Source organism: Pseudoduganella aquatica, from assembly GCF_009857595.1.
Lineage (GTDB): Bacteria > Pseudomonadota > Gammaproteobacteria > Burkholderiales > Burkholderiaceae_D > Rugamonas > Rugamonas aquatica_A.
Genome location: NZ_WWCU01000015.1, coordinates 57,672 through 141,169, shown reverse-complemented (window position 1 = coordinate 141,169; position 83,498 = coordinate 57,672). Strand labels below are relative to the sequence as shown.

General features: G+C 66.5%; 72 protein-coding genes and 1 pseudogene (1 of these 73 only partly in view). 40 read left to right on the top strand and 33 right to left on the bottom strand.

Annotated features, from left to right (window positions below; genetic code table 11):
* Positions 1-270: 270 nt before the first annotated feature.
* Entirely contained in the window at positions 271-2,241 is a 1,971-nt protein-coding gene (locus tag GTP77_RS15095) for a family 43 glycosylhydrolase (RefSeq protein WP_161072975.1), read from the top strand.
* A 146-nt stretch (positions 2,242-2,387) separates the two neighbouring features.
* Here the strand turns inward: GTP77_RS15095 and GTP77_RS15090 are convergent, their stop codons facing one another.
* From GTP77_RS15090 to GTP77_RS15065, 6 genes are read right to left on the bottom strand one after another with little or no spacing between them, the layout of a single operon-like run.
* Positions 2,388-3,767: an FGGY-family carbohydrate kinase gene (locus GTP77_RS15090; protein WP_161072974.1), complete on the bottom strand. Its 1,380-nt coding sequence runs from the start codon at positions 3,765-3,767 to the stop codon at positions 2,388-2,390.
* Complete coding sequence (locus GTP77_RS15085) at positions 3,764-4,786, bottom strand: ABC transporter permease (RefSeq protein WP_161072973.1); 1,023 nt, start codon at positions 4,784-4,786, stop codon at positions 3,764-3,766. The genes GTP77_RS15090 and GTP77_RS15085 overlap by 4 nt, the downstream gene beginning before the upstream one ends.
* 11 nt (positions 4,787-4,797) lie before the next feature.
* Positions 4,798-5,802 (bottom strand): ABC transporter permease, encoded by a 1,005-nt coding sequence (locus GTP77_RS15080; protein WP_229202205.1) that lies wholly within the window; start codon positions 5,800-5,802, stop codon positions 4,798-4,800.
* Positions 5,799-7,421 (bottom strand): sugar ABC transporter ATP-binding protein, encoded by a 1,623-nt coding sequence (locus GTP77_RS15075; RefSeq protein ID WP_161072971.1) that lies wholly within the window; start codon positions 7,419-7,421, stop codon positions 5,799-5,801. The genes GTP77_RS15080 and GTP77_RS15075 overlap by 4 nt, the downstream gene beginning before the upstream one ends.
* A gap of 12 nt (positions 7,422-7,433) precedes the next feature.
* Complete coding sequence (rhaS, locus tag GTP77_RS15070; RefSeq protein WP_229202204.1) at positions 7,434-8,438, bottom strand: rhamnose ABC transporter substrate-binding protein; 1,005 nt, start codon at positions 8,436-8,438, stop codon at positions 7,434-7,436.
* Positions 8,435-9,301 (bottom strand): DeoR/GlpR family DNA-binding transcription regulator, encoded by an 867-nt coding sequence (locus GTP77_RS15065; protein WP_161072970.1) that lies wholly within the window; start codon positions 9,299-9,301, stop codon positions 8,435-8,437. Before GTP77_RS15065 ends, rhaS begins: the two co-directional genes overlap by 4 nt.
* A gap of 319 nt (positions 9,302-9,620) precedes the next feature.
* On the opposite strand from GTP77_RS15065, the gene GTP77_RS15060 reads away from it, so the two are divergent.
* The 6 genes from GTP77_RS15060 (at position 9,621) to GTP77_RS15035 (ending at position 18,885) form a co-directional block, all read left to right on the top strand.
* Positions 9,621-11,720, top strand: a complete 2,100-nt coding sequence (locus tag GTP77_RS15060) for a bifunctional rhamnulose-1-phosphate aldolase/short-chain dehydrogenase (protein WP_161072969.1) — start codon at positions 9,621-9,623, stop codon at positions 11,718-11,720.
* A gap of 71 nt (positions 11,721-11,791) precedes the next feature.
* Positions 11,792-13,087 (top strand): L-rhamnose catabolism isomerase, encoded by a 1,296-nt coding sequence (rhaI, locus tag GTP77_RS15055; protein ID WP_161072968.1) that lies wholly within the window; start codon positions 11,792-11,794, stop codon positions 13,085-13,087.
* Positions 13,088-13,107: 20 nt separating this feature from the next.
* Positions 13,108-15,942, top strand: coding sequence for a glycosyl hydrolase (locus GTP77_RS15050; protein WP_229202203.1), 2,835 nt, complete (start codon positions 13,108-13,110; stop codon positions 15,940-15,942).
* 8 nt (positions 15,943-15,950) lie between these two features.
* Positions 15,951-17,387: a glycoside hydrolase family 28 protein gene (locus GTP77_RS15045; RefSeq protein WP_161072967.1), complete on the top strand. Its 1,437-nt coding sequence runs from the start codon at positions 15,951-15,953 to the stop codon at positions 17,385-17,387.
* Positions 17,387-18,574 (top strand): glycoside hydrolase family 88/105 protein, encoded by a 1,188-nt coding sequence (locus tag GTP77_RS15040; protein ID WP_161072966.1) that lies wholly within the window; start codon positions 17,387-17,389, stop codon positions 18,572-18,574. Before GTP77_RS15045 ends, GTP77_RS15040 begins: the two co-directional genes overlap by 1 nt.
* On the top strand, positions 18,571-18,885 hold the full coding sequence (locus GTP77_RS15035; protein WP_161072965.1) for an L-rhamnose mutarotase: 315 nt from the start codon (positions 18,571-18,573) through the stop codon (positions 18,883-18,885). The genes GTP77_RS15040 and GTP77_RS15035 overlap by 4 nt, the downstream gene beginning before the upstream one ends.
* Before the next feature lie 154 nt (positions 18,886-19,039).
* Here GTP77_RS15035 and GTP77_RS15030 read toward each other — a convergent pair whose 3' ends face one another.
* The gene (locus GTP77_RS15030; RefSeq protein WP_229202202.1) at positions 19,040-19,918 is read right to left on the bottom strand and encodes an alpha/beta hydrolase; all 879 of its coding nucleotides are present in this window, start codon (positions 19,916-19,918) and stop codon (positions 19,040-19,042) included.
* A gap of 59 nt (positions 19,919-19,977) precedes the next feature.
* Between GTP77_RS15030 and GTP77_RS15025 the strand changes: the two genes are divergently transcribed.
* Entirely contained in the window at positions 19,978-20,610 is a 633-nt protein-coding gene (locus GTP77_RS15025) for a 3-keto-disaccharide hydrolase (RefSeq protein WP_161072963.1), read from the top strand.
* A gap of 5 nt (positions 20,611-20,615) precedes the next feature.
* Here the strand turns inward: GTP77_RS15025 and GTP77_RS15020 are convergent, their stop codons facing one another.
* Entirely contained in the window at positions 20,616-21,965 is a 1,350-nt protein-coding gene (locus tag GTP77_RS15020) for a beta-propeller domain-containing protein (protein WP_229202201.1), read from the bottom strand.
* 124 nt (positions 21,966-22,089) lie between these two features.
* On the opposite strand from GTP77_RS15020, the gene GTP77_RS15015 reads away from it, so the two are divergent.
* From GTP77_RS15015 to GTP77_RS15005, 3 genes are read left to right on the top strand one after another with little or no spacing between them, the layout of a single operon-like run.
* Positions 22,090-23,823, top strand: coding sequence for a rhamnogalacturonan acetylesterase (locus GTP77_RS15015; protein WP_161072962.1), 1,734 nt, complete (start codon positions 22,090-22,092; stop codon positions 23,821-23,823).
* On the top strand, positions 23,820-24,545 hold the full coding sequence (locus GTP77_RS15010) for a DUF6250 domain-containing protein (protein ID WP_161072961.1): 726 nt from the start codon (positions 23,820-23,822) through the stop codon (positions 24,543-24,545). Before GTP77_RS15015 ends, GTP77_RS15010 begins: the two co-directional genes overlap by 4 nt.
* 4 nt (positions 24,546-24,549) lie before the next feature.
* Positions 24,550-25,020, top strand: a complete 471-nt coding sequence (locus GTP77_RS15005) for a nuclear transport factor 2 family protein (protein WP_161072960.1) — start codon at positions 24,550-24,552, stop codon at positions 25,018-25,020.
* Positions 25,021-25,069: 49 nt separating this feature from the next.
* Here GTP77_RS15005 and GTP77_RS15000 read toward each other — a convergent pair whose 3' ends face one another.
* The 5 genes from GTP77_RS15000 to GTP77_RS14980 are packed head-to-tail and all read right to left on the bottom strand — an operon-like array spanning position 25,070 to position 33,368.
* Entirely contained in the window at positions 25,070-27,358 is a 2,289-nt protein-coding gene (locus GTP77_RS15000; RefSeq protein ID WP_229202200.1) for a TonB-dependent receptor domain-containing protein, read from the bottom strand.
* 1 nt (position 27,359) lies between these two features.
* Positions 27,360-28,067, bottom strand: coding sequence for a GDSL-type esterase/lipase family protein (locus GTP77_RS14995; RefSeq protein WP_161072959.1), 708 nt, complete (start codon positions 28,065-28,067; stop codon positions 27,360-27,362).
* Positions 28,068-28,088: 21 nt separating this feature from the next.
* Positions 28,089-30,293 (bottom strand): GDSL-type esterase/lipase family protein, encoded by a 2,205-nt coding sequence (locus GTP77_RS30645; protein WP_161072958.1) that lies wholly within the window; start codon positions 30,291-30,293, stop codon positions 28,089-28,091.
* A 30-nt stretch (positions 30,294-30,323) separates the two neighbouring features.
* Entirely contained in the window at positions 30,324-32,183 is a 1,860-nt protein-coding gene (locus GTP77_RS14985) for a rhamnogalacturonan lyase (protein WP_161072957.1), read from the bottom strand.
* Between the two features lie 27 nt (positions 32,184-32,210).
* The gene (locus GTP77_RS14980) at positions 32,211-33,368 is read right to left on the bottom strand and encodes an alpha-hydroxy acid oxidase (RefSeq protein ID WP_161072956.1); all 1,158 of its coding nucleotides are present in this window, start codon (positions 33,366-33,368) and stop codon (positions 32,211-32,213) included.
* Between the two features lie 173 nt (positions 33,369-33,541).
* On the opposite strand from GTP77_RS14980, the gene GTP77_RS14975 reads away from it, so the two are divergent.
* Together GTP77_RS14975 and fnr are read left to right on the top strand one after the other, a co-directional pair.
* Positions 33,542-35,101 (top strand): alpha-L-fucosidase, encoded by a 1,560-nt coding sequence (locus GTP77_RS14975; protein WP_161072955.1) that lies wholly within the window; start codon positions 33,542-33,544, stop codon positions 35,099-35,101.
* A 114-nt stretch (positions 35,102-35,215) separates the two neighbouring features.
* On the top strand, positions 35,216-35,986 hold the full coding sequence (gene fnr, locus GTP77_RS14970; protein WP_161072954.1) for a fumarate/nitrate reduction transcriptional regulator Fnr: 771 nt from the start codon (positions 35,216-35,218) through the stop codon (positions 35,984-35,986).
* Positions 35,987-36,020: 34 nt separating this feature from the next.
* Here the strand turns inward: fnr and GTP77_RS14965 are convergent, their stop codons facing one another.
* Positions 36,021-36,284, bottom strand: a complete 264-nt coding sequence (locus tag GTP77_RS14965; RefSeq protein ID WP_228892675.1) for a TraR/DksA C4-type zinc finger protein — start codon at positions 36,282-36,284, stop codon at positions 36,021-36,023.
* A gap of 149 nt (positions 36,285-36,433) precedes the next feature.
* Here GTP77_RS14965 and GTP77_RS14960 point away from each other — a divergent pair, with 149 nt between their 5' ends.
* Genes GTP77_RS14960 through GTP77_RS14945 form a run of 4 tightly spaced genes read left to right on the top strand, consistent with a single transcriptional unit; the run spans position 36,434 to position 40,453 of the window.
* Positions 36,434-37,915, top strand: a complete 1,482-nt coding sequence (locus GTP77_RS14960) for a sensor histidine kinase (RefSeq protein WP_161072952.1) — start codon at positions 36,434-36,436, stop codon at positions 37,913-37,915.
* Positions 37,912-38,325: a response regulator gene (locus tag GTP77_RS14955; RefSeq protein ID WP_161072951.1), complete on the top strand. Its 414-nt coding sequence runs from the start codon at positions 37,912-37,914 to the stop codon at positions 38,323-38,325. Before GTP77_RS14960 ends, GTP77_RS14955 begins: the two co-directional genes overlap by 4 nt.
* Complete coding sequence (locus GTP77_RS14950; protein WP_229202199.1) at positions 38,326-39,825, top strand: hybrid sensor histidine kinase/response regulator; 1,500 nt, start codon at positions 38,326-38,328, stop codon at positions 39,823-39,825.
* Positions 39,815-40,453 (top strand): response regulator, encoded by a 639-nt coding sequence (locus GTP77_RS14945; protein ID WP_161072950.1) that lies wholly within the window; start codon positions 39,815-39,817, stop codon positions 40,451-40,453. The genes GTP77_RS14950 and GTP77_RS14945 overlap by 11 nt, the downstream gene beginning before the upstream one ends.
* A gap of 4 nt (positions 40,454-40,457) precedes the next feature.
* Here GTP77_RS14945 and GTP77_RS14940 read toward each other — a convergent pair whose 3' ends face one another.
* The gene (locus tag GTP77_RS14940; protein WP_161072949.1) at positions 40,458-40,901 is read right to left on the bottom strand and encodes a universal stress protein; all 444 of its coding nucleotides are present in this window, start codon (positions 40,899-40,901) and stop codon (positions 40,458-40,460) included.
* Between the two features lie 18 nt (positions 40,902-40,919).
* Positions 40,920-41,648: a helix-turn-helix domain-containing protein gene (locus GTP77_RS14935; RefSeq protein WP_161072948.1), complete on the bottom strand. Its 729-nt coding sequence runs from the start codon at positions 41,646-41,648 to the stop codon at positions 40,920-40,922.
* Between the two features lie 194 nt (positions 41,649-41,842).
* Here GTP77_RS14935 and GTP77_RS14930 point away from each other — a divergent pair, with 194 nt between their 5' ends.
* The 5 genes from GTP77_RS14930 (at position 41,843) to GTP77_RS14910 (ending at position 50,646) form a co-directional block, all read left to right on the top strand.
* Entirely contained in the window at positions 41,843-43,873 is a 2,031-nt protein-coding gene (locus tag GTP77_RS14930; protein ID WP_187358730.1) for a putative bifunctional diguanylate cyclase/phosphodiesterase, read from the top strand.
* A 71-nt stretch (positions 43,874-43,944) separates the two neighbouring features.
* Positions 43,945-46,527 carry an EAL domain-containing protein gene (locus GTP77_RS14925; protein WP_161072947.1) on the top strand — a complete coding sequence of 861 codons (2,583 nt, stop codon included), beginning with the start codon at positions 43,945-43,947 and terminating at the stop codon, positions 46,525-46,527.
* A gap of 99 nt (positions 46,528-46,626) precedes the next feature.
* A complete protein-coding gene (locus GTP77_RS14920; RefSeq protein WP_161072946.1) occupies positions 46,627-47,169 on the top strand; it encodes a TRAP transporter small permease subunit in 543 nt (180 codons plus the stop codon).
* The gene (locus tag GTP77_RS14915; protein ID WP_161072945.1) at positions 47,166-48,938 is read left to right on the top strand and encodes a TRAP transporter large permease; all 1,773 of its coding nucleotides are present in this window, start codon (positions 47,166-47,168) and stop codon (positions 48,936-48,938) included. Before GTP77_RS14920 ends, GTP77_RS14915 begins: the two co-directional genes overlap by 4 nt.
* Before the next feature lie 28 nt (positions 48,939-48,966).
* Positions 48,967-50,646 (top strand): FAD-dependent oxidoreductase, encoded by a 1,680-nt coding sequence (locus GTP77_RS14910; RefSeq protein ID WP_161072944.1) that lies wholly within the window; start codon positions 48,967-48,969, stop codon positions 50,644-50,646.
* Positions 50,647-50,661: 15 nt separating this feature from the next.
* Here the strand turns inward: GTP77_RS14910 and GTP77_RS14905 are convergent, their stop codons facing one another.
* Entirely contained in the window at positions 50,662-50,895 is a 234-nt protein-coding gene (locus GTP77_RS14905; RefSeq protein WP_228892662.1) for a hypothetical protein, read from the bottom strand.
* Between the two features lie 237 nt (positions 50,896-51,132).
* On the opposite strand from GTP77_RS14905, the gene GTP77_RS31050 reads away from it, so the two are divergent.
* From GTP77_RS31050 to GTP77_RS14890, 3 genes are all read left to right on the top strand, one after another.
* Entirely contained in the window at positions 51,133-51,687 is a 555-nt protein-coding gene (locus GTP77_RS31050; RefSeq protein ID WP_161072943.1) for a hypothetical protein, read from the top strand.
* On the top strand, positions 51,684-52,190 hold the full coding sequence (locus GTP77_RS14895) for a DUF4123 domain-containing protein (RefSeq protein WP_161072942.1): 507 nt from the start codon (positions 51,684-51,686) through the stop codon (positions 52,188-52,190). Before GTP77_RS31050 ends, GTP77_RS14895 begins: the two co-directional genes overlap by 4 nt.
* Before the next feature lie 73 nt (positions 52,191-52,263).
* Positions 52,264-53,007: a DNA-binding protein gene (locus tag GTP77_RS14890; RefSeq protein WP_229202198.1), complete on the top strand. Its 744-nt coding sequence runs from the start codon at positions 52,264-52,266 to the stop codon at positions 53,005-53,007.
* A 111-nt stretch (positions 53,008-53,118) separates the two neighbouring features.
* On the opposite strand, the gene GTP77_RS14885 is transcribed toward GTP77_RS14890, so the two are convergent.
* Together GTP77_RS14885 and GTP77_RS14880 are read right to left on the bottom strand one after the other, a co-directional pair.
* Positions 53,119-56,268: a di-heme oxidoredictase family protein gene (locus GTP77_RS14885; protein WP_229202210.1), complete on the bottom strand. Its 3,150-nt coding sequence runs from the start codon at positions 56,266-56,268 to the stop codon at positions 53,119-53,121.
* A 276-nt stretch (positions 56,269-56,544) separates the two neighbouring features.
* The gene (locus GTP77_RS14880) at positions 56,545-57,813 is read right to left on the bottom strand and encodes a family 8 glycosyl hydrolase (RefSeq protein WP_161072939.1); all 1,269 of its coding nucleotides are present in this window, start codon (positions 57,811-57,813) and stop codon (positions 56,545-56,547) included.
* Between the two features lie 228 nt (positions 57,814-58,041).
* Between GTP77_RS14880 and GTP77_RS14875 the strand changes: the two genes are divergently transcribed.
* Together GTP77_RS14875 and GTP77_RS14870 are read left to right on the top strand one after the other, a co-directional pair.
* The gene (locus tag GTP77_RS14875) at positions 58,042-58,824 is read left to right on the top strand and encodes a helix-turn-helix transcriptional regulator (RefSeq protein WP_161072938.1); all 783 of its coding nucleotides are present in this window, start codon (positions 58,042-58,044) and stop codon (positions 58,822-58,824) included.
* A gap of 344 nt (positions 58,825-59,168) precedes the next feature.
* On the top strand, positions 59,169-59,672 hold the full coding sequence (locus GTP77_RS14870) for a DUF2938 family protein (RefSeq protein ID WP_161072937.1): 504 nt from the start codon (positions 59,169-59,171) through the stop codon (positions 59,670-59,672).
* Positions 59,673-59,767: 95 nt separating this feature from the next.
* Here GTP77_RS14870 and torT read toward each other — a convergent pair whose 3' ends face one another.
* The gene (gene torT, locus GTP77_RS14865; RefSeq protein WP_228892653.1) at positions 59,768-60,838 is read right to left on the bottom strand and encodes a TMAO reductase system periplasmic protein TorT; all 1,071 of its coding nucleotides are present in this window, start codon (positions 60,836-60,838) and stop codon (positions 59,768-59,770) included.
* A 173-nt stretch (positions 60,839-61,011) separates the two neighbouring features.
* Positions 61,012-62,094: pseudogene (locus GTP77_RS14860) on the bottom strand (DMT family transporter).
* Positions 62,095-62,171: 77 nt separating this feature from the next.
* On the opposite strand from GTP77_RS14860, the gene GTP77_RS14855 reads away from it, so the two are divergent.
* From GTP77_RS14855 to GTP77_RS14830, 6 genes are all read left to right on the top strand, one after another.
* Positions 62,172-62,834 (top strand): response regulator transcription factor, encoded by a 663-nt coding sequence (locus GTP77_RS14855; RefSeq protein ID WP_161072935.1) that lies wholly within the window; start codon positions 62,172-62,174, stop codon positions 62,832-62,834.
* Positions 62,831-64,153: an ATP-binding protein gene (locus GTP77_RS14850; protein ID WP_161072934.1), complete on the top strand. Its 1,323-nt coding sequence runs from the start codon at positions 62,831-62,833 to the stop codon at positions 64,151-64,153. The genes GTP77_RS14855 and GTP77_RS14850 overlap by 4 nt, the downstream gene beginning before the upstream one ends.
* A 167-nt stretch (positions 64,154-64,320) precedes the next feature.
* The gene (locus GTP77_RS14845) at positions 64,321-65,889 is read left to right on the top strand and encodes an ArnT family glycosyltransferase (protein ID WP_161072933.1); all 1,569 of its coding nucleotides are present in this window, start codon (positions 64,321-64,323) and stop codon (positions 65,887-65,889) included.
* Positions 65,889-66,899, top strand: a complete 1,011-nt coding sequence (locus GTP77_RS14840) for a glycosyltransferase family 2 protein (RefSeq protein WP_161072932.1) — start codon at positions 65,889-65,891, stop codon at positions 66,897-66,899. The genes GTP77_RS14845 and GTP77_RS14840 overlap by 1 nt, the downstream gene beginning before the upstream one ends.
* On the top strand, positions 66,896-67,294 hold the full coding sequence (locus GTP77_RS14835; RefSeq protein WP_161072931.1) for a GtrA family protein: 399 nt from the start codon (positions 66,896-66,898) through the stop codon (positions 67,292-67,294). The genes GTP77_RS14840 and GTP77_RS14835 overlap by 4 nt, the downstream gene beginning before the upstream one ends.
* Before the next feature lies 1 nt (position 67,295).
* Entirely contained in the window at positions 67,296-68,102 is an 807-nt protein-coding gene (locus GTP77_RS14830; RefSeq protein WP_161072930.1) for a ChbG/HpnK family deacetylase, read from the top strand.
* A gap of 13 nt (positions 68,103-68,115) precedes the next feature.
* On the opposite strand, the gene GTP77_RS14825 is transcribed toward GTP77_RS14830, so the two are convergent.
* The 11 genes from GTP77_RS14825 to GTP77_RS14775 all read right to left on the bottom strand — a co-directional run bounded on the left by GTP77_RS14825 (position 68,116) and on the right by GTP77_RS14775 (position 78,530).
* Entirely contained in the window at positions 68,116-69,348 is a 1,233-nt protein-coding gene (locus tag GTP77_RS14825) for a putative glycoside hydrolase (RefSeq protein WP_161072929.1), read from the bottom strand.
* Positions 69,345-70,175, bottom strand: coding sequence for a polysaccharide deacetylase family protein (locus GTP77_RS14820; RefSeq protein ID WP_161072928.1), 831 nt, complete (start codon positions 70,173-70,175; stop codon positions 69,345-69,347). The genes GTP77_RS14825 and GTP77_RS14820 overlap by 4 nt, the downstream gene beginning before the upstream one ends.
* A gap of 69 nt (positions 70,176-70,244) precedes the next feature.
* Complete coding sequence (locus GTP77_RS14815) at positions 70,245-71,432, bottom strand: thiolase family protein (RefSeq protein WP_161072927.1); 1,188 nt, start codon at positions 71,430-71,432, stop codon at positions 70,245-70,247.
* 201 nt (positions 71,433-71,633) lie between these two features.
* Positions 71,634-72,323, bottom strand: coding sequence for an ABC transporter ATP-binding protein (locus tag GTP77_RS14810; RefSeq protein ID WP_161072926.1), 690 nt, complete (start codon positions 72,321-72,323; stop codon positions 71,634-71,636).
* Positions 72,320-73,564: an ABC transporter permease gene (locus GTP77_RS14805; protein WP_161072925.1), complete on the bottom strand. Its 1,245-nt coding sequence runs from the start codon at positions 73,562-73,564 to the stop codon at positions 72,320-72,322. The genes GTP77_RS14810 and GTP77_RS14805 overlap by 4 nt, the downstream gene beginning before the upstream one ends.
* A 10-nt stretch (positions 73,565-73,574) precedes the next feature.
* Positions 73,575-74,591 carry an efflux RND transporter periplasmic adaptor subunit gene (locus tag GTP77_RS14800; RefSeq protein ID WP_161072924.1) on the bottom strand — a complete coding sequence of 339 codons (1,017 nt, stop codon included), beginning with the start codon at positions 74,589-74,591 and terminating at the stop codon, positions 73,575-73,577.
* A 69-nt stretch (positions 74,592-74,660) separates the two neighbouring features.
* Positions 74,661-75,392, bottom strand: a complete 732-nt coding sequence (locus GTP77_RS14795; RefSeq protein ID WP_161072923.1) for a lipid-binding SYLF domain-containing protein — start codon at positions 75,390-75,392, stop codon at positions 74,661-74,663.
* 48 nt (positions 75,393-75,440) lie between these two features.
* Positions 75,441-76,274 carry a universal stress protein gene (locus tag GTP77_RS14790; RefSeq protein WP_161072922.1) on the bottom strand — a complete coding sequence of 278 codons (834 nt, stop codon included), beginning with the start codon at positions 76,272-76,274 and terminating at the stop codon, positions 75,441-75,443.
* 84 nt (positions 76,275-76,358) lie between these two features.
* Entirely contained in the window at positions 76,359-76,778 is a 420-nt protein-coding gene (locus tag GTP77_RS14785) for a universal stress protein (protein WP_161072921.1), read from the bottom strand.
* Between the two features lie 112 nt (positions 76,779-76,890).
* The gene (locus tag GTP77_RS14780; protein WP_161072920.1) at positions 76,891-77,670 is read right to left on the bottom strand and encodes a Crp/Fnr family transcriptional regulator; all 780 of its coding nucleotides are present in this window, start codon (positions 77,668-77,670) and stop codon (positions 76,891-76,893) included.
* 140 nt (positions 77,671-77,810) lie between these two features.
* Positions 77,811-78,530, bottom strand: coding sequence for a helix-turn-helix domain-containing protein (locus tag GTP77_RS14775; protein ID WP_161072919.1), 720 nt, complete (start codon positions 78,528-78,530; stop codon positions 77,811-77,813).
* A gap of 216 nt (positions 78,531-78,746) precedes the next feature.
* On the opposite strand from GTP77_RS14775, the gene GTP77_RS14770 reads away from it, so the two are divergent.
* The 7 genes from GTP77_RS14770 (at position 78,747) to GTP77_RS14740 (ending at position 82,994) form a co-directional block, all read left to right on the top strand.
* Positions 78,747-78,935, top strand: a complete 189-nt coding sequence (locus tag GTP77_RS14770; protein WP_161072918.1) for a YgaP family membrane protein — start codon at positions 78,747-78,749, stop codon at positions 78,933-78,935.
* A gap of 78 nt (positions 78,936-79,013) precedes the next feature.
* On the top strand, positions 79,014-79,466 hold the full coding sequence (locus tag GTP77_RS14765; protein ID WP_161072917.1) for an Hsp20/alpha crystallin family protein: 453 nt from the start codon (positions 79,014-79,016) through the stop codon (positions 79,464-79,466).
* An 11-nt stretch (positions 79,467-79,477) separates the two neighbouring features.
* A complete protein-coding gene (locus GTP77_RS14760; protein WP_161072916.1) occupies positions 79,478-80,527 on the top strand; it encodes a zinc-dependent alcohol dehydrogenase family protein in 1,050 nt (349 codons plus the stop codon).
* A gap of 12 nt (positions 80,528-80,539) precedes the next feature.
* Positions 80,540-80,977: a carboxypeptidase regulatory-like domain-containing protein gene (locus GTP77_RS14755; RefSeq protein WP_161072915.1), complete on the top strand. Its 438-nt coding sequence runs from the start codon at positions 80,540-80,542 to the stop codon at positions 80,975-80,977.
* Positions 80,978-81,032: 55 nt separating this feature from the next.
* Positions 81,033-81,647 carry a LemA family protein gene (locus GTP77_RS14750; RefSeq protein ID WP_228892628.1) on the top strand — a complete coding sequence of 205 codons (615 nt, stop codon included), beginning with the start codon at positions 81,033-81,035 and terminating at the stop codon, positions 81,645-81,647.
* A 1-nt stretch (position 81,648) separates the two neighbouring features.
* Entirely contained in the window at positions 81,649-82,494 is an 846-nt protein-coding gene (locus GTP77_RS14745) for a TPM domain-containing protein (RefSeq protein WP_161072913.1), read from the top strand.
* A gap of 17 nt (positions 82,495-82,511) precedes the next feature.
* Positions 82,512-82,994: a TPM domain-containing protein gene (locus GTP77_RS14740; RefSeq protein WP_161072912.1), complete on the top strand. Its 483-nt coding sequence runs from the start codon at positions 82,512-82,514 to the stop codon at positions 82,992-82,994.
* Between the two features lie 87 nt (positions 82,995-83,081).
* Here the strand turns inward: GTP77_RS14740 and GTP77_RS14735 are convergent, their stop codons facing one another.
* Positions 83,082-83,498 carry the final stretch of a ligand-binding sensor domain-containing protein gene (locus tag GTP77_RS14735; protein WP_161072911.1) on the bottom strand. It continues 2,640 nt past the right edge of the window, so only the last 417 of its 3,057 coding nucleotides appear in the window; the start codon falls outside the window, past its right edge; its stop codon occupies positions 83,082-83,084.

Sequence of the window (83,498 nt, the reverse complement as noted above, 5' to 3'; positions counted from 1 at the left end):
GCGCCTATCGCCCGCGCCGCGCCGCGCGCGCCGGCGGCACCCGCAGCGAAGCGCGCCGCGCCGGCCAAGCTGGCCAACGCCAAACCGGCCAGCAGCGACTGGGAAGAATTCTAAGCATTCCTCCCTCATGGCGGCCCTGAAACCGCGCCATTGATGGCGCGGTTTTTTTACGCCGATCATCATGGTGATTCTTTGGCTCCACGAGAAAATATGGCCCGGCGCTCCCCTAGAATGTGACGGTAAACCGTCCATTCAATCAATCAAAAACCGATGACATACAGACTAAGCCTCATCGCCGCCGCCGTGCTGGCGGCCCTGTCCTCGCCGGCATTCGCTGCCCAGGCCACGGAGGCGGGCGAGCCCGCATTTGCCAACCCGCTGGTGCGCCAGCGGGCCGACCCCCACGTCACGCTGCACAGCGACGGCTACTACTATTTCACGGCCACCGTGCCGGAGTACGACCGTATCGAACTGCGCCGCGCGCGCACGCTGGACGAGCTGGGTACTGCGCAGGCGCAGACGGCCTGGCGCAAGCACGCCAGCGGGCCGATGAGCTATCACATCTGGGCGCCCGAACTGCACCACATCAACGGCAAGTGGTACATCTACTTCACCGCGGGGCGCGCGGACGCGCACTGGGAAATCCGCCTCTACGTGCTGGAAAACAGCGCCGCCAACCCGCTGGAAGGCGAGTGGGTGGAGCGCGGCCAGCTGAAAACCGGCTGGGAAAGCTTCGCGCTGGACGCCACCACCTTCGCGCTGGGCAGCAAGCGCTACCTGGCCTGGACCCAGCGCGGCACCGGGGAAGGCTACAAGGGCACCAATATCTACCTGGCCGAAATGGACACGCCGCTGTCCATCAAAGGCCCGGCCACCATGCTTTCCCGCCCCGAATACGCGTGGGAAAAGGTCAAGTACCACGTCAACGAAGCCCCGTCGGCGCTGGTGCGCAATGGCCGCGTGTTCCTGACCTACTCGGCCAGCGCCACCGACGCCAACTACGCCATGGGCCTGCTCACCGCGCCCGCCGGCGCCAACCTGCTGGACGCCGCGTCCTGGCGCAAATCCGCCGAGCCGGTATTCAAGAGCGCCAACGGCCAGTACGGCCCCGGCCACAACTCCTTCACCACCACGCCCGACGGCAAGGCCGACGTGCTGGTCTACCACGCGCGCGACTACCGCGACATCCAGGGCGACCCGCTGCGCGATCCCAACCGCCACACCCGTGCCCAAGTGCTGAATTGGCGCGCCGACGGCACGCCGGACTTCGGCGTACCGGTGGCGGACAAGGGAAAAGTGGCTGCCAAGCCGCTGTTCCGCGATCCGGTGGAAGACGGCGCGGCCGATCCGGTGGTGATCTGGAACCCGGCGCGCGGCAAATGGTGGATGTACTACACCAACCGGCGCGCCAAGTCCGCCGGCCTACCCAACATCGCCTGGGTGCACGGCACCCGCATCGGCATCGCCGAATCCGACGACGCCGGCGCCACCTGGACCTATGCGGGGCTGGCCGACATTGAGCTGCCGAAGGAGTGGGGCGGTGCGGACGCCACCCACTGGGCGCCCGAGATCGTGCGCGGCGACGACGGCACCTACCATATGTACCTCACCGTGGTGCCCGGCGTCTTCACCGACTGGAAGCACCCGCGCCACATGGTGCACCTGACCAGCAGCGACATGCGCAGCTGGCGCAAAGCGGAAATGATCAAGCTGGCCTCCGAGAGCATCATCGACGCCTGCGTGGCGCGCCTGCCGGGCGGCGGGTGGCGCATGTGGTACAACAACGAAGCCGACAAGAAATCCATCTACTACGCCGACAGTGCGGACCTCGTGCATTGGACCGACCGTGGCCGCACCGTCAGCGACCAGGCTGGCGAAGGGCCGAAGGTATTCCAGTGGAAGGGCTCGTGGTGGATGATCACCGACGTCTGGCGCGGCCTGGCCGTGTACCGGTCGGACGACGCAGTGAAGTGGGTGCGGCAGGCGGACAACCTGCTGCAGGGCGGCGGGCAGGGCGCGGACGACCAGGTGCAGGGCGGGCATGCCGACGTGGTGGTCAGCGACGGCCGCGCCTACCTGTTCTACTTCACCCATCCGGGCCGCCGGGGCACGGACGCCAAGCTGGACGGTCCGGAACAGCGGCGCAGTTCGATACAGGTGGTGGAATTGCAGGAATACGCCGGCGTCCTGCGCGTCGAGCGCGACCAGCCCACTAATATTCTGCTCAAACCCGTCAAATAAGGGTTGCGGCGGCTCCGGCGGGTTACGCGGCTGCGCCGCTAACCCGCCCTACGGGTTCACGAGTCAACGTGTATCAAGGCGTAGGGCGGGTTAGCGCGGCGCAGCCGCGCGTAACCCGCCATGTATGCAATGCGGCGCTGCCGGAATCAAAGCGCCGCGAGCCAGCGCTCGCGGTATGCAGCCCAGCCATTCAATGCCAGGCCCGCCGCCGCGCCGGGGGCAGCGCCGGGGTCAGTTCTCGCATCCTGGCATTTCTCCACCCAATTTGCCAGCATCCAGGCGCCGCAGGTGGTGCCGCTGGCGTCGTCCGAGCAGTTGACGGCTTGCGCCGGACGCAGCGCGGCCAGCAGGGGGGCGAAGTGCGGATTGCCGGTATAGCTGCCTTCCACCACGATCGCGCCGCTTGCCGCGTTCAGCGCCGACAGGCAGTAATCGCTCATCAGCACGCAGTACAGCGTGGCCAGCGCATAGCGCTCCTGCGCGGTTTGCGGTGCAGGACCGGTGATTTCTCCGGCGCGTCCGCCAAACGGCCCGCCTGCGGAGGCGAAGCAGGGCAGCGCCAGCGTGCCCTGATCGATCAGCCGCTGCAAATCCTCCACGCTGCACGTCTCAGGCGCAGCGCCGGCCAGCTCGCCGAACTCCCGCCCGCCCATAAAGCGCATGCACGCCACCGGCTCGCCCAGCGCATTGCTGTTCGCCAGCATGTCCGCTTCCTCGCGCAAGCCGTCCAGCGGCATGTCGATGGCGGCGGCGATCACCCAGGTGCCGGTGGACAGCACGGTGCGCGGGCCGTCGCCGTTCAAGTGCCGCAGCAGCGAGGCATTGCTGTCGTGGATGCCGCAGATAACCTGGCAATCCCACGGCAATCCCGTCAGCTCGGCCAGGTCCGGCTTCAGCGCGCCCAGCGGCGCCCACGCCGGCTGCATGGCCGGGAACAGGCCGCTCCAGCCCATGCGCTCGACCAGCGCGGAATACTGCTGCCGCGCCGGCTGCCACAAATCCGTATGGCAGCCCAGCGACGTGACTTCGCTGGCGGCCACGCCGCTCAGGCGCCAGGCCCAGTACTGCGGATACATCAGGATATGCTGCGCGCGCGCGAATTGCTCGGGGAAGGCCTGCGCCTGCCAGGCCAGCTGGCGTCCCAGGTTAAGTCCCGCCGGCAGCAGCGGCGAGTAGCTGGACGAATACGCCGGCCGCAGTGCGCCATATGCCTCGTCCTGCTCGGGCGGCAGCTCGAACTCGTAGTCCAGCACAGGCAGCACCAGGCCGTGATCGTCGACCAGCGCCGCTGTGGCGCCGTGCGTTACCGGCACAATTGCGGTCACGTGCGCCAGCTGCGCAAAGGCGCGCATGGTGTCGAGCATCCAGCCCCAGATCCGTTCAGTGTCGTGATGCGGGTAAAGCCCGTCGTTGATGATGGCGTTCGGGCTGCGCTGTTCGGCCAGCGTGCCGCCCTCGCTGTCCAGGAGCGCGAGCTTGACATTGGTCTTGCCGATATCGAGAACGATGGTCGCGCTGCCCTTCATTTGGCCACCTTGCGGCCGCGCAGCAGGCGTGGCAGCGCAATCGTCACCAGCAGCAGCACCCCAACCACGATGGTCATGTAGATGCCGGGGATGTTTGCCAGCGACAGGCCATACGTCACGGTGCCCAGCGTGAGCACCGCCAGCAGCACGCCGCCTATGGTGCCCGCGCCGCCCGCGATGCTGACGCCGCCCAGGATCACCATGGTGATCACTTCCAGTTCCCAGCCCATGGCGATATTCGGACGGGTGCTGCCGATGCGGCCGGTGAGCAGATACGCGGCCAGGCCGGCCATGGCGCCCGCCACCATGAACAGCACCAGGCGGTAGCGCTCGACCGGAATGCCGGAGAAGCGCGCCGCGATCGGGTTGTTGCCGATGGCGTAGATGCGGCGGCCCCAGCTCGTTGCGTGCAGCACCACCGCGAAGATGGCGGCAAACACCAGCAGCACCACGAACTCGCGCGGAATCAGGTCGAAGAAATAGCCCTGGCCCCAGTCCATCATCAGCTGCGGATAGCCGGTGTAAGCCTGGTCGCCCAGCACCACGCTGGCCAGGCCACGGAACAGCGACACCGTGCCGATGGTGACCACGATGGAAGGCAGCGCCCAGCGCGTCACCAGCCAGCCGTTAAGCCAGCCGCATGCCGTGCCGGTGGCCAGCGCCACGAACAGCAGGCTTTCCGGCGGCAGGCCGATGGACTTGGCGTAGCCCATCGCCACCGACGACAGCGCCAGCGTACCGGCCACCGAAATATCGATTTCGCGGCAAATGATGAGCAGCGCCATCGGCAGCGCGATCAGCGCTTTTTCGCTGAAATTGAACGTGCCGTCGGCCAGGTTGTTCAGGTCCAGGAAGTTCGGCAGCAGAATGCCGCAAACGATGAAGGCGGCCAGCAGCAGCAAGGCCAGCAGGCTTTCCCAGCGGCCCAGCGCCGCGCCCAGGCGGAAGCCCGGACGGTCCTGGATAACGTAGCGCGATGTGCTTGCCGCCGGTGCGGTGGCTTGTGTCGAGGTTGGCATAGGCGCTGGATTCACGCGGCACTCCCGGTAGATTTAATCAGATGCAGCGGCAGGATCTGGCGCCCGGCGCTCTTGTTGCCGCGCGCATTAATCATCACGGCGGTCAGGATGACAAAGCCGGTCAGCGCGCTTTGCCAGAACGGCGATACCTTCAGCACCGGCAGGGCGTTGCCGATCACGGCCAGGAACAGCGCGCCCAGCACAGCGCCGGCCACCGTGCCGGTTCCGCCCGCGATGCTGATGCCGCCAATGACGCAGGCTGCAATCACGGTGAACTCGAAGCCGTAGGCGATCTCGGTGTAGGCCACGGCGTAGCGCGCCACCCACAGGTAGCCGCACAGGCCAGCCATCAGGCCGGACAGGCCGTAGGTCCACAGCAGGCGGCGTGCAATCGGAATGCCGACATAGCGCGCCGACGCAGGCTCGTTGCCCACTGCGTACAGGTCGCGGCCAAAGCGGCTGTGGCGGGCAACGAACACTGCCGCCGCCACGGTCGCCAAGGCGATCCATACCAGGTGGCTGACGCCCAGCAGGCGCGCCAGCGGGAAGGCAATGAAGTCGGCCGGCATCTGGTGCGAGGACACCCAGGCGCCGCCGGACAGCACGAACACCAGCCCCCGGTACACGCTCATGGTGCCCAGCGTAACCACGATGGGCGGCAGTTCGAGGTAGCCGATCAGCCAGCCGTTGACCAGGCCAAGCAGCAGGCCGATGGCCACGGCGGCCAGCATCACCAGCACCAGCGGCAGCTCGGGATAGCGCGCCGCAAGCAGGGCCGACATCATGCCCGACAAGGCCAGGTTGGACGCCACGGACAAATCCACGCCGCGCGTGACGATGACCAGCATCTGCGTCAGCGCCAGCATGATCAGCAGGGTGCTGTCGGTCAGCAGGCCGGCCAGGCTGCCCCAGCTCAGGAACACCGGCGCGCGCAGGCCCACCAGCAGTATCAGGGCCACTATCATCAGCGCCAGCAGCGCCTCCCTTTGTTTCAGTACGCTTTTCAGTGCGTTCATGCGCATTCCTCAACTGGCAGCGCGCAGCCGGAAGCCGCCGCCACTACTTTTTCCGGCGTGGCCTCGGCCCGCTCGAATACATTGGTGATGTGCCCCTGGTGCATGACCACCACGCGGTCCGCCAGGCCCAGTACTTCCGGCAGTTCGGACGACACCAGGATGACCGACAGGCCTTTGCCTACCAGCTCACTGACGAATTTATGCACGGCGGCCTTGGAGCCGATGTCGATGCCCTTGGTCGGCTCGTCCAGGATAATCACGCGCGGATTGGTCGCCAGCCATTTGCCCAGCACGACCTTCTGCTGGTTGCCGCCCGACAGCTCGGACACCAGCTGCGTCAGGTGGCTGGCTTTCAGTTCCAGCTGTTCGCTGAAATGGCGCGCAATGCTGTTCTCCTGCGCGCGGCGTCCGCGCAGCAGGAAACCCACTTTGTCCAGGATGGGCAGGGTGATGTTCTGCAGGATGGGCAGCGACAGGTGCGCGCCCTGGTGCTGGCGGTCTTCCGGCACGTAGGCGATGCCGTGGGCGATGGCGTCGGCAGGGCAGGTGATGCGCACCTGGCGTCCGCCCAGCCGCACCGAGCCGCGCACGCCGGTGCTCAGGCCGAACAGCGCCTGCATCACCTCGGAGCGGCCGGCGCCCACCAGGCCGTAGAAGCCCAGGATCTCGCCCTGGCGCAGCTTGAAGCTCACGTTCTCGAATTCGGTCGGGTGGCAGTAGCCCTCGACTTCCAGCAGCACCGGGCCTGGCGCGACGTCGGCCTTGGGGTAGGCCTGGTGCACGGCGCGGCCCACCATCAGCGCCACCAGTTCAGGCTCGGTGATGTCGCACAGCGCGCCCTCGGCGATGAACTGGCCATCGCGCAGCACGGTGTAGCGGTCGGCCACCGCGAAAATCTCGTCGAACTTGTGCGAGATGAAGATGACGGCCGTACCCGCTGCGCGCAGCTGGGCGATGATGCGGTACAGCTCCTGGATCTCGCGCTGCGACAGCGAGGCGGTCGGTTCGTCCATGATGACCACGCGCGCATCCTGCGACAAGGCGCGGGCGATCTCAACGAAATGGCGCTGCGCCACGCTCAGGTCTTTCACCTTGGCGCGCACCGGCAGCGACACTTCCAGGCGCTCAAACAATTTTTCCGCTTCGGCTTCGATCAGGCGCCAGTCCACGCGGCCCAGCGCGCCCTTGCACGGCTGGCGGCCCACGTAGATGTTTTCGGCCACGGTCAGTTCATCGAACATCACCGTTTCCTGGTGCACGGCGGTGATGCCGGCGCGCATGGCTTCCTGCGCGCTGGCGAAAGTCACCGGCTTGCCGCACAGTTCCATGCTGCCTTCGTCCGGGCGGTAAATGCCGGTCAGCGTCTTGACCAGCGTGGACTTGCCCGCGCCGTTCTCGCCGATCAGCGCCATGACCTCGCCCGGGCGCACGGATAGCGCTACCTTGTTCAGTGCCACGATGCCGGCGAAGCGCTTGCTGATGCCGGTCAGCGCCAGCACCGGCGCGGGCAGGGCGGCGCCCGCCGCAGCCGACGCCTGAGCCGTGGCGGCAGGCGACGCTGCCCGCTGTGCACCTGCAGGCTGCGGCAGCTCGCCGTTTGCTAACAAATTGAGTTGCATGCTACGTCCGCGTCAGAAGATTTTGGAGAACTTGTCGACGTTCTCTTTGTTGTAGGTGAACGGTGCGCCCATGGCCGCTTCGCCGTTCGCGTCTATCGCAATGGTGCCCATGCGGCCGGCCGAAACCGAGCCGCCTGCCTTGGCATTCGGAGCGCCTTTGACAAAGTCATACGCTGCGTAGGTGGCGGCGTAGCCCAGGTCGATCGGGTTCCAGATGGCGAACTCGCGCACCGCGCCGCTCTTGACGTGGCCCGCCATTTCGGACGGCAGCCCCAGGCCGGTCACGAACACTTTGCCCACCAGGTGCTCGTCCACCACGGCCTTGCTGGCCGCGTTGATGCCCACGGTGGTCGGCGCGATGATGGCTTTCAGGCCCGGATTGCTGCGCAGCAGGCCGATCGCTTCGCGGTAGCTCTTGTCCGACTGGTCGTCGCCGTACACGGTGGCCACCAGTTTCAGCTTGGCGAATTCCGGCTTGGCCAGCTCCGACTTCATCACATTGATCCAGATGTTCTGGTTGGTGGCCTGCGCGGAAGCGGACAGGATGGCGATCTCGCCGGCGCCGCCGATGGCGTCCGACGCCATCTGGATCTGCTTCTGGCCGATCAGCGCCGCATTGGACGGGTTCAGCTGCATCAGGCGGCCTTCCTGCGACAGGCCGCTGTCGAAGGAGATCACCTTGATGCCGCGCGCCATGGCCTTCTTGGCGATCGGCACCAGCGCATCGGGGTCATTGGCCGAGATCACAATGGCGCTGACCTTCTGGCTGATCAGCGAATTGACGATTTCGATCTGGCCTTCGGCGCTGGGCGTGGTCGGTCCGGTGTAGATGATCTCCACATCCTTGAGCTGCGCCGCCGCCTCGTTGGCGCCGGCGTGGGCCGCGTCGAAGAAGCCGTTGCCCAGATTCTTCACCACCATGGCGATGCGTACCTTTTCCTGCTTCTTTTCACAGCCAGCAAAGGCGACGAGCATGCTTGCGGCCAGCGCCGCGATTGCGAGTTTCTTGAGCTTCAATGCGAGGTCTCCGATTGGAACAGGGCTGCGGACTGGAAGTCGTACCCTGGGTTATAGTTAGGGGTGTTCATTTGCGGCGGCATGGCCTCCGGCTCCACGGTCACCACGCGGATGCCCGACTGCTCCATCAGCTGCACAGCCGAATCGGAAGCGTGGGTGTCGGTGATCACGGTGGACACGCGGTTCAGGCCGCACAGGATCAGGCCGGCCTTCTTCTGGAACTTGGAGCTGTCGGCCAGAACGATCAATTCTTCGGCCTGGCTGATCAATCGCTTCTCGGCCTGGATCAGCAGCGGGTCCGCCTCCATCAATCCCAGCAGCGACAAGCCATACACGCTCATGAACATCTTGGCCGCGTAGTGGTGCTGGGTGATGTCGTTGTCGAAGGGGCTCAGGATCACGTTCTGCTCACGGTACACCTTGCCGCCCGGCAGGATGATCTCGTTCTCGCTCGAAATGAGCAAACGCTCAGCCATCAGGAAGGAATTGGTCAGGATCTTGAGATGCTGGTCAACCAGGAACTCGGCCATCATGAAAGTGGTGGTGCCACCGTTGATGATGATGGTTTCGCCCTCGGTGCACATGCCTGCCGCATAGCGCGCAATGGCGCGTTTGCGTTCGGCGTAGCACTGGATGTTGTTCTGGAAGGTTTCGCTGGTGAGCGGGAACCCGCGCTTTTTCTGTTGCAGATTGGTTGCACCACCCCGTGTGCGGGTGAGCAGATTGCGGCCGGCCAGCCAGCTGATGTCCCTGCGGACAGTAGCAGGCGAGGCGTTGAGCCACTCGACCAGTTGAGGCACGCTAGCCGTATTATGTTCGGCGAGCAGCTTCAACAAACGTTTACGGCGCTTGTGATTTACCATTTCTGTCTCCTCTTGTTTTGTGTCTACTCAAGTCGTGCCGGAGGATTTCGCCGCCGGTAGTGCCAGGTGATCACTTTATTAACGATAGAGACTAATCATTTTGGTCTGACCAGTCAATCAAGCTCTGCTCAATTAATTGATTATTTCCGCCGCATTGCAGCATTAACTGCGCGTTCCAATCAACGATATGATTATTTCGTTCTTAGTCATCATGTTGATTGCTTGCGCATTGACACTCCATACCCCGCTGATTTCTACTGATTGCAGTTGCCCCTGCGGCAAAAAATCAGCACACATACCCAACAACGGAGATCAGCAAATGAAAGACCCGAAGCAGAAAGAACCGATCGCTTCCCTTTGGAACGACAGCGCGGCGGCCGCCATGAGCGAGCCTGAACTGTTGCTGTACCGCTCCAACCTGTTGGGTTCGGACCTGCGCATCACCAATTTCGGTGGCGGCAACACTTCCGCCAAGGTCATGATGGCCGACCCGCTCAGCGGCGAACAAGTGGAAGTGCTGTGGGTGAAAGGCTCGGGCGGCGACCTGGGCAGTATCAAGATCGACGGTTTCTCCACGCTGTACATGGACAAGCTGCAAGCGCTCAAGCAGCGCTACCGCGGCCTGGCGCTGGAAGATGAGATGGTGGCTTATCTGCCACACTGCACCTTCAACCTGAACCCGCGCGCCGCCAGTATCGACACCCCGCTGCACGCCTACATCGACCGCAAGCACGTCGACCACATGCACCCGGACTCCTGCATCGCCATCGCGGCCTGCAAGAACAGCGAAGCCATCACCGCCAAAGTGTTCGAAGGCGAACTGGGCTGGCTGCCATGGCAGCGTCCAGGCTACGACCTGGGCCTGAAACTGGAAGCGCTGTCGAAATCGCAGCCGCAGCTGAAAGGCATCATCCTGGAAGGCCACGGCCTGTTCACCTGGGGCGACACCGCCAAGAGCTGCTACGAGACCACGCTGAACATCATCAAGCGCGCCGAAGAGTGGCTGGCCGCCAACGTCAAGCAGCCGGTATTCGGCGGCGCCGGCACCACTGCGCTGGCGGCGGAAGAGCGTTCCGCGCTGGCCGCGAAGCTGATGCCTATCCTGCGCGGCAAGATCAGCCAGGACGAGTACAAACTGGGCCACTTCGACGACAGCGACGCCGTGCTGGAATTCGTCTGCAGCAAAGACCTGGAGCCGCTGGCCGCGCTGGGCACGTCCTGCCCGGACCACTTCCTGCGCACCAAGATCCGTCCATTCGTGATCGACTTCGACCCGGCCAAGCCGGACTTCGACGGCCTGGTGGCCGGCCTGGATGAACGCCTGGAAGCCTACCGCGCCGACTACCGCGCCTACCACGAGCGCTGCAAGCACGACAACAGCCCGGCCGTGCGCGACGCCAATCCGATCATTTACCTGATTCCAGGCGTGGGCATGCTGTCCTTCGCCAAAGACAAGGCCACCGCCCGCATCGCCGGCGAGTTCTATGTCAACGCCATCAACGTGATGCGCGGCGCGAACGGCGTGGACACCTACGTCGGCCTGCCTGAGCAGGAAGCCTTCGACATCGAATACTGGCTGCTGGAAGAAGCGAAACTGCAACGCATGCCGAAACCGAAAAGCCTGGCCGGCCGCATTGCGCTGGTCACCGGCGGCGCCGGCGGCATCGGCCAGGCGGTTGCACGCCAGCTGCTGCAGGAAGGCGCTTGCGTCATGCTGACCGATATCGACCCGGAAGCCCTGGAACAGGCGCACAAGGACCTGGCCAAGGCCGCAGGCAAGGACAGCGTAGGCAGTATCGTCGCCAACATCACCAGCGAGCAGGCGGTGGAAGACGTGATCAACGCCTCGGCGCTGCGTTTCGGCGGCATCGACCTGCTGATCTCCAACGCCGGCATCGCCTCGTCGGCGCCGCTGGACGAGACCACGCTGGAAATCTGGAACCGCAACCAGGACATCCTGGTGACCGGCTACTTCCTGGCCAGCCGCGCCGCCTTCCGCATCATGAAGCAGCAGAAACTGGGCGGCAGCATGGTGTTCGTGGCGTCGAAAAACGGCCTGGTGGCATCGGCCGGCGCTTCCGCCTACTGCACCGCCAAGGCGGCCGAAATCCACCTGGCGCGCTGCATTGCGCTGGAAGGCGCGCCGCACGGCATCCGCGTCAACGTGGTCAATCCGGACGCGGTGATACGCGGCTCCCGCATCTGGGACGGAAAATGGAAGCAGGAACGCGCCCAGTCGAATAAAATCGGCGCGGACGACGTGGAAGACTTCTACCGCCAGCGCAGCATGCTGAAACTGAGCGTGCTGCCGGAAGATATCGCGGAAGCGGTGTACTTCCTGTCGAGCGACAAGGCAGGCAAGAGCACGGGCAACATCCTGAACGTGGATGCCGGCAACGCCGCCGCCTTTACTCGATAAGCGCCAGGCGCTAAGCAACTCGGCTGGCATGCGCCGCATGCCAGCCTTCAGAAGAACAGATGGAGACTGGAATGAGCACTTTGATCGACGCTGGCCGCGTGGCCGAACACAACGCAAAACTGCAAGCGAACCTGCAGGCCGACTACGACGCGCTGGCCGGCGTGCTGGCCCGCCGTGGCCAGGACATCGAAAAACTGACCGCCGCCGCGCAGCGTTTTGCCGTGGCGCTCCCGAGCTGGGGCGTGGGCACCGGCGGCACCCGTTTCGCGCGCTTCCCTGGCAAGGGCGAGCCGCGCAACGTGTTTGAGAAAATGGAAGACTGCGGCGTGATCCATCAGCTCACGCGCGCCACGCCCAGCGTGTCGCTGCACTTCCCATGGGATAAAACCACCGACCCGAGCGCGCTGCGCCAGCAGGCAGAAGGCTACGGCCTGGGCTTCGATGCGGTCAACTCGAACACCTTCCAGGACCAGCAGGGCCAGGAACACAGCTACAAATACGGCAGCCTGACGTCGCAGGACGCGGCTACCCGCGCGCAAGCGGTAGCGCACAATATCGAATGCATCGAACTGGGCAAGGCGCTCGGCTCGAAAGGCCTGACCGTGTGGGTGGGCGACGGCGCCAACTTCCCCGGCCAGCACAACCTGCGCGGCGCGCTGGAACGCTACCTGGACAGCGCGCGCGGCATCTACGCGGCGCTGCCGGACGACTGGCAGATGTACATCGAGCACAAGCTGTTCGAGCCTGCGTTCTACGCCACCACCATCGCCGACTGGGGCACCAGCTTCGCCTGCGCCCAGCAGCTCGGCCCGAAAGCGAAATGCCTGGTCGACCTGGGCCACCACGCGCCGAACACCAATATCGAAATGATCGTTGCGCGCCTGGCGCAGTTCGGCAAGCTGGGTGGTTTCCACTTCAACGACAGCAAATACGGCGACGACGACCTGGATTCGGGCAGCATCAATCCGTTCCAGCTGTTCCTGGTCTTCAATGAACTGGCGGACGCCGAGCAGCGCGACGGCGCCGGCTTCAACCCGGCCTACATGCTGGACCAGTCGCACAACGTGACCGATCCGATTGAAAGCCTGATGAACAGCGCCGCCGAAGTGCAGCGCGCAGCAGTGCAGGCAGCGCTGGTGGACCGCGCGGCGCTCAAGCAGTACCAGGAAAGCAACGACGCGCTGCAATCGGCGCAGGCGCTCAAGCAGGCCTACCGCACCGACGTCAGCGCCATCCTGGCCATGGCCCGCCTGCGTTCGGGCGGCGCCATTGATCCGGTTGCCTGCTACCGCGCCTCCGGCTACCGTGAGAAAGCGGCTGAAGCACGTCCGGCAAAGGCAGGCGCCAGCAGCAGCGGCATCGTTTAAACGTCCGCCGGAGCCTATCGATGAGCAAGCGCACCATGCGCAGGACGGCGGCTACGCGTAACATTTCCTCAACATGGCTCGCCGCTACGGTGGCGGCGCTGGCCGCCAGCGGGGCGCTGGCCTCCGGCGGGGGCGCTGCTGGTGCGGCCGGCGCCGCTGCGGCCTACGTGCCGCCGGCGCCGGTGCGCTCCGACCGGCTCGCCGACGTGGCGGCCAGGCTGGCCGTCCCGCCGGACGACGCCAAAGCCCTGGTGCGCTGGTGGTGGTTTGGCCCGAACGTGGTCAAAACCCAGCTGGAACGCGAAATGCAGGCCATGAAGCAGGGCGGTTTCGGCGGTTTTGAAATCCAGCCCGTCTACCCCATGGAACTGGATGACCCCGCGCGCGGCATCCGCAACGTTCCCTATCTTTCCCCCGAATTCCTTGACGCCGTCAGCTTCGTCAACGTCAAAGCCCATGAGCAGAAGCTGCGCGTTGACATGACGCTGGCCAGCGGCTGGCCCTACGGCGGCCCCAACGTCCCCGTAACGGAAGCCGCCAGCCGCATGCGCGTGGCGGCAGTCGCCATTCCGGCAGGCGCCGCATCCTACGCGCTGCCGTCGGTCATGAGCGGCGAAAGCCTGGTGGCCGCCTTTGTGGGAGAGGGCAGCGACAAGCAGTACGACGCCACCAAGCTGCGCCTGCTGGACGCCAAGTCTTCCGCCACCGGCCGTGCCGCCGTGGAACCCGCAGCGCAAGCCCGCGTGGCGGTGCACTACATCGCCAGCCGCACCGGCCAGCAGGTCAAGCGCGCCGCACTGGGCGCGGAAGGTTTTGTGCTCGACCACTTGAGCCGCACCGCCATCGACCATCACCTGAACACGGTGGCCGAGCCGCTGCTGAAAGCCTTTGGCGACAAGCCGCCATACGCCGTGTTCTCGGACAGCCTGGAGGTCTACGGCACCGACTGGACCGGCGATTTCCTTGCCGAGTTCCAGCGCCGGCGCGGCTACGACCTGAAGCCGCACCTGCCCGCCGTCTACAGCGGCCAGGGGCCGGACGCTGCCGCCGTGCGCCACGACTGGGCGCTCACGCAGACGGAACTGGTCAACGAACGCTATCTCACGCCGGTAAACGACTGGGCCACCGCCCACCGCACCCAGTTCCGCTCGCAGACTTACGGCGAGCCTGCGGTCTCCATGTCCAGCAACCGTCTGGTGGCGCTGCCGGAAGGCGAGGGGCCGCAGTTCCGCAGCTTCTCCTTCACCCGCCTTGCCACCTCGGCATGCCATTTGTACAACCGTCCCGTGGTCTCCGCCGAGACCTGGACCTGGCTCAATTCGCCCGCCTTCAGCGCCACGCCGCTGGACATGAAGGTGGAAGCGGACCGCATGCTGCTGCAGGGCGTGAACCAGTTCGTCGGCCACGGCTGGCCGTACACGCCGCCGGGCGCGCAGGAGCCGGGCTACTCCTTCTACGCCGCCGCCGTGTTCAACGACCACCAGCCCTGGTGGAACGTCATGCCGGATGTGAACGCCTATCTGCAGCGCACCAGCTATCTGCTGCGCCAGGGGCAGCCGGCCAATGAAGTGGCGGTGCTGCTGCCGAACGACGACGTCTATGCCGCGCTCACGCCGGGCAAGGTATCGCTGTCGGCCGAAATGCACAAACACGTTACGCCGCTGCTGACCGAGCAGATACTCGACGCTGGCCACAACCTGGACTACGTGGACGCCGAATCCATCCTGGCGCTGGGCGTGAAGCATCCTGTGCTGGTGCTGCCGCATGTAACGCGGCTGGCGCCGGAAGTACTGGCCAAGCTGCAGGCCTACGTGCGCGGCGGCGGCAAGATCATCGCCGTCGGAGGCAAGCCTTCGCTGGCGCCGGGCTATGCCGACGCCGCGCACATCGGCGGCCAGGTGGCGGCGGCCTCGAAAGCCTTGTTCGCCTCCGGCGCGCAAGTGCAGGTAGTGGCGGACGACGCAGCCGTCGGCGCGGCGCTGAAGAAGGCGCTGCCGGGCGACCTGCGCCTGGCGTCCGGCCAGTCCGACGTGGGCTTCATCCGCCGCAAGCTGGCCGATGGCGACATCTACTTCATCGCCAACACCAGCAACCGGGAAGTGCGCACCACCGCAACCCTGCGCGCCACGCGCCGCTCGGCGGCCTGGTGGAACCCGCAGGACGGCAAGACCACACCGGCCAGCGTGAAGCCCGGCTTTGCGCTGATCCTGGCGCCTTACGAGTCCCGCGTGCTCGTGCTGTCCGATGCGGCCCAGGCCACGGCGCCCGGCGCCGGCAGCAGCGTGGCCGCCGCCGGTGCGGGCACAGCCTCGGTACTGGCTGACCTGAGCCGCGACTGGCAGCTTGCCTTTGCCGGCGCCCAGCCGCAAGCCATCGCCGAACTGCGCTCGTGGACCGATACGGCCGCAACCCGCTACTACTCCGGCGAGGGCGTCTACACCAAGGACGTCACGCTGGCAACGGCGCCCGCAGCGAACGCCCGCGTCACGCTGGACTTCGGTCCCGGCACGGCGCTGGAAAGCACGCCCAAAGTCCCGGCAGGCATGCGCGCCATGCTGGAAAGCCCTGTGCGTGAAGCGGCCGTGGTCTACATCAACGGCGCGCGCGCAGGCTCCGTGTGGAAGCCGCCTTACCAGCTCGATGTAACGCAGTGGCTGAAAGCAGGCAGCAACCGCATCGAAGTGCGTGTCGCCAACCTGGCCCTGAACGGCCTGGCGGGCCAGGAGCGTCCGGACTACCGGCTGCTGTCCGCACGCTACGGCCAGCGCTTCGTCCCGCAGGACACCCACCTGATCGAGCCCAAGCCGTCCGGCATGCTCGGCCCTGTGCGCCTGCTGTCCGATCAAATCAAATGAGGAGCACCATGCAAGTGAAGTGGATACAGGCCGCGCTGGCCGCCGTGCTGGCCCTGGCCATGTCGGTCGCCGGCGCCAAGGACTACAGCGTGGACAAGTACGGCGCCAAAGGCGACGGAACGACCATGAACACCAAGGCCATCCAGGCCGCCATCGATGCCGCGGCCAAGGACGGCGGGCGCGTAGTGTTCCCGGCCGGGACTTATCTGAGCGGCTCCATCTTCGTCAAGAGCGGCGTTACGCTCAACGTAGGGAAGGGCGCCACCATACTCGGTTCGCAGAACATCAAGGACTATCCCGTCATGCCCACCCGTATCGCGGGCATCGAGATGAGCTGGCCGGCCGCGCTGGTGAACGTCTACGAGCAGAAGAACGCCGTCATTGAAGGCGAAGGCACCATCGACGGCGACGGCAAAATCTTCTGGGACAGCTACTGGACCCTGCGCAAGGAATACGAACCGCGCGGCCTGCGCTGGGCTTCGGACTACGATGCGCAGCGCCCGCGCCTGGTACAGGTGTTCAATTCGTCCCACGTCAAAGTTGGCGGCGGCCTGCTGCTGCGCCGCTCCGGCTTTTGGACGCTGCACATCTGCTACTCCACCGACATCACCGTGGACGGCGTTGTCATCCGCAACAATGAAGGCGGCCGTGGCCCCTCCACGGACGGCATCGATATCGACTCCTCCAAGCGCATCCTGGTGCAGAACGCCGACATCGCCGTCAACGACGACGCCCTGTGCCTGAAAGCCGGACGCGATTCCGACGGCCAGCGCGTGGCCCGCACCACGGAAGATGTCGTGATACGCGACTCCATCGTGCGCGACGGCGCCGCAGGCGTGACCTTCGGCAGCGAGACGGCGGGCGGCTTCCGCAACATCGAAGCCTACAACATCACCGTGGTGGGCAATGTACCGGTCGGCATCCTGTTCAAGTCCGCGCACACCCGTGGCGGCTTCGGAGAAAACCTGCGCCTGCACGACTTCAAGATGACGGACATCCCGGTCGTCATGCGCATCACCATGAACTGGAACCCGAGCTACAGCTACGCCACCATTCCGCCGGAGATCAAGGACTATCCGCCGTACTGGAAAGTGCTGGCCACGCCGGTGCCCAAGGAAAAAGGCCGCGCCTACTTCCACGACGTGAGCATCTGGAACATCAAGGCCACCGGCGCCACCACGGCGTTTGAAGTGAGCGGCTACAAGGAAGTGCCACTGGAGCGTTTCAGCCTGAAGAACGTGGACATTCAAGCCAAGCAGGGCGGCTTTATCCACGACGTGAAAGACTGGCTGTTCAGCGACGTGAAGCTGGCACTGGGCGCACCGGTCGAGGTGGAAGACGGCGCCGCCGTGCGCGGCCTGCCTGCGGGCAGCAGCGTTGTGGGCGTGGCCAAGCCCAAGGAAGACCCATCGAAGAAAAGCTTTGAAGAACAGGACAAGACCTAATGTTTAAGAAGACCGCACTTTTCATCTCGCTGAGCCTGGCCTTTGGCCTGGCCTCGGCGCAGCAGAACTACCCGCTGCCCACGCCGGCACAGCAAGCCATCGTGGACAAGGACACCAACCGCAAATTCGGCGATGCGCCCGTTGACGGCGGCCCGCTGGCGACCGACCTGTCTCCGGCCCTGCAGACTGCGGCCATCGACAAGGCCTTGCGCAAAGTGGCGGACTGGCAGCTGGACCGCACCATGCGCCACCTGGACAAGATCTGGACCTCGGCCGTGCTGTTCACCGGCTTCATGGCCGCCAGCGAAGCGACCGGCGACGCCAAATACCGCGACGCCATGCTGACCATGGCCAGGGGCTTCAACTGGGAACTGCGCACGCCATACCCCAACGCGGACGACATCAGCGTGGCGCAGACCTATCTGGAGCTGTACGCGCTGGACCCCACGCCTGAAAAACTGGCCGCCACCCGCACCCAGCTGGACATCCTGATCAACCTGAAAACGCTCAAGCCGGGCGATGACCGCTTGCCGTGGTGGTGGTGCGACGCGCTGTTCATGGCGCCGCCGGTGTGGCTGAAGATGTACAAGGCCACCGGCGACCGCAAGTACCTGGACTATGTGCACACGCAATGGCAGAACACCTACGACCTGCTGTACGACAAGCAGGAGCACCTGTACGCGCGCGACGCGAGCTACGTGGGCAAGACTGAACCGAACGGCAAGAAGATCTTCTGGTCGCGCGGCGAAGGCTGGGTGCTGGGCGGCCTGGCGCGCAGCATAGACCTGATTCCTGCGGACGATCCGAAGCGGCCGTTCTACATCCAGCAGCTGCGCGAGATGTCGGCGGCCGTGGCGAAAATCCAGGGACCGGACGGCCTGTGGCACGCCGGCCTGCTGGACCCGGCCACGTATCCGCTGCCTGAAACCTCTGGCTCCGCGCTGTTCGTCTACGGCATGGCCTACGGCGTGAACCGGGGCTACCTGGACGAGAAGACCTACCGCCCGGTGATCGAGCGCGCCTGGGCGGGCTTGCTGAAAAACGTGTACGCGGACGGCCGCCTGGGCGGCATCCAGCAGACCGGTGCGGAACCGGCGTTCTACCGGCCTGCATCCAGCTATAACTACGGTGTGGGCGGTTTCCTGCTGGCCGCTTCGGAACTCAAGAAAATGGTGGCTAAAAAATGACCTCGCGCGCCTTCCGCATGAAACTCAAACCCGGCACGGTGGAGGAATACCGCCGCCGCCACGACGAGCTGTGGCCGGACCTGGCGCGCGCGCTGCGTGACGCCGGCATCTACGACTACTCGATTTTCCTGGACGAGGAAACGCTGCACTTGTTCGCCGTGCTGAAGCTCTGGCCGGACAACAAGATCGCCGAGCTGCCGCAGAAGGAGGTGATGAAGCGCTGGTGGGATTACATGGCGGACCTGATGGAAGTGGAGCCGGGCAACCGGCCGCGCGAGTGGCCGCTGGAGCAGATGTTCCATTTTGCGTGATGGAGCCGGCGGGTTACGCTGTCGCTAACCCGCCCTACGCAATCCGCCATTCTCGGTAATGTATGCGCCGCGTAACCCACACGCAATCCGCCATTCCCGGTAACGCATGCGCCGCGTAGGGCGGGTTAGCTCCGCGTAACCCGCCAGGAGCCGCCTATCGCTTCGACAGGAGCCCCCGCGTGCGCAGCCATTCCTCCGCGCGCCGTGGCCAGTCGGACGACGTCCCCAGGCCGTCCTTCATGCCCATCCCATGCCCGCCATGCTCGAACAGATACATCTCCGCCGGCACCTTGGCCTTGGTCAGCGCCTGGTAGAACAGGATGCTGTTCTCAACCGGCACGGCCTGGTCCTCCTGCGTGTGGATCAGCAGCGTGGGCGGCGTGGCGGCGGTGACCTGCTTCTCCAGCGACATCTGCGCCACCAGCTCGGCCGACGGCGACTTCCCCAGCAGCGCCACGCGCGAACCCATATGCGCGGCCGCCGGGTCCATGGTAATGACGGGATACATCAGCATCAAAAAGTCCGGCCGCCCGCTGGTGCCGTCCAGCGCCGCCCCGGTGCGGCCCGCAGGCAAGTCGAACAGCGTGCCCGCGCTGGCCGCCAGGTGCCCGCCCGCCGAGCTGCCCATCACGCCGATGCGCGCCGGGTCAATGCCGAATTCCTTGGCGCGCGAGCGCACCATGCGCACCGCGCGCAGCACGTCCTGCAGCGGCGCCGGATGGCCGAATTCCTGCATCCGGTATTTCAGGACAAAGGTCGTCACGCCCAGCCCGGACAGCCAGTTGGCGTACTGCGTGCCCTCCCGGTCTGCGGAAAGCCGCACATAACCGCCGCCAGGGCATATGATGACGGCTGTGCCGTTCGGCCGGTCGACCGCAGGCCCCACCAGGGTGAGCGTCGGTTCGCTGACATTGGAGATGCGTCCCTCCTTGAGCTGTTCCCCGCCGATATTGGCGCGCGCTCCCGGCACGCCTTCCGGCCATAGCGGAATAACAGGATTGGCGCAGGCCAGCGCCGAGATGCAACTGATCATTGTGGCAAGTATGAGTTTTTTCATGGTATTGGAGAGCGTATCAGATGAAGGATTTTAGAGTGAGCAAATTGTGGACCGGCTGCGTTGCAGGCTTGCTGCTGGCCGGCCAGGCCGGCGCCGTGGACCTTTTCAATGGCAAGGACTTCACGGGCTGGGAGCTGCAAACCACGCCCGCCGCGCCGCTGGAAAGCGTGTTCACCATGCTGCCGGGCGGCGTGGTCGCGTCCACCGGCAAGCCGGCCGGCTTCCTGGCCACCACCGCCAGCTACCGCAACTACAAGCTGCACGTGGAGTGGCGCTGGAGCGGCAAGCCGGGCAACGGCGGCGTGCTGCTGCACATCAGCCCCGGCCCCATGGACCGCGTGTGGCCGCTAAGCCTGCAAGTCCAGACCAAGAACGGCAGCGTGGGCGACCTGCTGCCGATGGCGGACTACTCTTTCGCAGAACCGCCAACCAGCGCGGCCGGCGCGGTCCCAATTATCAAAGCCCACATGGTCGCGGACAGCGAACTGCCTGCTGGCGAGTGGAACAGCGCCGACATCGTCAGCCGCGACGGCACGGTGGAAGTGACCATCAACGGCGTGGTGCAGAACAAGGTGACCAAGGCCACGCCGTCGTCCGGCCGCATCGGCTTCCAGCTCGAAAGCGCGCCTTACGAGCTGCGCCGCGTAACGCTGACGCAGCTCGACTAGGGCGGTTACTTCCGCTTCAGCCATTCCTCCGGCACCGGCACGATGCAGATATTCATCGTGCGGCCGTCCTCGGACAGCATGGCGGACTGGATCTCGATCTTGGTGCCGTCCGCATTGAAAGTTGGGTGCGGATGGTCGGCGGCCGTGTCCTTGTGGCCGGTCGTCAGCGTGATCATTTCGCGCGTCTTGCGGTCGATCAGGTAGACGCTGCGGCTGAAATCGTCGCCCACGGCCCAGCGTCCGTCGGAGGAACCGTGCACGTGCCACAAGCCGCTGCCGGACGGTGTTTGTCCGGCGATGGTCATTTCGCGCGTGCGCAGGTTCACGATAGCCAGGCCGCTCGGCTTCTCGCGCGTGCCGCTTGGCCCCCATGCCGCGTCCTGGCCCGGATTGGCGCCGCCCACGTCGGTTGCCGGGGCGCCCACGCCGCCTGCGCCTTCGGGGATCTTGCGGTGGCCCATGATGGCCATCGCCACCTCATCCTTCGAGATCACCGCCTCGTGCGTCACCCATTCATAGGGCGCTTCCGGGTACAGCGGGCGCAGGCCCGAGCCGTCCGCCTTCACGGTCCAGGTGCGCTGCGGCGACTTGCCGCCGGTCTCCCAGCAGAACACGATCTCGCCCGGATTGAACAGATTGGCCTGGATATGGCCGATCTGGAACGGGACCGACACCACGTGCTTGATCTCGCCCGTCTTCACGTTCATGCGCGCGATGCCGTTGGGACCGGCGCCCATGCCGCGCGGACCGAAAGGCTGCTCAGGCTTCACGCCCGGCGCCAGGTGCTTGCTTGCCTCGTCTTTGCCGACGCGGAAGTAGGCCCATTCCTCATCCGCGTCCAGCGCCATGTCGCCGCCGGCTTCCATGCCCAGCGGGGTGATGCCGGCAACGCGCTGGTATTCGCTTGCGGCCTTCATCGTGCCCGCCGCGCTGTCCGCAAACAGGCGGGCCAGGTCCACTTCCACGATCTGCAGCCGGCCCTTGTTGCTGTCCGGGCGCATGAAGTACAGCTTCATCGCCTTGCGCGCCAGGTTCAGCATGCCGGTGTAGCCGCCTTCGCTCACCTGGACGATGTCGCCGGTCTGTTCGTTCACCGCCAATGCCTCGCCGCCCGCGAGGCGAGACCGGAACACCACCCATTTGCCGTCCGACGTCCATTGCGGATGGGTGGGATAGATTTTGGAATCCCCATGCGGTTTGCTGGTCAGGAAGGTGAGCATGGTGCCGGTGACGGGGTCTTTCACGACCTTGCGCTCGGACGGGAAGCGCTTGCCGATCTGCGCGTGCGCCGTACCGCTGAAGGCGCAAGCCATCATGATGGCGGCCACGGTCGGCATGAGGAATCTGGTTTTCATATCTGGATGATTTCAGGTTGCGGGGTTCCGATTGTGTGCGCATTTTCACAGCTGAATTGCTCATCTTCCTGATTCTTTGCAAGCCACGCGAGGAGAGCGAAATTCATGGCATAAAATCGTCCCTATGAAACCATTCCTGAAGGCGCTGGGGCGCGCCGCTTCCATCCTGGCCTGCTGCGTCGCAGCATCGGCCTCCGCCCAGAATACTCCGGCCGCACCGGCTCAGTTACCGGCCGCCGTCAACACCGATCCCGCGCAGGCACGCCCGCAGTTGCCCGAACCGGCCAACGCGGCCTTGCCGTCGCTGATACTGATCGGCGACTCTACGGTGCGCAATGGCCGCGACGATGGCCAGGGCAAGGGCGCCGAAGGGCAGTGGGGCTGGGGCAATCCCATCGCTGCCTACTTCGATGCGAACAAGATCAACGTCGTCAACCGCGCCATCGGCGGCTTGAGCAGCCGTACCTACATCAGCGGCGGCCACTGGGAGCGCACCCTGCCATTCGTGAAGGCGGGCGACGTGGTGGTGATGCAGTTCGGGCATAACGACTCCAGCGCCGTCAACGACAACAGCCGCGCACGCGGCACCATCAAAGGCGTGGGCGAGGAAAGCCAGGAAATCGACAATATGCTCACCGGGAAGCACGAAACGGTGCACAGCTACGGCTGGTATCTGCGCCAGTACATCGCTGCCATCCGTGCAAAAGGCGCAACCCCCATCGTCTGCTCGCCCATTCCGCGCAAGATGTGGGATGCGGACGGCAAGGTCGGACGCGGCAAGGGCGACTACGCCGGCTGGGCGGCCGAAGTGGCGCGCCAGGAGCGCGTGGGCTTTATCGATCTAAACGAACTCGCGGCCCGCAAGTACGACGAATTGGGCCGCGACGCGGTGATGAAGCTGTTCCCGCTGGTGACGCCGGATGAACGCGTGCACACCAACCTGGCCGGCGCGGAGCTGAACGCGCGCCTGGTGGTGTCCGGCCTGAAAGCGCTGCGCCTGCCGGTGCTGCAGTCCGCGCTGGCCGCAAAGGCCGCCGATATCGCGCCTGCGGAGGACGACCGCCCTGTGGTGGACGGTGCCAAAATACGCGGCGACGTGCCGCGCGACGCAGCGCTTCCCAACGTCTTTATCGTCGGCGACTCCACTGTGCGCAGCGGCGGAACCAATGGCGCCTTCGGCTGGGGCGAGCGCATCGCGCCGTACTTTGACACCAGCAAGGTCAATGTGGTGAACCACGCCATCGGCGGCCGCAGCAGCCGCACCTTCCTCACCGAAGGCCGCTGGGACAAAGTGCTGGGCCAGATGAAGGCGGGCGACGTGGTGCTGATCCAGTTCGGCCACAACGACGGCGGCCGCATAGGCGATCCGGCCATGAAGGGCAGGGCGTCCGGCAAGGGCACCGGCCCGGAAACCGTGGAAGACACGAAGCCGGACGGCACCAAGGAGCAGGTGCACACCTTCGGCTGGTATATGGCCAAATACGTGGCCGACGCAAAAGCGAAGGGCGCTTCGGTTGTGCTGCTGTCGCCCGTGCCTCACAAGGACGCCTGGGAGCAGGGCCGCGACTTCGCCACCTTCGCGCAGTGGGATGCCGAAGTGGCGGCGGCAGGCGGCGCGCAATTTGTGGACCTCACGATGGTGGTCAGCGACGGCTACCGCCAGATCGGCGCGGCCGAAGTGGCCAGCCATTTCTCGGACGCACGCACCCACACCAACGACGCCGGCGCGCAGTTCAACGCCCGCAGCGTGATCGCCGCGCTGAACGGCCTGCCGCGCAATCCGGCCGCGCCTTACCTGTCCCCGCAGGGCAAGGCTGTGGAGGGCCAGTCCGGTTCTTCAGCCAAGGGCAAGCAATGATGCGCGCCGCCGCGCGGGCCACGGCGCCCGCACTGGCGCTGGCCGCACTGTCCATCCTGTGCACCATCCAGGCAGCGCATGCCCAGGAATGCAGCAGCTGGGGCAGGCCCGGCGCGCTGCTCCATTCGGACGGCTTCGACAAGGATCTGTCGCAGTGGGTTGCCGAGTACCGCGCCGCGCCGGGCTCCAGCATCACCGCAGCCGGCGGCAAGCTGACCATGGACCTGGCGGGCGACGCCACAGTCTGGTTCAAACCCAGGCTCTCGGGCGACATCCAGATCAGCTACCGCCGCAAAATGCTGATGGCAGGCGGCGCCAACGACCGTCTGTCGGACCTGAACCAGTTCTGGATGGCCAGCGATCCGCGCAACGTCAACCTGTTCACGCGCGACGGCACGTTTGCGCAATACGACGCGCTGAGCCTTTACTACATGGGCATGGGCGGCAACACCAACACCACCACGCGCTTCCGCAAATACGACGGCAAAGGGCAGCGCGTGCTGCTGGGCGACCTGGCGGACAGCGAGCACCTGCTGCTGCCCAACCGCGAATACCAGATCGACATTGCGGTGTACCAGGGCTGCACGCGCATCCTGGTGGACGGCGAGCCGTACTTCACCTACCTGGATCCCGAGCCGCTGCGCAGCGGGCATTTCGGTTTCCGCACCACGCACTCCAGGCAGGAAATCAGCGATTTCAAGGTCTACCAGCTGATAAAATAGCGCCATGAAATCGACCCTGACGCTACTGCTATCCGCCGCCTTGCCGTTTGCCGCGCAAGGCGCCTCCTGCTTGCCCGCTGCGGACCTGATCGCTCGGGACTCGCAATACGAGGAGGCCACGCGCGTCAACGACGCGGCCTTCCTGGAAAACTATCTGGCGGATGATTTCGTCTGGGTCCACAACCTGGTCTCGTCCATCGACGACAAGGCGGCTGTGGTGGCGCGCGCGAAGAAGGCCGCCACCGTGCCCAAATCCCGGACCACCAGCGGCGTGCAGGCGCAAGCGCTGGGCGACACCGTGGTGCTGCGCGGCCAGAGCACGGTGGAGGCGTGGAATGCGGACGGCAAAACCTGGCGCAGCAACCGCTACCAGTTCATGCGCACCTATGTGAACACGCCCGCAGGCTGCAAGCTGCTCGCGGTGCAGACCATGAAAGTATGGTCCAGCGAAGCCGAGAAGGCCGCCGCAAAATAAAATGGCGCTCCCGTAGGGCGGGTTAGCGTAGCGTAACCCGCCAGCCCTGTCAGCGCCCACCGCCTCCAGAGCCCCGCTGGCCCTGTCCCTGGCCGCCACCCTGCCGCATGATAGAACCCGGTCCCGGCGTGAATCCGCCCAAACGATAGGACAAGCCCACATACACTATTCGTCCGTCGGAGCGGCGTATGCTGTTTTCCTTCAACGACGCCGTATCGGTGATGGTCTCGATGCGGTTGGCGTCAAACGCGTCCGTCACGTTCAGCACCAGTGACAGTTTTGGCGTGAACGCATGGCGCATGCTGAAATTGACCGTGGTATTCGGCTGGCGCATGCCCTGGCCTATCAACTGGCGGCCCATTGTTTGCACGGCCGCCTGCAGATCATCGTCCGGCGTGGCCTTATAGTTCAGCCGCAAGCGCCCGCTCAGCGAAGACGCGGTGCGCGTCGACGTGAAGCCGTATATATCCACCAGGTCCTGTTCCGTGTGTCCCAGATTGCCGCTCGCGTTGACGGACAGGGTGGGCGTGATCTTCCCGTGCACCGTAAATTCCAGCCCGCTCGCATTGCTGCGGCCTCCATTCGCGGGTGTGGTCAGCAGCACCGTGTCGCTGATGAAGTAGCGGCGTATCAGGATGGAGTCGCTGTCCCTGCGGTGGTAGGCGCGCAGATTCGTTTCCATGCCGGCGATACGGGTCTCGTAGCCGACCTCGAAGGAATCCGTCTTGGTCGGGCTCAGGTGCGGATTGCCGGCCGAGACGTTGTACTCGTCCCGGTAGATCACAAAGGGATTGAGCTCGTTCGCATTCGGCCTGCGCAGCCGGTGCGCGTAGCTGAAGCGCAGATTGGTATCGTCGGACCATTTATAGGTCGCGTAGGCGCTGGGAATGTAGCTGGTATAGCTGTTGGCCGCGCTGACGTGGCTGGTCAGCTGCTCAACGTCCAGGTCCGTATGCTCTATGCGCAGCCCGCCCAGCACACCCCATTTGTCGTTCAGGCGGGTCTGGTAGGAGCCGTACACCGCCAGGTTCTTTTCATCCAGGTGGAAGCGGTTCGAGCGCTGCACGTTGACGTAGGGCTGATGCGAAACCGGATCCACGCTGGTGTACAGCGTGTCGAAGTCGCTGCGGTTGTCCGCCACCTTGTAGCCCAGTTTGATCATGGCGCGGTCCACCGGCAGCTCGTAGTCGCCCGTGAAGTCGACGATGCGGTTGCCGGTCACGTTGTCCTGATAGCTCTTCTGGTCCAGCGCGCCGACCGGCGTGATGGCGTAGACGTTCTGGTAGGCGTTGTTGAAGGTGTTGTCCGCCGACGTGACGCGCAGGTCGACCTTCATGCTTTCGCCGTCTATGCTGCCTTTGTGCTCCCAGCGCGCGCCCCAGCCGTAGTTGCGGGCTTCGCCGCCGCGATGCGTGCTGCGCGTGTAGTCGCTGTCCACGGCGCCCGCCGCGGCGTAGCGCTGGTAGCGGTCCTGCGAACTTTGGTCATTGTCCCGGATCTGGAAGGACATGCTGGCGGCCAGGGTGTCCTTGGCGCCGATGTTGTATGTGATGCCGCCGTTTCCGCCCTTGTTGTTGCTCAGGCCGGACATGCTGCCGAACTGGGTGCTGTGCACCATGCCGCCGGACAGGCTATCAATGCGGTCGCGCACCGTCTCGTTGGTGGAAGCGCGGCCGTCGTGGCGCACATTGAGGCCGCCCTGGAAGCCGAAAACGCCGGAGTTATAGGTGCCAGAGACGGCGGAGTTGTAGCGGCCCGCCGTGCCGCCGTTGGCGTTGATGACGCCAAAGCCGCCCGGCCGGCGCGTGCGCCGCATCACCAGGTTGATGATAGGACCGCCGCCCGCCTCGTTGCCGAACTGCGCGCCGGGGTTGTTGATGACCTCCACCGATTCGATATCCTCGGCCGGGATGGCGTTCAGCGACGCGCCCCGGTTATCGCCCTGCATCATGGCCGAAGGCTTGCCGTCGATGAGGATCTGCACATTCGAGCTGCCGCGCAGCGTGACCGAGCCGTCCGGGTCCACTGCAACCGACGGCACGCTGTTCAGCGCATCCGCCGCCGAGCCGTTGCTGCTGCCCACGTCGGACTTGACGTCATACACCTGCCGGTCTATCCGGTTGGTGGGGCGCTCGGCCGCCACCACCACGCTGGGAACGTCCGCTTCTTCAGGCGGGGCGGCGGGGGCCGGGGTGGCAGGCGGCTCCGGCGGCTTCACCGGCGGAACATCCTTCTTGATGGTCACCACCGGCTTCTCCGCCGTCTGCGCCAGCGCCGGCCCGAACGCCATCGCCAGGCACGCGGCGATGACCGTCGGGCGGGATGCAAAGTTCTTCATACTATTTCTGCACCACGGCCAGCAAGGCTTCCAGCTCATCCGCCCACATGGTGTAGCCGGCGGTGGTGAGGTGCAGCTTGTCGCCGCTCAGACCCTTCCAGTTGTCGCCTTCCGGCGTAAAGCGCGCAGCCAGGTTCAGATACCAGATGGTCTTGTTGTCCGCCAGCGGCGCAACCAGCTTGTTCACCTCGGCCATGCGCTGCTCGGCGCGGGAGTTCGGCAGTATGCTGACCACCACTACCTTCACGCCCGCGAACTTCTTCTGCGTGGCCGCAATCACGGCCTTGATGCCGGCGGCGGTGTCTTCCGCCTCGTTGTTGACGTTGTTGGTGCCGATCATGATGACCGCCACCTTGGGCTTCAGGAAGGACAGGTCGAAATTATCCAGGCGCCACAGCACATGCTGCGTGCGGTCCGCGCCCAGGCCGAAGTCGAAGGCGCGCTGCTCAAAGCGGCGGTTCCAGACCGAGGCGCCCGAGCCCCAGCGGAACTGCTCGGTGATCGAGTCGCCGATGAAGATGATCTCGGCCTCGCGGCCTTTGCGCAGCGCGAGGTAGTCGGCGAAATAGGTCTGGTAAGGCACGCGCGCCAGATAGTTCTGATCACTGGCGGTGGTGGTGGCCGGGTCCAGCGCGGCAGCAGGCAAAGGCAGACCCAGGCCCAGGCCCAGGCTGGCGGCGGTGGCAAGGGCGAGCAGCAGTCGTTTCATTCAAGTCTCCGTTGTGGTTTGTCAGTTTTGCGCGCGGAGCTGCTCGATCAGCGCGGCGGGTACGGCAATAGCGGTGCCATGACGCATGCGCACCGGCGTGCCTTCGTCGGGGAAGCTCATTTTAGCCGTCACATCTTCCCAGTTCACGAGATCGCGCGAGCGCATGGCCCCATAGTGCTTGGTGCGGTAGGCGTCATAATAGACGATCACGTCCTCGCCGGCCTGGATGGCGGTCGGTCCTTCCACCCACATTCCTTGCGGCGTGATGGGCGCACTGAGCTTGCCGAACGGCCCGCTCAGCGATGGCGCATCCGCCACCTGCAGGTATTTGCGGGGCGGATTCACGGTTTCGTCCTTCACCAGCAAGTGGTTCTTGCCGTTGACGCGCACGAAGGTCGCGTCGATCACGCTGAAGCCCGGGTCGTAGAACAGCTTGGTCGGGGTGAAGGTCTGGAAGTCCTTGGTGCTGGTCGAGTACAGGCGGTGGTTGTATTTCTCCTCCGAGGAACCTGCAGTCTCGGCGAACTTGCCCGGCACGGTGGAAGCCCAGAAAATCAGGAACTCGCCGCGCTGTTCGTCGTAGACGATTTCCGGCGCCCAGGCATTGAGCACGCCTTTTTCGTGCGCCATGACCGGCAATTCCTTCTGCTCGGACCAGTGGACCAGGTCTTTCGAGGATGCGTAGCCGATGTTGTTCTCTTTCCAGCCCGAGGTCCAGACCATGTGGTAGGTGCCGTCCGGGCCGCGCACGATGCAAGGATCGCGCATCAGTTTCGATATACCCACCTTGGGCGTGAGGTAGCTGCGGCCGCCGCCCAGCTTCTCCCAGCGGTAGCCGTCCGCGCTGGCCGCCAGGTGCAGGCCGTCCTCGCCGTTCTTGGTGAAGTAGGTGAACAGATAGCCGGTGGCGCCGGCGCGCGCCTGCGGGCCTGCGTTGGCCTCGTCGCCCAGCGGGCGCTCGTTGCTGAAGGTAGGGCTGCGCGGCACGGCGAAGCTGGCAACCGGGTCCGGCTTGGCGGGATTGAAGTTGCCGTAGCCGTCCGCGATGAAGGACGCGGCGGGCACGCCGGCCTGGCGCATGCCGGTCAGTACGGCTTGCGCCAGTTCGTAGGCGCCGTAGTTGTTGTGATGCGTGTTGTCGATGCGGCCGGGCTGCGGCTCGGCGAAGGCCGCCTTGGAGGCTTCCGTGCCCAGCGCTTCGTAGAACGGTTTGCTCATCGCATTCAGGTCGATGAAGGCCACGCCCAGCTCTTCGGCCGACTGGCGCGCTGCGGTGGCATAGTCGATCAGCGACGGTATGACCTTGCCATTCGCGTCGAATGCGCGGCGCTCCATGGACGAGATGATGACGGGGACGCCGCCACGGGCGCGCACGCCGTCCACGTGCTGCTTGATCTCGGCCTTGTAGGTGGTGAAGGGGCCGCCTTTGCCGTCCTTGATCTGTTTCTGGTCGTTGTGCCCGAACTGCATCATGACCGTGTCGCCGGGGCGCATGGCGCTCAGCACCTTGTCCAGGCGGCGGCGGGCCAGCGAATCGCGGTAGGTCTCCCCGGACTCGCCGTGGTTGGCGACGGCCACGCCGGGCTTCAGGAAGCGCGGCAGCATCTGGCCCCAGCTGGCATAAGGTTCGCCGGGCTGGTCGCAGACAGTGGAGTCGCCCAGCAGGAAGATGGTGGGTGTTTGCGCAGGCGCGATCTCGATGGAGCGCACGGCCGGCTGGCTGCCGTTGAATTCCAGCGTCAGGCGGCGGTCCCAGTTCCAGGCTTCCTGCACGGTCTCGCGCGGCACTTTGAGATTCACCGCGCCCGCCGCCAGGCCGCCTACGGCTGGAATGGCGGGCGTGCGGATGTTGACGGTGAAAGTGCGCGTTTCAGTCTTGCCCGGCGCGGTGCGCACGTTCTCCAGCATCAGGCGGCGCAGTTCGGACTTGATGGTGGTGGTCGATGCTTCCGGCGTACCGCCCAGCGTGACGGTGATGTTGTAGTTGCCTTCGGGGAGATCGACCGAGAAGAAGGAGGGCTTGCCTGCCGCGGCGCCGGGCTCGAAGCCGTAGCCCTTGCTGGCGCTGTATTCGGTGGTGACAGGGACGGCGGTGTAGCCGGCGGCCGGCTTTGCGCTGAAATCGAAGCGGCGCGCTTCACCATTTTGTGCGGTGGCGGAGAAACTGGCGGCCAGTAGCAAGGCCAGCGTGGTGGCGCGGCGCGCCGCGAGCAGGGAAGTCTTCATGGTCTCTGTTTCTGTTGTGTTGTATGCGTACTATTCTTGTGCGCTGAGCCGGGATGCGCCAGGCAAAGGCGCCATGCCTTCGCCCAGGTAGAAGGAAGGATGCGGCGGCTGGTTGTAGCCCGCATTTTGGCCCGCCACCTGCACGCGGTATTGCGCGTCCTGCATCAGCGCCGGAATGCGGTGGGTGGTGGGCTCGGTGGTACTGAACACCTGCAGGGAGTTGTTGTCCGCGCTGCGCCAGACCACTTCCTCGCGCCAGTCGCCTAACAGATCCGCCGACAGCACGGGCGTGGACTTGGTGCCGTTGTTGGAGGCGGCGCCGGAGTCCGCGCCGTTCAGCAGGAGCTGCATGTCCTTGGTGGCCGGGTTCCATTTTTCTATCCGCGTGCCGTCCAGCGACTCGCGCAGCAGGTCGCCGTCCCACCAGGAAGCGAAGTTGATGCGGCGCGGATGCTCGGGGGAGATTTGCACGCCGCTGGCGCTCATCAGGCCGCCGACCGAGGCCCAGCATTCCTCGCCCAGGTGGGCCGGGTCGATATCCATGCACACGCCGCGTCCCACGTCCGCGCCTTTGCCGTCCACGCTCCACAGGATTTTGCCGGTGGCCGCGTCGTGCATTTCTATGCCGTGCTTGCCGTAGCAACTGGGCGTTTCGTGCACCATGAAGACCTGTTGTCCCGGACGAAGCGGGTCCAGCTTGCCCACGTGGAGGGCGTCGCCGTGGCACAGTCCTGTGCTGTACAGCATTTTGCCGTTGCTGCCTATGGTGGCCGCGCCGTAGATGATGTCGTCCTTGCCGTCGTTGTCCACGTCGGCCACGGACAGCCAGTGCGCGCCCTGGTGGTTCACTTCGCCGCCCGCCACGTCGCTGTCGAACACCCAGCGGCTGCTCAGCTTCCCGCCGCGCCAGTCCCAGGCGGCGATCACGGCGCGCGTGTAGTAGCCGCGCGAGAAGATTGCGCTGGGCTTTGCGCCATCCAGATAGGCCACGCCGCCGAGGAAGCGGTCCACCCGGTTGCCGTAGGCGTCGCCCCAGGCTGCCACGTCGCCGCGTCCGGGCAGGTAGGGCGCGCTGGCCATGGCGGCGCCTGTCTCGCCGTTGAAGACGGTGATGAATTCGGGGCCGGACAGGACGTAGCCCTTGGGATTGCGGTAGTCCGCGTTCGCGTCGCCGATCACCTTGCCTTTGCCGTCCACGGTGCCGTCGGCGGTTTTCACCATCAGCTCGGCCTTGCCGTCGCCGTCGAAGTCGTAGACCAGGAAGGTGGTGTAGTGCGCGCCGGCGCGGATGTTGCGGCCCAGGTCCACGCGCCACAAGCGCGTGCCGTCCATTTTGTAGGCGTCGATATAGGTGTTGCCGGTGTAGCCTGTGTGCGAATTGTCGTGTGCATTGGTCGGCTGCCACTTCACTATCAGCTCGTAGCTGCCGTCTCCGTCCAGGTCGGCCGCCGAACCGTCGTTGATCTCGTAGGTGTAGCTCTGGCCGTCGGGCGTTACGCCGCCGGCCGGCTTCTGGACCGGGATGGTTTTGTATTGCTGCGGCCAGGTGGCGCCGGCGCTGGCCAGGGGCTGCTCGCCGCCGCGTGGCACGACGCGCCGCACCGAGTAGACGGCTGCGGCGGTGCCGGCCGGGTCCACGTAGTTGGTGCTCTTCAGCGGCTCCGCATTCAGGCGCTTGCCGTCGCGGTAAAGATCGAAGGACGTCCCGCCCGGGTCCGTCGCCAACGCACGCCAGCTGACGAAAACTCCGCCATTCGCGGCGATGGCGAGCACGCCACGGTCCAGGTTTTCAAGCTGCTTGCCTGCTATTTGAGCCGGGGCGGCTGCAGCGCCGGCGCTCAGCGCCAGTGCCAGGGACGCTGCAACGCCAGCGATGCGGTAGTTGTGCATGGAAGTCCTGTTAGGGGGAGCCAGTGATTACCAGTGCTTGGGCAGCACGATGTGCGAACGGTTCGCGTCGCGGATGTCGCGGATGCCGGACAGCGCCATCGACACGTCCAGCTCCTTGCGCATGATCTCCAGCGCCAGGCTCACGCCCGGCTTGCCCATGGCGCCCAGGCCGTAGATGTAGCTGCGGCCCGCCATCACGCCGCGCGCACCCATGGCGCAGGCTTTCAGGATGTCCTGGCCGGAGCGGATACCGCCGTCCATCCACACTTCCATCTTCGGATTCTCGGCCTGCACCGCTTCCAGCACGCCGGGCAGGGCGCGGATGGAGCTCATGGCGCCGTCCAGCTGGCGGCCGCCGTGGTTGCTGACCACCAGCGCGTCCGCGCCGGTGCGGGCGGCCATTTTCGCGTCTTCCGGATCGAGGATGCCTTTCAAAATCAGCTTGCCGCCCCATTGCTTGCGTATCCATTCCACGTCGTCCCAGTTCAGCGTGGGGTCGAACTGCTGGCCCACCCAGGCCATCAGCGTGGACAGGCCCTGCGCGCCCTTGACGTGGCCGTCGAGGTTGCCGAAGGTCTTGCGCTTGCCCAGCAGGACGCTGGCGCACCACGACGGCTTGCTCAGCATGTCCGCGATATTGGACAGGGTAGGGCGCGGCGGCACGGTCAGGCCGTTGCGCAGGTCCGCGTGGCGCTGGCCCAGGATCTGCAGGTCCAGCGTGAGCACCAGCGCCGAGCACTTGGCGGCCTTGGCGCGCGCGATCAGGTCGGCGGCGAAGGCGCGGTCGCGCATCACGTAGAGTTGGAACCAGAACGGCTTGGTGGTGGCCGCCGCCACGTCCTCGATGGAGCAGATGCTCATGGTGGTGAGCGTGAAGGGCACGCCGAATTCCTCGGCCGCCTGCGCTGCCAGGATCTCGCCGTCGCCGTAGTTCAGGCCCGTCAGGCCTACCGGGGCCAGCGCCACCGGCATGGACGCGTCCTGGCCGGCCAGCGTGGTGGCGGTGTTGCGCTGGTCCACATTCACGGCCACGCGCTGGCGCAGATGGATGGCTTCCAGGTCGCTTTTGTTGGCGCGCATGGTGCCCTGGGTGTAGGAGCCGGAATCGACGTAGCCGAAAATAGCTTTTGCGACGCGACGCTTGGCCTGCAGGCGCAGGTCTTCAATCTCGGTGATGACTGCCATGGGGGTATTGTTATAGGTCTGATTAGGATGGCTTCCGAGTATCGATAGTCGTCACGCCAGTGTCAACGGCTGGCGCAATCTAATCATGTTTATGAGTGATACAAAGCGAAACGTGCGCGAAATGCGCCCGCGCGCTACGCTAGCCGTCATTTCTATAATTACAGGGGCAAACCATGCTGCGCGCGCCATTGCTGTCCGGTCTAACCTTGGCCGTCCTCGCTTCCACCCTGACCGGTGCCGACGCCGGCCCCTTGCCCAAGCCGGACCGGGGCGGCGTGCCCGAGTCCAAGCTGTACGACTACGGCGTGATGGGGCCGCCCGCCACCCCGGCCACCGTGGCCGCTGCCGATGCCGCCGTCGCCACGCCGCTGCCGCCCGGCCCCTACGCGGCGGACTGGGAGTCTATCCGCAAGAATTACCGCACCCCGGCCTGGTTCGAGGACGCCAAGTTCGGCATCTTCATGCACTGGGGCGTGTACGCGGTGCCCGCCTACCACAACGAATGGTATGAAAAGCATATGTACGGCGCCGACCTGGCCTGGCACACCGCAACCTTCGGGCCGCCGGAACGCTTTGGCTACAAGGATTTCATCCCCCGGTTCAAGCAGGAGAAGTTCGACGCCGCGCAGTGGGCCACGCTGTTCCGCCGCGCCGGCGCCCGGTTCGTGATGCCCTCCGCCCAGCACCACGACAATTTCGCGCTCTGGGACAGCCATGTTACGCCTTTCAACGCCAAGCGCATGGGACCGAAGCGCGACCTGATAGGCGAACTGGCGGCCGCCGTGCGCAAGGAGGGCATGAAGTTCGGCGTGTCCAACCACGGGGTGGAGAACTTCACCTTCATCAACCCGCCCGAAGCGCTGGAAGCCCGCCTGAAAGCGGCCAAGGCCGACCTGTACGACCCGGAATGGGCGGCCTTCTACAACGTGGCCGATCGCAGCCAGCCCGCCATGGCGCGCTTCCTGACCGACTGGGTGAACCGCAACCTGGAGCTGATCGACCAGTACCAGCCCGACATTCTGTGGTTCGACAACGGCGTCAACCTGCGCGTGCTGGACCCGCTCAAGCTGCGCGTGGCGGCCTACTACTACAACCGCGCCCAGGCCTGGAACAAGGAAGTCTCGATCAGCACCAAATTCGTCGCCTACGCGCCCAGCAACGACGACGCCCAACAGGTCGGATCCATTATCGACTTTGAAAAGATAGGCGTGCGCTCGCCGCCGGACATCCGGCCCGGCCCGTGGATGGTGGACGACACCATAGGCAGCACGTGGGGCTACACCAACGGCATGAAGGTGGCCGGCGGCGCCGCCATTATTGGCCGCCTGGTCGACACGGCGAGCAAGGGCGGCTTCTACCTGCTCAATCTCTCGCCCAAGGCCGACGGCACCATCCCCGAGGAGCAGCAGCGCACCTTGCTGGACGTGGGCGCATGGCTGGACGCCAATGGCGAGGCCATCTACGGCACCCGCCCCTGGAAGCAGTTCGGCGAGGAGGGATGGCGTTTCACATCCAAGGGCACGGCGGTCTACGCCATCGGCGCGCCGCGCGACGGCTCGGTGGTGCTGCGCGTACTGGGACCGGGCGCCGGCAAGGTGAGGGGCGTGGAACAGCTGGGCCGCGACGGCGCGCTGCCATTCCGCCAGACCCAGGAAGGCCTGACGGTGGAGGGTATTTCCAGCGCGCCCGGCGCCTTGGGCGGCGCGCCGTCGGCGCTGAAAATCACCTTCTGAGCTGGCCTGTAGGGGATCCCCTACAGCAGCCAGCCGGAATACCCGATACCGCCCAGGCCCGGTGCGGGCGATACTGTCCGCATCGACAGCGCAGCCCATGCACCGGAGCCGACCATGACCACCGCCACCATCCACATCGCATCTTCCGCCCCAGCCAAGGCGCAGCCCCAGCCGCGCTGCGGCCTGTGCAGCTTCAACCGCCTGTGCCTGCCGCAGGGACTGGACGAGGATGCGATGCACCGCCTGGAGCAGATCATCTCGCGCCGCCGCAAAGTGCAGCGCGACGAGCAGCTGTTCAGCATGGGGCAGGGATTCGGCAGCCTGTACGCGGTGCGCCTGGGGCATTTCAAGACCGCGCAGGTGAACCAGCGCGGCGAGCAGCAGATTACCGGCTTCCACATGGCCGGCGACCTGCTGGGCATGGAAGCGATAGGCACCGGCCAGCACAGCTGCAGCGCGGTGGCGCTGGAGGACAGCGAAGTGTGCGAAATCCCCTTTGGCCGCCTGCAGGAGCTGGTGGCCGAAGTGCCCGAGCTGATGCACCAGTTCCACCGCGTCATGGCGCGTGAAATCCAGCGCGAACAGGCGGTTGCCCTATTTTTGGGCAATATGCGCGCCGAACAGCGCCTGGCCTTGATGCTGACCTCCCTGGGCGCCCGCTACGCGGCGCGCGGCTTCTCGCCTGCAAGCTTCCAGCTGCGCATGTCGCGCGAGGACATCGGCGGCTACCTGGGCCTGACCATCGAGAGCATCAGCCGCCTGCTGGCGCGCTTCCGCAAGGCCGGCTGGATCAGCCTGAACAACCGCGACCTGCGCATCCTGGATCTGGCCGGCCTGCAAGACTTGGCCGCCGGCCGCTTTGCCCCTGAGTGCGAAGCCGCCTGAGGCGCTGTCTGGCGCCCCGCCTGCTTCCCGTCCTCTATTCCTGTTCCACCTGGTAGCGCCGCTCGATGTTTTGCTGACAAGCCAGGCAGTGCGCAGCCGACGGCTGCGCCAGCAAGCGGGCCAGCGCAATGGCCGCGCCGCACTGGCGGCATGCGCCGTAGCTGCCGTCCGCCAGCCGCGCCAGCGCCAGTTCCACCACCTCCAGCTCCCACGTTGCCTGCTTGCGCGCCGCTCGCGCCCGCTCGCTCAACAGCATGCGCTCCAGTTCCGCCGCCGTTTCGCTGTCTACCGAGTGCATTGCGTTCTCCGCCGTTCCCATGGGTGTAACTGTATGGGAAGCGGGCGTTCCGCGTCAGTGGCTGGTTTGATCCAGGTCAAATTGCCGCCGAATTTCCGCTGTGGACACTAAGGCTTTACCGGGGCGGGCATCTTTCGTATGATTGCGGCATGCAAAATCCCCCCATCGCCGACCAAAGCCTGGCCTGGCTACTGGCAGCCGCCACCGATCCCGTCCTCATCGTAGACCGCGGCGGCGCCATTGCGCTCGCCAATCCGGCCCTGGAAGCGCTGTTCGGCTACACGCAGGAGCAGTTGCAGGGCCTGCCGGTGGAGACGCTGATACCCGAACGCTTCCGCCACGGCCACCAGGCGCTGCGCGAAGGCTACACCGCCGAGCCGCATCCGCGCGCGATGGGCGCGGGGGCCCAGCTGTCCGGCCGCCACCGCGAGGGACGCGAATTCCCGGTCGAGGTCAGCCTGTCGCCGCTGCGCAGCCCGGACGGCCAGACCATGGTGATGGCCACCATCCACGACATCAGCGCCCGCAAGGCCGCCGAACAGGCGCTCCAGGAGAGCGAAGCGCGCATGCGCGCCGTGTTTGAAACGGCGGTGGACGGCATTATCACCATCGACGAACACGGCATGCTGGAACGCCTGAACCCCGCCGCCGAGCGCATGTTCGGCTACCGCGAGGCGGAGGTGGCGGGCCGCAACATCAATATGCTGATGCCGGAGCCGCACCGCAGCGCGCACGACGGCTACCTGGCGCATTACCGCGCCACCGGCGAAAAACGCATCATCGGCAAGGGCCGCGAAGTGCAGGGCCTGCGGCGCGACGGCAGCGTCTTCCCCATGGACTTGTCGGTGGCAGAGATGACCTTGGGCGGCAAGCGCATGTACACCGGCCTGGTGCGCGACATCACCGAACGCAAGCTGGCCGAGCAGAAGTCCGAACAACTGCTGCAGGAACTGAGCAGCGCCAACGAGGAACTGACCAATTTCGCCTACGTGGTCTCGCACGACCTGAAGGCGCCGCTGCGCGGCATCGGCTCGCTAGCGGACTGGCTGGCCACCGACTACGCCGCCCTGTTCAACGACGAGGGCAAGGAGCATATGCGCCTGCTCATCAACCGCGTGCACCGCATGGGCGCGCTGATCGACGGCATCTTGCAGTACTCCCGCGTGGGACGGGTGCGCGAGGCCGTGGTCCTGGTGGACCTGAACAAGGTGCTGGCCGAGGTGCTGGACCTGCTGGCGCCGCCGCCCGGCATCGCCATCACGGTGGCGCCGGGCCTGCCCACGGTGGCCGGCGAACCGACCCGGCTGCAGCAGGTGTTCCACAACCTGATCTCCAACGCCATCAAATACATGCACCGTCCGGACGGCCAGGTGACCGTCAGCTGCGAGGACGACGGCAGCCACTGGCGCTTTGCCGTGACGGACAACGGCCCCGGCATCGAGCCGCGCCATTTCGAGCGCATCTTCCAGCTGTTCCAGACCCTGGCCCCGCGCGACCGCGTGGAAAGCACCGGCGTGGGCCTGGCGCTGGTCAAGAAGATCGTGGAAATGTACCGTGGCCGGGTCTGGGTCGAGTCGGCGCCCGGCGCCGGCGCCACTTTCTATTTCACCTGGCCCAAGGAATGCCTATGAAGAATGCCAGCAAGCCCATCCTCCTGGTCGAAGACGACACCGTGGACGTGATGACCATCAAACGCGCGCTGAAGGAAATCGGCGTGGGCAACCCCGTGGTGGCGGTCGAGCACGGCGAAGCCGCGCTGGACTACCTGCGCAGCGCGGACTGCGCGCGGCCCTGCATCATCCTGCTGGACCTGAATATGCCCATCATGAGCGGCATCGAGTTCCTGCGCGAAGCCAAGCACGACGCGGCGCTGCGGCCCATCCCTGTGGTCGTGCTGACCACCTCGGCCGAGCAGCAGGACAAGCTGAGCAGCTTCGAGCTGGGCGTGGCCGGCTACATGGCCAAGCCGGTCGATTACCGCGCCTTCGTCGAGGTGGTGCGCTCGATAGACCGCTACTGGACCGTTAGCGAGATGCCCTGAATGATGGACAAGCAGAACACCACAGCCACGGAACCGGTGCGTGTCCTCATCGTCGAGGACGACATGGTGGACCGCATGGCCTGCCGCCGCGCCTTCCGCGCGGCCGGCGCCTATGCGCTGCTGGAGGCGGAAACCGGCCAGCAGGGGCTGGAACTGGCGTTGTCCGGCCAGGTGGACTGCGTGCTGCTCGACTACAACCTGCCGGACCTGACCGGCCTGGAATTCCTCGCCAGCCTGGCCAAGCTGGCCGGCGGCGAGGGCGCCGCGCCGCCGGTGATGATGCTGACCGGGGCCGACAGCGCCACAGTGGCGGCCGAAGCCATGCGGCGCGGCGCGCGCGACTACCTGGTCAAGGACACGGACGGGCGCTACCTGGAGCTGCTGCCGGCCGGCATCGAACGCATGCTGCGCGAACAGCGCCTGCGCTTGGACAAGCAGCAGGCCGAGACCCGTTTCCGTACGCTCGTCGAGCAAATCCACGCCGTCAGCTACGTGGCCGGCACCGGCGCCTGCGGGGCGCTGCAGTATGTCAGTCCGCAAATCCGCATGCTGCTGGGCTACACGCCCGAGGAATGGCTGGCCGACTCCGGCCTGCTGCGCGCCCGCATGCACCCGGACGACAGGGATGCTGCCTGGGCGGAAGTGTGCGCCTGCCGCAGCGCCGCCCGCGCGCTGCGCGTCGAATACCGCTTGCTGCCGCGCGGCGGCGGCGAGCTGTGGGTGCGCGACCAGGCCGATCCCGTGCCCGGCCCCAACGGGCCTGTGCTGCAAGGCATACTGATCGATATCTCCGCCAGCAAGGCGGCCGAGCAGGCGCTGCGCCAGTCGCAGGACGAGCTGCGCCGCCTGGGCGCGCACCAGGAACGCATCAAGGAGGAAGAGCGCAAGCGCATTGCGCAGGAAATCCACGACGAACTGGGCGGCCTGCTGACCGGCATCCGCGCCTACATCCTGGTGGCGCAGGAGCGCGCGGTGGCGGCGGGCAGCACGCCCGAGCCGCTGCTGGCGGACACGGCGGACCTGGTGCAGAGCGCCATCGAAACGGTGCGCCGCGTGATTACCGACCTGCGCCCCAGCGTGCTGGACCAGCTGGGCGTGTGGGCCGCGCTGGAATGGTATGCGGACCAGGTGGCGCTGCGGGCCGGCCTGCGCTGCGTGTGCCGCATCGACGCGCAAGCCGCCGCGCTGGAGCTGGACGCGGACCGCAGCACCATGCTGTTCCGCATCGTGCAGGAGGCGCTGACCAATGTGGTGCGCCACGCGCAGGCCACGCAAGCGACGATAGATGTGGCGTGCGAGCCGGGCGCGCTGCGGCTGACGGTGAGCGACAATGGCAAGGGCATCGCCGCCGAGGGGCTGCTAAGCCGGGAGTCCTGGGGCATATTGGGCATGCATGAACGCAGCCGCAGTTTTGGCGGCCAGCTGGCCATCACCGGCGGCCCGGACGGCACCGTGCTGATGCTGCGCCTGCCGCTGGAGGAGAATCAAGATGACGGATGACGAAATCACCGTCCTGCTGGTGGACGACCATGCGATTGCACGTAACGGCGTGCGGCTGATGCTGGGTACGGCCAGCGGCATCGCCGTGACGGGCGAGGCGGGCAACGCGCAGGAGGCCATGCAGCGCGTGGCCGAGCAGCAGTTCGACGTGGCGCTGGTGGACATCACCATGCCGGGCAAGAACGGCCTGGAACTGCTGAAGATGCTGCGCGCCGGGTGCCCGCGCATGGCGGTGCTGATACTGAGCACCTATTCCGAGGAAATTTACGCGGTGCGCGCCCTGAAGCTGGGCGCGGCGGGCTATCTGACCAAGGACGCGCCCACCGCCACGCTGGTGGAGGCGGTGCGCAAGGCGGCGGCGGGCGGCAAGCACGTGAGCCCGGCGCTGGTGGAAAAGCTGGCCATGATGGTGGGCGGCGGCGGGGCGGGCGACCACGAGGCGCTGTCCGACCGCGAGCTGGAGGTGTTCAAGCTGATCGCCGCCGGCGAGGCGCTGGTGCGCATCGGCGAACTGCTGCACCTGAGCCCGAACACGGTCACCACCTACCGCACCCGCATCCTGGACAAGATGGGCATGGCCAGCAACGCCGAGCTGACCCGCTACGCGCTGGAACACGGCATGATCTGAACGCTTACTCGGCGCGGAACACCAGCACCGGGACCGGGCTGTGCACCAGCACCTTTTGCGTCTGGCTGCCCAGCAGCGCGCCTTTCAGGCCCAGCTGGCCGTGGCAGGCCATGGCGATCAGGTCGCAGCCGCGCGCGTGGGCGGTCTCCAGTATCTTGCGGTGCGGCCGGTCGCCGCGCGCCAAGACGGTCCGGCACGGCACCTGCCTTGCGCGCGCCGCCTCGCTCACGGCGTCCAGCAGCGCTTGGCCCTGGGCCCTGCTGTCGCTCACGTTCGGCTCTGCCGCTTGGTCCGGTGCTGCAGGCCGGTGGCTGAAAGCGTGGTCGTCCGGCAAGACGTGCACCGCCGTGATGCTGGCGCCGTAGCTGGCCGCCATGTCCAGCGCCGAACGCAGCGACACCTGCGACGCGGGCGAGCCGTCTACCGGCACGAGTATGTGCTTGAACATGATGTCTCCATGGATGGTTCAGTTGGCGCTGTAGGCGGGCGCGGCGGCCACCGCGCGCAGGCCGGCGGTGTCGCGCAGCTCGATGGCGCGGTTGCTCACGGCCAGCAGGCCGTTCTGCTTGAACATGGACAGCAGCCGGCTCACGCTTTCCACCGTCAGCGCCAGGTAGGCCGCCAGATCCTCGCGCGACATGCACAGCTGGAAGGACGTGGCGGAACCGCCGCGCTCGCCGTAGCGGCCGCCCAGATCCAGCAGCAGCCGGGCCAGCCGCTGCGGAGCGCGCGCATTCCCCAGAAACAGCATCTGCTCCTGGCGCTGCGCCAGGCTGGCGCTCAGCAGGTGGGACAGCCGCCGCGCCAGCGCGGGCTGCTGCGCCATCAGCGTTTCCAGGCCGGGGTAGGGGATGGCGCAGATCACGCTGTCCGACAGGGCGACGGCGTCGCTGCCGTAGCGGCCTGGACCGATGGCGTCCAGGCCCAGCAGGTCGCCCGGCATGGCGAAGCCCAGCACCTGCACGCCACCGTCCGGCGCGGCGCGCTGCAGCTTGAACTGGCCGCTCAGCACCGCGTGCAACTGGCCGAACGGCGCGCCGCCGGTTTCCACGCACTCATGGCGCGCCACCGCCCGCCGCTGGGACACCGCGCGTTCAAATTCATCCAGCGCACCGCCCGCCAGGCCGGAAGGCAGGCACAGGGCGCGCCAGTGGCAATTGGCGCAGGTGGCTGGAGGGAGAGACGGATGATTCATTGTGGCAAGAAACCTTTCATACTTGAAGCCTCAGCATAGCAAGCGCTCCAGGCAATTCCTTTGATCCATATCAAAAATCCCATAATCCACAGCCAAGGAGGCGCGCCGCCGAGCCCGGCAAATTTGATCCAGATCAATAAATTAGTTGCCCAAAATCAGTATCCTTCGAGGAATATTCTGGTACTGGAGTTCGCATGAAAGATATGGATCCCGCCTACAGCCTGGCGGCCAGCGCTTTGCTGGACGCATTGCCCGAGGAGATCGCCGTGCTCGGCCCGGATGGAAGTGCGCTGGCGGTGAACCGGGCCTGGCGCGCGCACGCGGGCAGGCACGCGGCAGCGCGCAGCGCGGAGGCGCATGAGGGGATAGAGGCCGTGCTGGCGGGAGCCAAGGCCCGCTTCGAAACGGAATACCGGCTGCAAACGGAGGAGGGCGAGCGCTGGTTCAGCATCTGCGCTACGCCGCTGGACGCGGAATGGCGCGGCGCCGTGGTGGCGCACGCGGATATTACGGCGCGCCGCCAGTCGGAGGCCAAACTGCGCATCGCCGCCATCGCCTTCGATTCTCCGGAGGGCATGATGGTGACGGATGCCGCCGGCGTCATCCTGCAAGTGAACCAGTCTTTCACCCGCATCACCGGCTACACCAGCGCCGAAGTGGTGGGGCACAAGCCCTGTGTGCTCAGCTCCGGCCGCCACGACGCCGAATTCTACCGCGCCATGTGGTCCGCCATCGGCATGCACGGGCGCTGGCAGGGCGAGATCTGGAACCGGCGCAAAAACGGCGAAGTCTATCCGGAGCTGCTGAACATCGCCGCCGTGCGCGACGCCGGCGGCGCCGTTACGCACTACGTCGCCTCGCTCAGCGACATCACGCTGAGCAAAGCGGCCAGCGACGAAATCAAGAACCTGGCCTTCTACGACCCGCTGACCCACCTGCCGAACCGGCGCATGCTGGTCGAGCGGCTGGCGCAGGCGCTGCCGGCGGCCTACACCAGCGGCCATTGCGGCGCGCTGATGCTGATCGACCTGGACAACTTCAAAACCATCAACGAAACCCTGGGCCACAGCAAAGGCGACATGCTGCTGCAGCAGGCCGCCGCCCGCCTGCACGCCTGCCTGCGCCAGGGTGACACCGTGGCGCGCCTGGGCGGGGACGAATTCGTGGTGCTGATCGAAGGCCTGAGCGGGCAACCGCGCGAGGCGGCCGCGCGCAGCGAGGCGCTGGCCGCCAAGCTCGCCGCCGCGCTGAACCGCCCTTACACGCTGGGTGCGCACCAATGCCACAGCACGCCCAGCATAGGCATTACGCTGTTCCACGCAGGCCTGCGCCAGCAGCCGGAGGAGCTGCTGATGCAGGCGGACATCGCCATGTACCAGGCCAAGGAGGCTGGCCGCAATGGCATGCGTTTTTTCGACCAAAGCATGCAGGACAGTATCAGCGAGCGCGCGCAGCTGGAGCGGGAGCTGCGCCACGCCATCGATACCCAGCAGTTCGAGCTGTACTACCAGGTGCAGGTGGACCACCTGAAGCACCCGCTCGGCGCCGAAGCGCTGATACGCTGGATACAGCCGGACGGCGGCGCCGTGTCGCCGGCCCGCTTCATCCCGCTGGCGGAGGAGAGCGGCCAGATCCTGGCGCTGGGACAGTGGGTGCTGGAAAGCGCCTGCGCCCAGCTGCGCGCGTGGCAAAGCGAGCCCGCCATGAGCGAGTTGGCGGTGGCGGTGAATGTCAGCGCGCGCCAGTTCCACCAGCCGGACTTCTGCGAGCAGGTGCGCTCGGTGCTGCGGCGCTACGGCGTCGACCCCGGCTTGCTGAAGCTGGAGCTGACCGAGGGCGTGCTGCTGGAGAACATGGAAGACACCATCGCCAGCATGCAGGCGCTGCGCGAGCTGGGCGTGCGCTTCGCGTTGGACGACTTCGGCACCGGCTATTCGTCGCTGCAATACCTGAAGCGCTTGCCGCTGGACCAGCTCAAGATAGACCAGTCCTTCGTGCGCGACCTGGCCAGCGACGGCAACGACCAGGCCATCGTCCGCACCATTATCGCCATGGCGCGCAGCTTGAATCTGGACGTAATCGCCGAAGGCGTGGAAACGGACGCGCAGTGCGCCTTGCTCGGCCAGCTGGGCTGCCAGTCCTACCAGGGCTACCTGTTCGGCAAACCCATGCCGGCGCCGGCGCTGCCCGAGCTGATCAGGAGTGGCTTTTTAAGTGCAATTTGATGCACATCAAGGTTTGTTCGATCTATATGACATTACAGTGATGAATGTATAACAAACCTTGACGGTGAACAATGAACCGCACGACGTCCGAATACCTTGCCGCGCTAATCGAAGGCATGATGCCGGCGCCGGACGCGGTGCGCCAGCGCCTGGCCTTCCTGGAGTTCGGCCAGGAGGACGCAGCCTTGCTGCGTCAGGTGCACGACAGCCTGCAAAGGCAAGCCGGCCCGGTGGTGGACGCGTTCTACCGGCACTTGCGCACCGTGCCGGAGCTGGCCCGCATGCTGGCGGACGAGGCCCGCTTCGCTCGGCTGCGGCATGCGCAGGCGGACTATTTCAGCAGCCTGACCGGCGGCGCGATCGATGACGGCTACGTGCGGGACCGCGTGGCGGTGGGCCTGGTGCACCGCCATATCGGCCTGGAGCCGCAGTGGTATATCGGCGCCTACCGCAAATACCTGGACGCGATCGGCGGCGTGCTGCGCGAGGCGCTGGCCGGCCAGCCCGAACTGGCCTGGCAGACTTACGAAGCGCTGCTGAAAGTGGTGTGCTTCGACCTCGGCCTGGCGCTGGACACCTATATCAGCTCCGGCGAGCAGGAGCTGCGCCGGCTCAAGACCTATTCCGAGCAGGTAATCGACGGCATGCCGGCCGGCGTGATGACGGTGTGCGCCAACGGTACGGTGCGCACCGTGAACCGTGCCTGGCGGGCCTTGCTGTCGCTCGACAGCGGCAGCAAGGCCGGCCGGCCCTATGCCGCCTACGCGCCGCTGCCGCAACTGCAGAACTGCATCGCCGCCGGGTTGATCAATGCGGACTACCAGCACGAGCTGGTGATCACGGCCGGGCCGGACGACCAGCCGCTGCGCTACCTGCGCTGCAAGCTCACCCGCGTGCCGCTGGACGGCGAGCGCATGCTGCTGCTGGTGCTGGAGGATGTGACCGCCTCGCTGCAGGCGCGCGCCCAACTGCGCGCCAGCGAGGCGCGCTTCCGCTCCGCCTTCGGCCAGGCGGCGGTGGGCCTGGCCCAGCTGTCGCCGGACGGGCGCTGGCTGCGCGCCAACTTCAAGCTGCAATCGCTGCTGGGCTACACCGAAGCCGAGCTGGCCGGCATGACGCTGAACAGCGTACTGCCGCCGGAAGAGCACGCGGCCGAGACGGAAGCGCTGCAACGGGTGCTGGCCGGTGACAGCGACAGCCACTGCCGCGAGCTGCGCTACTGTCACAAGGCAGGCCACCTGGTCTGGGTGCAGGCCACGTATTCGCGCATGTACACCGAGCAGGACGGCGTAACGCTGATCGGCGTGATCGAGGACGTGGCGCAGCGCAAGCGCTACGAGCAGGAGCTGACCCAGCTGGCCAGGCAGGACGCGCTGACCGGCCTGGCCAACCGCGCACTGCTGCTGGACCGGCTGACGCAGGCCGTGTCCTACGCGCGCCGCGCCAGCCGCTGGGTGGCGGTGCTGTTCCTCGACCTGGACCGCTTCAAGAACATCAACGACAGCCTGGGCCACGACGCGGGCGACCAGGTGCTGGTGGAAGTGGCCGCGCGGCTGCTGGCCTGCGTGCGCAGCGGCGACACCGTGGCCCGCCTCGGCGGCGACGAGTTCGTGGTGCTGCTGGCCGACGTGGCGCGCGGCGACGAGGTGGCGGCAGTGGCACAGAAGCTGGCCGATGCGCTGGCCCAGCCCATGTTCGTGTTCGGCCACGAGATCACCCCGGTGGCCAGTTTCGGCATCAGCCTCTATCCCAAGGACGGCGGCGACAGCCAGGCCCTGCTCAAGAACGCCGACGCGGCCATGTACAGCGCCAAGAAGCTGGGCGGCGCGCAGTTCCAGTTCTACGCGCAGGACATGAATCTGCGCACGCTGGACCGGCTCAAGCTGGAGGCGGCCCTGCGCCACGCGGTCGAACGCGACGAGTTCGAGCTGCACTACCAGCCCCAGCTCGACATGGCCAGCGGCGTCATAGACGGGGTGGAGGCGCTGGTGCGCTGGCGCCGGCCCGGGCACGGCCTGGTGCCGCCGGCCGAGTTCATCCCGGTGGCCGAAGAGACCGGCCTGATCATTCCCCTGGGCGACTGGGTGCTGCGCGCCGCCTGTGCGCAGCAGGCGGCCTGGCGCGACGCCGGCCTGGGCGACCTGCGCATGGCGGTCAACCTGTCGGCGCGCCAGTTCAAGCAGCAGGACCTGGCGCAAAGCGTGGTGCAGGCGCTGCACGACACCGGCTGCGCGGCGGGGCGGCTGGAGCTGGAGATCACGGAAAGCGTGCTGATGGAGCATCCGGACGCCGCCACCCTGGTCATGGAGCAGCTCAGCGACATGGGCGTGAAGCTGTCCATCGACGATTTCGGCAGCGGCTATTCCAGCCTGGCCTATTTGAAGCGCTTTCCCATCCACTCCCTGAAGATAGACCGCTCGTTCGTGCACGACATCAGCTGCGACGAGGACGACGCGGCCATCGCCAGCGCCATTATCGCGCTGGCCCACAGCATGAAACTGAACGTGATCGCCGAAGGCGTGGAAACCGGACAACAACTGGCCTTTTTGCGCCGCGAAGGCTGCGACCACGTGCAGGGCTACTACTTCAGCCGTCCGCTGCCCGCCGCCGAGCTGGCGCTGTTGCTGGCGAGGCCCCCGGGGCAGTTACCATAGGGGCCAGATTCATGTAATATCCTTGCAACAATCCTTTTATTTCCACAACGACCGGCTGGGCAGCAACCCTGCACAAAACGGCATAGGAGACACTAGTACATGCAAGGATTACTCCGCCTCTCGCACTGGCTCGACAAGATAGGCTACCGCTGCGGGCAACTGGCCAACCTGATGATCTTGGCTTCGTGCGTCATCAGCGCCAGCAACGCCATGATCCGCTACGGTTTCGACTGGAGCAACAACTGGCTGCTTGAGCTGCAATGGTATCTGTTCGGCGCCGCCGTCATGCTGGGCGCCAGCTACACCTTCCAGCGCAACGAGCACGTGCGCGTGGACCTGGTCTACGGCCACGTGTCCGAACGCAAGCAGCTGTGGATAGACGTGTTCGGCATTATCTTCTTCCTGATGCCGGCCTGCTTGCTGTTCGCCTGGCTGTCCTGGTATTCGCTGTTCATGCCCTCGTGGGACGTGCTGGAGCAGTCCAGCAACTCCGGCGGCCTGCCGCGCTATCCCATCAAGATCATCGTCCCCCTCGGCTTTGCGCTGCTCACGGTGCAAGGCATTTCTGAACTGATCAAACGCATTGCCGCACTGGCCGGCAAAGCCCAGCTCGACAGCAAGTACGAAAGGCCAGTGCAATGATTCCGCTCGAAATAATGCCGCCGCTGATGTTCGGCGGCCTGGTCGTGTTTATGCTGGTCGGCTTCCCGGTGGCCTTCTCGCTGCTGGCCGTGGGCCTGTTCTTCGGCCTGATCGCCATGTCCGAAGGCTTCTTCGGCGTGGCCTTCATGCAGGCCGTGCCGCAGCGCATATTCGGCAGCGTGCTGGCGAACGACCTGCTGCTGGCCATACCGTTCTTCACCTTCATGGGCGCGGTGCTGGAAAAGTGCCGCCTGGCCGAGGACATGCTGGACTCCATGGGCCAGCTGTTCGGCAAAATGCGCGGCGGCCTGGGCTACTCGGTCATCATCGTGGGCTTCATCCTGGGGGCCATCACGGGCACGGTGGCCGCGCAGGTGATCGCCATGGCGATGATCTCGCTGCCGGTGATGATGCGCTACGGCTACCACATGCGCTACGCCACCGGCGTGCTGGCCGCGTCCGGCACCATCACGCAGCTGGTGCCGCCGTCGCTGGTCCTCGTGGTGCTGGCAGACCAGCTGAAAACCCAGACCGCCAGCGCCGACGTGGGCAGCATGTACCTGGGCGCCTGGGGGCCGTCGCTGGTGCAGATTGGCCTGTTCGCGCTGTACACCTTCGTGCTGTCGCGCCTGCGCCCCGAGTGGCTGCCGGCCGCCCCGCGCGACGAAAAAACGCTGGAAGGCTGGGCCTTGTGGCGGCAATGCCTGCGCGGCATCATCCCGGCCGCCGTGCTGATCTTCATGGTGCTGGGCACCATGATGCTGGGTATCGCCACGCCCACCGAGTCCGGCGCCATGGGCGCGCTGGGCGCGGTCATCCTGGCGGTGATACGCCACCCGGAATTCACCGCGCGCGACAAGCTCGTGTTCCGCGCCGGCATGGCGGCAATGGTGGTGGCGGGCGTGATCGGCGCCGTCTATTACGAAAAGCTGACCGGACTGGCGCCGGCCGCCAAGCCTTATGTGCAGGCCGCGCTGGCGGTGCTCTACATTGCGGTGATCTGGCTGATCGTGCGCGCCAGCCGCATCAAGCCGCTGCGCGAACTGATCGTGCTGAGCTACCAGTCCACCATGCGCCTGACGGCGATGGTGGTGTTCATCCTGATCGGCTCCACCTGCTTCTCGGTGGTGTTCCAGGGCGTGGACGGCGGCCGCTGGGTCGAGCACCTGTTCACCGGCATTCCCGGCGGCTGGATAGGCTTCCTGCTGGTGGTCAACCTGTTCGTGTTCTTCCTGGCCTTTTTCCTGGACTTCTTCGAGATCGCCTTCATCGTGGTGCCCATGCTGGCGCCGGTGGCGCAGAAAGTGCTGGCGCCCGAGCTGGAGTCCATGATGGGCAGCCCCGAGGCCGCCGCCTCCGCCGCGCTGGTGTGGTTCGGCGTGATGCTGTGCGTAAACATGCAGACCTCGTTTATGCATCCGCCTTTCGGTTTTGCGCTATTCTATCTGCGCGGCGTGGCGCCCAAGGAAGTCAAGAGTTCCGACATTTACTGGGGCGCCTTGCCCTGGGTGGGCCTGCAAATGATCATGGTGCTGCTGGTGGCGGTTTTCCCGCAGACCGTGACCTACTTCCTCGACAAGGGCACGCCGGGCACCACAGGATCGGGCGATCTGATTATCGAACGTCCCGCCGGCGACACGGGGCAGGGCGCCGAGCCGGACTTCCAGGTGCCGCAGTTTGACGACAGCACCCCGGCCGAACCGGCCAAGCCGGACACCAAGCCGGCCACCAGACCAGACGCGCCGCCGCCGGCCCCGGACAAGAAGTAGGGACTGCGGCGTTCACCAGGAGAATGCCATGTCCGCCTCGCCGTTTGAACAGCCGCCGCTGCCAACCCCTGAGCTGGAGCGGCGCCGGCACCAGGTCTTCCCGGTGCTGAGCGAGGCGGATATCCGCCACGTGGGACGCTACGGCGAGGAGCGCCGTTACGGCAACGGCGAGGTGCTGTTCGAGGCCGGCAAGCCGACCCCGGGCATCATGTTCCTGCTGGAAGGCAGCATCGCGGTCTACCGCCATAACGGCTTCGACACCTGCGCCAGGATCTCCACCCTGCATCCGGGGCAGTTCAGCGGCGAGGTGGGCGAGCTGTCCTGCCGCCCCGCCATGGCCAACGGCATCGCCGTCGGCTCGGTGCGGGTGCTGCTGCTACCGGCCGAAGGACTGCGCGCCCTGCTGGTGGCCAGCACAGACCTGAGCGAACGCATTATCCGCGCGCTGATCCTGCGCACTGTCGCGCTGCTGGAACAGAATTCCGGCGGCCCGGTCATCATCGCGCCGCGCGGCCATGGCCGCGTCCACGCGCTGGAGAGTTTTTTAACCGCCAACGCGCACCCCTACACCGTACTTGATCCCGACACCGATCCGCGCGCCGTTGCGCTCGTGGCCGAGCATCAGCCGTCGGCGGAGGAATGGCCGTTGGTGCTGTGTCCGGGCGTGGGGCTGAAAAAGAATCCATCCATCGTGGAGCTGGGCCGCTGCATCGGCATGCTGCGGCCGCTCAGCGAAGAGAAGGTGTGGGATGTGATCGTCGTCGGCGCAGGTCCGGCTGGCCTGGCCACGGCGGTGTACGCGGCGTCGGAAGGCCTGTCGGTACTGGCGCTGGAGACGCGCGCCTACGGCGGCCAGGCCGGCGCCAGTGCGCGCATTGAAAATTATCTCGGCTTCCCCACCGGGATCTCGGGCGGAGCGCTGACCGGGCGCGCCTATGTGCAGGCGGAGAAATTCGGCGTGGAGATCGCCATTCCCGCGCCGGCCGGCCGCCTGGACTGCGCCAGCCAGCCTTTGCAAGTCGAGATGTGCGGCAGCCTGCAGTTGCTGAAGGCGCGCGCCGTGGTGCTGTCCTGCGGCGCCCGCTACCGCCGCCCGTCGCTGGCCAATCTGAAGCAGTTTGAAGGCAAGGGCGTGTATTACTGGGCCTCGCCAGTGGAAGCGCAGCTGTGCAAGTCGGAAGAAGTGGTGCTGGTAGGGGGCGGCAATTCGGCCGGGCAGGCCGCCGTGTTCCTGGCCGGCCATGCCGTCAAGGTGCACATCCTGATCCGCAAAGGCAGCCTGGCGTCCACCATGTCCAGCTACCTGATCGGGCGCATCGAAGGCACACCCAACATTGAGCTGCATACGCATTCGGAAATCGTCGCGCTGGAAGGCGACGACGACGGCTTGAAGCAAGTGAGGGTGCGCAATTCGCGCAGCGGGGAAGAGTTCGAATGCGATACCTGCCGCGTGTTCCTGTTCATCGGCGCGGACCCCAACACGGGATGGCTGAACGGCTGCGGGGTGGAAGTGGACAGCCACGGCTTCATCCGCACCGGATTCAATGCCGCGCTGCCTCTGCAGACCAGCGTGCCCGGCGTGTTCGCGATAGGCGACGTGCGCGCCGGCTCCACCAAGCGGGTGGCTGCGGCGGTGGGGGAGGGCGCCGCCGTCGTGGCGCAGATCCATCAGTTCCTGGCCGATCCGGCGGCGCCTCCGGGGCGCTAGCCGATCAGCTTGCACTCAAGCTGCGGCCAGCGCGGCGCGCCCTGCGGCCATCTGGCGTGCGGCCAGCGCCACGCGCGCGCCCAGGTGGGCGGAAGTTTTCAAGTCAGCCGGCGTGGCGCCTTCCTCCGCGCCCACATCCGCGTCGCTCTGCGCGGCGGCGCCGATGAAGAAGCCATGGCGGTTCAGGGTGTCTTCGCTGCTGGTGGAGGTGTTGTGGCCCGCGTGCAGGCCGAGGTTGACCCAGTTCATGCCATGCTGCGCGGCGAAGATGGCCAGTTGCTGCAGCGTCGCCAGCTTGTCCCCGGCGTGGCCGGCTGCGTTGGTGAAGCCGGCCGCGAGCTTGTCTTTCCATTTGCTGGCCAGAGGCGCTGCGCATGTACGTGGGGCAGCCGAACACTTGTTTGTGACAGCGCGGATACATTTGGATAGAATTGCCGGGCACAAAAGATGAAAGAATGACACCATGCCCATTTTGCCCATCTCGCCATGAACGTTTGCCTTTCAGACCATCCTGACCGGCTGGAACTCAGCATCTTCCGGGCACGGGGCGCTTTTGGCACCGTCGCGCACGGCAGCGCGCAGGAGGTGTACCGCTACATCAAGGCGCGCACCAGCCGGATAGGCGCCACGGGCGAGCTGCGGGAGTTGCTGGCCAAACAGGGCGCGGGCAATCTGCGCACCGACGACGACGTGCTGCGCGAGGCGGCCTCGCAAGTAATGCTGGGCCGGCTGTTCCTGCTGCTGGGCGATCAGCGGCCCGCAATGAGCCCCGGCGCGGGCATCGCCGAACCGCCCGAGGCGCCGCCTTCGCCGCCCAAGCGGCCCGGCATGTCGCCGCCGCCGCCTTTGCCGCCGCCGCGCAAGCCTGCGGTGACAGAGGCGCCGGCGCCGGAACCGGAAATTACCGCCGCGCTGGCGCAGGACGTGCAGGCGGCGGCGCTGGAGCAGGCAGCCCAGGACGGCACCCCGTTCTGCGAAGTGTGCGCCAAGGCGGCTGCGGAAGCGCAGCAATCCGAATCCGAATCCGAGGGGCAGGCTTGACCGCCGCGCTGGATATGGTGGTGGCGCAGCTGTGGCCCAAGGGCGACAGCCTGACCGCGCCGCAAGTGCACATGCTGGTGGACGGCGCGCGCGACGCGGCGATAGCGCCGTTGATTCGCTTCGGCAAGCTGGATTTCGACTGCCTGTTCGCCGAACCGCTGACGCCCCGCCTGCGCGCCGCCGCGCCTTACCTGGTGCACCTGGCCGCATCCTCCGCGCAGTCGCGCGAGATGCTGCGCCGCTGCGCCGGCGAGCACTGGGGCATTCTCGTCTCCGCGCCATCGCACGTCACCACGCGACAGTTGCGGCTGCATTTCAAAAAGCTGCTGTGGGTGCACGACGAACAGGGCCGCAAGCTGAACTTCCGCTTCTACGATCCCCGCGTGCTGAGCATATTCCTCCCCACTTGTACGCAAGAAGAGCGGAACATCTTTTTCGGGCCTGCCGAGGAGCTGTATTGCCTGGAGGGCGAACAGCTGCGCCGCTACACGCGCCGCGCTTGATCTAGGCCGATACCGTAATGTATTATGTAATTACGTATTACATACCACGTTACGGGGGCGGTGAATGGCAAGAATGGGACTGGAAAAATCGGATGTGCAACGCGCGCGCGACAGCCTGATCGCGCAATCGCAATACCCTTCTGTGGACGCCGTGCGCATCGCGCTGGGGAATACCGGCTCGAAATCCACGATACACAAATACCTCAAGGAGCTCGAGCAGGAGCAGGGCGGTGCGGCCAGCCAGAACTCCGTCAGCGAAGCGTTGCAGGATTTGGTTTCCCGGCTGGCGGCGCGCCTGCATGAGGAAGCAGACGAACGTATCGCCGCCAAGGCCAAGGAATTCGGGGAGCTGCGGGCCGGGCTGGAAAGCGGGCTTGCCCAGGTTCGCGCAGAGGCCGCCGGCCTGCGTGACCGGCTGGGCAAGGAGACCAAGGCCCACGAGCAGGCGCGGGCGCAACTGCAAACTGAAACCATGGGCAGGCAGAAAGCCGAGCAGCAGGTGGAGCATCTCACCGAGCGGCGCGAGCACGTGCAGGCCGAATTGCGCAAGGCCCAGCAGGCGCTTGTGCTGAAGCAGGAAGATGTGGCGCGCTTGAGCCAGGAGGCAGCCAAGTCGGCCGCAGAACTCGCCCACGCCAGGCTGGCCGTGTACGACGCGCAACGGCAAACGCGCGCGCATGAAGCCAAGCTGGAACAGATGCGTGAAATGGAACTCGAATTGGCGCGCGCCAAGTCGGCGATGGAAGCGCAGTCCGGCATGTTGGCCGAACTGCGCAGTATGATGGACAGCCAGCGGGGCGCGGCCCGCAAACGCTAGCAGTGGCGGGTTACGCGCTCCGCGCTAACCCGCCCTACGCACATATGAGATGTACATCGCTTGATCGTAGGGCGGGTTAGCAGCGCAGCTGCGTTACCCGCCAAGCCCGCGTCACAGGGACTTCAAGAACGCCAGCAACGCATCCCGGTCCGCCTGCGAAAGATTTTCAAACCTTGCACGCGACTTGTCCGCCTCCCCACCATGCCACATGATGGCCTCGGTAAGATTGCGTGCACGTCCATCGTGCAGATAGCCCGCCTTCGCGCCGCCGCCCATCACCTTGTCCGTGTAGCCGATGCCCCACAGCGGCGCCGTGCGCCACATGCTGCCCTTGGCCTGGCCCTCAACCACGTTGTCCGCCAGCCCCGCGCCCATGTCGTGCAGCAGCAGGTCGGTATAAGGACGTATGGTCTGGTTGCGCAGCTCCGCGAACAAGTGGCCGTTACCGGTCTTCATTTCCACCGTATGGCAGGCCGCGCAGCGCATGGTCTGGAACAGTTTCGAACCAACGCCGACCTGCTGCGCGTCCACGCGGTGCTCGTCCAGTGGCGCAACGCCTTTCGGGAAGCCGCTAGGCAAGCTGCGCTGGGCGGGTACGGCCACCAGCGCCAGGTAGCGCGAGATGGACTGCAAGTCCGCTTCCGTAATGCCCTTCTGCGCAGGGGCGGTGGCGCAGCCCGCCGGATCCGTATTGCAGGAGCGGTTCGGATAGACCGGCGACGTCACAGCCATGTCCTGCAGCAGCGCCGCCGCAGCCTGATGCCGCAGCGTGGCCTTGGACGCCTTCCAGCCGAAGCGGCCCAGGCGCACCGCGCCGGATTCCGGATCGAACACCCAGTTCGGCACACCCTTCACGCCATCTGCGTCCGGCGTGGAGCCGGCGCGCGACAGGATGTCCACTTCGGGCACGGCTTCCAGCAAGCCCGTGCCTATCATCGGCTGGGCCGAGCGCAGGGAGTAGGATTCCGGCACCGCGCCTTCGAACGCCAGCAAAGGCTTGCGAAGTTCGACCGCCGTGCCGTCCGCCAGCTTGGCATTGCGGGTCTCGAAGCCGGACACGCGCACACCGGTGCCCCAGTTCTGCGGCGCGCCGCTGGCCGAGATGGCGTTCATCTGCACCGCGCTGCCGTACTGTGGATGCGGCACCTGCTGGCCCGCCGCGTTGGTGACGGCGACGCGCACGGACATGGTGTCCAGCAGCTGGTTGGCGGCCAGCGGCGCCGGGCTGCGGCCGTTGTTCACGTGGCAGCCGATACAGGCGGACTGGTTGAAGCGCTGGCCCTGCAGGCCCACGGCAGCCGTGTAGCGATCGTTGCCCTGCTCGTTGTGGTCGCCGGTGGTGAAATTGGTATGCACCAGGCGGCGCCCTTCAACAAAGCGCTGCACGTTCTGCATGCCGATGTTGTTGTGCGGCTGCTGGAACATGAACAGGCCGTTATCCGAGTAATTGTAGGACACCGAACCGTCGCCGCCGGACAGCGTTTCCGCCGGCAGCGGCACCGAGTTCAGGCGCGGCTGCACGCCGTACCACGGACGCAAGCCGGTGCCCACCACGTAGATCCATTCCGCCGAGTAGTAGCGCACGCCGCCGTTGTCGCCCTTGGACTGCATGGACTCGGTGGTGCTGAACATGGACGGCGAGACTTCGATCACGTCGCCCACTACCAGCGGACGGGCAGGGATGTCTTTGCCATTCGGGAAGCCGTTGGCGTCCAGCGCCGTCATGCCAGGGTAGTTCTTGACCTGGATGGTGCAGCCGCCGTTGATGCCGTTGACGTTTGTCAGCCGGTTATTGGCCGGGTAGGCGATGGGTTTGCAGATGTCGATATTGTCGTTGACCAGCTGGCCGGGTGCCATCCAGCCGTAGCCGGTGACGCCGGGCCGGTCGATGGCGCGGAAGAAGGCCACGCCGCCTTTCAGGAAATCTACCGCGGTGTACTGGTTCACTGTCAGCGTGGGCTTGGTCACGCCGGCCACGCGGCTGTTGTCGATCACCTCCACGCCCCAGGTGCGGTTCTTGAAGTACTGCGGCACGAAGGTCAGATAGTTGCCCGGGCCTTTGTCGACCGCCAGGCCGGTGACCGGGTCCACCGTTTCATTCGGGCCGTAGCCGATCTCGTTCCATTCCTCCCCGCGCTCGCGGCCGTGGCGGGCCAGGCCGCGCGCGCCGAAGCGGGTGACCAGGGTGCCGTCCGGCAGCGTGAACTGCAGCGATTCGATCGGTTCGGCGGCGGCCGGCAGCGGCGTCCAGCCGTTACCGTTGGCCGGGAATTTCAGGGCCGAAGTAACGGCGCTGCCCAGCGAGTTGTCGCTGCCCGGTGTCTTGAACTCCACTTCGAACAGCGAGTAGCCGTAGTTGGTGGCGCGCGCCACGCCCTGCAGGCGCACGAAGCGCGCATTGATGCCAAGGTTGAAGAACTCCTCCGTGCCGCCCTGGCCGTTGCCGACAAAGCGTGCCTGCGACCAGGTCTGGCCGTCGTCCGACACCTGCAGCGCGTACTGCTTGCCGTAGGCGTTCTCCCATTGCAGCTTCATGTAGCCGATTTGCATCTTGGCGCCGAAGTCGAACTGTATCCAGGCGCCGTTGTCCGGCTTGCTGGCCCAGCGCGTGCCGAGTTTGCCGTCGATGGCCTGCGGAGCGGCCAAACCGCCGTTTTCCGGCTCGGACGAGGTGGCCGCAACCGGTTTGAGGACGACGCCAGGTTTAGTGGTGTCGATCGGGCCGGGATCCGGCTGGGGCTGAGGCTGCGGATCCGGCTCCTGCGGCGCCACGCTGCCGCCCGAGAATGCCTGGATCTCGAAAATGGAATAGCCGTAGTTGGTGCTGCGCTTCAGGCCCTGCATGCGCAGGTAGCGGCCCTGGCCGGACAAGCCGGTCCAGTCTTCGCTGCCGCCCTGGCTGGCGTCCACGGTCTTGATGGTGGTCCAGGTGGCGCCGTCTTCCGAGGTCTGCACCAGGTATTGGCTGGCGTGGGCGTTTTCCCAGTCGATGCGGACGCGGTTGATGGCGACCGACTTGCCGTAGTCCAGCGTCAGCGACTGGTCGTCCGAGAAGGCGCTGCTCCAGCGGGTGCTGGCGCTGTGGTCGATGGCGGCTGCGCCGCCCAGGTCGCCGCGTTCGGCGGACGTAGCCAAGGCGTTCACCGGAGTCAATTCCACTTCGGGCGACGCGGCGGCCATTGCCATGCCACGCAGTGCGGGGCCGCCTTGCTTGGCCAGCGCGGCGCTGTCGCTGCTGCTGCCGCCGCAAGCGGCCAGCATCAAGGTAAGGGCGAGAGGTAGCCCCTGGATTGAAAGTTTTTGTAATTGCCCTGAGGTCATTCGACGTCGATGCGGCATTTTGTGCATGCTACCTCCCTTTGCTTTATGACATTGGTTCAAGTATTTATGACAACCATCATATTAACTTGCCAAGAAAAAGCCGCGTCGTAGGCGGCTTTCTTGGGTCGGAATCGTTACCTATTTTTTCCGTACGGAAACTTTCGGTAACATAACTTGTGTCATGTCACATGTCAAGCGTAACATTTTACGTTCTTTTCAATATGCCTTGAAATTGCCGGAAACGTGCAGCATGCCCAGGAATTGGAGCAGACCGTTGTAATAACGCCATTTCCCTGTGGGCGGCTTGAGCTCCCACAAGTCGGCGATGAAGCGGCTGGGCGCGGGGCCGTTCAGCGCCAGCGTGGCCACGGCGTTGCACGAGATCAGGCCGGGCGAGCCCTCGCGGTCGATTACCGTGCCGTCCACGCTGTACAGCGAAGGGTAGGGGACTTGATCCTGGCGCGAGAAGAAGTCCAGCAAGCGGCCGCTGAGCACTGATGCGGAAGGGTTCTTGCCCCACCAGGCCTGATCCACGGACCAGTTGGCGGCGGTCCGGAAGGCGTCATACCGGAAGTCGCCATGGCCTTCCAGATGGCGGGGGCGGCCGTCGAATTCCGCGTAGTCGGGCGTCAGCGCGGTTTTGGGATGGCTGGAGATTTCAAAGTAGCGGCGGCTGGTTTCCGCAATGCGCGCCCATTGCTTGCGGTCGCGTTCCTGTCCGCCCTGCCAGCCGGCGGCGCGGCGCGCCCACAGTTCGTAAAAAGCGGGCAGATGATAGGACGGGTCGCTGAAATCGGCCGCGTCGCCGACCGGCACGAACACCACCTGCTGGTGCTTGGGCGAGAACATCGAGCGCGCGCCGTCCACCACGCCGCCGTTCATGTCTTCCTTGTGCAGCATGGCGTCCAGGATGGCGTTGGCCTGGGCGGAGTAGTTGTAGATGCCCTGGCCGTCGCCCCAGCGGCCGGCCGCCATCAGCAAGGCAGTGGCCATGTATTCCTCGCCGTCGGAGGCGGGCACCGCATCCTGATCGCAGCCCGTGGTCTTGCACTGCCAGCGGAAATAGCCGCGCCGCGGGCCGCTTTCATAGCGCATATGCGTGGCCGCCCAGTTCCACAGCGCGTCGAAGGCCGATTTTTTGTTCATCTGCACCGCGATCATCATGCCGTAGGACATGCCCTCGCTGCGCACGTCCTGGTTGCCGACGTCCAGGATGTAAGCGGAAGGGCCGTTCGCCGTGGCCGGCGCCGGGTAGTAGACGCGGCTGTCCTCGCCGCCCTCGAACAGCGAGCGCCAGTATTCGTCCAGCCGGGCGTTGACCGCCTGCTCCGTCAGCTCAGGCCGCCATTCGCGGAACACGTTGCGGTAATGCCCGCTGATGGCGCTCGGGGCGCTGGCGGCGATCGGCGGCGGCGTTGCTGGTTGCGCTCCCGCGCCGGCAGTCCAGGTCAGCAAGGAAAACAGCACGGCAGGTATTGCTTTCATCTACGGATCTCCATTCATGTGGAGCGATGATAGCGCAATCATCCAAACAATGGCTAGTGTGCGATATGTTTCCGCCATGGCCGCACCACGCCAGATTCGCCTTGTCGCAGACCGGCTAAGGCGTGATACCCTCTTGCAAAGAGCGAGGGCGCGCGGCGCCGCAATGCTGGCGAGCCGCTTGTTTTTACCGTCGGCCGCGGCCTGGCAATCATACTTTGGGAGGCGGGCATGGACATTCCACCGAGCAACAGTCTCAGATCAACAGGGCATGGCCGTATCCTGCTTTGGCGCGGCGGCAGTGTCTGGGTCGGCCGGGCTGAACGGTCGACGGATTTCCACGCCCATCATGCGATCCAGATCACCTTGGCGCTGTCCCCGGGGCCATTGCATTTCCGCTCCCCGGGCGAGGCGTGGCAGGCCTATTCCGCAGCGGTCGTTCCCGCGCACCACCCGCATGCCTTTGAGGCGCGCGGCGAGTTGGTCGCCCTGTTGTTTGTCGAGCCCGAATCATGCGAAGGCCAGGCGCTGCGCGAACGCTTTCGCGATCGCATCGCTGCCTTGTCCGACGAAATTGGTCGCCTCCATTTTGCGGCGCTGGCCGCCGCGTACCATGAAAAGCACAGCGACCAAGCGCTGATCGCCTGCGCGCGCGCGGCGATCAGTGAACTGGCCGCGCCCGCGAACAAGCCGGCCTTGCCGCTCGACCGCCGCATCGAGCGTGCCATCGAATTGTTGCATGAACGGCTGGGGCAAGCCATCAACCTTGCCGATAACGCCGGGGCGGTGCATCTCTCACCAGAGCGTTTCCGCCATTTGTTCATCGCGCAAACCGGCATCCGCTTTCGGCCTTATGTCCTGTGGCTTAGGCTTGGCGCTGCGCTCGCATGTTATGCGGCCGGCGCGAATCTGACGGACGCAGCCCATGCCGGCGGCTTTGCGGATTCCGCTCATTTCTCACGTACCTTCAAGCGCATGTTCGGCGCCGCCCCCATCAGCATCAAGCCAGAATAGCCGTTTCATTCAAGCCCGGCCCGGCCGCGCGCCCTACACTGGGGACTCACATCAACCCAGAAGGAGCATCATCATGAACACAACCACGCCATCCCCTTGCAAGTGCCCATCCTGCGCGGGCGCGCAATGCCAATGCGGTTGCCAGACGCCGCCTAAAGCGCCGGCTTGCCATTGCGGCCCGCAATGCCGCTGCGGCGACAACTGCAAGTGCCCCAAGGCCTGAGCCGGGAGGGGCGACGGCCGGCGGCCCTGTGCTGGACCGCCGACCGTGCCCCTGCGGCGTTTGGGGGCAAGCAATTGCCTGTCTACATGTCAAGTGCATCGACGGGCAGAGGAGGAAGCGGATGGAAATCTTCGTTTGGGCATACTTGGGCGGCCTGCTTGGCGCCATACTGATGGACGCCGTGGAAAAGCTGGCCGCCAAGGCCGGCATCACCAGCGGCGTCAGCGTTGCCTTGGTGGGCCGCTGGTTTCTATGGCTGGTCCATGGGCGCTTGCTCCATACCAATATCGTTGGTGCCAAGCCATATCCTCGGGAGGCGCAAGCCGGGTGGGCGTTCCACTTTTTGCTCGGCGGTGGCGGCGTCGCGCTGTTTTATCCGTTTTTCTTCCATGCCCTCGGCGCCGGCACGCCGCTGGAGCACCTGCTCGGCGGGGTGTGCTTTGGCCTGGCCAGCTCACTGCTGCCCTGGTTCGTTCTGTTGCCCTCGTTCGGCTGGGGTATTGCCGGTTGGCGCGGCCCGCCTGGCGCCAGGCCACTGCTGGCCAGCCCACTGTCCCACTTGTTCTATGGTCTTGGTGTGGGCGTGATGGGCGCGTTAGGGGCGCTCAACCGGCAATTGTCTTGATGCGCCGGTCGGCGCCGTCACGCTGGCCGGGCACGAAGGCCAGCCGCTGGCCCGGAAACAGGAAGGGGACGTTCCACATCCGATATGCGGGCGGGCTAGTTCGCGGCCGGATCGTAGGACAGCACCGCCTTGTAGCCGGCCGGCGCAATCGAGGTGCTGAACGGATAATCGGCGAAATTGCCGTAGTCCACCATGCCCAGCTTGATCAGGATGGTGTGGGGCAGATCCTTGCTGCGCCCCTCAAGCAGATTGACGGCCGCGTTGATCACCACCCGCGCCTGGCTGACGCCCTTGGTATCCACCGCAGCGGCAATTTCCTTCTTGCCTATCATTCTGGCGATATCGCCCGTCAGGTCGTAAGCCACCAGCCGGACCTTGTTCTGCAAGCCGGCGTTGACCAAGGGCTGGTACGCGGCAGGGGCGCAGCCGGTGCAGCCCAGGATGTAGTCGAGTTTGGGGCCGTTCTTGGCCAGCACCTGCTCCGCCAGCCTGGTCTGGCCCTTGAAGTCGCTGTCGCCATAGCGCACGTCCAGGATATGGACTTTGATCGGCGCTTCCTCCGCCGCAATCCGCGTGCCGTCGACCTCGCCTTTCACCCAGCCAGCGCCAGCGGGACCGGGGAGGAGGGCGACATTGATAGATTTCAGGCCGCGCTGCTGCGCGTCGCGGATTACCCAGCGCATGGCCTCCAGCCCCATGCCGCGCAGGGAAGTGGTGACCTTGATGCTGAGGTCGTCGCTGCGGCTGTCGTTCGCCAGCTGGAACACGGGAATGCCGGCGGCGCGCGCCTTGGCAATCGAGTGGTTGTTGAACGTCATGTTGATCGGCGAAATGACGATGGCGTCGTAGCGCGCCGCGATCGCCTCGGTCATCTGGTTCAGCTGGCTCGACAAGTCGTCATAGCCGGCGGCCGCAATGACGTCGACCGCGACGCCCAGCCTGCGCGCTTCGCTGATCACGCCATAATTGCAGCCGACCCAGTAGGGGTCTTTAAGATGGGGGAACAGGAATGCGATGCGCCACTGCCTGGTGGCAGGCGCGGCCAGCGCGTACGTTCCGGCCACCACCCGGCCGCTGGCCAGCGCGTCATCCGCCGTGCCGTTGGCCTGCAGCGGACGGAAGATGGACTGTATCGGTATTGGTGCGAATTTGACTGGCTCGGGCAATTTGTCCGCCCATGCCGCAGTCAACATCAGCCAAAGTACGCTCGAGACAGCCAGTTTCCGCATCAAGTGATTCTCCAACCCGCTCCAAGTCAGACCAAGAATTGGTCGATTTCGTTTCCAGTATAACACCGGATGTTTCCTGATCTACCAGAGAAAACTGCTTCGCGCCGCCCCTAATGTCCGTGCTGGTGGTGAATATCCGGGTAGTGCTTGTGCGCATGCCGCATCCGCTTGTGGCGATGCGGGAGCACATGGGGCTCATTCCCATCCCACGCGAAGTCGTGCTCGTGCTGGTGGTGCGCGTCGTGGCGATGGGCATGGGTATGATCCATGGCCTCGTGCTCATGCTCGTGGTCATGGCTTTCGGTCAGATGCAGCCAGATGCCGGCCCCCATCAGCAAGGCGGCCACCCAAAAGAACGGCCCAGGGTGCTCGCCGGGCACGACCAGGGAAATGGCGGCGCCAACGAACGGCGCGGCGGAGAAATAGGCGCCGGTGCGCGCCGTCCCGAGATGCCGCAAAGCGAGAACAAACAGCACCGGGCTCAAGCCATAGCCGCAGAATCCGATCGCGGCGGCGCTGAACATAACCGGCGGGGCCGGCAAACGCATGTCCAGCGCGGCGGCAATGGCGAGGTTGACCGCGCCCGCCGCCAGCCCTTTGACGCAGGCGATCTGCACCGCGTCGCTCGCGGATACTTTTCTTGTCAGGTTGTTGTCGATGCCCCAGCACAGGCAGGCGCCCACGATCGCGAGCGCGCCCAGCGGAATCCCGTGCACCGTCGCCTGGTCCCAGGAGAGCAGCGCGCCTGCCACGACAGTCAGCAGCATGCCGGCGAGGATGCGGCGGTCGAAATTCTCCTTGAAGAAGAACCAGGCGAGCATCGAGGTCAGCACCCCTTCCATATTCAACAGCAGGGATGCCGATGAGGCCGGCGTGGTGCTGAGCCCGAGCATCAGCAGCACCGGGCCGGCCACGCCGCCGGCCAGGATGGCGCCGCCTAGCTATGGCCAGTCCGTCCTGGTCAGCCCGGCTACCTCGGTATTGCCTTTGCCAAGGACCACGCCCCTCAGCAGGTGCAGCGCAAGAAGGCCCAGGCCGCTGCCAAAATAGAGCATGCCCGCCACGGCCACCGGCGCCGCGTGGCCGACGAGGGACTTGGCGAACGGCGTGCTGGCGCCAAACAAGGCAGCGGCCGCCAGCGCGTAGATGACGCCCTGGTGGAGTCCGGCATGGGAGGAAGGTTGATGGCTCATGTGCTAAGTCCCTGATGATACCAGCGCTGGCTGGAGTAAGATGGCGGCCAGAGTCAAACAACAGGCTGGAGATTGCGGTGCGCTTGCTGCTGGTGGAAGACGATCCGATGATCGGCGATAGTATTGTGGATGGATTACACGGCGAAAGCTATGCCGTCGATTGGGTGCGCAACGGGCACGATGCGGAGCTGGCCATGGCCGCGCAGGGCTACGACGCGCTGTTGCTGGACCTTGGCCTGCCGGGCAAGGAAGGCATGGACGTGCTGCATGCGCTGCGCACGCGCGGCGTGGACACGCCGGTCCTGATCATCAGCGCGCGCGACGGCAGCGCCGCCCGCGTGGCAGGCCTGGACGCGGGCGCCGACGATTTCCTCGTCAAGCCCTTCGACCTGGAGGAACTGCTGGCGCGCATCCGCGCCTTGCTGCGCCGCCGCGTCTCGCGCAGCCGTTCCGTGATTGAGCACGACGGCCTGACGCTGGACCTGGCCAGCCATGAGGCGCGCTTCAACGGCGCGGTGGTCAAGCTGTCGGCGCGCGAGTTTGCGCTGCTGCGTGTGCTGCTGGACAGCCCGGGCAGCGTGGTCTCCAAGCGCGAGCTGGAGGAAAAGCTGTACGGCTGGAACACCGAGGTGGAGAGCAACACCGTCGACGTCTACGTGCACCACCTGCGCAAGAAATTCGGCGCCGACTTCATCAAGAACGTGCGCGGCGTGGGCTACAAAGTGGCCGCCGCAGCATGATGACCATCCGCCGCCAGTTGCTGATCGGCCTGCTGTGCGCGCTGGCGCTGTGCGCGCTGGGGGCCGGCGTGGCACTGTATTACGCCATGCTCAAGGAAACCAGCGAACTGGGCGACCTGCAACTGCGCCAGGTGGCGGCGGCGCTGCCCAACGAGTTCGGCCCCGGCACGGCCTTGCCCGGCGCCGAGGATCCCGAGGAGGACGTGGTGGTGCAGGCCTGGGACGAGCGCGGCGCGCCGCGCCAGGTGGCGCAGGAGGTGCCGCTGCTGCCGCGCTACGACGTGCGAGGCTATAAGTCGGTCCAGTTCAATGGCGCCGGCTGGCGCATTTACGGCGAGCGCCGGCGAGCGCTGTACGTGCAGGTGGCGCAGTCGGACGCGGTGCGCGCGCAGGTGGCCACGCGGCGGGCGATGTACATCGGCTGGCCTGTGCTGGCCTGCCTGATCGTCCTGGCCGGTTTCATACTGATGGTGGTCGAGCGCGCGCTCAAGCCGCTGGACCGGCTGGCGCAGGCGGTGGCGGGGCGTTCGCCGGAGGCGCTGCAGCCGCTGCCGACCGATGCGCTGCCGCCCGAGTTGCGCCAGGTGGTGGATGCGTTGAACGGGCTGATGCGGAAATTCGCGCGCGCGCTGACGCAGCAGCGCACCTTTGTGGCCGACGCGGCGCATGAACTGCGCTCGCCGCTGACGGCCCTCAAGCTGCAGCTGCAGCTGGTGGAGCGCGCCGCCGGCGCGGACGCGCGCACGGCCGCGCTGGCCAAGCTGGAGGAGCGGCTGGACCGGGGTGTGCACCTGGTGCAGCAACTGCTGAGCCTGGCACGCCACGAAGTCGGGCATCAGCCCGGCCAGCGGCTGGACATCGACCTGTCCAGCCTGTTGCAAGCGGCGGTGATCGACCATGAAGTGCTGGCCGCCAGCCGCGGCATCGACCTCGGCGTGGCCTCGGACGAGCACATCGTCATCGCCGCCGATCCCGAGGGGCTGCGGGTGCTGCTCAACAATCTGGTCGACAACGCGCTGCGCTACACCCAGCCCGGCGGCAGGGTGGATGTGCGCGCTGGCCGGCGCGGCGGCCGAGCCTGGCTGCAGGTGCAGGACAACGGCCCCGGCGTGCCGGAACAGGACCGCGCGCGCCTGTTCGACCGCTGCTACCGGCCCGCCGGCAACACCGTGCCCGGATGCGGACTGGGCTTGTCCATCGTGCGCAATATTGCCGATCACCACGGCGCCAGCGTGGAAATCGCAGCCGCCGACTGGGGCGGAGGCCTGTCCGTCACCGTGTTATTCCCCGCCGCCGACACCGCCGCCGATCTCCATTAATACAGCTTTAATGATGGACCAACGACACTGGCCCCGACGGTTGCGGCCGGGATGGATTCGGGATGGTTGCTTAACTTTTTCTTAACGTTCCAGCAGATAGTATGGGTTGTATGCCTGCGCCGCTTCCCCCCCTGAAGCAAGGATACGATATGCAAGAGTTGGCGGTCATGATAGTGAATTGGATGTCGCACCTGGACGCGCACGTGACGGCGGCGGTGCTGGGCATCGTGCTGCTGTCGCTCACGCCCGGCCTGGCGGCCTGGCTGCGGGCAAGGACGGCGGGAGGGGCGCGCATCGCTGGCATGCCGGGAGTGTCGGACATCCCGGACTGGCGCTACTGGCTGGCCGGCGCCGTGCTGCTCCTGCTAATGGCGCGCCTTGCGCTGATGGCGCTGGCGCCGCTGGCCGACACCACCGAAGCGCGATACGGCGAACTGGCGCGCCAGACGCTGGTCAACGGCTACTGGCTGATGCCGCACATGGACGCGCAAACGCCGTTTTTCGCCAAGCCGCCGCTCTCCACATGGGCCAGCGCCGTGTCCATGGGCCTGTTCGGCGTCAATGAATTCGCAGCGCGCCTGCCGGCGCTGCTGGCCTCGGCGCTCACGCTCTGGATCGCCGCCGCCTTCGCCGGCCTGCACGGTGTGCGCCAGCGCTGGCTGGTGGTGCCGGTGCTGGCGGCCTCGCCGCTGTTCTTCATCAGCGCCGGCGCGGTCATGACGGACGCCATCCAGATGACGGTGGTGTGGGCCGCGCATTACTGCGCCTGGCGTGCGCTGCAAGCGGGCGAGCGCGCGCACGGCCTGCGCTGGCGCCTGGGCTTCTGGGCCATGGTGGGACTGGCGGCCTTGTCCAAAGGCTTGGCCACCTGGCTGCTGATCGCCATGCCGCTGGTGGCGTATGCGCTGCTGCAGCGCAAGCTGCTGCCCATGCTGCGCCAGGTGTTCGACCCGGCAGGCGTGGCGCTGGCTGCCGCGATCTTCCTGCCCTGGTATCTCGCGGCCGAACGCAGCTATCCCGGCTTCCTCAATTACTTCATCGTCGGCGAGCATTTCTCGCGCTTCCTGGTGCCGGGCTGGACGGGCGACCGCTACGGCACCGCGCACCGCCAGCCGCTGGGTGCCATCTGGCTGTTCTGGGCCGGTGCCGTGCTGCCCTGGCTGCACGTGTTCGTCAGCCAGCTGGCCGCGATGGTGCGCCGTCCGCAAGGCCCCAAACCGGCCGCAGGCTGGCCGACGATGCGCCCGCTGGCGCGCTTCCTGTGGTGCGCCACGCTGGCGCCGCTGCTGTTCTTCACCTTCAGCCGCAACATCATCTGGACGTATGCGCTGACGGCGGTGCCGCCGTTCGCGGTGCTGGTGGCCGGCTGGCTGGAAAACAGCGCGCCCGCCACGCGCCGCCGCGCCGGCTACGCGCTGGCTGCCTATGGCGCCGCGGCGCTGGCGCTGGCGCCGTTCATCCTGCACCAGGTCAACGCGAACTCGGAGCGCGAACTGATGCGGGCCTTTGAACGCCAGGCGCCAGCCGGCGCGCAGCTCACTTATATGACCCGTCCCACGTTCTCGTCGGCGTTCTACTCGCGCGGCGCGCTGGTGCAAGGAACGCCGGCCGTGCCGGTAGGATCTGCTGGCCGCATGTACGTGGTGATGGACAACCAGGAACTGCGGCGCCTGTCCATTCCAGCAGGCCGCGTCCTGTTTAGCGGCCAGCGCCGCTCACTGGTGGAGATGAACTGATGGCTATCCAACCTGCCAACCTGCACTGGAGCGGCCGCCGCTCGCTCTCCGTGGTGCTGCCGGTGCTGAACGAAGCGCCGTCGCTGGCCGTGCTGCTGCCGAATCTGGCCGCGACGCTGGCCCGGTGCGGCGTGGACTGGGAAGTGGTGGTCGTCGACGACGGCGGCAGCGACAACCTGGCCGAAGTGCTGCAGCAGTTCGAGCAGCATCAGGGCCACTGCAATGTGCAGCTGCTGCGCTTGTCGCGCAATTTCGGCAAGGAGGCCGCGCTGACGGCGGGCCTGGCCGCCACGCGCGGCGACGCCGTGCTGTGCATGGACGGCGACGGCCAGCATCCGGTTGAGCTGATCCCGACGCTGATCGAACGCTGGCGCAGCGGTTACGACATGGTGGCGGCAGCACAGACCACCCGCGCCCACGAGAGCGCGCTGCTGGGCTGGTGCAAGCGGCGCTTCTACGGTTTCATGTACGCGCGCGAGCGTTACGTCATCCCGGCCAACGCCGGCGATTTCCGCCTGATGGACCGGCGCGTGGTGCAGGCGCTGATGCGGCTGCCGGAACGCACGCGCTTCATGAAGGGCTTGTATGCCTGGCTGGGATTCAAGACCAGCATCGTGCCGTTCCGCGCCGGCGAGCGCACCGCCGGCGAGTCCAAATTCCGGCTGCGGCAATTGCTGGGACTGGCTGCGCTCGGCGTGACCGCGTTTTCGGTCAAGCCGCTGCGCATGGTGTCGGTAGCGGGCGCGCTCATCTCGGTGGCGGCCTTGTGCTATGGCCTGTACATCATGGCCGAGACCCTGATTATCGGCAATCGCGTCTCCGGCTGGGCCACGCTGGCGTCCGGCATGATGCTGCTGTCCGGCATACAGTTGCTGTGCCTGGGCGTGATTGCCGAGTACCTGGGCCGCGTGTTCGAGGAAACCAAGCAGCGGCCGCTGTACGTGCTGGAAGAACGGGTGGATCACAGCGCGCTGGGGCAGGGCGCGCCCGTGCGCCAGGTGGCGCCGTGACGGCCCCGCAAGCGCGACCTGCGGCCTTCGTGCTGGTGGGCGCGGCGGCGGCGGGCGTGCATCTGCTGACCGTGCTCGGCGCGGTGTCGCTGGCGCAACTGCGGCCGCAGCAGGCCAATATCGCCGGCTTTGCCTGCGCCTTCCTGGTCAGCCATGCCGGCCAGCGGAAATTTACGTTTGGCGCGGGGCGCAGCGCTGGCGGCAGCATGCTGCGCTGGCTGGCCGTGTCGCTGGCGGGCTTCGGCGCGAATCAATTCCTGTTTGTGGCGGCGCTGAAAGCCTTCCCGGCGGTTCCCTATCTGGCCTTGCTGGCGGCCGTTACGCTGCTCGTTGCGCTGGCCAGTTTTGCGCTGGGCAAGTACTGGGCGTTCAGCGCGGCCCGGCGGGCAGCCTAATATGCGCCGTCTCATCATCAACGCCGATGACATCGGCATGCATCCCGCCATCGACCAAGGCGTGGCCGCACTGGCGGAGCAGGGCGTGGTTACCTCGGCCAGCATCATGGCGCTGGGCCGGCCGGACCGCGACGCGCTGGCCACGCTGCGCCGCTACGGCGTGAACCTGGGCCTGCACCTGGACTTCACCAGCGCCATGGCGCACGCGCGGTATGGCCACTGGCGCGGCGTAGGCGCCACCATTGCTGCAACATGGGCGCGGCGGATGCCGCCGCAGCAGGCGCGCACGGTGGTGCTCGGCCAGTTGCACAGGTTTGGCGAGCTGACCGGCGCCATGCCTGCCTTTATCGACGGTCATGAGCATGTGCACCAGTTTCCGGTGATCCGCGAGGCACTGATGGAGGTGCTGGCGGCTGGCGGGGGGCATGCGGCCGTCTTCCTGCGCGATACCCGCCCCCGGCGCTGGCGCGGCGCCAAGGCGGCCTTGATCGGGGCGCTGGGCGCGGCCGAGCTGGCACGGCAGGCCAGGCGGCTGGGCTTGCGCAGCAACGGGGACTTTCTCGGCGTCTATGACTTGTCCGGGCAAGCGGACTTGCCGGCGCTGTGGCGCGGCTGGCTGGCCTCCATAGCGCCGGCCGGCGCGCTGGCCATGTGCCACCCGGCTGCGGCGCACCCGGCCCTGGAGCAGTTCCGCAGGCGCGAATTCCGTTTCCTGGGCAGCACGCAGTTTGCCGACATGCTGGCCGAATTCCAGGTCCAGCCGGCCTGCTGGGAAGACACGCCGCGGCATTTCCCGGTTGGCGGATGATTTCGCCGCGGCCTCAGCGCCGACGCAGGCCCGCCGCCGTGTAGTCGTTGCGCGGATTCCACAGCATCCAGCCCGCACTGCCTGCCGACTCGGCCGCGTCGATCTGCGCCCGCACTTCGTCTTCGTCAAATGCCCGGCGGTCGAAAGCATAGTCGCGGAAGGCTTGCAACCAGGGCCGGAAACGCAAGGGATTGCCGCCCGTGCGCGCCAACGCCCGCCGCAGGGTTCGATGCACAATCTCCGCCGGGTGCTGGACGGGATTGCGGTAGCCGGGGATGCCAAACTGGAAGCCGGAAGGGTATAGCATGGGCGAGACGTAGTCGACGACGGCGGCGATCGCCGGCAGATCCTGGCCGATCTGGGTATCGTCGTCATTCCAGGCGGTATAGCCGAACAGGTCGGCGGCCAGGAACACATTGTGCGGGAGCAGGCGGGCGCGCGCGGACGCCAGGAATTCCACGATGGCGGCGACGCGGTTGGCGGTGCTGTTCGGCAGCGCGAAGCGTAGGCCCCCGCTGTCGGGGAAGCGCACATAGTCGAACTGGATTTCATCGAAACCCATCGCCGCTGCCTCCTCGGCCAGATCAAGGAAATACGGCCACGCTTCGCGCCGGAAGGGATCGATCCATGCCATGTGCTCGCGGTCCCGGAACGGCGTGCCGTCTTCGCGCTGCACGCGCCATTCCGGATGGGCTGCGGCCAGCCTGTCGTCCTTGAAGGTAACGATGCGGGCAATCAAATAGACGCCTGCCTGCTTGAGCCCGGCCACCAATGCCGGCATATCTTGCACGGTGGTGACGCTGCGGGCACCGCACTGCGCCGCCAGCGCCACCTTGCTGGGATAGGGCACGATGCCGCTGTCGCCCTTGAGGTCGATGACCAGAGCGTTGAGCTCGGTATCGGCGAGCAGGCGCAGGGCGGACTGGCGCAAGCCGGCATCGCCGATGCCGTAGACCGACAGATAGAGCGCCTTGGGGCGCAAAGGCAGCAGGAGCAGCGGCGCGGCGGCGGCCTGGGGCAGCCTGGCGGAGACGCGGCTGTAGCCTATGGCACGGGCCTGCAGCACGGTCCCGGTGGCGTTGAGATGGTAGCTGCCGTCCGGGCCGGTGGTTGCGGCCTTGCCACCGGCCGCCACGACGGCACCGGCGATCGGTTGCCTGCTGACGGCGTCGAGCACCCGGCCATCGAGCGGCTGCGCAGCCACCGGCGCGCACAGCAGTGTCAGCAACGCGAGACGGCTGATCATGGCACGCAAGCCGGACCGGTGGCCAGCCGCCCGAGCAAGCCGCGCACGCCGACAGCGTCCGTGATCAAGTGCCGTGGCAAGGCATAGAGATCGTCGCCGGCGCTGGCATTGCGGTTTCCCAGTGCCAGCGCCGCCGTATAGCCGCTGGCCCGCGCCTGGCGGCGCAGCTGCTCGTCGCTGATGCCGTACGGCCAGGCGAGCACCGGCGCCGACACGCCGAGTTTGGCGTGCAGTACCTCGCGCGGCCGGGCCAGTTGCAAGGCGGCCAGGGCGGCGTAAGCGGCCGGGGCGAGCCCTTGATGCTCCCTGCGGAAATCCGGATGCCAGTAGGTATGCGAGCCGATCTCGATGCCAGGGCTGGCGGCCAGCGTCCGCAGTTGCGCCCAATCCAGGGCGTAGCGCGCGTTGCCGATGGCGGACGGGTAGATGAAGAGCGTCACCGGAACGCCGAGCCTGCCGATCAGCGGGTAGAGATCGGTGTACACGCTGCGATGGCCGTCGTCCACCGTGATCGCCACCAGGCTCGCCTCGGGCGGCACGCGGCCTTGCAGGGTGCCGATCAGCGCGGCCAGCGTGACGAGCCGGTAGCCGTGGGCGCGCAGCGCCAGGATCTGCTGTTCCATGACTGTGGTCCGGGTCGTCATGCTGTCGGCCGCGACCGGGCCGAAGCGGTGGAAGACCAGGATGCTGCAGGTAATCGGGGGCGCAGCCACGGCGGCACCGATCCAGACGCTCAATAGCAGGGCTAGCACGAGGGCTCCAAGGCGAAGGTTAAGCTCGGCAAGACTACAGCGCCGGCGCTTGGCAAAGTCGCTGAGCGCGATCACTTTCCGTCCGCACCCGCGGCGCGCGCGAAGATCCCGGCGGCCACCGACAGTTCCAGCTCCATGGCGGCGTCAATCCAGCATTTCCAGCGCCAGGGCGATGCCTTGGCCGCCGCCGATGCACAAGGTCACCAAGCCCCGCTTAAGACGGTCGCGCCGCATCGAGTGCAGCAGGCGCGTGGCCAGCACGGCGCCGCTGGCGCCGATCGGGTGCCCGTGCGCGATGGCGCCGCCTTCCACGTTGACTCTTTCCTCGTCCAGGCCCAGTTCCCGCAGGCAGGCCAGTGCGATGGCGGCGAAGGCTTCGTTGATTTCGATCCGCTCGACTTGCTTGATGGTCCAGTTCGCCCGCCGCAGCGCCTGGCGGACGGCCGGGACGGGGCCGAGTCCGAACATGCCGGGTTCCACCGCCCCCACGCCATAGGACACCAGCCTCGCCAGCGGCGCCTGGCCGTTGCGCCTGGCCCAAGCGCCTTCGGCGACGAGCATGGCGGCGGCGCCCGCGTTCAGTCCGGGCGCGCTGCCGGCCGTGATGGTGCCATCCTTGCGGAACGCCGGTTTGAGCCTGGCCAGGGACTCGGCGTTGGTGTCCGGGCGATTGTGCTCGTCCTTGTCGAACAGGGTGGGAGCCTTGCGCCCCGGTATGTCGAGCGCGGCGATTTCGGCCACGAAGCTACCTGCCGCCTGGGCGGCGGAAAAGCGCTGCTGGGAGCGCAGCGCCCAGCGATCCTGATCCGCGCGCGAGATGCCCTTCTGCTGCACCAGGTCCTCCGTGTGCCAGCCCGAATGCTGGCCGGAGAAGGCGTCGTTCAAGCCGTCGTGCAGCATGCTGTCAAGCAGGGCGACGTCGCCCATGCGCGCGCCCCAGCGCCCCTGCGGCAGCAGATACGGCGCGCGGTCCATGTTCTCCATGCCGCCGGCAATGGCGCAGTCGCTCATGCCGGCCCAGACCTCCAGCGCCGCGCAGGCGATGGCCTGCGCGCCGGATCCGCAGACGCGGTTGACCGTCAGCGCCGGCACGGTGACAGGCAGGCCGGCAGCGATGCCGGCCTGGCGGGCCGGGTTCATCTTGGCCCCTGCCTGGATCACGTTGCCCATGACCACGCCCTGCACCTGTTCCGCGTCAAGTCCGGCGCGGGCCAGCACGGCGCGGATGGCCGCCGCGCCCAGGTCGGAGGCCGGGATGGCAGCCAGGCTACCGCCGAATGTGCCGATGGCGGTGCGCACCGGCTCGCAGATTACGACCTCTCTTTGGCTCATGGCATTGCTCCTGCTTGGGTTCGGACATTGCTCGATGGGGCCGGATGCACCGCCCGGCCGCCGGCACCGGCGTCGGCGCAGCGCGGCGGCCGGGAAGGCATGCGTCAACAACGATGTTCCGTTTTACAGCGGCGCGGCCGCAAAATCCCTGATCCAGGTCAAGTGCGGCGGTCTTGCCGCCAGATAGGGACCGGCGCCGTCTCAGGACTGGTGGGCGCCGTCCGGTGCCAGTTTGCCGTCGAGCAGGTGGATGCGGCGGTCGGCCGCGGCGGCAAATGCCGGGTCATGCGTGACCGCGATCACGGTCTGGCCACCGTCGGCCAAGCCGCGCAGCGTGCGCTGCACGTTCTGCGAGGCGGCCGAGTCCAAGTTGCCGGTCGGCTCGTCCGCCAGGATCAGCAGCGGGGCGTTGGCCAGGGCGCGCGCCACGGCGACCCGCTGCCGCTGGCCGCCGGACAGCTGCGCCGGCAGCTTGCCGGCATGCCCCGCCATGCCGAACTGCTCGAGCAACCCCATGGCCCGCTCCAGGGCGGCGGCATCGGTCAGGCTGCCGAGCCGGCGCATCGGCAGCGTGACGTTCTGCAGCACCGTGAATTCGGCCAGCAGGAAGTGAAACTGGAACACGAAGCCGAGCTTGGACAGCCGCAGCGCCGCCAGCTGGTCGTCGCTGCAGCGCGAGAGCTCCTCGCCGTCGAGCCACAGGCGGCCCGCGTCGGCCACATCCAGCAAGCCGAGCAGGTAGAGCAGAGAGGACTTGCCCGAGCCGGACGGTCCCATGATGCAGACGAACTCGCCTGCAGCAATACCCAGGCTGACGCCATCGACCAGCGTCACCGGCACGGCGCCGGGCAGCGTGCGCACCAGCCCTTCCGCGCGCAGCAGGGCACTCATGTCGCGCCCCTGAGGATGTCGACCGGGCGCAGCTTGCCCGCCTTGCTGGCGGGCAGGTAGGCCGCGCCCAGGCAGGAGGCCATGGCGAAGCCGGCGGCCAGCAAGTACTGGTCGACGCCCCACCACACGGGCAGCCTGACCACTTCGCTGACCCCGGGCGGCTTCAGCTCGATGATGGCAAGCACGCGCATCAGCGCGTTGCCCAACAGCAGGCCAGCGACGCTGCCGAGCAGGCCGATGATGCCGCCTTGCCACAGGAAGATGCGGCGCATGTCCGCGCGCCGGAAGCCGATGGATTTCAGGATGGCGATGTCGCGCGTCTTTTCCACCACGATGGTGAAAATGGTGTTGTAGATGCCGAACGCGGCCACCACCAGGATGGCCGAGACCACGCTGTACATGATGATATTGCGCACCAGTAGCAAGTTGAGCAGGTCTTCCGAGGCCTCGATCCACGAGACCGACTTGTAGCCGATGCTGCGCTCGATGGCGGCGGCCACGCCGACGGCGGCGTGGGGGTCGGCCAGCTGGATGATGAAGCGGTTGACGCGGTTGGGACGGTCCAGTATCGCCTGGGCGCGCTTGAGCAGGGTGAAGGTTTCGGTCTCGTCGTAGGCTGCGTTTCCGGTCCGGAAGATTCCCACCACCTTCATGACCCGGCTCCCGGTGCCGGCCGAGACCACCGTCAGCGTGCCGCCCATGCGCAGGCGGAACTTCGCGGCGAGGCCCTCGCCAATGATCACCCCGTTCGGCGTGGCGCCCAGCTCGTCCAGCGAGCCGGCGACCATGTGCCGTTCGATGGCCGAGACCAGCTTCATGCGCGGCGGTTCCACCCCCGACAGGCTGATGCCTTGTTGCTGGCCGGCGAACACCAGCACGGCGGACCCGTGCAGCAGGGGCGCCACCCGTATTCCCGGCAGTGCCTCGATCTGTTCCAGCTTGCTGCGATAGCCGCGGATGCCGCGCGTCTCGACCAGCGGCTTGGCATTGCTGACCGAGACCACCGCCTGCGGCCAGCGCAGCTCGGCCGGCTGGGCCTGCTGCGTCCGGTACTGGTCGTAGACAGTGATGTGGGGGCTGTTGTCCACCAGGCGCTGCAGGAAATCCTGCTCCGAGCCGCGCATCAGTGCCGAGACGGCCAGGAAGAAAGCGACCCCGAGCGCGATGCCGCCCAGCGAAACCAGCGTCGAGCGCCCGTGATGCCGCAAATGGGTACAGGCGATGTCCAGGTGAATCGGCATGGCGCCCCCCTCAGCGCGCGGCCGGCCGCGCCCGCCGGTTTTGCCGCAGGCCCGCATGCGGCTGCAGAACCACGGTTTCATCGCCGGCCAGGCCGCGCACGATTTCGCTGCGGGTTGCGTCCCGTATGCCCAGCTGCACCGCGCGCCGCTGCAGCCGGCCCTGGGCCAGGAGCCACACCGCGCCGTCCAGAACGGCGCTATTGGGCAGCAGCAAGGCGTTCTCGCGCCGGGCGACGATCAGGTTCGCCTCGACCGTCATGCCGGTGCGCAGCGCGCCGGGCTCGGCCAGCCGGACGCGGACCCGGTAGCTGCGCGCCACCGGGTCGCCCTGCGGCGTGATGTCGGCCACCGTGCCGTCGTACACCGTGCCGGGCACGGCCGGCGCCCGCAGCAGCACGGGCTGGCCCACCCGCACGCGGTTGATGTCCTCCTCGTCGATGTCGGCGCTCACGCGCAGCGGCGCGCAGCAGGCCAGCACGAACACGGCCTGGCCCGGGCCGATGTACTGGCCGGGTTCGCCATCCCGGCGGATCACGGTGCCGTCGGCCGGCGCTGTCAGCGCCATGTAGCCGCGCTGCGCCAGGGCGCGCCGCAGCGCCGCTTCGGCGGCCGCGAGCTCGCTGCGGCTGCGCTCCCTCTCACCGGCGGCAACGAAGCCGCGCTCGGCCAGCGCGGCAATGCGGGCGTGCTGGCTGCGGGCGTACTCGGCGCGCGCGCGCAGCTCGTCGACCGTGCCGGCCAGGTCGGCGTCGTCCAGGCGCGCCAGCACCTGGCCTTTGCGCACTTGCTCGCCTTCGTCGGCCAGCCGTTCGGCCAGCCGGCCGCCCACGCGCGGCGCGATCGGCATCTTCACGGTCGGCTCCACGCTGCCGGCGGCGTAGACCGCGTCGACCACGCTGCCGCGCTCGGGCCTGCAGGTGGCCAGCGTTTCCGGGGCCGTGGCCCAATAGACGGCGGCGGCCACGGCCAGCAGCGCGGCGGCGGCCGCGAGGCGTGGCCAGCTGAGGCGGGACGGGAGGCTGCTCATCGCTGTCGCGACACGCTTGACGGCGGCCCGGCGCGCCAGGGCGGCGGTACCGTCGGCACGCCGTGCGCCTCAGCGCGCAGGGCTGCCCGCAGCGGCCAGAGCCTGCTGCAAGGCCAGGGCTTGCACGTTCTCGACCTGACCCGAGGTGACGTCGCTGGCGGCCAGCGTACGACGGTAATAGGCGTTGGTCAACGCCGAGTTGTAGTGGATATCGCTTACGCCCACCGCGAGCAGGTCGCCGAACAAGCCCCTGGCCGAGGTCCAGGCGATGACGTCGCCACTGCCGACGCTGCTGCGCGCCAGCCTGTGCCAGCTCAGTAGCGTGAGGCCGGCGTCGGCGCCCAGCGAGAAATTGTGCTTGTTGGTGAATTCGGCGGTGGCCTTGTCATTCATCAGCACCAGCGCGACCGGGCCGCGCTGGGCGCCGGCCTGCAGCCCGACGTCCAGCGCGCCCAGCGTATAGAACACGGGCGCGCTCCACTGACCGTCGGGTCGTCTCAGCAGCATGACGCCGCCACCACCGCCGCCGCCTACGCCCACCGCTGCCCTGCGGTAGACGGGCACGATGAACACGCCATTTGCCAGGCGCAGCGCTTCGGCGATGACCGGATCGCCGGACATGGTGTGCACCACAGCCAGCGCCTGGTTCACCTGGCTCACCGCATGGGCCCACTGCTGCGAGACGTCGCTGGTGCGGTCAGGCGCGGGCGGGGCGGCCTGGCTGGTCGGCGCGGGCTGCCGGGCGCTGACATAGGCGCTGCAGCATAGGAGCAGGGTCAGGGAAAGGTGACGGGGACGCATGGCGACTCCTCAATGGGTGAGCAAGGCAAGTGGTAGGGCCGGCCAAGGTCAGTGCGTCATCAACACGGCGACCTCGTCCTGGTCCAGCAGGCAGGCTGTGGTGCTGCCAAGTATCCATTCCCGGAAGCGGCTGTGGCCGTAGGCGCCCGCCACGATCAGCCCGGCGCCGCTGCTGCGCGCCAGGTCGAGCAGCGCTTCGCCGGGGTCGGCAGAGGTGTTCTCGTTGATCACGGCGACATTGCTGCAGTGGCGCGCCAGATAGCGGGCCACGTCCGCGCCCGGCTCGTCGCCGTGCAGGTGCGGCCCCTGGTCGGGATTGAAGACGGCAATCTGCACGCGCGCAGCGCGCCGCAGCAGCGGCAGGGCGGCAGCCATGGCGCGGCTGGCTTCGGCCCCGCCGTTCCAGCCGATCACGACGGTGCCGTCCAGGCGCGGTTCGGCGCGGGTGGCAACTTGCAGTACCGGCCGGGTGGCATGCAGGGCCAGGTAGCCGGCGAGCCGTCCCGGCAGCAGCGGTGACGCCTCGGTCGTGGCGCCGCCTGCCACCAGCACCAGGTCGCAATAGCGCGACTGCAAGGCCAGGGCGTACTCGGCGGCGTCGTCTATTACGCGCGACTCGACCGATCCGAACGCGTACCCGGCTGCGGCCTGCTCGTACTCCTGCAACCGCTGCCGGGCTTCGGAACGGAATTGGTCATAGCCGATGGGCGGGTACAGCCCGAACGCGCCGGCGCCGGCGGCCGAATTTTGCAGCACCGCATAGCCGGTGCTGGCCAGTCCGATCAGGTGCGCCTCGTGTTCCTTTGCGAGGTCCGCGGCAGCGCGCATGCCGCGGCGCCAGGTTGGCGGCCGGCCGATGTGCAGCAGGATAGTTTTGTACATGGTTGCCTCCGCGTGTGTGGTGGACCCCGGACCGGCGCACGGCGCGTGCGGCGCTCCGGCTGTTGTATTGTGATACGCGCCGGCTCACGGCGGCGCGCCGGCCGCCACGGCGATGCCCGACTGCTGCAGCGCGGCCCGCTCGGCGGCGTCCGGCATGCGTTCCATGGCGTCGGGAAACACCAGGTCGCACTGGCGTTCGCGCGCCGCCGCGATGATGGCAGTGTAGGGCGAGTCGGCGCAGCGCGTCAGCACCGTGCAGGGCACCCCTGCCGCGGCGGCGGCCGTTTCGAGCGCGCGCAGCGTATCGCCGGCGTGCACGACGCTCGATGGCCGCTCCTGTTCTTGCACATAGCTGTCGTCTTCCGGCACCGACAAGTCCTCGCACGGCAGCACGTACAGGCCGACAACGGCGGCCGCGTTGGCGCGGGCCAGCCGCATGCAGCGCTCGATGGCCGGGGCGGCGCGCGGATTGCCGTCCGTCGGCAGCAGGATGGTGTGGGGCATGCTGTTCTCCTTGGTGATGGGCAGGCGTCTGTGATGGCGTACTGCCATTGTCGGCCGGCGCGGGGCGCGCCCGCTTTGACCTGGATCAAATTCGCCGGTCATCGCGCCAGCGCTACGCGGTGCGCGGCCGGCCGGCCGGCATGCGGTCTTTGCCAGCGGCCATGCGCTCGAGCCGGGGCTGGTCGGCCAGCACAACATGGCGCCGTACCACCTGGAGCGCGCCCTCGCGCTGCAGGCGCAGCAACTGGCGCGTGACGGTGGCGTCGGTCAATCCGAGATAGTCGCCGATGTCCTGCCGCGTGAGCGGCAGTTCGACACACACGCGGCCGCCGTCGCGGTGCCGGCTGCCCCACGCCAGCTCCAGCAGGTAGCAGGCCAGCTTCTGTTCTGCACGCGCATAGCCCAGCATCATGGCCAGGCCGTGCTGGCGCGCAAGTTCCCTGCTCAGCATCTGTTCCAGGCGCCGTTCCAGCGCCGGGAACTGGCGCGCCGCCTCCAGCAGGCGCGGGTGGGATAGCTCGCACACCACGCTATCGGACGTGGCGGTGGCGGCGCTGGCGTGCCGCTCCTGGCCCAGCGCTTCGAGGCCCAGCAGCGTGCCGCGCCCGGGCAGGCCGGTAATGCACTGGTCGCCGCCGGGCGTCAGCCGGTAGCACTTGAAGTGGCCGCTGCGCACCGCGTAGACGCGGCCGCGTACCGTCTCGTTGATCTGGTGCAGGTCTTCGCCGCGCAGTAGCCGGTGACGCTGCAGCACCAGCTGGTCGACGCGGGCGCAGTCGGCATCGTCCATGCCGGCTGGCAGGCACGCGGCGCGTGCCTCGCAGCTCAGGCAGGACATGGCGCGGGTGTCCGTGCGCAGGGGGATGACGTTGTGGAATTTGCTGGAGATCATGGCCGTGCCTTTCTGGCGCAGGGAGGCGCCGCCGCACCGGCCCCGAGCCTGGCGGCAAACGAGTGCATGATGCATGGTAGCCATGATCGTCCGCGCAAAGGTTTGATTTGGATCAAATTCGCGCCATGCGGTCTTGGAAATCAGGTCGTGCGCGCCGGCGCGGCCAGCGCCTCCAGTGCGGCGCGGTCAAGCAAGGTAACGTCGTGGCGTGCCGCCGCGAGCAAGCCGAGCCGGCGGAAGCGGCCGAGGAGCCGGCTCAGGCATTCCGGGGTCAGGTTGAGAAAGGCAGCAATGTCCTGGCGCGCCATCGGCAGGCGGTAGCGCAGGCCGGAGCAGCCGCGCGCTGCATGCCACGCCGACTGGCGCAGCAGGAAGGCGGCCAGGCGCTGCTCGGCCGTGGTGCGGCGCTGCTGCAGCAGCACGTCCTGCATGTCGCGGATGCTGTGACTGATAATGCCCTGGAAAAACTGCGCCTGCTCGCGCATGCCCCCATAGCCGATCTCGCACACCTCGCTATCCTCCAGCGCCACCGCGCTGCAGTCGTGGTGAACCAGGCCGATCGCTTCCAGCGCCAGGAAATCGCCGCTGCCGGGGAAGCCGAGGATGACGCCGGCGCCGCTGCGGTCCCTGCGGCTGAGCTTGAAGCAGCCGTAGCGCACCACGTACACATAGTCGCCGACCAGCGCGCCTGCGGTGTACAGCGCGGCGCCGCGCGCGACGCGGATGCGGCGTACCGGCGCACGGTCGGCCGCGCCCAGCGGCGGGAGGCAGGAATGGCGCGCCATGCAGGCGTCGCAGCCGATGGGCCGGCCGGCTGCCGGCGGGGCGGGCGGCATGGCGGTGGTAAGCAGGGTAGTCATGGCATCGGGGCACGCCTTGCGGGCGGCGGCTGGTTATCGGTCTGACCGTCAGTGTTATCCAGGTCGGTGCCGGTGAACAGGTTGCCAGATCAAGTTTTGCACAAAAAAGGGAAAGCGCAAAGAATTGCGCGCGAACTTGTTCCAGGTCAGTTTTGGGGCGCGCGCGCGGCCGCGCCTTGCTGCAGAATCCAGCCATCGACAACACAGGAGAGACACATGCAAACCAACATAGGGTCGCTGGACCGGGGACTGCGCATCGCGCTCGGCCTGGCGCTGATCGGCGCGGCGCTGGGAGGCTGGATAGGGCCATGGGGCTGGCTGGGGCTGGTACCGCTGCTGACAGGCCTGTGGTCGCGCTGCCCGCTGTATACGCTGCTTGGCGTGCACACCGGCCGGAGTGGCTGAGCGCGCTGTTCCATCCCGCGGGCGATGGCCGGCGCCCGCCAGCACTTGCCGGCCCCATCCACATTCCAGGAGAACACCATGGCACACCATCACGTGACGCATTTCGATCCCTTCCGCGACTTGGCGCGAACCGACCCGCTGCGCGGCGTCGAGGACTTCTTCCGCGACATGGGCTTCAAGCACGTGCTGCGCGACATGGCCGGCCCGCCGCCGATCCGGCTCGACGTCAGCGAGAACGAGCACGCCTATAACGTCAAGGCCGAGCTTCCCGGCGTAAAGAAGGAAGACATCTCGGTGCAGATCGCCGGCAGCCAGGTTTCGATCTCGGCAGAATCCAGGCGCGAGCACGATGAGAAGAAGGGCGAGACGCTGCTGCGCAGCGAACGCTACGTGGGCCAGCAGATGCGCAGTTTCACGCTGGGCCAGGACGTCGACGAGGGCAAGGCCCAAGCCAAATACCACGACGGCGTGCTCGAGCTGACCCTGCCCAAGCGGGCCAATGGCGGCGCCAAGAAGCTGCCCATCAATTAGGAGCGGAGGCCATGCGCGCGCTAGTGTATGAAGGACCTGGCCAGCCGGTGCTGCGGGACAAGCCGGTGCCCCAGGTGCAGGCGCCCACCGACGCCGTGGTGCGCATCACCCGCACCACGATCTGCGGCACCGACCTGCACATCCTCAAGGGCGACGTGCCCACCTGCCTGCCCGGCACCACGCTGGGCCATGAGGGGGTGGGCGTGATCGAGGCGGTGGGCGCGGCCGTCTGCGGCTTCGCGCCCGGCGACGCCGTGCTCATTTCCTGCATCACGTCCTGCGCGCGCTGCGAGTACTGCCGGCGCGGCATGTATTCGCATTGCGCCAACGGCGGCTGGATATTGGGGCACAAGATAGACGGGACCCAGGCCGAATACGTCCGCATCCCGCACGCGGATACCAGCTTGTACCACGTACCGGCCAACGCCGAGGAGGCGGCGCTGGTGATGCTGAGCGATATCTTGCCGACCGGCTTCGAGTGCGGCGTGCTCAACGGGAAGGTGGCGCCGGGCAGCAGCGTGGCCATCGTCGGCGCAGGGCCGGTCGGCCTGGCCGCGCTGATGACGGCGCAATTCTACAGCCCGGCACAGATCATCATGGTCGACATCGACCCGCACCGGCTCGAGCTGAGCCGGCGCTTCGGCGCCAGCCACACGGTGCGCGCGGTGGACCGCGCCGCCGTCAAGGCGGTGCTGGAGCTGACCGGCGGCGTGGGCGTGGACACGGCGATCGAAGCGGTGGGCGTGCCGGCCACCTTCGAGCTGTGCGCCGACATCGTCGCACCGGGCGGCACGGTGGCCAACGTCGGCGTGCATGGCTGCAAGGCCGACCTGCATCTGGAGCGCCTGTGGTCGCACAACATCACCATCACCACCCGCCTGGTCGACACTGCCGCCACCCCGCAGCTGCTGCGCGCGGTACTGGCGGGCCGGATCGACGCGGCCGGGCTGGTGAGCCACCGCTTCCGCTTCAGCGACATCCTGCAGGCCTACTCCTGCTTCGGGGAGGCGGCCGCCAGCGGCGCGCTGAAGGTGCTGATCTCGGCCGACCACCTGACCTGAGGAGGGGTGCACATGAAAAGCATGGGATGGAGGGCCACATTCGCCAGCGCGGCCGTGCTGGCCGGCTTGGCCGGGGCGGCAATCGGCATGGCCACCGCGGCGCAGGATGGGCCGGGCGCCGCCTATTTGAACGGCGGCGCGGGTGAGGAAGAACGCCAGGAACTGCAGCAGCAGGGTGCGGGCTACACCTTGTTGCTGCGGTTCGCCAACCGGGGTAGCGGCGCCTACCGCGCGGATGTCGATGTCGAGATCCGCGACGCCAAGGGTGCCGCGCAACTGCAGCTGGCGCAGGCCGGGCCGCTGCTGTATGTGCGCCTGCCATCCGGAAGCTACCAGATCACGGCGCGCGCCGCCGGCCAGACGCAGACGCGGCGCATCAGCGTGGCCGATGGGGCTCAGCGCGAACTGGTGCTGTACTGGGCCGCGCCGCCGGACGAGCAAGAACCCTAGCGGCGCCATCGTCGGTTCTCCTGGGGATGGATGCCGGATTTATTGGGGGGAAATTGTGCGAAGAACATTCATACTGTTGTGCCTATTGTTTGCGGCGGCCTTGAGTGGGTGTGGCTACAACACGCTGCAGTCAAATGATGAACAGATTACGGCCAGTTGGTCTGAAGTAGTGAACCAGTACCAGCGCCGGGCCGATCTCGTGCCGAACCTGGTCAATACCGTCAAGGGCTATGCAGCTCACGAGGAGAAGGTGCTGAACGATGTCACGCAGGCGCGTGCGGCGGCGGGCTCGATTCAGGTCACGCCTGCGGTGTTGAACGACCCGGCGGCATTCGCCAAATACCAGCAGGCGCAAGGTGCGTTGAGTGGCGCGTTGTCTCGCTTGTTGGCGGTAAGCGAGAATTATCCGCAATTAAAAGCGGATGCGGGATTCCGTGATTTGCAAGCTCAGCTTGAAGGAACCGAGAATCGCATCGCGGTGGCGCGTAACCGTTACATCAAAGCAGTGCAGGAATACAATGTGACGGTGCGTTCCTTCCCCAGCAATCTGACGGCCAAGGTATTTGGCTTTCGCACCAAGCCCAACTTCACGGTGGACAACGAGAAGGCGATCACCCCGGCGCCAGTCGTGTCCTTCGGTACTGCACCGAAACCTGCTGTGGAGAAGTGAGATGGATACGCGCAAGCTGTGGCGCTGGCTATTGCTGCTGTGTTGGGCATTGGCCGGCTGCGCGGCTGGCCAGGACGGATTAGTTCCCATTCCACCGCTCAATTCACCTGTCACGGATGTGGCGGGAGTGCTCGATGCAACGCAGATCCAGCGCTTGGAAGCCGATTTGCGTGCATTCGAACAACGCAAGGGAAGTCAGATCGCCGTGCTGATTGTGCCGACCACCCGGCCCGAAGCGATAGAACAGTACGCGATGCGGGTCGCGGAGCAGTGGAAGTTGGGCCGCAATAAGATCGACGACGGCGCCATCCTGGTGGTAGCCAAGAACGATCGTTCTCTCCGGATAGAGGTCGGCTACGGCCTGGAGGGGGCGCTCAATGACGCCACAGCTAAGCGCATCATCGACGAAATTATCGTCCCTCGCTTTCGTCGCAATGACTTTAACGGCGGCATCGTCGCGGGCGTCGACAAGATCATAAGTATCGCCGACGGGGAGTCGTTCCCGGCTTATGACGGGGACCGCCGGCGTGACAAAGACAGCCCTATGAGACAACTGTTGCCGTTGGTGCTGATCATGGCGGTTGCGTTGGGGGCGGTGTCGCGCGCCGTCTTTGGCAGGGTTGCCGGCTCAGTCGTGGCAGGGGGAGTAGTCGGGGGAGCGGCATGGCTTTTGGCCGGAAGCGCCGCCGCCGCAATGGCGGCGGCCTCGCTGGCCTTCGCGGTGACATTGATTGGCGTTTCGCGCATGGCCGGTCTCTATCTTGGGCGCGACGACGGGCAGCGCGGCGCTCGCTGGGGGGGCGGGGGAGGTGGTTTTGGTGGCGGTGGCGCATCGGGGAGATGGTGAAGATGAATTTTATGCGCATGGCAAAGCACTTCGCGACCACACACAGATCGATCAGACAGCGTTTCCCGGAAAGCTCCCTGGCGGAGATCAAGCACGCAATCATGGTGTCGGAACAGTCGCACCGGGGCGAGATACGCGTTGCCATCGAAGCGGCACTCCAACCGTCCCAGTTGTGGCAAGACATGTCGCCGCGCGAGCGGGCGCTCGAATTGTTTGCGAGCATGCACGTCTGGGACACTGTCGACAACAGCGGCGTGTTGATCTACATATTGCTCGCTGACCGTTCCATCGAAATTGTTGCGGACAGGGGCGTGTGTCCAGCAACCGGAAACGCCACCTGGCGGGACATCGCCGACGCAATGCGCAAGCATTTCGCATCCGGTAGCTATACGGAGGGCACGCTAGCCGGAGTGGAGGCGGTCTCGCGGGAACTGGCTGCGTTAGTGCCGGAAAATCGGTTTAAGGTCGATGAACTACCGGATGATGTCACGCTGCTGTAGCTGCCAGCATGAGCAGCCGCCGCTGCAGCGGCGTCCTCACACGGCAGCACATATAAAACCACCACGCTAGAACGGGCCGCGCGATCCTTATGGCTTGTTAAGGCGCTTTCTGCGAAAAAATCCGCTATCCCGTCCAACGTTCGCTAGCGTCACCACCACGCTGGTGCCGACGCCGGTGGTGCTGTGGATCGCGAGCTTGGCGTTGATCTTCCTGGCCCTTTCCCGCATGCCGGCGATGCCCCAATGCCGATCTCGCTGTCCCGTTTGACGCACCGTGTCATCCAGCCCCTTGCCGTGATCACACACCTCCAGCGTGAGACTGTTGGCGCCATATCTAATATTGACGGTCACCGCCGGGCTTCCCGAGTGCTTCAGCGCATTGCTGACTCCCTCCTTGGCAATGGCGAACAGCTCTTCCTGTACGTCGGCCTGCAGCTGGCACCGTGTACCTTCTTCGTTCAAAGAGAAAGCGACACCATAGAGAGCTGCAGCATTGCTGCCCAC

Bases quoted from the DNA above. Each gene is read 5' to 3' on its own strand.
- GTP77_RS14770 (WP_161072918.1), top strand. From the start codon at position 78,747: ATGCAAACCAACATAGGGTCGCTGGACCGGGGACTGCGCATCGCGCTC.
- GTP77_RS15030 (WP_229202202.1), bottom strand. From the start codon at position 19,918: ATGATCAGTTGCATCTCGGCGCTGGCCTGCGCCAATCCTGTTATTCCG.
- GTP77_RS14985 (WP_161072957.1), bottom strand. From the start codon at position 32,183: ATGCACAACTACCGCATCGCTGGCGTTGCAGCGTCCCTGGCACTGGCG.
- GTP77_RS14965 (WP_228892675.1), bottom strand. From the start codon at position 36,284: ATGCACTCGGTAGACAGCGAAACGGCGGCGGAACTGGAGCGCATGCTG.
- GTP77_RS15075 (WP_161072971.1), bottom strand. From the start codon at position 7,421: ATGCAACTCAATTTGTTAGCAAACGGCGAGCTGCCGCAGCCTGCAGGT.
- GTP77_RS14935 (WP_161072948.1), bottom strand. From the start codon at position 41,648: ATGAATCATCCGTCTCTCCCTCCAGCCACCTGCGCCAATTGCCACTGG.
- GTP77_RS14815 (WP_161072927.1), bottom strand. From the start codon at position 71,432: ATGAGCCAAAGAGAGGTCGTAATCTGCGAGCCGGTGCGCACCGCCATC.
- GTP77_RS14905 (WP_228892662.1), bottom strand. From the start codon at position 50,895: ATGAACTGGGTCAACCTCGGCCTGCACGCGGGCCACAACACCTCCACC.
- GTP77_RS14830 (WP_161072930.1), top strand. From the start codon at position 67,296: ATGCGCCGTCTCATCATCAACGCCGATGACATCGGCATGCATCCCGCC.
- GTP77_RS14950 (WP_229202199.1), top strand. From the start codon at position 38,326: ATGATGGACAAGCAGAACACCACAGCCACGGAACCGGTGCGTGTCCTC.
- GTP77_RS14800 (WP_161072924.1), bottom strand. From the start codon at position 74,591: ATGAGCAGCCTCCCGTCCCGCCTCAGCTGGCCACGCCTCGCGGCCGCC.
- GTP77_RS15020 (WP_229202201.1), bottom strand. From the start codon at position 21,965: ATGAAAACCAGATTCCTCATGCCGACCGTGGCCGCCATCATGATGGCT.
- GTP77_RS15000 (WP_229202200.1), bottom strand. From the start codon at position 27,358: ATGAAGAACTTTGCATCCCGCCCGACGGTCATCGCCGCGTGCCTGGCG.
- GTP77_RS14915 (WP_161072945.1), top strand. From the start codon at position 47,166: ATGATTCCGCTCGAAATAATGCCGCCGCTGATGTTCGGCGGCCTGGTC.
- GTP77_RS14945 (WP_161072950.1), top strand. From the start codon at position 39,815: ATGACGGATGACGAAATCACCGTCCTGCTGGTGGACGACCATGCGATT.
- GTP77_RS15005 (WP_161072960.1), top strand. From the start codon at position 24,550: ATGAAATCGACCCTGACGCTACTGCTATCCGCCGCCTTGCCGTTTGCC.
- GTP77_RS15040 (WP_161072966.1), top strand. From the start codon at position 17,387: ATGTTTAAGAAGACCGCACTTTTCATCTCGCTGAGCCTGGCCTTTGGC.
- GTP77_RS15080 (WP_229202205.1), bottom strand. From the start codon at position 5,802: ATGAACGCACTGAAAAGCGTACTGAAACAAAGGGAGGCGCTGCTGGCG.
- GTP77_RS15035 (WP_161072965.1), top strand. From the start codon at position 18,571: ATGACCTCGCGCGCCTTCCGCATGAAACTCAAACCCGGCACGGTGGAG.
- GTP77_RS14785 (WP_161072921.1), bottom strand. From the start codon at position 76,778: ATGCCCCACACCATCCTGCTGCCGACGGACGGCAATCCGCGCGCCGCC.
- GTP77_RS14850 (WP_161072934.1), top strand. From the start codon at position 62,831: ATGATGACCATCCGCCGCCAGTTGCTGATCGGCCTGCTGTGCGCGCTG.
- fnr (WP_161072954.1), top strand. From the start codon at position 35,216: ATGACCACCGCCACCATCCACATCGCATCTTCCGCCCCAGCCAAGGCG.
- GTP77_RS15045 (WP_161072967.1), top strand. From the start codon at position 15,951: ATGCAAGTGAAGTGGATACAGGCCGCGCTGGCCGCCGTGCTGGCCCTG.
- GTP77_RS14795 (WP_161072923.1), bottom strand. From the start codon at position 75,392: ATGCGTCCCCGTCACCTTTCCCTGACCCTGCTCCTATGCTGCAGCGCC.
- GTP77_RS14760 (WP_161072916.1), top strand. From the start codon at position 79,478: ATGCGCGCGCTAGTGTATGAAGGACCTGGCCAGCCGGTGCTGCGGGAC.
- GTP77_RS14805 (WP_161072925.1), bottom strand. From the start codon at position 73,564: ATGCCGATTCACCTGGACATCGCCTGTACCCATTTGCGGCATCACGGG.
- GTP77_RS15095 (WP_161072975.1), top strand. From the start codon at position 271: ATGACATACAGACTAAGCCTCATCGCCGCCGCCGTGCTGGCGGCCCTG.
- GTP77_RS14765 (WP_161072917.1), top strand. From the start codon at position 79,014: ATGGCACACCATCACGTGACGCATTTCGATCCCTTCCGCGACTTGGCG.
- GTP77_RS14920 (WP_161072946.1), top strand. From the start codon at position 46,627: ATGCAAGGATTACTCCGCCTCTCGCACTGGCTCGACAAGATAGGCTAC.
- GTP77_RS14875 (WP_161072938.1), top strand. From the start codon at position 58,042: ATGGACATTCCACCGAGCAACAGTCTCAGATCAACAGGGCATGGCCGT.
- GTP77_RS14870 (WP_161072937.1), top strand. From the start codon at position 59,169: ATGGAAATCTTCGTTTGGGCATACTTGGGCGGCCTGCTTGGCGCCATA.
- GTP77_RS14930 (WP_187358730.1), top strand. From the start codon at position 41,843: ATGAAAGATATGGATCCCGCCTACAGCCTGGCGGCCAGCGCTTTGCTG.
- GTP77_RS15090 (WP_161072974.1), bottom strand. From the start codon at position 3,767: ATGAAGGGCAGCGCGACCATCGTTCTCGATATCGGCAAGACCAATGTC.
- GTP77_RS14995 (WP_161072959.1), bottom strand. From the start codon at position 28,067: ATGAAACGACTGCTGCTCGCCCTTGCCACCGCCGCCAGCCTGGGCCTG.
- GTP77_RS15060 (WP_161072969.1), top strand. From the start codon at position 9,621: ATGAAAGACCCGAAGCAGAAAGAACCGATCGCTTCCCTTTGGAACGAC.
- GTP77_RS14745 (WP_161072913.1), top strand. From the start codon at position 81,649: ATGGATACGCGCAAGCTGTGGCGCTGGCTATTGCTGCTGTGTTGGGCA.
- GTP77_RS14845 (WP_161072933.1), top strand. From the start codon at position 64,321: ATGATAGTGAATTGGATGTCGCACCTGGACGCGCACGTGACGGCGGCG.
- GTP77_RS14840 (WP_161072932.1), top strand. From the start codon at position 65,889: ATGGCTATCCAACCTGCCAACCTGCACTGGAGCGGCCGCCGCTCGCTC.
- GTP77_RS15050 (WP_229202203.1), top strand. From the start codon at position 13,108: ATGAGCAAGCGCACCATGCGCAGGACGGCGGCTACGCGTAACATTTCC.
- GTP77_RS14810 (WP_161072926.1), bottom strand. From the start codon at position 72,323: ATGAGTGCCCTGCTGCGCGCGGAAGGGCTGGTGCGCACGCTGCCCGGC.
- GTP77_RS15065 (WP_161072970.1), bottom strand. From the start codon at position 9,301: ATGGTAAATCACAAGCGCCGTAAACGTTTGTTGAAGCTGCTCGCCGAA.
- GTP77_RS15010 (WP_161072961.1), top strand. From the start codon at position 23,820: ATGATGCGCGCCGCCGCGCGGGCCACGGCGCCCGCACTGGCGCTGGCC.
- GTP77_RS14980 (WP_161072956.1), bottom strand. From the start codon at position 33,368: ATGGCAGTCATCACCGAGATTGAAGACCTGCGCCTGCAGGCCAAGCGT.
- GTP77_RS14740 (WP_161072912.1), top strand. From the start codon at position 82,512: ATGGCAAAGCACTTCGCGACCACACACAGATCGATCAGACAGCGTTTC.
- GTP77_RS14940 (WP_161072949.1), bottom strand. From the start codon at position 40,901: ATGTTCAAGCACATACTCGTGCCGGTAGACGGCTCGCCCGCGTCGCAG.
- GTP77_RS14890 (WP_229202198.1), top strand. From the start codon at position 52,264: ATGGGACTGGAAAAATCGGATGTGCAACGCGCGCGCGACAGCCTGATC.
- GTP77_RS14955 (WP_161072951.1), top strand. From the start codon at position 37,912: ATGAAGAATGCCAGCAAGCCCATCCTCCTGGTCGAAGACGACACCGTG.
- GTP77_RS14825 (WP_161072929.1), bottom strand. From the start codon at position 69,348: ATGATCAGCCGTCTCGCGTTGCTGACACTGCTGTGCGCGCCGGTGGCT.
- GTP77_RS14910 (WP_161072944.1), top strand. From the start codon at position 48,967: ATGTCCGCCTCGCCGTTTGAACAGCCGCCGCTGCCAACCCCTGAGCTG.
- GTP77_RS14885 (WP_229202210.1), bottom strand. From the start codon at position 56,268: ATGCTGGCCGCTTGCGGCGGCAGCAGCAGCGACAGCGCCGCGCTGGCC.
- GTP77_RS14975 (WP_161072955.1), top strand. From the start codon at position 33,542: ATGCTGCGCGCGCCATTGCTGTCCGGTCTAACCTTGGCCGTCCTCGCT.
- GTP77_RS15085 (WP_161072973.1), bottom strand. From the start codon at position 4,786: ATGCCAACCTCGACACAAGCCACCGCACCGGCGGCAAGCACATCGCGC.
- GTP77_RS31050 (WP_161072943.1), top strand. From the start codon at position 51,133: ATGAACGTTTGCCTTTCAGACCATCCTGACCGGCTGGAACTCAGCATC.
- GTP77_RS14780 (WP_161072920.1), bottom strand. From the start codon at position 77,670: ATGATCTCCAGCAAATTCCACAACGTCATCCCCCTGCGCACGGACACC.
- GTP77_RS14755 (WP_161072915.1), top strand. From the start codon at position 80,540: ATGAAAAGCATGGGATGGAGGGCCACATTCGCCAGCGCGGCCGTGCTG.
- GTP77_RS14790 (WP_161072922.1), bottom strand. From the start codon at position 76,274: ATGTACAAAACTATCCTGCTGCACATCGGCCGGCCGCCAACCTGGCGC.
- rhaI (WP_161072968.1), top strand. From the start codon at position 11,792: ATGAGCACTTTGATCGACGCTGGCCGCGTGGCCGAACACAACGCAAAA.
- GTP77_RS14775 (WP_161072919.1), bottom strand. From the start codon at position 78,530: ATGACTACCCTGCTTACCACCGCCATGCCGCCCGCCCCGCCGGCAGCC.
- GTP77_RS15015 (WP_161072962.1), top strand. From the start codon at position 22,090: ATGAAACCATTCCTGAAGGCGCTGGGGCGCGCCGCTTCCATCCTGGCC.
- GTP77_RS14880 (WP_161072939.1), bottom strand. From the start codon at position 57,813: ATGAAAGCAATACCTGCCGTGCTGTTTTCCTTGCTGACCTGGACTGCC.
- GTP77_RS30645 (WP_161072958.1), bottom strand. From the start codon at position 30,293: ATGAAGACTTCCCTGCTCGCGGCGCGCCGCGCCACCACGCTGGCCTTG.
- GTP77_RS14960 (WP_161072952.1), top strand. From the start codon at position 36,434: ATGCAAAATCCCCCCATCGCCGACCAAAGCCTGGCCTGGCTACTGGCA.
- GTP77_RS14925 (WP_161072947.1), top strand. From the start codon at position 43,945: ATGAACCGCACGACGTCCGAATACCTTGCCGCGCTAATCGAAGGCATG.